91 protein-coding genes and 1 pseudogene (2 of these 92 only partly in view) are annotated in these 115,343 nt (G+C 44.9%); 36 read left to right on the top strand and 56 right to left on the bottom strand.

The window, feature by feature from the left end; translation table 11 throughout:
• On the top strand, window positions 1–1,143 hold the 3' portion of the coding sequence (manA, locus tag AB8613_RS17925; protein ID WP_372385793.1) for a mannose-6-phosphate isomerase, class I. 63 nt of this gene lie to the left of the window's left edge; 1,143 of the gene's 1,206 nt are visible here — the last part of the coding sequence; the start codon falls outside the window, past its left edge; its stop codon occupies window positions 1,141–1,143.
• Window positions 1,144–1,258: 115 nt separating this feature from the next.
• On the opposite strand, the gene AB8613_RS17920 is transcribed toward manA, so the two are convergent.
• From AB8613_RS17920 to AB8613_RS17910, 3 genes are all read right to left on the bottom strand, one after another.
• Window positions 1,259–3,940, bottom strand: a complete 2,682-nt coding sequence (locus AB8613_RS17920; RefSeq protein ID WP_372385447.1) for a hypothetical protein — start codon at window positions 3,938–3,940, stop codon at window positions 1,259–1,261.
• Between the two features lie 247 nt (window positions 3,941–4,187).
• Entirely contained in the window at window positions 4,188–4,667 is a 480-nt protein-coding gene (locus AB8613_RS17915; RefSeq protein ID WP_372385446.1) for a GNAT family N-acetyltransferase, read from the bottom strand.
• A gap of 150 nt (window positions 4,668–4,817) precedes the next feature.
• Window positions 4,818–5,990 carry a DUF5666 domain-containing protein gene (locus AB8613_RS17910; RefSeq protein ID WP_327784579.1) on the bottom strand — a complete coding sequence of 391 codons (1,173 nt, stop codon included), beginning with the start codon at window positions 5,988–5,990 and terminating at the stop codon, window positions 4,818–4,820.
• A gap of 84 nt (window positions 5,991–6,074) precedes the next feature.
• Between AB8613_RS17910 and AB8613_RS17905 the strand changes: the two genes are divergently transcribed.
• Complete coding sequence (locus AB8613_RS17905) at window positions 6,075–6,743, top strand: response regulator transcription factor (RefSeq protein WP_146492564.1); 669 nt, start codon at window positions 6,075–6,077, stop codon at window positions 6,741–6,743.
• A complete protein-coding gene (locus tag AB8613_RS17900) occupies window positions 6,715–7,977 on the top strand; it encodes a sensor histidine kinase (RefSeq protein ID WP_372385444.1) in 1,263 nt (420 codons plus the stop codon). The genes AB8613_RS17905 and AB8613_RS17900 overlap by 29 nt, the downstream gene beginning before the upstream one ends.
• 90 nt (window positions 7,978–8,067) lie before the next feature.
• On the opposite strand, the gene AB8613_RS17895 is transcribed toward AB8613_RS17900, so the two are convergent.
• The 3 genes from AB8613_RS17895 to AB8613_RS17885 form a co-directional block, all read right to left on the bottom strand.
• Window positions 8,068–8,325 carry a YdcH family protein gene (locus AB8613_RS17895; protein ID WP_009846137.1) on the bottom strand — a complete coding sequence of 86 codons (258 nt, stop codon included), beginning with the start codon at window positions 8,323–8,325 and terminating at the stop codon, window positions 8,068–8,070.
• 156 nt (window positions 8,326–8,481) lie between these two features.
• Window positions 8,482–9,471, bottom strand: a complete 990-nt coding sequence (locus AB8613_RS17890; protein WP_146492562.1) for a rhodanese-related sulfurtransferase — start codon at window positions 9,469–9,471, stop codon at window positions 8,482–8,484.
• 301 nt (window positions 9,472–9,772) lie between these two features.
• On the bottom strand, window positions 9,773–10,921 hold the full coding sequence (locus AB8613_RS17885; RefSeq protein WP_372385441.1) for a PLP-dependent aminotransferase family protein: 1,149 nt from the start codon (window positions 10,919–10,921) through the stop codon (window positions 9,773–9,775).
• Between the two features lie 115 nt (window positions 10,922–11,036).
• Between AB8613_RS17885 and AB8613_RS17880 the strand changes: the two genes are divergently transcribed.
• Together AB8613_RS17880 and AB8613_RS17875 are read left to right on the top strand one after the other, a co-directional pair.
• Complete coding sequence (locus AB8613_RS17880; protein ID WP_017085035.1) at window positions 11,037–11,906, top strand: GyrI-like domain-containing protein; 870 nt, start codon at window positions 11,037–11,039, stop codon at window positions 11,904–11,906.
• A gap of 24 nt (window positions 11,907–11,930) precedes the next feature.
• The gene (locus AB8613_RS17875) at window positions 11,931–12,173 is read left to right on the top strand and encodes a hypothetical protein (protein WP_372385439.1); all 243 of its coding nucleotides are present in this window, start codon (window positions 11,931–11,933) and stop codon (window positions 12,171–12,173) included.
• Window positions 12,174–12,294: 121 nt separating this feature from the next.
• Here the strand turns inward: AB8613_RS17875 and AB8613_RS17870 are convergent, their stop codons facing one another.
• The 3 genes from AB8613_RS17870 to AB8613_RS17860 form a co-directional block, all read right to left on the bottom strand.
• Window positions 12,295–15,150, bottom strand: a complete 2,856-nt coding sequence (locus AB8613_RS17870; protein ID WP_372385438.1) for an FAD-binding and (Fe-S)-binding domain-containing protein — start codon at window positions 15,148–15,150, stop codon at window positions 12,295–12,297.
• A 429-nt stretch (window positions 15,151–15,579) separates the two neighbouring features.
• The gene (gene lldD, locus AB8613_RS17865; RefSeq protein ID WP_372385436.1) at window positions 15,580–16,719 is read right to left on the bottom strand and encodes an FMN-dependent L-lactate dehydrogenase LldD; all 1,140 of its coding nucleotides are present in this window, start codon (window positions 16,717–16,719) and stop codon (window positions 15,580–15,582) included.
• Window positions 16,720–17,001: 282 nt separating this feature from the next.
• Entirely contained in the window at window positions 17,002–18,708 is a 1,707-nt protein-coding gene (locus tag AB8613_RS17860) for an L-lactate permease (protein WP_372385435.1), read from the bottom strand.
• A gap of 235 nt (window positions 18,709–18,943) precedes the next feature.
• On the opposite strand from AB8613_RS17860, the gene AB8613_RS17855 reads away from it, so the two are divergent.
• The 10 genes and pseudogenes from AB8613_RS17855 (at window position 18,944) to AB8613_RS17810 (ending at window position 31,576) form a co-directional block, all read left to right on the top strand.
• Window positions 18,944–19,861: a LysR family transcriptional regulator gene (locus AB8613_RS17855; protein WP_009846145.1), complete on the top strand. Its 918-nt coding sequence runs from the start codon at window positions 18,944–18,946 to the stop codon at window positions 19,859–19,861.
• Window positions 19,862–19,923: 62 nt separating this feature from the next.
• Window positions 19,924–20,136: pseudogene (locus AB8613_RS17850) on the top strand (prolyl oligopeptidase family serine peptidase); the annotation flags it as partial.
• A 373-nt stretch (window positions 20,137–20,509) separates the two neighbouring features.
• Complete coding sequence (locus tag AB8613_RS17845) at window positions 20,510–21,793, top strand: carbohydrate porin (protein ID WP_146492554.1); 1,284 nt, start codon at window positions 20,510–20,512, stop codon at window positions 21,791–21,793.
• 579 nt (window positions 21,794–22,372) lie between these two features.
• Window positions 22,373–23,380, top strand: a complete 1,008-nt coding sequence (locus AB8613_RS17840) for a LacI family DNA-binding transcriptional regulator (protein ID WP_372385433.1) — start codon at window positions 22,373–22,375, stop codon at window positions 23,378–23,380.
• Window positions 23,381–23,398: 18 nt separating this feature from the next.
• Complete coding sequence (locus tag AB8613_RS17835) at window positions 23,399–24,646, top strand: ABC transporter substrate-binding protein (protein ID WP_060980939.1); 1,248 nt, start codon at window positions 23,399–23,401, stop codon at window positions 24,644–24,646.
• Between the two features lie 67 nt (window positions 24,647–24,713).
• Window positions 24,714–25,700: a carbohydrate ABC transporter permease gene (locus tag AB8613_RS17830; protein WP_017631101.1), complete on the top strand. Its 987-nt coding sequence runs from the start codon at window positions 24,714–24,716 to the stop codon at window positions 25,698–25,700.
• A gap of 46 nt (window positions 25,701–25,746) precedes the next feature.
• On the top strand, window positions 25,747–26,595 hold the full coding sequence (locus AB8613_RS17825) for a carbohydrate ABC transporter permease (RefSeq protein ID WP_017061568.1): 849 nt from the start codon (window positions 25,747–25,749) through the stop codon (window positions 26,593–26,595).
• A gap of 17 nt (window positions 26,596–26,612) precedes the next feature.
• On the top strand, window positions 26,613–27,962 hold the full coding sequence (locus AB8613_RS17820) for a GH1 family beta-glucosidase (RefSeq protein WP_327784576.1): 1,350 nt from the start codon (window positions 26,613–26,615) through the stop codon (window positions 27,960–27,962).
• Window positions 27,962–29,053 carry an ABC transporter ATP-binding protein gene (locus AB8613_RS17815; protein WP_285954812.1) on the top strand — a complete coding sequence of 364 codons (1,092 nt, stop codon included), beginning with the start codon at window positions 27,962–27,964 and terminating at the stop codon, window positions 29,051–29,053. Before AB8613_RS17820 ends, AB8613_RS17815 begins: the two co-directional genes overlap by 1 nt.
• 108 nt (window positions 29,054–29,161) lie before the next feature.
• Window positions 29,162–31,576, top strand: coding sequence for a GH36-type glycosyl hydrolase domain-containing protein (locus AB8613_RS17810; protein ID WP_372385430.1), 2,415 nt, complete (start codon window positions 29,162–29,164; stop codon window positions 31,574–31,576).
• Window positions 31,577–31,683: 107 nt separating this feature from the next.
• On the opposite strand, the gene AB8613_RS17805 is transcribed toward AB8613_RS17810, so the two are convergent.
• Window positions 31,684–32,631: an aldose 1-epimerase gene (locus AB8613_RS17805; protein ID WP_285954810.1), complete on the bottom strand. Its 948-nt coding sequence runs from the start codon at window positions 32,629–32,631 to the stop codon at window positions 31,684–31,686.
• Window positions 32,632–32,694: 63 nt separating this feature from the next.
• On the opposite strand from AB8613_RS17805, the gene AB8613_RS17800 reads away from it, so the two are divergent.
• Window positions 32,695–35,766 carry a GH116 family glycosyl hydrolase gene (locus AB8613_RS17800; protein WP_372385428.1) on the top strand — a complete coding sequence of 1,024 codons (3,072 nt, stop codon included), beginning with the start codon at window positions 32,695–32,697 and terminating at the stop codon, window positions 35,764–35,766.
• A gap of 94 nt (window positions 35,767–35,860) precedes the next feature.
• Window positions 35,861–36,874, top strand: a complete 1,014-nt coding sequence (locus tag AB8613_RS17795) for a LacI family DNA-binding transcriptional regulator (RefSeq protein ID WP_050643642.1) — start codon at window positions 35,861–35,863, stop codon at window positions 36,872–36,874.
• A gap of 200 nt (window positions 36,875–37,074) precedes the next feature.
• Here the strand turns inward: AB8613_RS17795 and AB8613_RS17790 are convergent, their stop codons facing one another.
• The gene (locus AB8613_RS17790; RefSeq protein WP_372385424.1) at window positions 37,075–38,703 is read right to left on the bottom strand and encodes an ABC transporter ATP-binding protein; all 1,629 of its coding nucleotides are present in this window, start codon (window positions 38,701–38,703) and stop codon (window positions 37,075–37,077) included.
• 12 nt (window positions 38,704–38,715) lie between these two features.
• Complete coding sequence (locus AB8613_RS17785) at window positions 38,716–39,210, bottom strand: hypothetical protein (RefSeq protein ID WP_146490225.1); 495 nt, start codon at window positions 39,208–39,210, stop codon at window positions 38,716–38,718.
• 240 nt (window positions 39,211–39,450) lie between these two features.
• On the opposite strand from AB8613_RS17785, the gene AB8613_RS17780 reads away from it, so the two are divergent.
• A complete protein-coding gene (locus AB8613_RS17780; RefSeq protein WP_285954807.1) occupies window positions 39,451–41,811 on the top strand; it encodes a Lon protease family protein in 2,361 nt (786 codons plus the stop codon).
• A gap of 103 nt (window positions 41,812–41,914) precedes the next feature.
• Here AB8613_RS17780 and AB8613_RS17775 read toward each other — a convergent pair whose 3' ends face one another.
• The 3 genes from AB8613_RS17775 to AB8613_RS17765 all read right to left on the bottom strand — a co-directional run bounded on the left by AB8613_RS17775 (window position 41,915) and on the right by AB8613_RS17765 (window position 44,161).
• Window positions 41,915–42,757, bottom strand: coding sequence for an IS3 family transposase (locus tag AB8613_RS17775; RefSeq protein WP_372385791.1), 843 nt, complete (start codon window positions 42,755–42,757; stop codon window positions 41,915–41,917).
• Window positions 42,754–43,263, bottom strand: a complete 510-nt coding sequence (locus AB8613_RS17770) for a helix-turn-helix domain-containing protein (protein ID WP_372384646.1) — start codon at window positions 43,261–43,263, stop codon at window positions 42,754–42,756. The genes AB8613_RS17775 and AB8613_RS17770 overlap by 4 nt, the downstream gene beginning before the upstream one ends.
• A gap of 151 nt (window positions 43,264–43,414) precedes the next feature.
• Entirely contained in the window at window positions 43,415–44,161 is a 747-nt protein-coding gene (locus AB8613_RS17765) for a flagellar brake protein (protein ID WP_372385421.1), read from the bottom strand.
• A 273-nt stretch (window positions 44,162–44,434) separates the two neighbouring features.
• Here AB8613_RS17765 and AB8613_RS17760 point away from each other — a divergent pair, with 273 nt between their 5' ends.
• Together AB8613_RS17760 and AB8613_RS17755 are read left to right on the top strand one after the other, a co-directional pair.
• The gene (locus AB8613_RS17760) at window positions 44,435–44,719 is read left to right on the top strand and encodes a GNAT family N-acetyltransferase (protein ID WP_146490228.1); all 285 of its coding nucleotides are present in this window, start codon (window positions 44,435–44,437) and stop codon (window positions 44,717–44,719) included.
• An 11-nt stretch (window positions 44,720–44,730) separates the two neighbouring features.
• Window positions 44,731–45,876 carry a phosphotransferase gene (locus AB8613_RS17755; RefSeq protein ID WP_372385420.1) on the top strand — a complete coding sequence of 382 codons (1,146 nt, stop codon included), beginning with the start codon at window positions 44,731–44,733 and terminating at the stop codon, window positions 45,874–45,876.
• Window positions 45,877–45,958: 82 nt separating this feature from the next.
• Here the strand turns inward: AB8613_RS17755 and dsbD are convergent, their stop codons facing one another.
• The 18 genes from dsbD to AB8613_RS17665 form a co-directional block, all read right to left on the bottom strand.
• Window positions 45,959–47,755 carry a protein-disulfide reductase DsbD gene (gene dsbD, locus AB8613_RS17750; RefSeq protein ID WP_372385419.1) on the bottom strand — a complete coding sequence of 599 codons (1,797 nt, stop codon included), beginning with the start codon at window positions 47,753–47,755 and terminating at the stop codon, window positions 45,959–45,961.
• Window positions 47,752–48,711: an FAD:protein FMN transferase gene (locus AB8613_RS17745; protein ID WP_372385418.1), complete on the bottom strand. Its 960-nt coding sequence runs from the start codon at window positions 48,709–48,711 to the stop codon at window positions 47,752–47,754. The genes dsbD and AB8613_RS17745 overlap by 4 nt, the downstream gene beginning before the upstream one ends.
• The gene (locus AB8613_RS17740; RefSeq protein ID WP_004732807.1) at window positions 48,701–49,927 is read right to left on the bottom strand and encodes a DUF3570 domain-containing protein; all 1,227 of its coding nucleotides are present in this window, start codon (window positions 49,925–49,927) and stop codon (window positions 48,701–48,703) included. Before AB8613_RS17740 ends, AB8613_RS17745 begins: the two co-directional genes overlap by 11 nt.
• A 49-nt stretch (window positions 49,928–49,976) precedes the next feature.
• Window positions 49,977–50,468 (bottom strand): DUF4266 domain-containing protein, encoded by a 492-nt coding sequence (locus AB8613_RS17735; protein ID WP_229648677.1) that lies wholly within the window; start codon window positions 50,466–50,468, stop codon window positions 49,977–49,979.
• Entirely contained in the window at window positions 50,468–50,932 is a 465-nt protein-coding gene (locus AB8613_RS17730; RefSeq protein WP_004732809.1) for a TlpA disulfide reductase family protein, read from the bottom strand. Before AB8613_RS17730 ends, AB8613_RS17735 begins: the two co-directional genes overlap by 1 nt.
• 84 nt (window positions 50,933–51,016) lie before the next feature.
• Window positions 51,017–52,231: a VWA domain-containing protein gene (locus AB8613_RS17725; RefSeq protein WP_372385417.1), complete on the bottom strand. Its 1,215-nt coding sequence runs from the start codon at window positions 52,229–52,231 to the stop codon at window positions 51,017–51,019.
• A complete protein-coding gene (gene tadF, locus AB8613_RS17720) occupies window positions 52,224–52,784 on the bottom strand; it encodes a tight adherence pilus pseudopilin TadF (protein WP_285954799.1) in 561 nt (186 codons plus the stop codon). Before tadF ends, AB8613_RS17725 begins: the two co-directional genes overlap by 8 nt.
• Window positions 52,771–53,220: a TadE/TadG family type IV pilus assembly protein gene (locus tag AB8613_RS17715; RefSeq protein ID WP_004732812.1), complete on the bottom strand. Its 450-nt coding sequence runs from the start codon at window positions 53,218–53,220 to the stop codon at window positions 52,771–52,773. Before AB8613_RS17715 ends, tadF begins: the two co-directional genes overlap by 14 nt.
• Window positions 53,220–53,960 (bottom strand): tetratricopeptide repeat protein, encoded by a 741-nt coding sequence (locus tag AB8613_RS17710; protein WP_372385416.1) that lies wholly within the window; start codon window positions 53,958–53,960, stop codon window positions 53,220–53,222. Before AB8613_RS17710 ends, AB8613_RS17715 begins: the two co-directional genes overlap by 1 nt.
• Window positions 53,957–54,808 (bottom strand): type II secretion system F family protein, encoded by an 852-nt coding sequence (locus tag AB8613_RS17705; RefSeq protein ID WP_372385415.1) that lies wholly within the window; start codon window positions 54,806–54,808, stop codon window positions 53,957–53,959. The genes AB8613_RS17710 and AB8613_RS17705 overlap by 4 nt, the downstream gene beginning before the upstream one ends.
• Complete coding sequence (locus AB8613_RS17700) at window positions 54,805–55,719, bottom strand: type II secretion system F family protein (protein WP_372385413.1); 915 nt, start codon at window positions 55,717–55,719, stop codon at window positions 54,805–54,807. Before AB8613_RS17700 ends, AB8613_RS17705 begins: the two co-directional genes overlap by 4 nt.
• A complete protein-coding gene (locus tag AB8613_RS17695; RefSeq protein WP_372385411.1) occupies window positions 55,719–57,062 on the bottom strand; it encodes a CpaF family protein in 1,344 nt (447 codons plus the stop codon). Before AB8613_RS17695 ends, AB8613_RS17700 begins: the two co-directional genes overlap by 1 nt.
• The gene (locus AB8613_RS17690) at window positions 57,062–58,222 is read right to left on the bottom strand and encodes an AAA family ATPase (RefSeq protein WP_081304131.1); all 1,161 of its coding nucleotides are present in this window, start codon (window positions 58,220–58,222) and stop codon (window positions 57,062–57,064) included. Before AB8613_RS17690 ends, AB8613_RS17695 begins: the two co-directional genes overlap by 1 nt.
• A complete protein-coding gene (locus AB8613_RS17685; protein WP_372385410.1) occupies window positions 58,219–58,842 on the bottom strand; it encodes a CpaD family pilus assembly lipoprotein in 624 nt (207 codons plus the stop codon). Before AB8613_RS17685 ends, AB8613_RS17690 begins: the two co-directional genes overlap by 4 nt.
• Before the next feature lie 7 nt (window positions 58,843–58,849).
• Complete coding sequence (locus AB8613_RS17680; protein ID WP_372385409.1) at window positions 58,850–60,247, bottom strand: type II and III secretion system protein family protein; 1,398 nt, start codon at window positions 60,245–60,247, stop codon at window positions 58,850–58,852.
• Window positions 60,240–61,121 (bottom strand): Flp pilus assembly protein CpaB, encoded by an 882-nt coding sequence (gene cpaB, locus AB8613_RS17675; protein WP_372385407.1) that lies wholly within the window; start codon window positions 61,119–61,121, stop codon window positions 60,240–60,242. Before cpaB ends, AB8613_RS17680 begins: the two co-directional genes overlap by 8 nt.
• A 30-nt stretch (window positions 61,122–61,151) precedes the next feature.
• Entirely contained in the window at window positions 61,152–61,334 is a 183-nt protein-coding gene (locus tag AB8613_RS17670; RefSeq protein WP_102560008.1) for a Flp family type IVb pilin, read from the bottom strand.
• A 71-nt stretch (window positions 61,335–61,405) separates the two neighbouring features.
• Window positions 61,406–66,265, bottom strand: a complete 4,860-nt coding sequence (locus AB8613_RS17665; protein WP_372385405.1) for a DUF1566 domain-containing protein — start codon at window positions 66,263–66,265, stop codon at window positions 61,406–61,408.
• A 242-nt stretch (window positions 66,266–66,507) separates the two neighbouring features.
• Here AB8613_RS17665 and AB8613_RS17660 point away from each other — a divergent pair, with 242 nt between their 5' ends.
• Both AB8613_RS17660 and AB8613_RS17655 read left to right on the top strand, forming a co-directional pair.
• Entirely contained in the window at window positions 66,508–68,514 is a 2,007-nt protein-coding gene (locus tag AB8613_RS17660) for a hypothetical protein (protein ID WP_372385789.1), read from the top strand.
• Window positions 68,515–68,731: 217 nt separating this feature from the next.
• Complete coding sequence (locus AB8613_RS17655; protein ID WP_372385404.1) at window positions 68,732–69,913, top strand: MFS transporter; 1,182 nt, start codon at window positions 68,732–68,734, stop codon at window positions 69,911–69,913.
• 109 nt (window positions 69,914–70,022) lie between these two features.
• On the opposite strand, the gene AB8613_RS17650 is transcribed toward AB8613_RS17655, so the two are convergent.
• The 3 genes from AB8613_RS17650 to AB8613_RS17640 form a co-directional block, all read right to left on the bottom strand.
• Entirely contained in the window at window positions 70,023–71,369 is a 1,347-nt protein-coding gene (locus AB8613_RS17650; protein ID WP_372385402.1) for an MATE family efflux transporter, read from the bottom strand.
• 86 nt (window positions 71,370–71,455) lie between these two features.
• The gene (locus AB8613_RS17645) at window positions 71,456–72,298 is read right to left on the bottom strand and encodes a helix-turn-helix domain-containing protein (RefSeq protein ID WP_372385401.1); all 843 of its coding nucleotides are present in this window, start codon (window positions 72,296–72,298) and stop codon (window positions 71,456–71,458) included.
• Between the two features lie 251 nt (window positions 72,299–72,549).
• Window positions 72,550–73,467: a DMT family transporter gene (locus AB8613_RS17640; RefSeq protein WP_372385400.1), complete on the bottom strand. Its 918-nt coding sequence runs from the start codon at window positions 73,465–73,467 to the stop codon at window positions 72,550–72,552.
• 414 nt (window positions 73,468–73,881) lie between these two features.
• On the opposite strand from AB8613_RS17640, the gene AB8613_RS17635 reads away from it, so the two are divergent.
• Window positions 73,882–74,790, top strand: coding sequence for a LysR substrate-binding domain-containing protein (locus tag AB8613_RS17635; protein ID WP_372385399.1), 909 nt, complete (start codon window positions 73,882–73,884; stop codon window positions 74,788–74,790).
• Window positions 74,791–74,865: 75 nt separating this feature from the next.
• On the opposite strand, the gene AB8613_RS17630 is transcribed toward AB8613_RS17635, so the two are convergent.
• The 5 genes from AB8613_RS17630 to AB8613_RS17610 all read right to left on the bottom strand — a co-directional run bounded on the left by AB8613_RS17630 (window position 74,866) and on the right by AB8613_RS17610 (window position 80,774).
• The gene (locus tag AB8613_RS17630; protein WP_372385398.1) at window positions 74,866–76,386 is read right to left on the bottom strand and encodes a DUF1254 domain-containing protein; all 1,521 of its coding nucleotides are present in this window, start codon (window positions 76,384–76,386) and stop codon (window positions 74,866–74,868) included.
• Window positions 76,387–76,594: 208 nt separating this feature from the next.
• The gene (locus AB8613_RS17625; RefSeq protein WP_372385397.1) at window positions 76,595–77,248 is read right to left on the bottom strand and encodes a hypothetical protein; all 654 of its coding nucleotides are present in this window, start codon (window positions 77,246–77,248) and stop codon (window positions 76,595–76,597) included.
• A gap of 73 nt (window positions 77,249–77,321) precedes the next feature.
• On the bottom strand, window positions 77,322–78,635 hold the full coding sequence (locus AB8613_RS17620) for a hypothetical protein (protein WP_372385396.1): 1,314 nt from the start codon (window positions 78,633–78,635) through the stop codon (window positions 77,322–77,324).
• Between the two features lie 173 nt (window positions 78,636–78,808).
• Window positions 78,809–79,729, bottom strand: a complete 921-nt coding sequence (locus AB8613_RS17615; protein WP_372385395.1) for a LysR family transcriptional regulator — start codon at window positions 79,727–79,729, stop codon at window positions 78,809–78,811.
• A gap of 151 nt (window positions 79,730–79,880) precedes the next feature.
• The gene (locus AB8613_RS17610) at window positions 79,881–80,774 is read right to left on the bottom strand and encodes a DMT family transporter (RefSeq protein ID WP_146490251.1); all 894 of its coding nucleotides are present in this window, start codon (window positions 80,772–80,774) and stop codon (window positions 79,881–79,883) included.
• Window positions 80,775–80,897: 123 nt separating this feature from the next.
• On the opposite strand from AB8613_RS17610, the gene AB8613_RS17605 reads away from it, so the two are divergent.
• Window positions 80,898–81,380 (top strand): MarR family winged helix-turn-helix transcriptional regulator, encoded by a 483-nt coding sequence (locus tag AB8613_RS17605; RefSeq protein WP_146490252.1) that lies wholly within the window; start codon window positions 80,898–80,900, stop codon window positions 81,378–81,380.
• Between the two features lie 98 nt (window positions 81,381–81,478).
• Here AB8613_RS17605 and AB8613_RS17600 read toward each other — a convergent pair whose 3' ends face one another.
• The gene (locus tag AB8613_RS17600) at window positions 81,479–81,919 is read right to left on the bottom strand and encodes a heme-binding protein (protein WP_008220964.1); all 441 of its coding nucleotides are present in this window, start codon (window positions 81,917–81,919) and stop codon (window positions 81,479–81,481) included.
• A 103-nt stretch (window positions 81,920–82,022) separates the two neighbouring features.
• Window positions 82,023–83,648, bottom strand: a complete 1,626-nt coding sequence (aceB, locus tag AB8613_RS17595) for a malate synthase A (RefSeq protein WP_372385394.1) — start codon at window positions 83,646–83,648, stop codon at window positions 82,023–82,025.
• A 313-nt stretch (window positions 83,649–83,961) separates the two neighbouring features.
• Here aceB and gcl point away from each other — a divergent pair, with 313 nt between their 5' ends.
• The 6 genes from gcl (at window position 83,962) to AB8613_RS17565 (ending at window position 91,022) form a co-directional block, all read left to right on the top strand.
• Window positions 83,962–85,734 carry a glyoxylate carboligase gene (gene gcl / locus AB8613_RS17590; protein WP_372385392.1) on the top strand — a complete coding sequence of 591 codons (1,773 nt, stop codon included), beginning with the start codon at window positions 83,962–83,964 and terminating at the stop codon, window positions 85,732–85,734.
• 171 nt (window positions 85,735–85,905) lie between these two features.
• Entirely contained in the window at window positions 85,906–86,682 is a 777-nt protein-coding gene (gene hyi, locus AB8613_RS17585; protein WP_372385390.1) for a hydroxypyruvate isomerase, read from the top strand.
• A 37-nt stretch (window positions 86,683–86,719) separates the two neighbouring features.
• The gene (locus tag AB8613_RS17580; protein WP_372385388.1) at window positions 86,720–87,616 is read left to right on the top strand and encodes a 2-hydroxy-3-oxopropionate reductase; all 897 of its coding nucleotides are present in this window, start codon (window positions 86,720–86,722) and stop codon (window positions 87,614–87,616) included.
• Between the two features lie 340 nt (window positions 87,617–87,956).
• Entirely contained in the window at window positions 87,957–89,267 is a 1,311-nt protein-coding gene (locus AB8613_RS17575) for a glycerate kinase (RefSeq protein WP_372385387.1), read from the top strand.
• 192 nt (window positions 89,268–89,459) lie between these two features.
• On the top strand, window positions 89,460–90,074 hold the full coding sequence (locus AB8613_RS17570; RefSeq protein WP_146490258.1) for a TetR/AcrR family transcriptional regulator: 615 nt from the start codon (window positions 89,460–89,462) through the stop codon (window positions 90,072–90,074).
• A gap of 144 nt (window positions 90,075–90,218) precedes the next feature.
• Window positions 90,219–91,022, top strand: coding sequence for a type II secretion system protein (locus AB8613_RS17565; RefSeq protein WP_372385386.1), 804 nt, complete (start codon window positions 90,219–90,221; stop codon window positions 91,020–91,022).
• Window positions 91,023–91,101: 79 nt separating this feature from the next.
• Here AB8613_RS17565 and AB8613_RS17560 read toward each other — a convergent pair whose 3' ends face one another.
• Entirely contained in the window at window positions 91,102–92,352 is a 1,251-nt protein-coding gene (locus AB8613_RS17560) for a sensor histidine kinase (protein ID WP_372385787.1), read from the bottom strand.
• 50 nt (window positions 92,353–92,402) lie between these two features.
• The gene (locus AB8613_RS17555; RefSeq protein ID WP_372385385.1) at window positions 92,403–93,107 is read right to left on the bottom strand and encodes a response regulator transcription factor; all 705 of its coding nucleotides are present in this window, start codon (window positions 93,105–93,107) and stop codon (window positions 92,403–92,405) included.
• Window positions 93,108–93,303: 196 nt separating this feature from the next.
• Here AB8613_RS17555 and AB8613_RS17550 point away from each other — a divergent pair, with 196 nt between their 5' ends.
• Both AB8613_RS17550 and AB8613_RS17545 read left to right on the top strand, forming a co-directional pair.
• Window positions 93,304–94,137, top strand: a complete 834-nt coding sequence (locus tag AB8613_RS17550; RefSeq protein WP_372385383.1) for an efflux RND transporter periplasmic adaptor subunit — start codon at window positions 93,304–93,306, stop codon at window positions 94,135–94,137.
• 2 nt (window positions 94,138–94,139) lie between these two features.
• On the top strand, window positions 94,140–97,157 hold the full coding sequence (locus AB8613_RS17545; RefSeq protein WP_372385381.1) for an efflux RND transporter permease subunit: 3,018 nt from the start codon (window positions 94,140–94,142) through the stop codon (window positions 97,155–97,157).
• 113 nt (window positions 97,158–97,270) lie between these two features.
• On the opposite strand, the gene AB8613_RS17540 is transcribed toward AB8613_RS17545, so the two are convergent.
• Complete coding sequence (locus AB8613_RS17540; protein ID WP_372385379.1) at window positions 97,271–98,290, bottom strand: zinc-binding alcohol dehydrogenase family protein; 1,020 nt, start codon at window positions 98,288–98,290, stop codon at window positions 97,271–97,273.
• A gap of 138 nt (window positions 98,291–98,428) precedes the next feature.
• Here AB8613_RS17540 and AB8613_RS17535 point away from each other — a divergent pair, with 138 nt between their 5' ends.
• Window positions 98,429–99,337, top strand: coding sequence for an FCD domain-containing protein (locus tag AB8613_RS17535; RefSeq protein WP_372385378.1), 909 nt, complete (start codon window positions 98,429–98,431; stop codon window positions 99,335–99,337).
• A 32-nt stretch (window positions 99,338–99,369) separates the two neighbouring features.
• Here AB8613_RS17535 and AB8613_RS17530 read toward each other — a convergent pair whose 3' ends face one another.
• From AB8613_RS17530 to AB8613_RS17505, 6 genes are read right to left on the bottom strand one after another with little or no spacing between them, the layout of a single operon-like run.
• Window positions 99,370–99,999: a bifunctional 4-hydroxy-2-oxoglutarate aldolase/2-dehydro-3-deoxy-phosphogluconate aldolase gene (locus tag AB8613_RS17530; RefSeq protein ID WP_372385376.1), complete on the bottom strand. Its 630-nt coding sequence runs from the start codon at window positions 99,997–99,999 to the stop codon at window positions 99,370–99,372.
• Window positions 99,996–100,955 (bottom strand): sugar kinase, encoded by a 960-nt coding sequence (locus AB8613_RS17525; RefSeq protein WP_372385374.1) that lies wholly within the window; start codon window positions 100,953–100,955, stop codon window positions 99,996–99,998. Before AB8613_RS17525 ends, AB8613_RS17530 begins: the two co-directional genes overlap by 4 nt.
• 10 nt (window positions 100,956–100,965) lie before the next feature.
• Window positions 100,966–102,252 carry a TRAP transporter large permease gene (locus AB8613_RS17520; protein WP_060980987.1) on the bottom strand — a complete coding sequence of 429 codons (1,287 nt, stop codon included), beginning with the start codon at window positions 102,250–102,252 and terminating at the stop codon, window positions 100,966–100,968.
• Between the two features lie 2 nt (window positions 102,253–102,254).
• A complete protein-coding gene (locus AB8613_RS17515; RefSeq protein WP_372385372.1) occupies window positions 102,255–102,785 on the bottom strand; it encodes a TRAP transporter small permease in 531 nt (176 codons plus the stop codon).
• A gap of 52 nt (window positions 102,786–102,837) precedes the next feature.
• A complete protein-coding gene (locus AB8613_RS17510; RefSeq protein WP_060980989.1) occupies window positions 102,838–103,830 on the bottom strand; it encodes a C4-dicarboxylate TRAP transporter substrate-binding protein in 993 nt (330 codons plus the stop codon).
• 44 nt (window positions 103,831–103,874) lie between these two features.
• Complete coding sequence (locus tag AB8613_RS17505) at window positions 103,875–105,308, bottom strand: tagaturonate reductase (protein WP_372385370.1); 1,434 nt, start codon at window positions 105,306–105,308, stop codon at window positions 103,875–103,877.
• Window positions 105,309–105,619: 311 nt separating this feature from the next.
• On the opposite strand from AB8613_RS17505, the gene AB8613_RS17500 reads away from it, so the two are divergent.
• Both AB8613_RS17500 and AB8613_RS17495 read left to right on the top strand, forming a co-directional pair.
• Window positions 105,620–107,110, top strand: coding sequence for a UxaA family hydrolase (locus tag AB8613_RS17500; protein WP_372385368.1), 1,491 nt, complete (start codon window positions 105,620–105,622; stop codon window positions 107,108–107,110).
• A gap of 309 nt (window positions 107,111–107,419) precedes the next feature.
• The gene (locus AB8613_RS17495) at window positions 107,420–108,856 is read left to right on the top strand and encodes an amidohydrolase (protein WP_372385367.1); all 1,437 of its coding nucleotides are present in this window, start codon (window positions 107,420–107,422) and stop codon (window positions 108,854–108,856) included.
• 92 nt (window positions 108,857–108,948) lie between these two features.
• Here the strand turns inward: AB8613_RS17495 and AB8613_RS17490 are convergent, their stop codons facing one another.
• The 4 genes from AB8613_RS17490 to uraH form a co-directional block, all read right to left on the bottom strand.
• Window positions 108,949–110,310 carry an 8-oxoguanine deaminase gene (locus AB8613_RS17490; protein ID WP_372385366.1) on the bottom strand — a complete coding sequence of 454 codons (1,362 nt, stop codon included), beginning with the start codon at window positions 110,308–110,310 and terminating at the stop codon, window positions 108,949–108,951.
• A 210-nt stretch (window positions 110,311–110,520) separates the two neighbouring features.
• Window positions 110,521–111,972, bottom strand: a complete 1,452-nt coding sequence (locus AB8613_RS17485) for a solute carrier family 23 protein (protein WP_372385364.1) — start codon at window positions 111,970–111,972, stop codon at window positions 110,521–110,523.
• Between the two features lie 222 nt (window positions 111,973–112,194).
• Window positions 112,195–113,538, bottom strand: coding sequence for an NCS2 family permease (locus tag AB8613_RS17480; RefSeq protein ID WP_332409439.1), 1,344 nt, complete (start codon window positions 113,536–113,538; stop codon window positions 112,195–112,197).
• A 259-nt stretch (window positions 113,539–113,797) separates the two neighbouring features.
• On the bottom strand, window positions 113,798–114,151 hold the full coding sequence (uraH, locus tag AB8613_RS17475; RefSeq protein ID WP_055319165.1) for a hydroxyisourate hydrolase: 354 nt from the start codon (window positions 114,149–114,151) through the stop codon (window positions 113,798–113,800).
• Window positions 114,152–114,562: 411 nt separating this feature from the next.
• Here uraH and puuE point away from each other — a divergent pair, with 411 nt between their 5' ends.
• A protein-coding gene (gene puuE, locus AB8613_RS17470; RefSeq protein WP_108082567.1) for an allantoinase PuuE crosses the window boundary here: on the top strand, window positions 114,563–115,343 show its 5' portion. Its footprint extends 140 nt past the window's final position; only the first 781 of its 921 coding nucleotides appear in the window; its start codon is at window positions 114,563–114,565; the stop codon falls past the right edge of the window.

The following is a 115,343-nucleotide window of genomic DNA, read 5'->3' as shown; positions in this document are numbered from 1 at the left end:
GCATGGGGGAGTATTTCTTCGATACGTGAGCTGTTTGGCTTTAAGAATGAGTCACAAGAGCCGCAAGCGGAAGTTTGGATGGGAGCGCATCCGAAGGGCTGCTCAATGGTTAAGCTTGACCAACATTTGGTACCTCTATCTGAGCTGATTAACAAGAATAAACCCGCTTATCTATCTACTGATATTGCGCAGGAGTTCGGTGAGCTACCGTTCTTGTTTAAGATCTTGGCAGCAGAAAAAGCGCTGTCTGTTCAGGTTCACCCAAACAAGCGCCAAGCTGAAATTGGCTTTGCGAGAGAAGAGCAAGCAAGAATTCCCCTAAACGCAGGGCATCGCAATTACAAAGACTCGAACCACAAACCTGAATTGGTTTACGCGATCACTGAATATCAAGCGATGAATGGCTTTCGAGAATTCGATGAAATATTAGGTCTGTTCAGAAAATTGGATTCGAGCGAGTTGGCTGGCTTGGTTGAAGAGTTTGGTAACAATATTGATTCTCTTGGCTTAGAAGTGTTTTTCCGTGATCTGCTAACTCTAGATGACCAACGTAAACACCGAGCATTAGAGCAACTTCTGACTTACGCAGAGTCTCATCAAGACCAAGCTGAGTTTGCTTTGGTTACTGAGCTTAGCCATCAGTACCCGAACGATATTGGTTTGTTTTGTGTTCTGCTTCTTAACTTGATCACACTAAACCCGGGTGAAGCGATGTATTTGAATGCGAACACTCCGCATGCTTACATTAAGGGAACTGGGCTCGAGATTATGGCAAATTCAGACAACGTGTTGCGAGCAGGTTTAACGCCAAAACACATTGATGTGGCTGAGTTAGTTGCGTGTACAGAGTTTACGCCAATCCCGTTCGAACGCTTGTTGTTAGCGCCCTCAAAACTGGGTCAATGTGATAGTTATGATATTCCTGTCAGTGATTTTGATTTCAATATCTTTCATCGCCCTCAGCAAGAAGAAGTGATCACAAGCGGTGCTGAAATTTTAATGGCAATCGATGATGATCTAACGCTAGTGAGTCAGAAAGGCGAGCATTTAAGCCTTACTAAAGGGCAATCGGTATTTATCCCGGCTTATATTGGTCATTACGAATTGAGCAGTAATGGCCGTGTTGCCAGAGCGTTTAATTAAGGGAGTGCTCAGCTGGAATTGCTATCAAGTTTTGTGAATGAAGATGTTGGCTTAAAGGGCTAATGGAAGAATGAACAAGCCAAATTCATATTGGCTTGTTCATGTTGCCTATCGATTACTTAATAGTCGGCAAGCTTGTTGCTTCCATATTAATCGACATACTCCAAGATTGTTCCTCTCGAATGGACTTAATAGATCCTCGGTTTGCAAGCCAAGCAGTTTGAGTGTCACGAGGTCCGTCATTTTCGAATTGTGTCTCACTTGTTACTTTACATGCAGCAAAGGTACCCGCAGGCACAGTAACTTCTTCTTTACCTAGGTAGGTTTCTTGGTAGTTGAAAGTGGGCAGAAAGTAAGGTCGTCCGTTGATAATTTCATCTAATGACGTTTCTACAGATACAGTCCTTAATCCAGGAGACTCAATACCAATGAATTCACCACTGACTTCGTCATACTCATAGTCATATTGTGATGTTAGCGGTGCATTGGTTGATGTACCGAAATCTACCACTTGATTGATAATCTTTTGATTATCAGCAATTGCCAGTGGCAACACAGCCTTAGCCGAACCCCAGCCTAGTGAGTCATCAGAGTTAAAGCCCTCTTGACCTAGATAGTGATCTTCAGAGCTATATGAATACTCATACCCCATTAAAACACCTTGCGAATCTTTTATATCGACACGCGTCTTTTCTAGGCTACCTGCTAAGTCAGAAATCCAACTTGGAAGTCCGGTGACTAACGTAACATCATTCAGCCAAGAGAAAGTGTCACCCAAGTAGGTAAACTCATAAGTTAGGTTCTGTGTTACTGCTTCCGGCTCCCACATAGGTGTGCGTTGCACATCGTAAACCGTGACGTCATTAGCTGTAGCGATGAACTGAGCATCCGGCAGTGAGTCGAGACAAGCTTGTAGGTTCAGAGGGTGCAGAGGCTGTGGCGTTAATGCGTTATCCAAAATGAACTGTTTAGTTGCTTCGTCAAAGATATAAGCCTCACTACTAGCTTCTTCGATCTCTTTGAAGGTAATACGTACAAAGCCTTCGACTACAGACAAATAAGCGGAGTTATCTTCTTTTTGGTAGTTAGACCAAGTAGCTTGTGAGTGGATAGATTCAGGAATCGTCACTTGACGTAATAGCTCGTCATTTATAGACACATCTTTCCATGATCCGAGTTCTGAAAGTTTGGAGAAAGGAGCTTCCCAATCCCATGCTCTCATGTAGTAAATCACGGTACCGTTAGGCAATAGTTGAGCGAATATATCGCCATTTTCCGTGCCTGCCATCGGAATTAAATCAGCATGATTATTAGACGCTGTGTCATGACGATCTGATTCATCTTCTGCGATAGTCGATGCCAAGGTAGCAAGCCATGTATCGCTGCCATTCTTAAAGGCGCTAATGCCATTACACATGTTATTGAGTGCGGCATATCGTTCTGGATCGTACTCTGCACACCAATCACCTTTGTAAAAGGTATAAATGTCGTCGTGGATATCTTCCACAGACAATTTGTATGCGGTTGTGTTGTCAGGGAACTTTAGACCTGCTGGTATAATGTTAGACCATACATTCTCATCGTCCGTTTGATCCATGATGGAGCGTACATTGAGGCCACTTATATCTAACTGCTTCGCACTAGCGACTTCGTTAAAAATAGAGGTTTTGGATTCTAGGGTTAAGCTTCCATCTTTATTGGGTTTGATACTGGTTAAGGTATCATCGCTCGCTTCCCAACCGTTTTGACTTAATACCATGTTATTTGTGTCAGGGGTATATTCAAACTCAACAAATTGCTCGGCAAAGTAATCATAAATATAACTGGTTTCGGTCACTGAGTTATCTGAATCAGACTTCAATGTTCCATAGGCAACCACTAAATCTTTGCCAGTGTCATTATCGCCGCCAAACCAATTGATACCGTCTGTTTTGATAAGCTTCGCGAGGTCGGCTTGCTTAGAGCCTTTATTTGCCTCATTTTCTTTAATTTTATCTTCGAGATTAGAGTCATCAATGGCGATGTGATCGCGATTAATGCTGCCAGCAATGTCGCTTGGGTTGAAGTTATCTCCAGCTGCTTCAATATTTTTTACGACTTCCTCGAGGACTCGAGTGACTTCTTCATTAATTAATGCGGTGAGTGCTTCGACAGAAATACCGGCGCCCGCTGCTGTTTCTGATAACGCATCCGTGTTCTCTGCCATGACTGAAGCGGTAACTTGAGCAACGCGGTGTAGGTTTTCAAAAGCCGCTTTTTGTGCATCGGCTAAGTCGTTATTGTTTTTGGCTTCGATATAATCTTGCGTTAAATCGAGAGTTGTCCCCAACTTCTCTTGAATAGCTGTTTTAGCTTCTTCTAACGAAGAACCACTCTCTATTTCATTTTGAATCAGAGTCGTTAATGGGCTAATAAATGCGGATTTTGGTGGCGCAGTTAAGCGATAGCTCTTGCTTAGAACGACACCTGGGTTATCGGTATCGATGGTTTGTCCGGCAACCACTTCGATCAACAGAGTACCTTGTTCAAGTTGTTCTTGAGTTAGATTATCAATTGTAAACGAACCATCGTCACCCGTTACGGCACTTGGCTCATCCTTATCACAAACTTTATTACTGTTTAGATCCAAACACGCATTGGCTCCTACCAAATAGCCATCAGCGGCCTTTGCTGTTAAAGACGCTGAAGTTGCTGTTGAACCGCCAGTATCAGTTGTGGAGCTATTTGAACTGTCGCTACCACATCCTGCTATCCCTAGGGCTATTGCCACTGCTAACAGTGAACGTTGACCATTCATGTTAGTTCTCCTATTAAGTTATTGATAAAAATTTACTACTCTGGAATCAATTGGCAGAATGTCATTGATAAATATGACTATTTATAAATTGAATGCCATTGATGAGAAATGTATCAAAGCGGAATGTGGTGGAAATAGCCGGAGTATTTATTCTAGAGACATATCTAACTAGTGGAGTTATATATGCGAGTGATATCTATTGTGAATGTTTGGTGCTTGTAATTTACATACTTATCAATTGTAATTATTATATATCTAGTTGTATTTTATAAACTTTTGCAGCTAAGGTGATAAAGTGAGCATCACTGTCATCAACAATTTGATAGCCAAGTGCCTGATAAAAACTGATGGCGCTGGTGTTACTTCTAAAGCTCGACAGAGTGACTTGGTTTCGTTGTTCTTGATGGGCTTTGTTGTGGATGAGTAACATGGCTTTTTTACCAAGAGACTGACCTTGGTATTGAGGGGAAATGATCAGCAGATGAATATGGTATGTGTTTCCATAAGGCTTAAAGCAGACGAGTCCGACTCTTTCGTTTTTATGGTATATCCAATGAAACCAAGAGGGATGGTAATCGTTTAAAAGTCGCTTACGTTGGAAGTCGTCCTCCCAGCCGAAAACGTTATCTACGTGTATGAAAAGCCCCTGCTTAACAAACGCAAACAGTTCTTCGAATTCGGAACTTGGAACGAGTCGGAGTTGTATATTCTCTTCTTTTATTACCACTCTGCTTGCTTCCTTATCAAACGCCTTTTAATAAGCAAACAGTAACATAATTAAAAAGGTAGTTTTCATCTGTCGTTTGGAATATTTTGATGCAAAAAAGCCATGCGTAGAGCATGGCTTCTGAATTCAATAACAAGGATGTTCTATGCGTTAGTCGTTGTCTTCTGCTTCGATTTCGCTTGCTATGTACTGGTTATTAACCTTGTAAGCTTCTGCCTCAATACGTTGACCATGTAACGTATCGAAACTTAGACCATCTTCATAGCGAGTATTTTGGTTAACGTAGATAGTTTGATTGCCAGAGAACGTTTGAATAACAAAGCTCAATGCTTCGTCATTGGTGCTCTGAACTTCACCTTCAAAATCAACGTCATTATCATTCCAATCTTGTGAATCATCGTTGTGTTCAAATTCTATTTCGGTAGCAACATTTTCGCCGTTAGCTTGTTCCGTTGTTACTTCGACTTCTGTACCTACGGTCAAGTTTGATTGGTTACCATCTTCGTAACGAGTATTGTCATTGATAAAAAAGCGACCTTTGTAGCTTAAATCAAATGATGATTTGTCGTTAGCTACCCAAGTAATAATACCTTCAATTTCTGTATCATTATCGATCTCATCAAAATCTTCGACTTCCACTTCATCTGCTTTCAATAGAGAGCCAGCCATTGAGCCAGTGACTTCAACCCAAAGGCCGTTAGATAATCCATTGCTGCTGTCATCGTTGTCGATGTGGGCAATTGAATAATCAACACTTAGATTAGCACCAAGTTTGAAAGTCGATTCATTTAAATCGCTTATTAGCCCTTCAACTTCAACGGATTCTGTCAAGTTAGAGTGCTCAAACTTAACAACAGAAAGTACTTTGTAACCTGCATTCGCTGTTGGTAAAGAAGAGACCATAACCCAATCGCCATTTTCAATTTCACGTGACAGATCTGTAAAGGTCAATGCGATGCCATTGACTTTAAATGTGCCATTATTGTGGTTGGTGTCTGAAATAAGACCAACGATGGTCGGTTCAAGACCAACTTGAGCCCCGCCAGTGTGAGCTGAAGCGCTACGAGCATTAGATGAAATAGAGACCATCATGTTCTTTTCTAAGTCTGCAATAGCCACGTCCTCACCCGCGTAAGTGGCGCTGTCTACTTGATAGCTATAGCCATTCACAACAATGGTGTTGCCAGAAACAGAGTCAATGGTACCTTGAATTGCTGATGGAGCTTGCGTGTTGTTATCGTTGCTTCCATTGCTATTGCTGTCACTACCGCCACAGCCAGTTAGAATTAAACCGACAACCGAAATCAGCGCTAACTTTTTCATCTATATACTCTTTATTTAGTTTATTGAGGGTGTATCTTATAAACTCAAACGTGAAGCACTCGTGAAGAAAGGTGAAATAAATCGATGAAAGTTTTGATCGTTGATGACAGCCATAATGTTGCAGAAACCATTGCCGATTACCTAGAGTTAGAAGGGATGGTGATCGATTGTGCTTATCATGGTGAAGCGGCGTTGAAGTTAGCGTCTGAGAATCATTATGACGTGATTATTATGGACATCATGATGCCTAAATTGGACGGTATTTCTGCTGTCAAAAAGTTACGAGAAGAGGTGCAGTGCCCTACGCCAATTCTATTTTTAACCGCTAAAGATAGGTTGGACGACAAAATCGCTGCCTTTCAAGCGGGCGGAGATGATTACTTGGTGAAGCCTTTCGCAATGCAAGAGCTCAGTTTAAGGCTCAACGCATTGGCAAGCCGAGGACCACGGCAAGATATTGGAAAGCAGAGTTTTGCCGATATATCTCTCAACTCGCAGACCGACGAGGTATACCGAGAAGGTAGGCTTATTAAGTTGAGTCGTATTCAGCTTAAGATACTAAAAGTCCTTATGCGTCATGCACCAGCGATTGTTTCAAGAACTGAAGTGATTGATTCTGTTTGGGGTGATGAATCGCCAAGCAGTGATGCACTGCGAAGTCATATTTATGGCCTGCGTAACGCGCTCGATAAAGGGTTTGAACATTCACGATTAGAGACTATTCATGGACAAGGTTACCGACTCAAAGCATAACGGCTCAAGCCACGGCGATTACCCGAGCATCTACCGAAAAATTCGCCGCAGCTTTGGTTTGATGACCTTGGTCATGTTCGGGCTTTTCTGGACAGTTATTTATATCGCTGAAAACCAGATGGAAGTGATCAGCCTCCATCACTGGCTAGACACTGAAGCTAACCGTTATACGTCTGAATATCAGTTGCTTGGCGAAGATGCGTTGTTGCCGAATAAAAATGAGTTTTCAACCTATTGGAGTGAAAGAGAACTGCCCAATTGGTTAGCTCGATACAAAGAGCCCGGTTTCTATGAACATCTGTTAGGTACAGAAGATAAACATTTTTACGTATTCGAACACCCGTCAGGCAAAGGGCTGATGTATATCTTGTTTCAAGATGACGCCGACGACTACCTCGACGAGTATGAATGGAGCCTCCACAACTACACCCTCATACTAGGTGGCTTAACCTCCATCTTCATGGTTCTGTATGGGATCTATGTTGTACGCTCGCTGTCGAGGCCACTTAATCAGATAGAAAAGAAAATCGGGCAAATGCACCCTGAGCAGCCAAGTTTTGAAGTTGAGACATCTTACGCTGAAACACGACATATTGAGCAAACGCTTTTAGATTCAAAGAATCACATTTCAGGATTTTTTCAGCGGGAAGAGGAGTTCAATCGATTTGCCTCTCATGAACTTAGAACCCCGATTATGGTGATAAAAGGGTCGGCTGATCTGCTAACTAAAGTACCCAATCAACCTCCTGTTGCGTTAAAAGCGATTAATCGCTTGCAAGAAGCGAGTGAACAGATGCGAGTGCTGACTGAGATGTTTTTGCTGCTTGGTAAAGAGAGTATCGATGAGCATTATTTCGGTCACTATGACTTGGCAGTCGAAGTTCAGAATCAGTTGCTTGAAATGGCGCCTTTGTTTGCCAAGCAGGATGCGAGTTATGATCTGGACGTCAAAGAGACTGTCACTGTGTATGCGCCAGAGAGCTTTATTACTATTGTATTGAATAACTTAATTAAAAATGCGTTTAGCTACAGTATTGGCGATGTTGGAATTGTGGTGACAGGTTCTCAATTAGTGATCACTAACCGTCATGATGGCAACGAGACTTACAATGCTGGCTATGGTTGTGGCCTAGTGATTGTGCAACGAATTTGTGAGCGAATGGGTTGGAGTTTTGAAACTCAAGATGATGGGCTTCAATTCAGTACTTACTTAGATTTCTCAGTGGATAATTAGGTTGGGTAGCAGGTAGTTTCGATTACAAAAAATTAACCCATTGAGAAGGAGAGTAGTGTGGCTAAGTTAGCCACACTAGCATATGAGTTGTTATACGATCTTAAGTGCGTGATGGCGTGTGAGCTGTTTGTGTAGCGAGTCTTTTAGCTCCATGCGTTCTACTTTGAGGTTGTGCATGCTGTCGTCATCGATAGGGCTGCCAGAGATTTCTAGCTGACGGATGTCGTAGTCGAGTTGGTGGTATTTCTGCATGTCTGCTTTGAATTTTTCGTCGTCGTGGTTGAGCTGAACAATGTCTAATTTAAGATCTGGGAAATCTAAGATAAAGGCATGGTTTTCATTGAGCATTGGCACTTCCTCACTTGTCTAATTAACTTCAGTATAGAGCCTATTTTTGAAGATAAATGTGTTCCTAAACACAAAGCGAGAGCAGGATCAAAAAAGGGCATTAGCGTTCCATTGTGGATGCGCTAATACCCTTCGTTATTTTAGTAGGAGCAAATACTACTTCGCTTTCTTGCTAGAGCGTTGTTGCTCTTTGTGTGCAAGCTTCTCTTTTTTGCGTTGCTCGATAAGATGAGCAGCTTCGCCACCTACGTGGGTTTCACCACGCGCATTTGATAGCTGAACTTGCTTTTCACGTTCACGGAAACGCGCTTTTTGCTCGTCGCTGTGCTTATCAACACATTTAGGGCAGCTTACGCCTTTCTCGAAGTGCTCAGAGGCTTTGTCTTCGTCAGTGATTGGCAGACGACAAGCGTTACACACATCGTAGCCGCTCTTTTCTAGCTGGTGGTTTACCGCAACACGACCGTCAAATACGTAGCAATCGCCTTCCCACATGCTCTCTTCTTCAGGTACTTCTTCTAGATACTTAAGAATGCCGCCTTCAAGGTGGTAAACCTCATCAAAACCTTGTTCTTTCATGTAGGCTGTTGATTTTTCGCAACGAATACCACCAGTACAGAACATTGCAACTTTCTTGTGCTTCTTAGGATCAAGATTGTCTTCAACGTATTGAGGGAATTCACGGAAGGTTTCTGTGTTTGGGTTTACAGCATTTTTGAATGTGCCGATGTCCACTTCGTAGTCGTTACGAGTATCAACCAGAATCACATCTGGATCAGAAATCAGCGCATTCCATTCGTTTGGTTTCACGTAAGTGCCGACAACGTGGCGTGGGTCGATGCCCTCAACGCCCATGGTTACGATCTCTTTCTTAAGCTTAACCTTGGTACGGTTGAATGGTTGTTCTTCGTTGAACGACTCTTTGTAAACCACATCAGCCAAACGAGAATCTTGTTTGAACCATTTAAGAAGAGCGTCGATAGATTCGCGCTTACCTGCAACGGTGCCGTTGATACCTTCACTCGCAAGTAACAAAGTACCGCGGATTTGGTTGGCTTCTAAAACATCAGTGAGTGGCTGGCGAATTTCTTGGTAATCATCAAGTGCTACGAATTTATACAGAGCACATACAACATATTGAGACATGGTTTCTCCTTTCTGCGAGCTGGAACGTAAATCCAGAGCGGTTGCCTGTTTTGATCAAAACTTAGTATTTCAACTTAGTTCAGTCTGTTGGCTTATTAAAATCAGCCGCAGTATAACTAAGGCGGTACGGGACAAAAACCAACCAAAGGTAGGGCTATTTATCAACAAATGTTATGTGGATTTACTATTTAAGAAACCGAGTTATTTCACCATCTTTCTTGGAGGCGACATTACACAAAAAAGCCCTGCTGTAATAATACAGCAGGGCTTTGGTATCTAGTATGTGTTACTTAAGCAGCGATTACGCTTGGTTAAGTACTTCCGCTAAGCGTTTCACCGCTTCCATCAACTCTTCCGGGTTGGCATTAGTGAAGTTTAGGCGCAGTGCGGCTTTTGCTTCATCGGCCTGTGGATAGAATACTGGGCTTGGTACTACCGCGACGCCATTCGATAGCAAAGTCTTAGCTAATTCGAAGGTATCGCACTCTGGGATTTCAACCCAAATGAACATCCCGCCATCTACGGCTTTTAACACGCAATCTGTAGGCAGTTGTTTTTCTAGCTCTGAAAACAACACTTCATAACGAGACTTATACAGTGTGCGAATGTTTTCCATATGCACGTTGAAGTCTTCATGCTTTAGAAGACCAACAAGCAGCGCTTGCATGGGTACACTTGAGTGCAAGTCAGCGCCTTGCTTCACTTTGATCAGTGGCTCAAGGTAGCTGCGTTTGCCTGTTACCGCACCAATACGTAGACCTGGCGATGCAATCTTAGAGAATGAACGAAGAACGATAGAGTTATCAGGGCAGAACGAAGAAACCAACGGCAGTTCCGTACCAGTGAAACGTAGCTCACGGTATGGTGCATCTTCAATGAAGGCTACGTTGTATTTGATACACAGCTCAGCCACTTTTTGACGAGTTTCTGTTGCCCAGCACACGCCGGTTGGGTTGTGGAAATCTGGTACGGCATAGAACATTTTCGGCGCTTGCTGTGCAAAGCACGTTTCCAGCTCATCCAGGTTCGGGCCAAATTCTGTTTGAGACACAGTCGCAATGTTTGCTTGAACTAAGCCAAAAACCTGCATCGCACCTAGGTAACTTGGCGCTTCCATCACAACCACATCACCCGGATCAACATAAGCACGTGCAATCAAATCCAAACCTTGCTGAGAACCTGTACAGATCATTGCCGTGTGAGATTCTGGCAATTGGTAGCTTTGTGTTAGGTGATCAAGCAACGGGCCATAACCGGCGGTCGAACCGTATTGGAAAACTTCAGGCATGTTCGCTAGGTTTTCTAGCGTAGGCTTCATTAAATCGATAGGGAATGTTTTCGCATCGGGTAAACCACCGGCCAACGAAATAACATTTGGATCGCTTGCGGCTGCGAGGATCTCTCGAATGTATGAAGATTGAATCTGTTGTAATGACTGTGCGATTTCCATGTGTTGTGTCTCGTCGTTTATCGTTTTTATTCTATCGCTTGATATTACACGGCAATTGTAAAAACTGGCGTGTCCGTTTATGCTCTTAAACATGTCCATTTATGCTATTTGAACGATGTCACGACAACATATATCCCGAATCAATGATGTTTTGTTCCATATTCACCAAGACATCAGTCAGCCTTTGTCTGCAAAAGCGCTCTCTGAGATTGCTGCGTATTCAGAGCAACACTTTCATCGCACGTTCAAAAGTGTGGTTGGGGAGTCGCTACATCAGTACATTCGACGCACTCGAATGGAGTATGCGGCCAATCAATTAATGTTCGATACCAGCTCGTCTGTGGTTGAGATCGCCCATAAATGCGGCTTTAGCTCTGTGTCTTCGTTTAGCCGAGCATTTAAAGCGACTTTTAATATGTCGCCCGGAGAATGGCGGAAGCATGATTTACAGATTGCAGAAAAACCTTACCTGAAAGATCCCGAAGTGGCGGCGGGTTATTTGAATGTGTCGCAGCGGGAGTTGCCGGAACCTAAAATTGTTGAAGTATCAGACCGAATGGCAGCTTATGTTCGACATACTGGTTATAACCGCTCTATTCGCAACGCATGGCTGATATTGAAAGCGTGGGCGAACTCGGAACAGCGTGACTTTTCGAGCCAATTTGGTTTGCATCACTCTAACCCTGCTTGGGTTGAAATGGATCAGTGTCGCTATGTAGCGTGTATCGCGATTGATGAGCCGATTAAGTATCGCAGTGTGGTGAACCAAATGGTGATTCCAGGCGGTTTGCATGCGGTGTTTCGACTTAATGGTCGTTATGGTGAGCTGCTACCACAGATCAGTATGGTATTGGAAAAATGGTTACCGGCTTCTGGTTTCAAACAGCGTTCGACTCCTGCGTATGTGCATTATCATCGGAACCATTTTCTTAATAGTGATGAAGTGTTTGAGCTTGATTTCTACCTCCCTGTGAGTTTTTATTAGTAACCCCGTTTTTGAGGAATAATTATGTATCTTGTTTTGTATTGCCACAATATTGGTATGACCGATTTTTCCTTCTTTGAAACGGAAGATTTTGACAAAGAAGATGGCTATATCGTGCGAGGTAAATGGCCGAACGAGAAAGCGTTTCGTGACTACTTAACTAAAGAGTTTGGTGACATGAGCGAATTTAAAGTGATCGACTTAATCGCCAAAGGTGCAGAAGCAGAACACTACTCACCAGAAGAGTTAATGCGCTTATCTCTCTAGCTGTCAGCTTCGTAACAACTAGCTAAATAACGTTTTATCAAACGAACAAAGAAATGGCAGCCTGATTGGGCTGCCATTTTTCGTTTTAAGCTAGAGCACGTCGCTCGCAGTATGAATGGGGCTACTGCGCCACTTCGTCTACCAAGTACAAGATTGATTGATACGGAATGCCACTGTGGTGCGATAAACCGATTTCACAGGTTCGGCTGTTGCTGAATCCGCGAGTACAGTTGCTCGGCACTTGTTCTTTGAGTGGGTGTACCGCAGCCTCATTCAGCTCTGGCGTAGTAAAGCCTTTATCACCCGCCCAACCACAACATTGAATATGCTCAGGGACGATAACCTCTTCGGTACAGGCTTTAGCAAGGCTCAACATCGCGCCTTCTAAGCCCATTCGACGAGAACTACAAGTTACATGCAGCATCACGGTTTCTTGCAGTGGCTCAAGTGTCAGGTGTTCAAGCAAGTACTGGTTCACAAACCCTGTAGGCTCTAGCACCTCTAATGGCTTGGTGAATTGCTCAATACTGCGTTTGGCACACGGGCTGGTGTCCATCAAAACTGGGTATTCACCCTGACGACTGGCTTGCCATAGCACTTCTTCCAACTGCTGAGCCTTCGATTGAGCTAAGTCGGTCATGCCTTTACTGTCGTAAGGCATACCACAACATTGGTCATCTAGCTTCTTCGGAAGAATAACCTCAAATCCAGCCTTGTTGAGTAAAGACATGGTCACTTCAGTCAGAGGACGCTGATCGCCCGCATCGCTTTGCTGTCCCATGGTTCGACTTGCACATGAAGGCAGGTAAACCACCTTCTTATGATTGCTTGAGTTTTCTGCCGTCATAGATGAAGAGGTCAGTGTATGACTGTTGGACTGTGGCATTTCTGGCATCCAAACGGGTGTCGCGCCTTTGGTCATCGAGCGCAAGCCATTGGTGAGCTTGCCGACCGTGTTAGCGCCTAGTACTTTGCTCGCCACTTGGTTGGTTTTGAGGCCAGCCTTGGTCAGCTTAGTGGTGGTCGAGAAATGATCCGCTGTCCACTTTGCGATTGGCGTAAATTTCTCGTACTTGGCAATACGAAGCTTCTTGATCAAGTCGCCGGTGTTGATTCCCACAGGGCAACGCTCGGCACACAGGCCAGTTGCAGCGCAGGTATCGATGCCTTGGTATTCGAAGGTTTTCTCTAGTTCGCTTGCTTCTATTTCTTCACCTGCAGCGCGGCGGCGTTGCAGTTCTCGGTAGAGAACAATGCGTTGGCGTGGTGATAGAGTCAGCGTACGAGACGGACAAACAGGCTCACAAAATCCACACTCAATGCAGCGGTCGACAAGCTCATCGGCAGCAGGCATTGGCTTCAGATTTGTTATGTGTGAATTCGGATTGTCGTTAATAATAACGCCGGGGTTGAGCAGTCTTTCTGGATCAAACAGCGCTTTGATCTGTTGCATCAAGGCGTAGCCATCTTTGCCCCATTCCAACTCCACATAAGGCGCCATGTTACGACCTGTACCATGTTCCGCTTTCAATGAACCTTGGTATTTCACTGCAACCAATTCGGCAACGTCATCCATGAAACCGCCGTAGCGATCGATTTCTGTTTGGCTGTCGAAGCCTTGAGTAAATACAAAGTGCAGATTGCCTTCGAGGGCGTGACCAAAAATGATCGCTTCGCTGTAGTCGTACTTATCGAACAACTCTTGCAGCTCTCGAATACCATTAGCAAGGTTTTCGACAGGGAACGCCACGTCTTCAATAATAACGGTCGTACCGACTTCACGTACGGCGCCAACGGCAGGGAACATGCCTTTTCGAATGCCCCATAGGGTTGCGACTGTCTTTGGATCGGAAGTGAAAGGCACCGATTCAACAATCGTATACTCAGTTAATGCGTCCAAAATTGATTTACATTGTAAATCTAAGTCCTGGTGGGAGCTGGCGTGTGATTCAACCAAAATAGCCGCGGCTTCCAAGTCCAAGCTTGGCATAAATGCAGGCATACCCGGTTTATCAGCCACTGAACGTAGTGCTCTGCCATCCATCAATTCAACCGCAGCAACCGGTGTTTTGGATAGCGTGGTAACGGCTTTGCTTGCTTGTTCGATGTCGGAAAACACCAACAGAGCCGAAGCTTTGTTTGGGTGTTCGATAACCGTGTTGTAGGTAATCTCTGCGATGAAGCCTAGCGTGCCTTCTGAGCCAATCATCAGGTGTTTGATGATTTCAATTGGGTCGTGGTAATCGACCAATGCATTAAGCGCGTAGCCAGTGGTATTTTTGAGGCGGTACTTATGGCGGATTCTGTCTGCGAGTTCTTGATTCGAGCTAGTCTGTCTGTGTAAATCAACAATGCCTTCAAACAGCGCTTTGTGTGATTGCTTGAATGCCTCAACGCTGGCGTTATCCGCTGTATCAAGTAGGGAACCATCACTCAATACGATTTTCATGCTCTCGACGGTGCGATAAGAGTTTTGCGCAGTACCACAACACATGCCACTAGCGTTATTCGCCGCTATACCACCGATTTTACAAGTATTGATTGAAGCTGGATCTGGGCCGATTTTACGTTGGAAAGGGGCAAGGTATTTGTTGGCATCGGCACCAATCACACCGGGTTGCAGGATGATCTGATTACCGTTGTCTACGATTTCGTGGCCGCGCCAGTCGTCTGTCAGTGTGATGAGTACCGAGTCTGAAACGGCTTGGCCAGAAAGGCTAGTGCCCGCAGCGCGAAAGGTAAAATGAATACCGAGTTCACGACAGCTTTGAATGGTGAATATGACTTCGTCTAAGTTCTTGAGCCTTAGAACCATTTTCGGCACCAAGCGATAAAAACTCGCATCGGTGCCGTAAGCCAAGCGCTTTGCCTCTTGCGTGACAATGCGTTCCGTTTCTATTTTTTGAGCCAGTATCGCTTCAAGCTGCTGATAAGCTTGTGCGTCTATTACTCGCTCATGGGATGTGTTTGTCTCCATCTTTGCTTCCTTGTGCTTCTTATTTGGCACTGATCAGGGCGTGTTGACCTTTCGTGGTTAAATTTTGTTTAAGATAAAAGCGTTTTAATCGCGGCGAGGGGGAAGTAGCCTAGTCACTCTAAGCAAATCCCCCTCAACAAAGAGTAAAACGCTTTTAGCTGAACCCTTCGGGCAGCGTTTGCTGGCCATTTCTACTATGTTATCGGCTTCTCATGTAGGCTAGCTACACATCGACGCCTCTGCCTTGTATAAATACCCAGCAACTCGCTGCAAAAATCAGCTCGAAAGATCAACACACCCTAGCTTTTTATTTTATTTTCCAGTGCTTAAACGGTGTCACAACGGCAGTAGAATTGCTGTGACACCGATTGAACTTCAGTCTAAGTAGACCAAAGCATTAGTCCGAACCTGAGCCTGAGTCGTGGTCGATTAATCTAGCCCTACCAGAGATTCACGGGTTAAGTCTTTGATTGTCTTAGCGCCAGTTAGAGTCATCGCAACGCGCATCTCTTTGTCATACAGGTCGAGTAGATTCTCAACGCCTGCTTGTCCTTGTGCTGCTAACGCGTAGACGAAAGAGCGGCCAAGCAAGGTGCAGTCTGCGCCCATTGCCATCATGCGTACTACATCTAAGCCAGTACGAATACCAGAGTCGACCAGAATCTTAGTGTCGCCTTTTACTGCATCTGCAATTGCAGGCAGTGCTTTAGCACTTGATAGAACACCATCAAGCTGACGACCACCGTGGTTTGAAACTACGATACCGTCTGCGCCAAATCTCACGGCGTCTTTTGCATCTTCTTCATCAAGAATGCCTTTGATGACCATTGGGCCATCCCAGAAATCACGGATCCACTCTAGGTCTTTCCATGAAATCGACGGGTCGAAGTTGTCACCCAACCAACCGATGTAGTCTTCCAGTTTGGTTGGAGAACCGCGGTAAGTAGAGATATTGCCAAGGTCGTGCGGTTTACCAAGTAGGCCAACATCAACTGCCCAGCTAGGATGACGCATAGATTGGAATACACGACGTATTGCTGCATTTGGACCACTCATTCCTGAGTGCATGTCACGGTAGCGAGCGCCAGGTACAGGCATATCAACCGTGAAGACCAGTGTTGTTACGCCTGCCGCTTTGGCACGTTCCAATACGTTCTTCATGAAGCCACGATCTTTTAGCACGTAAAGTTGGAACCACATTGGGCGCTCAATCTTAGGTGCGACTTCTTCGATCGGGCATACCGATACGGTCGACATCGTAAAAGGGATGCCCTTGTTGTCAGCCGCTTTAGCCGCTTGTACTTCGCCACGTCGTGCGTACATGCCGGTTAAGCCAACCGGAGCTAAGGCAATCGGCATCGCCAGTTTTTCGCTAAACAATTCGGTTTCCAAATTTAGGTCCGACATGTCATTAAGTACACGCTGCTTGAGTGCGATCTCTGCAAGATCGGCCGTGTTGCGGCGTAGGGTATGTTCTCCGTAAGAACCGCCGTCAATGTAGTGAAAAAGAAACGGTGGCAATTTTGCTTTTGCTGCGGCGCGGTAATCAGTCGATGCGGATATGATCATAATTTCAGTCCTAAATTCTTGGGATGTTGCCCTTCTATGAGAGCTTGGCTTGGGCTGCTTTAATTCTTGAAAAAGTAAGCGTTTGTTCTTTCTTAAACGGTGAAGCAACTAATCTATGAAGCAAATAAACAATGAAACAGAGAAGCAATAAAATGGCGTTAATACCCGAGGGTGTTGATGTGTTTTAGTATCCATTCCGAAACTCATCAACTGTCTTATTAGACGGTGTTGCAGTCGGGGAATTGAGTATTAACGCCAAGTGCTTTTGTAACGACTTATGGTTTACATAAGTGCGTCTGTCATTTTGAAGCCGTAGATAACCACTAGGCCGATGATTCCGGTCATCACCAAATAGTAGAACGTTGGGATGATTGTCTTACGTAGTGTTGCGCCTTCGCGTCCTAACAAGCCTACGGTCGCCGATGCGGCTACCACGTTGTGAATCGCAATCATGTTACCTGCTGCAGCACCAACGGCTTGCAGAGCAACAACCACAGCACTAGAGATAGACAGAGTTTGTGCTACTTCGAATTGGAATTGGCTGAACATCATGTTTGAAACGGTGTTTGAACCTGCAATGAAGGCACCTAACGCACCAACCGTGGCACTTAACGCTGGGAATGCGCTGCCGACTAGGTCAGCTGCAAAGTTTGCAGTGGTTACTGGCATACTTGCTAAATCAGCGCCGTTCACGCCAGAGTTAATGAAGATACGAACCATAGGGATGGTGAACACCAACACAAAGCCTGCGCCAATCAGAGTCTTGCTTGACTCACCAAAAGCTTTAGCCAGTGGCGTTGCGCTGCGAGATTGCATGAGAACCGCAACCAGCGCGACGAAGACTAAGATGCCGCCCGGCAGGTACAAAGGTTGAATTGCAGTGCTTACGCCTGTCTCACCAAGGATGTTGCTGAACGATAAGCTAACGCTCTTAAGCAGGCCTTTGAACTCAGGGCTCACGCGGCTAGCAACTAGAGTGACAGCTAACAGCACGTAAGGTGCCCATGCCATCGCCATGCTCATTTTCTTATGGTTTTGCTTACTGTTTGAATTGTTGTCGTCTAGATCGATCTTTAGCGAACCTAACCACTCTGCTGGCCACTTGTCTTCGCTTTCAAAATCCCATTTTGATTTAGGAACTAGGAAGCCACGTTTTGCTGCAGTCACCACAATCGCTAGGCCAACTAAACCACCAATCAATGATGGGAATTCTGCGCCTAAGAAGACGCCAGTCAGTGCGTAAGGAATAGTGAAAGCAGCACCTGCGAATAGCGCGAACGGTAAGATATCTAAACCTTCAGTCCAGCTTTTGTTTTTGCCAAAGAAGCGAGTCAGCATCATTGCCATTAGAACTGGCATCATCACACCAACAGAAGCATGAATCAGTGCAACGCTTGAAGTGATCTGTTGTAGGTAAGCATCCCAAGTAGAACCATGAGCAATCAGGCTTTCACCGATGTTGTGCGTGTCCAAGCCTTTGTTCACACCAACAATGATTGGTGTACCAACCGCGCCGAATGATACTGGCGTAGATTGGATCATCATGCCCATAAGTACCGCAGCAAGCGCTGGGAAGCCGATAGCAACCAGTAGCGGAGCGGCAATTGCAGCAGGTGTACCGAAGCCAGATGCGCCTTCGATGAATGAACCAAAACACCAAGCGATGATGATCGCTTGCACACGACGGTCTGCTGATATGTCAGTAAAGCCGTTACGGATAGTGGTGATAGCTCCGGTGTGTTTCAAAGTGTTTAATAAGAAGATGGCGCCAAACACAATCCAGAGAACCGACACGGTAATGCCGAAGCCTTGGAATACAGAAGCCAGCACGCGAGTGCCAGACATATCCCAAGCAAATAGGGCAATAGCAACGGTTAGTGCAAATGCCACTGGCATCGCTTTTTTCGCTGGCCAGTTCAGGCCAACCAGTAGAATCGCTGCAACAACTATTGGTGAAAAGGCCAATAGAGCTAGTAGAGTTTCACTCATGGGTACTTCCTCGTACTGATTTCAAACGTTCATGTTTGAAGTAAATAACACGTTATGGGTTGTCATCATTCGAATCGCTATTGGCCTCTTAAGCGGGAACCATTTAGGTGCGAATCTTGTAATTGGAATGACTCTTTTGTAATTGTTTTGTTAATTTGGCGTGAATTTACCCCTTTATTTTTTATTGATATAGGGAAATAATGAAAATAATTAATTCCAAAATTGGCATAATCAGATGCGGGCAGATGATTTGATCCTGTTTTCACAGGTAGTAGAGCTGGGTAGTTTTAGTAAGGTGGCAGAGCAAAATAACCTTACAAATTCGGTAGTTAGTAAGAGGATTGCGCGTTTGGAAGAAGAGATTGGCGTGCAATTATTATATCGAACTACGCGTAAATTGACGCTGACCGAAGCAGGCAAGGCAATGTTACACGGAGCCAAAAATGTGAAGCAGGCAGCTCAAGAGGCTATGGACGCAGTTTCAGGCTTTGGTGAAAATGTGAGTGGTCATATCAAAATGTCAGTGCCTACTATCTCCGGAGATTTGATACTCGCAGACGCTGTTGCCGAGTTTTGTAACATGCACCCAGGTTTAACGGTCGATATGTCTCTAAACAATCGCTTTGTCGATCTGGTTGAGGATGGTCTCGACTTGGTGATTAGAACCGGATACCTAGAAGACTCCAGCTTGATTGCGCGACACATATTGGATTCTCAATGGGTGGTGTGTGCCTCGCCCTCGTATATCGCCAAGAATGGCAAACCAATGCAGCCCAAAGACTTAGTTGAGCATAATTGTTTGCAATATGCGTATCAAACAACGGGTGCTAGCGAATGGCAGTTCCTGCACAGTAAAGATGGTTGTACCGACAACGATAAGTACATTGTGCGTGTCTCGGGCTCTTTCTCGACTGACAACGCGACGGCATTAAGAAAAGCAGCGCTGGGTGGACATGGCGTTGCGTACGTGCCGCGCTGTCTGGTTTATCACGATATTCGCAATGGTCAGCTGGTGGATATCTTCCCTGACTTGGTGGGCAAGAAGTTGGGTATTTATGCGGTGTACCCCTTTACGCGCCAGCCTCCCAATAAGATTAAGTTATTGATTGAACACATCAGAACTCGTTATCTGACGATTTCACACTATTTTTAATGTTATGAGTTTTCGCCATGTTTTGATGAGTAGAGTCATAGCGTTATAGCATATAAAAGAAGGAGCATGACAACTGCGTGGTATCTGTACACTCTTATAAGTTCATCGCTGAGCTGCAAGACAAGCATGAAGGTGGCGCACCTGTGATGATTCGTATTGATGTTAATGCGGGTCACGGTGCTGGAATGCCATTGAGTAAAGCTATCGATCTTACTGCAGATATCTATGCATTTACTCTGTTCAACATGGGTGTTGAGCCTCTTGATATGCCGTAGGGGTATCTTGAATCATTTAAAATAGATATTTCACGATAACTAGAAAGCCTCAAAATTGATGATAGATTTTGAGGCTTTTCATATATATGAAAACCAGTCAAAACTGCACCATATTTCCCTCATTTTCACACACTGCTTTCCGTGATAGACCCCGCCATTATTGATGAAATGAAAGCGATTTCAAGCTGATATTTCACGCACTTTATGTTCTAAGTTTCTGATATTAAATTAATAGTTTTGGGTATGATTTTTCTAAAAGTTTCATGGCTCTCGACCTAATTTATCAGTGTGAACAGCGACCAACTTTTCAACGCTTTCATTGCTTAATATTTCCCTGTTCGATGAAAACTCAAAAAAATAATAGGGAATTACAATGCAAAAATTTAAGCTTTTGCCAATAACGGTCGCAGTGGCGGCTTCGCTTGCTTCAATCTCTTCTTTTGCTGCAGAAACGGATCTTGCCGCTCTGGAACAGCGAATCCAAGAGCTGGAATCTCAAGTTGGTGATATCAAGTATGTTGATGATCAACAACAAGCGGTTCTGACTGCAGAAACCAATGTACCAGACGGTATCGTCTTCTCTGGTTATGCTCGTTACGGCGCTCACTACAAAAGTGGTGATGAGCGTTACGTAGACATAGGTACAACAGGTCGTTCTGTTGGTCGTTTAGGTAACGAAGCTAACGGTGGTGAAGTTCAGTTAGCTAAGCTTTTCCAAGCAGATAACGGCGCTATCTGGGACATCGTATTCATGGCTGACCACTGGGAAGCTGACGCATGGGCTGATGACGGTGGCCTAAGCATGAAAAAAATGTACGCTGGTGTAACCAATGTCTTTGAAAGTCAGCCTGAGCTTTACATGTGGGCTGGTCGTGACTTCCATCAACGTCCGCAACAAGGTTTGAACGATTACTTCTGGATGACACACGATGGTCAAGGTGCTGGTTTTAACAACTTCGACTTCGGTGGTGCTAAGTTAGACATGGGCTTTGTTGGCCAAGTTAAAGGTGGTTTGGTTAACGACAACGGTCGATACGCTGTGACCGCAAAACTGCACAGCATCAACGCTGGTATCGGTAACCTAGATCTGTATGCGAACTACGGCTTTGCTTCAGATGAAGCTGATGTAGCAGGTGAGCCAAAAGTTAGTGATGAAACGGCATACCTATTGGGTGCGACCTTAGGCTTGGGTGAGTCTAACAAGTTGGTTGTTAAGTATGGTGACGGTGCTGATTCGTCAGTATATGACCTGAAAGGTGACTACCAGACTTTGTATGCAAGCGTTGAAGGTAGCTATGCAGCGACAGACAACTTCATCATCGATTACTTAGTGTCGTACAAAGACAACTCTGGTTCTGATCTAGACCGCGAGAATACGGAATACGCTGGTATCGTTCGTCCACAATACCAATGGGATGATGTTCACTCTACATGGCTAGAAGCGGGCTACGGCATGGTTGATTACGATGACGACGGTGAAGAGAACGCGTGGAAAGTAACCCTATCTCAAAACGTTTCTCTAGGTGGTTTACCTTGGAGCCGTCCAATGCTTCGCTTCTACACAACCGTGGGTGATGTAGAAACGAAAGGCAACACAGTGAAGACAACTAATGTTGATACATTGTCGTTCGGCGCAATGTTTGAAGCTTGGTGGTAATCACCGATATAGAAAGCGCAGCTCTTTGAATTCGGCATATTTTCAAAGAGCCATGCTTTCGAATATCCATGCGTTTCAATAGTACGTAAATACTGTCCATTTTAGCCCTAAAGGCAGATTGATTAGGGCACGTTATATAACTCCATTCTTGGGCACATTCTTTGTGCCCTTTTTTCGTCTTGAATATCTGTTCTATCATTTGGGATTGCCTCTCCCTCTACCCTCCATGACATCTTCAATACCTCGTTTCATATTATTTTAATTTATCTCGCCGTGGCCCCTGCATATCAATAGCCTCGATAATGGGAAATACTAGATATCAATCGTATTTGATACGCCAATAGATGTGTTGAAATCCCTTTATTGAACTAAGGCTTTTAACAAAATTGACTAAATGTGGATTCATGAATCCATGAAACAGTTTCATGGCGTGAAGGTGATCTGTAAGCGCTTTCATGATTTCCATAACTGGCCTTTTTAGCTCGAGGTTTAGTGTGATGTCACTCACTTCTACTTAGACTTAATTCTTTAATAATCGTTTTGTAAGCGGTTACAAGCTAATGAAGTATCGAGGTTCGAGTGGCGACAATTAAACACGTATCAGAACATGCAGGTGTGTCTCAGGCGACAGTGTCTAGGGTCATTAATGGCACTAGTAGAGTGAGTCATGACAAGAAGTTAAAGGTTGAAAAAGCGATCAAGGAGTTGGGTTATCGCCCGAACTCTATCGCACAAGCTTTGGCGTCAAGTCGTACCGGTAGTGTTGGCGTTGTTGTTCCAGAGCTGGGCGGTTCTTTCTATTCGGGCATTTTGCACAGTATAGAAGAAAACCTACGCCGCTTTGGTTACCACGCTGTTGTTGCGGCGGGCTCGAACACCGAACAAGGGCAGCGCGAGTCGGTGGAGTTTTTGTTGGGGCGTCGTGTTGATGCTTTGATTCTTCACACTCAACTGCTCAGTGATGATTATTTAATTGAATTGGAAGAACAGGGGACCCCTGTGGTTTTAATTAACCGCTTCATCCCAGAAATGGCGATGAGTTGTATTGATATTGATAACGAAGTCGGGGGGCTGATCGCTACTCAATATCTTTTGCAAAAGGGACATACAGATATCGCGTGTATTACCGGGCCTTTAGATAAAGCAGACGCTAGGGGGCGTTTGCAGGGGTATCGAAAGGCCTTGGAAGAAGCGGGTGTGCCTTACGATGAAGCTTTAGTCTTGGAAGCGGGCTTTACTGAAGAGACTGGTATCAGTGCTATGAAGAAGCTGATTAATCGTAAGTGTCATTTCACAGCAGTATTTGCTTCGAATGATCACATGGCATTCGGTGCCTTTGAGGTGCTGCATCAAGAGGGGCTGTCTGTTCCAAAAGATGTATCACTGGTGGGCTTCGATAACACCATCTTCGCGCGCTATCTGACCCCTAGTTTGACCACCATTAATTTCCCTATTGAAGAGATGAGCGTTGAAGCCGTACAGCTCACTCTACAGAAGCTTAAAAAAATCAAACATGACGTGAACTTTAAATTGCTGCCGACGTTGGTCACAAGAAACTCGGTATCGGATTTACTCGTTACCCTATAAAAACATTAAGGATAGAACATGAAATTTAAGACCTTAGCGCTCTCGTGCGCGGTTGCTTTAGGATTAGGTACAACGGCTGTTAATGCGGCTGACAAAGAGATTCGTTTCGACGGCTTCCCTGATTTCGATAGCAGCCTGAAGGTGTTACTGCCTGATTTCGAAAAGGAAACAGGGATTAAAGTTGATTACCTTATGAACAATCACGGTGACCACCACACCAAGCTAACCACCAACTTGGCTACTGGCTCGGGTGCTGGTGATGTGATTGTTGTCGACGTTGAGAAAATCGGTCCATTCGTTGGCTCTGGTGGTCTAGTAAACTTATCTGAAAACTACGGTGCGGATAAATACGAAGAGCGATTCGCACCTTACGCATGGGCGCAAGGTAAAGGCGCTGACGGCGACATGTACGGCATTCCTGTCGATCTTGGTCCAGGTGTTATGTATTACCGTACCGACGTATTCGAAAAAGCGGGCATTGATGTAGAAGAAGCTATCAAAGATTGGGATTCATACATCGCTGCCGGTGAAAAACTGAAAGAGCAAAACGTACAACTTATTGCTTCAGCGGCAGACGTTGCACAGGCAATTATCTTCACAACGGTTCCTGAAGGTGAAGGTCTTTACTTCGATAAAGATGGCAACCCAGTTGTGACATCAGAGCGTTTTGTTCACGCTTTTGAAGTAGCAAAAGAGATCCGTGACAAAGGTTTAGATGGTCGCATCCTGGCTTGGTCTAACGAATGGTACGAAGGCTTCCGCAATGGCACATTTGCAACTCAACTTTCTGGCGCTTGGTTACTTGGTCACCTAAATAACTGGATTGCTCCTGAAACCAAAGGTAAATGGGCAGTAGAAAACCTACCTGATGGCATCTACGGCAGCTGGGGCGGTTCATTCCTTTCAATTCCAACTCAATCAGATAACCCAGATGAAGCTTGGGCTCTTATTGAATACATGACGACTGACCGTGAAGTTCAACTTAAGCACTTCGAAACGATTGCTGCTTTCCCTGCGAACGTAACTACGTATGACGATGAGTTGTTCCAAGAAGAGATGGAATTCCTAGGTGGTCAGAAAGCGCGTCTTCTATTTGCTGAAGTGGCGCAGAACATCAAACCAGTATCTCCAGCTCAAGGCGACCATGTAGCACGTTCTATAATTTTAGAGAACGCATTGATGGAAGTGCTTGATGAAGGTAAGGACATCGAGACTGCATTGAAAGAGGCAGAGCGTCTAATCAAGCGTCGTACGCGTAATCTTTAATTTGTTTTTATTTTGAGTAAGTGAGGAAGCGTGGGTAACGCGCTTCCTTTTTTAAGAGGTCGTTACTATGAATCATACAGCGAGCACAACGATAGAACCTGCGGACAAAAGTCTTTTTTCTCGTCTGAATTTGAAAGCGCTTACACCGTATGGATTCCTTCTGCCGTTTCTGATCATTTTTTCTGTATTTGGGATCTTCCCGCTGTTGTTCTCTGTTTACCTGTCGTTCCACGAATGGAACCCAGTACAGGGCATGGACGCAATGCAGTTTGTTGGTTTTGAGAACTATCACATTGCATTGACTGACCCGTGGCTATGGCGTTCGTTAAAGAACACATTGTGGCTAGCAATCACTTCGGGTGTGGCTCAGCACTTAGTCGCTATTCCAGTGGCTTACATGTTGGTTTCAATGGGTGACCGTATGCGTCACTGGCTAACATCGGCGTACTTTCTACCGTTCATCACATCAACGGTCGCAGCGTCACTGATTTTCTTCAACATGTACTCTCCTAACTCAGGAATTATTAACCAAACGCTAATGGCTCTGGCCGATAGCACGCTGTTTGGTTGGGCATTTGCTTGGGTTAACGATTTTCAACCAATCCGTTGGTTAGACGATGCGACTATGGTGAAGCCGTCTATCGCGATCATGGTTTTCTGGAAATACACCGGTTTTAACATCGTCCTTTACACCACAGGTTTAATGACGATTCCTAAAGATATTTTAGAAGCTGCTCGTATGGATGGTGCCAACGCCTTCCGCCGCTTCTGGAACATTTCACTACCAATGATTCGTCCATTCATCTTCTTTGCTATCACCATGACCATCATCGGTAACCTGCAAATGTTTGAAGAACCGTTCGTTCTAACGCGTGGTACAGGTGGTACAGGTCAATCTGGTTTAACTATCTCTATGTACCTCTACAAAGTGGGTTGGGAATGGTTAGAAATGGGCACAGCGTCAGCAATTTCATGGCTTCTGTTTGCACTGATCGCGTCTTGTACTTTGGTTCAATTTTTATTCTTCGGTAAGAAAGGCTTAGGGGAACATTAAGATGTCGACATCAATTAAGACAAATACCTCACCACTAAGTGGCCTAATGCCAAGCGAACGCACCATGTACATCATGACTAAGATCTTGATGGTCATGCTCGGCATATTACTGATTGTTTCCGCAATCATTACGGTGTTCCCGTTTGTGTGGTCAGCACTGCTTTCAACACGTGACCGCTCGGAGATCTTCGGCTCGGGCATCAGCTTTGCGATTGGCGATAGCCTAATGGTGAACTACGCAAAACTGCTGGAAATCATGCCGTTTTGGAAAGCGATGTTTAACTCGATTTACGTGGCTTTCTTAGGCACCACTATCTCGCTGCTGTTTTGTAGCATGGGTGGTTACGCGTTTGCTGTGTTTAAGTTCCGCGGTAAGAACGTGTTGTTCGGCATGCTGGTTGGCTCAATGGCGATTCCGCCAGTGCTTAGCTTGATCCCTTACTTCATGATCGTGAAATTCTTAGGCTTGTTGGATAACCACATGGCGGTATGGCTACCGTTTACCACCACACCATTTGGTATCTTCTTGATGCGTCAGCACGTGATTGCATCGATTCCTAAAGAGCTATTAGAAGCAGCGAAACTGGATGGCGCAGGTGAGTTCAGAACGTACTGGAGTGTGGTACTGCCACTGATGAAACCAGCACTAGCAACACTCGCTATCGTGCAGTTCGTCTTCTTCTGGAACATGTTTATGCAGCCTCTTGTGGTGCTGAACAACCCTGACAACTACGTCATCACACAAGCACTACGAAGTGTTCAAGGTATTCCGAATACGCCATGGGGCGCGGTAATGCTAGGTACCACAATTTCTATTTTACCACTCGTTATTACTTACCTGTTTGCATCGAAGCAGATGATCAGTGGTTTAACGTCCGGCGCAGTTAAAGGTTAGGTTTAAGGGTTATAACAATGAATAAATTTCAACTTCCAAGTGATTCAAAGTTACGCAGTAAGGAATTTGTATTCGGTGTCGCGACATCTTCATACCAAATTGAAGGCGGCGTTGAAGAGGGCGGTCGTACACCGTCTATCTGGGACACGTTTTGTAAGACGCCAGGTAAGGTAGATAACGGCGACAGTGGTGATGTGGCGTGCGACCACTACCACTTGTGGAAGCAAGACATCGAGATGATTCAAGGTTTAGGCGTTGATGCTTACCGTCTCTCAATTGCATGGCCACGCATCCTGCCGCAAGACGGCATGGTGAATCAGCAAGGATTAGAATTTTACGAGCAGATCATCGATGAATGCCATGCTCGTGGCATGAAGGTGTATGTAACGCTCTACCATTGGGATCTACCGCAATACCTTGAAGATAAAGGCGGCTGGCTAAACCGTGAAACGTCTTACAAGTTTGCAGAATATGCAGAAGTGGTGAGTAACTACTTTGGCGACAAGATTGATGTTTACACCACTCTGAATGAACCGTTTGTTTCTGCATTCCTTGGCTACCGCTGGGGCGAACACGCGCCTGGCATCAAGGGTGAAAAAGAGGGCTACTTAGCCTCTCACCACCTAATGCTGGCACACGGTTTGGCTATGCCGATTCTTCGCAAGAATGCGCCTCATGCTAAGCATGGAGTGGTATTTAACGCGACGCCGGCTTACCCGATAACGCCAAAAGATCAAGGCGCCGCAGACTACTGTGAAGCAGAGAACTACCACTGGTTTATCGACCCAGTATTGAAAGGTGAATACCCACAGCTAGTGGTAGAACGCCAAGCGATGAACATGCCGATGATCCTTGAAGGTGATTTAGACATCATCAGCGCACCGGTCGATTACATCGGTATTAACTACTACACACGTAATGTCGCTCGCTTCAACGAGAATGGCGACATTGAATCAGTGAAACAGGCTGACGCTGAACACACTTACATTGGCTGGGAAATTAACCCACAAGGCTTAACCGATTTATTGGTAAGACTGGATGCTCGCTACGAAAACATACCTCCAATTTACATTACTGAGAATGGTGCAGCAGGTAACGACGAGCGTGTAAATGGGCAAGTGATGGACGAGCAACGCGTTCGTTATTTCCAAGGTCATATCGAAGCGGTTCACAACGCAGTTGAAGCCGGTGTAAAAGTCGATGGCTACTTCGCTTGGAGCCTGATGGATAACTTTGAGTGGGCATTCGGTTACTGCCAGCGTTTTGGCATTGTCCATGTTGATTACACCACCCAAGAAAGAACACTGAAACAGAGCGCAATTGCGTACCGAAATATGCTGCTAGAGCGCGCTGAGGAGAACAGATAATGGCTAAAGTAGAATTTAAGAACATCAAAAAATCATTCGGTGATGTTGAAGTCGTCAAAGAGTTTGATTTTACGGTTGAAGACGGTGAGTTTGTGGTTTTCCTTGGTCCATCTGGCTGTGGTAAATCGACAACGCTACGTATGCTTGCTGGCCTTGAAAGCATCAGCTCTGGTGACATCGTGGTTGGTGGCAAAGTGATGAACAAAGTCGATGCTAAAGACCGTGATTTGGCGATGGTATTCCAAAGCTACGCTCTTTACCCACATATGACGGTTTACGAGAACATCGCCTTCGCACTAAAACTGAAAGGCATGCCGAAAGCGGAAATCGACGTAGAGGTACTAAAAGCCGCCAAAATGTTAGAGCTTGACCCGCTACTGAATCGTAAGCCTAAAGAGCTTTCTGGTGGTCAACGTCAGCGTGTGGCAATGGGCCGTGCGATGGTTCGTACTCCGAAAGTGTTCTTGTTTGATGAGCCGCTATCTAACCTAGATGCAAAACTTCGTGGCGTGATGCGTGAAGAGATCAAACACCTACACCGCGAGCTGAAAACCACCACGATCTACGTTACACACGACCAGATTGAAGCGATGACGCTAGCAGACCGCATCGTGATTCTGAAAGATGGTTATGTTGCTCAAGTGGGTACACCAACTGAGGTGTTCCAACGTCCAGCTAACAAGTTTGTTGCGCAATTCATTGGTAACCCGTCAATGAACATGTTGGAAGCTAAGTTGATTGAAAAAGAAGGCGAATACTTCGTTGAACTTGGCGATGTTCATATCCCACTGCCAGAGCGCTTTAAGTCTCTGGCATCTAAAAACCTAGCGCTTCACTTTGGTGTTCGTCCAACAGACATCCACCTACGTGCTGAGCAAGTCGACCATGACCGCGTGCTGCCATTCCCTGTGAAGATCAACGACAAGGAATTACTGGGCGCAAGCATTCTTCTGAAAACAGAAATTGGTGGTCAACCGCTGATGGTTGAAACCCAAGCCGCTGAAGTGGACGTGAAAGAGCTGACACTTTACTTGGATTTGGACGCTTTCCATTTGTTCGATGCACTGAGTGAGAACTCGCTAGCGAGCTAGTCAATTACGAGCTAGCCAGTCAACTTAAGTCAGCCAACGAGCTGATACCAACCTACTTACGACAAATTGTTTTGGCTCCTCCTGATTTGGGAGGGGCTAGGGATAGTGATGATGAAATTCGGATATTTTGACGATAAAAACAAAGAATACGTAGCAACCACGCCGTGCACACCGATCAAATGGTGTAACTACGTGGGCACATTAGATTTCGGTGGCATTGTCGATAGCAACGGCGGCGTGTTGTTGTGCAAAGGTGACCCGGCACTGAACCGTATTACCAAGTACATTGCACAACTGCCAAACTCAGATTTCAAAGGTTCGACCATGTACCTAAAAGTACGTGATGAAGCGGGCAACGTAGAAATTTTCTCGCCTTTCTACACTCCAACTCTGAAGCCGCTTGATAAGTTTGAAAACCACACTGGTTTGTCTTACACCACCATCATTGCAGAAGCATTTGGTGTGCGTTGTGAAGCGACGTTCTTCGTGCCTAAAGCCGACCAAGTATTGTTGCAAGACATCAAAGTCACCAACATTTCAGACAAAGCGCTGCACGTTGATGTGGTTCCTGTGTATGAGTTCACACACTTTGATGCACTTAAGCAGTTATTGAATGCCGATTGGGTTCCACAAACAATGACATTGAAAGCGCACCAACAAGAATCGGGTCACACCGTGCTTGAGCAGTATGCCTTCATGAAGCGCGATTACGCGGTGAACCTGATGACAGCGGATCGCCCTGCGACGTCTTTTGATGGTGACCGCCAATCGTTCCTAGGTAATTTGGGCTACGGAACATGGGCAGCGCCGCAAGCGCTAGAAAACGACGAGCTTGGTAATACTGAGTGTTTGCGTGGTGACAACATTGGTGCTCTAAATCTGCGTTTAGGATGGTTATCTCCAGAGCAGACGGAACGTACGGTTGTGCAGATCGCGCAAGAACAGAGCTTAGAAGCAGCGCAGCCTTTGCTGTCTAAATACCGTGATCTTCAAGTGGTTGATTCGGCATTCGCTGAATTGGCTGAGCACTGGGATTCTTACCTACAAGCGGTTCAGGTTGAAACGCCAGACCCTGCTATGAACTCAATGCTTAACGTACACAACCCACGTCAATGCCACACCACTAAAAACTGGTCTCGTTACCTGTCTTTGTATCAACTTGGTTATGGTGCACGTGGTATCGGTTTCCGTGACTCTTCGCAAGATACGTTGGGCGTGATTACTCATATGCCAGAAGAGGCTCGTGAGTTCATTGAGCGTCTGTTATCTGTGCAAAACACCAACGGTTCTGCGATGCACCAGTTCTTCCCATCGACCATGGAAGCGAACGCGGGTGACTCACGTGAAGAAGAAGATCGCCCGGATTACTACGGTGACGATCATCTGTGGATCATCTACGCAGTCACTCAATATGTGAAAGAGACAGGCAATGCAGACTTCTTGAACAAAGCGATCCCGTTCTACCAAAAAGACAAAGCGGGTAACCCTGTGGAAACAGGAACGGTGTGGGATCACTTGTGTCGCGCGATCGAATTTACCTACACCAATACGGGTGAGCACGGCCTACCGTTATTAGGTTTTGCAGACTGGAATGACACGGTGAACCTGCCAACAGGTGCTGAGTCGATGATGGTAGCTAACATGTACGGCAAAGCCCTGCTCGATATGTTGGATTTGTGTGAGCTGCGTGGCGAAGCACAACTGACGGCTAAGTTTAAAGATCAGTACCAACAGATGCAGAGCACAGTGAATGAGTGCGGTTGGGATGGCGAATGGTTTGTGCGTTACTTTGATGAGCAAGGCCTGCCGATTGGTTCTCACAAGAACGAGCAAGGGCAGATCTACACTAATGGTCAAAGCTGGCCTGTGATTTCTGGTTTCGCGACTCAAGAACGTGCGACGCAAGCGCTAGATTCGGTTTACAACAAGCTGAACACAACCAATGGCATCAAGCTTTCAACACCGGGTTACAACGGCTTTGATCCGCAACTAGGTGGCGTTTCGACATATCCACCGGGTGCGAAAGAGAATGGCGGTATTTTCCTGCATTCAAACCCGTGGGTGATGATCGCAGAAGCGAAAATGGGCAATGGCGAGCGTGCTTATGAGTACTACCGTCAAATTAACCCGGCTTCTAAGAACGACGACATTGATACCTTTGAGTCAGAACCCTACTGCTACCCACAAAACATCTTGGGTGACGAACATAAGCAGTTCGGCTTAGGCCGTAATGCATGGTTGTCTGGTACCTCATCTTGGACATACGTTGCGGGTACGCAGTGGATTCTGGGTGTTCGACCTGAAGTAGATGGCTTGCTGGTGGACCCTTGTATTCCGGCTGAATGGCCTGAGTTTAAAGTCCGTCGTCAGTTCCGCGGTGCAACATACAACATTCATGTCACGAACCCGAATAACGTGTGTAAGGGCGTGGTTGAGATGAAGGTCAATGGTGATCTGATTTCAGGCAACAAAGCACCGGTGTTTACCTCTGGCGAGCACACGGTAGAAGTGGTTTTAGGTTAACAAAGAGAAGGGCGCTTTATGCGCCCTTTATTGCTCTTTCGTTTCGTTAGCAATGCGTTCTCTGGGGGGCTGATTTCGCATTCAGCAGTTGCTCTAGTTTAGCTCGATTATTTTGGTTGATAGGCAGCTTGGCATTGCCAAGTGAAGGTTTGAGACTGGTTCGGGCTAAGCGTCAATAAGCCAATCTGGTTATTGAAAGCATCGGCAGGGCAAGTCATTGGTTCTATTGCAATACTTTGCTCACTCGTTGGGGTGTACAGCTGAACAAATGGGTAGCTCGCATCTTGTTGATAGTGAATCTCGGCAGATGAATCTGAGCGTTTGAAAGTCAGTTGGTTAGTTGTCTTTGAATCAAATTCAAAGCAGTGGTTTAGGCTTTGATTCGTTAGGGAATCAGCCAAAGACAAACGGTCAAAAGCCTGTTTTTCACCATTAGGTAGGTCGTTCTCGTGTATGACCTCAGCACAAGATGACATGGTAAGCCCACACTGTTTCAAGTCAGTGCCAAGCGAGAAATAAGGGTGCCAAGCATCACCGAATGGGAAGGCGAAATCACCACAATTAGAGACAGTTGTCGAGCAAGATAGCTTGCCTGTGATGTCGATAGTGAAGGTGACTTCAAGGTTAAAAGCGAACGGGAAAGCAGGGTGCAAAGATGACGTCTGATATTGCAGCGTCACACTGGCTGACTCTTCATTGGCTACGCTGTTTTTGATTGAAAAAGGTTGGTTGTAGAGCAGGCCATGTACGGCGTGATTTGACCAAGGAAAGTTAGCTGGGAGTTGATGGTTTTGGTTTTCGAAACTGTAACGACCTAAGTTTAAACGGTTTGGAAAAGGGAATAATTTAGCACTGCGGGAAAAGAACGGATGTTGGTTGATCAGTTCATCATAATTCTGATAACCACAAATAAAAGAGAATGGACTGTTATTTACAATGTATTTATTTATAACAGCACCAAACCCATTGATTATTTGAAGTTCTATACCATGCTGGTGGTTTATTAATGTGACAGAGTCAATATTTCCAAATTTTTCATTTATAATTTTAAACATGTTGATGTCTCCATTTTTTAAAGATATTAACAAGAAGAAAAAATATTCAATGGCGGTTTTAAAATGAATAATAAAATTCCATATACAAGCTATTCAGGAAATTCAAAACACCTGTGTAAAAAAGGTGATGCAGTTGAATTTATTCAACCTTGGTACACGCCAATTTCTACGACACCAGAAAATACCGGCATGGCAATCGGTGGTATCGGTAATACATTTACACTGACGCCAAATGGCAACACGCCAAACTTCAGTTTCATTCCAGGGATATTTGTCGACTGCTCACAACAAGCTATTAATTTTAATGATTTTTATGCGTCAGTGATGGATGTGCCGACCACTGAAAAGCTCCAAGTTCTTAACGAGCAAGAGCTTAGTGTGCACCTGAATTTTTACCCAGCGCTATTCGATGGAAAGAAGATAGATAAAGAAAATATTTCGAATGCAATTAACCTTATTCGTGCCGCATTAGAAAATGGTAATTTCTATAAAGAAAATAAAGATAACTTTATAAACTGGAATGTCGAGTTTTCTAATAAGACTACATTATTAATTGAATCCGATTCATCATCGATTGATTGTCAATTATATGTAGCCTTAGATTTCTTTAATGGTTTATTAATAAATGGTACAGCGAGACAGTTATCACTAACTGCGGGAAATAATAGTGATATAGAAAGTGTTAATGGTAGCGATATAGAATATAAGGCTTTATATCCATTAGCTGAATATCAATATAATAGTTTTGATGGTATTAATATAAAGCGAAAGGTAGTCTCGCCGATCGTTAAGGAGGATAAACGCCTCTGTTCTTTGCCGATGCACTGGAACCACTTCCAACTTACTAACCAATCACAGCAAACACGCGTGATTACTCTTGCTCAACCTCTACAAAACTTGATCGGTTCAACCTACCGGAAAGGTCGTGATGGGATTCAAGATTCGGCGTGTACCTTGTCTCAAAACCCGATTGATCAGCAGCATCAAGCGGTGAAGCTTAATGGTGAAAGCTACGGTTTTACTGGTGTTCAGCTCACAAGTCAGTCCCCTTATCAAAGTGACATTGAGGGTGAGGTGGTGTTTGGTGTTCAAGCCGAAAACCGTTTGATGGAGTCGGGCAAGGTATCGGTGTCTGTTAAGCCAACGCTTTATACTTCGAAAGTGACCCAGCAAACCGAGTTCGCATTGAAAACCGGCCGCACTAACGCTGAATTCCAAACTGGCATTTATACAGGGCGCGAAGCATTGAGCGCACTTGTTGTGGTACAGGTTGAATTGGAGCCGGGTGAGTCTGTAGACCTGCGTTTTGCACAAGTGATGGCACATAGCAAAGTGATGCTTAATGGCTGGAACTCGGAGAAGGCTTATACGCAATTCTACCCTCAAGCTAAACCTGCCTTACCTATGTTAGAAGATGTCTTGCCAAAGCTTGAGGTGATTGAGCAGAAGCTCGTTGAGCAGCAGACTGCTTTCCTAGAGCAAGCTCAGAGTAAGATATCACAGCCTGAATCAGCACTGCGCTATGCGACGATGGCGATGAACTCACTATCATTCCTTGCTGAATCAACAGTATGGGATAAAGAAGATAAGTTCCTAGTGAAAGAGTGTGTTGATTACCCATTCTTTAACTCTTTGGATGTGTATTTCTACGGATCATTTTCATTGCTCTATTTGCTACCTGAACTTGATGGCTGCGTGATGAAAGAGTTCTCAAAAGCCATTTTGGCCGAAGACTTTACTCAGCGCCGCTACTGGGAATATGAAGCGACACCGAATGCTGAATTGATTGATGAAAAGTACCAAGGTGTGCGTGCGATTCGAGGTGCAGTAATCCACGATTTGGGTAGCCCGTTCGACATTCAGCCTGACGCATATAGCTGGCATAATGTTAAGGAATGGAAGGACTTAGCACCGAAATACATTCTGATGGTGTACCGTCATTACCAAAACACACAAGATATGTCAGTGGTTAAAGAGTGCTGGCAAGCCGTTACAGAGAGCATCGATTTCTTATCGAACTTGATTGCTGAGGGCGATGATTTACCACTCACTCGAGGTACTGACGATACCTTCGATAACCTCGCTTCACATGGTATCTCTATTTACTGTGCGAGCCTCTGGGTTGCTGGCCTTCAAGCCGCGAGTGAACTTGCACAATTAATGGGTGAAGACGATCTGGGTTCGGACTACCTAACACGTTCTAAAAAGGCATTAGCCACGGTTGAGCAGAGCTTGTGGGATGAGAAAGAGGGTTATTACCACTTCTTCGTGACGCCTGTCCAAGCCAAGCATCTCACCGGTGAAGGCTACCAAGCTTTGGAAACTCTGGGGTTGGTTTTAACGGGTGATGCGATTGCTGATAAGAATATGCTTAACGACTATCTACAAACCGATACTTCGATAAACATCGGTAAGGTAGCTCAACGTGTCTCCAAGAAACGTTTGTTGAGTGAAACGGCACCTCAAGCTTTCACGCAAGAATATCTAGACTTGGTACCCGATTCAGACAATAGCTTTGGTGATGCGCTGCTTGCCGATAGTTATCTCAAACTGATTGGCCTAGAGGGTATTTTCCCGCAACAGCGCATTCAGCGTGCATTGGACTATGTTTATAAACATAACTTCGAGATTAACAGCCCTAAACTTGGGGTGGCGAATATGACGCTCGCGGATGGTTCTCCACATGAGGCTTTTCAGGCGCAAGACGTGTGGATTGGCGTGCAATTTAGTGTCGCGACAGCGTTGAGTTTAGCGGGCAAATCGCAGCAAGCAGAAACATTAATGGATACCGTGTATACCGCGCTGTATGACTATTCAAAAATTCCATTTGCCGCACCAGAAGGGTTCAACTGTTCAGTCTCATTTGATGAGAAAGATCTTTCAGAGTCTTTTAAATTGTCACAAAGTGATGCGAAAAAGTGGATTAATGCACTTAAATTGCAAAATTGTGTGCTGTCTGACGGTCGGGTTAATCCTAGTTTGACGAAAGACAATGATAAATTTGTTAATATGGTACAAGGTGAAATTTCAGCGGATCAAGCTACGGTTCTTCACAAGTGGCTTCTGAGCACAGGTTTGAAATATACCGCGGGTCGCTACTTCCGACCGGGGATGATTTTCGCCTACTTATATTAATTAAATAGTATGAGTTTCACCTTGAGCAATGTTGAGTTGAAACTGATGGGGAGCTTTAGGGCTCCCCTTAATGCCATTGGGTTAGGGTATTGAGATGCGCACTAAAACTAAAAAAACCACCGTATACGATGTAGCGAGGCTAGCTGGCGTTTCTCCAAGCACGGTTTCTCGTTTTCTTAATCGAACAACCTATGTGTCGGATGATAAAAGCCAGAATATCGAGCAGGCAATCAAAGACACCGGCTACAAGCCGAATTTTCAAATGCAGGAAAACATTAATCGCCGTTCATTAACGATTGGTGTATTGGTGCAGCATCCTGATAGCCCTTATACCAGTCGTATTCTTAACGACATGGAGAAAACCCTGATAGCTCAAGGCTATTCGTTAGTGATAGCTACCGGGCATTGGCAAAAAAAGCTCGAAATACATGCCTTGGAGTATTTAGCTAAGAGTAATGTCGATGGCATGATCATCGTGACAGGCAGCATCACCAAAGAGGACATCGCTAAGTATGCGCAAGACATTCCGGTTGTTGCAGTGGGCTATGACATGGTTGCAGATAATGTTCGCTCAATTAACATTGATAATGTGTTGGGTGGTTACATGGCAACCCTCCACTTGCTCCAACAGGGGCACGTGAATATTGCTCATATCAAAGGGCTTTCTAGCCAGCCAGACGCAGGTAATCGCTTTGAAGGCTATAAGAAAGCGCTTCAAGAAGCGGGCATTAAGGTGATGCCAAAGCTCGTCAAGCAAGGGGATTTCAGTAGTGAAACTGGCTATGAGAAAACCGTGGAATTAATAGAATCTAAGATTCACTTCTCTGCTCTGTTTGCCGCCAATGACCAAACGGCTTATGGGGCGATTAAGGCGCTCCATGATCACGGCTACAAAGTGCCAGAAGATGTGTCAGTAATAGGGTTTGATGACTTACCAACGTCGAAGTATTTCACGCCAGCATTGACGACTTTGAGGCAGCCGATTGAAGAGATTGGCGAGGTGTGTGCTCAGTCGATCTTGAACTTGTTATCTGGCGAGCGACATGAAGCTCGTTTACCACCGATTGATTTAATCGTCAGAGAGTCGACTAAGTCTTTGTATCGATAGTGTGTAATGAAGTGATTTGATGAGAGGGAATGACATTTCAAGATGAATTATTTCCCTTCAGAAACGAAAAATGTCGCATCCATGCGACATTTCTCTTTTGGCGGCCAAACCAGTTTTGCTATATCCATTCTAGAATGAAACTTATTAGGAATTTACTCAGAATGTATCTATAAGACGCTGTTAATCTTGATTAGTTCCCTTTAAGCTGCATTTTTTTCCGAATTATTTTCTAAATCGAATGACGCAGCGATGAGTTTCTTGGTGTAGTCGTTTTTCGGCGCATTAAAAATCTCTTCAGCAGAGCCTTCTTCCATCACTTCACCCTTCTGCATCACCAATACACGATCTGAAAGTGCTTTCACTACTGAGAGGTCATGACTAATGAACAGGAAGCCAATATTGTGCTTCGCTTGAATATCTTTCAGTAGGTCAATCACGGTCAGTTGTACTGAGCGATCGAGTGCTGAAGTCGGCTCATCCAACAAAATGAAAGATGGCTCAAGAATCAACGCGCGAGCAATCGCAATACGTTGTCTTTGTCCGCCAGAGAATTCATGCGGGTAGCGGTTGATTGAATTTGGCTCCAGACGAACCTCAATCAGTGCTTTACGAGCTCTTTCTAAACGTTCTTGTTTTGACAAGTGAGGTTGATGCACCGTTAAGCCTTCCGTGATGATCTCCCCAACCGTCATACGTGGTGATAAAGAACCATAAGGGTCTTGGAACACCATCTGCACATCTTTCTTAAGCTTGTGACGTTCTTTATCGGTTAATAAACTCACGTCTTGGCCCTTGTAAACAATACGTCCGCTGCTTGGCAGCAAGCCGATTAATGCACGTCCAAGGGTTGATTTTCCCGAACCTGACTCACCAACAATGCCCAAGGTTTCGCCTTGTTTAAGGTTCAACGAAATACCTTTTACTGCTTCGAAGTACTGGTTCTTACTTTGGATAAAGTGAGATTTGATCAAGAACTTCACGCGAATATCGTCTGCACAAAGCAGTTCAGGTGCGGATGCCTCAACAGGAACTTTCGCGCCTTTCGGAATGGAGTTAATCAGCATGCGTGTGTAGTCGTGTCTTGGGTTTTCGAATAAGGTTTGAGTCTGCTCTTCTTCGACTAATTCCCCTTTACACATTACCAGTACACGGTCGGCAAAGTGCTTCACTACACCGAGATCATGGGTGATGAACAAAATAGCCATCCCCATCTTGCCTTGTATCTCTTTGATAAGAGAAAGCACTTCTGCTTGAACCGTTACATCGAGTGCTGTGGTGGGTTCATCGGCAATCAGAATATCCGGTTCATTGATCAGTGCCATTGCGATCATGATGCGCTGTAACTGACCACCTGAAAATTCATGGGGGTACTTGGTGTAAGCCTGATCTGGCATAGGTAAATGCACAAGGTTGAACAGCTCTAACACACGCTGTTTTGCTTTTGATTTCGATACCTTACGGTGACACATAATGGCCTCCGCCACTTGAGTACCGACACGCAGGTATGGATTCAAAGAGGTCATTGGTTCCTGAAAGATCATGCCGATTCTATCGCCACGAATTGACTGCATTTCTCGCTCAGTCTTTCCTAGAATCGATTGTCCCTCAAACTCGATTTCTGATTGTTGATCGATAATCGCGTTATCAGGAAGCAAACGCATAAGCGCGTTGGAAGAGACTGATTTACCTGAACCTGATTCACCAACAATGGCCAAGGTTTCGCTTGAGTTAAGGGTAAAGTTAACCTTTTTGACCGCATCAATGATTCCATCATTGGTGGTGAAGCTAACGGAGAGGTTATTGACTTTAAGTATGGCCCGGTCCGACATGATATATCCTTATCAATTTAAGACATTAGGTGAAGATTGAACTTCTGACGTTGTTTTAAGTTGCCCAAAATGGTGATGAGCACGTTGTATTTGTTCTAATTCGAGCATCCAGTGCGAACTGCGCTGAGCGCTGCAAAAAGCGATCAGGTGATTGAGTAAATCTTCGCTCTGCTTTTCCAGTAACCCAAAGGTACGTTGAATCAGATCAGTGTTCTCAAGAGAGATAAATTGCATCAGCGCGTAAGATTGATTCAAGGTATCGAAGGCTTGTTGATGCTGACCTAAGCGGTTGAGTATCTCGGATTGAGCGACACTGGCGTCTCTCAACCCGGCAAGCAGGCATGCAAATTGGCAGGGTTTGATATCGCTTTGGTATGCGGCATCTTGGATGTGATGAGGAAGAGAGGTTAGAACATCACCATAGAGGCGCTGTGCTTCGGGCCAGTGACCTTGTTCCATTAACTGTTCAGCTTTTAGGTAGTGCATCCAACATCGTTCAATTTCCATATCCACATCCTCAATTTATAATATCTTAAAATGTTAATGATATTTATTATCAATTGCAAATTAAAATCATTCACATGTTAAGTTGGTGAATTAAATGACGGGCTATTCCTAAATATGGCTTAAATTGTGTGTTATTTGTTCGGTTGAACAGCTGTGTAGCGTAAGTCACTAAATTTGTAGGAAATTACATCTACACTGATTTTATCTACACCCAAGTAATGAAGGACTAAGGAGGCGGCGATGGCGATGCAAAGGCTCAATACAGAACAACTGTATCAGGTAGCGGAATTAGACAAGCTACCATGTAAGTCGACCAAAGAACTGGCTCCAATTGACGAAATCGTCGGACAGGAACGGGCACAAAAAGCCGTTGAGTTCGCGATGTCAATTAAGGAAAAGGGTTATAACATTTATGCGATAGGGCGAAATGGTCTGGGTAAACGCACCATGATCTTGCGCTATCTAAACCGTCACCCTCAAGAAGTGCAGGAGCTTTTTGATTGGTGTTATATCGCGAACTTCGAAGATATTCGTACACCTAAGGTACTGAAATTGCCTCGTGGCGTAGGCAGCAGCTTAAAGCAAGATATTGAAAAATTGATGCGTAAGTTGCTAAAAGGTATGCCTCTAGCGTTTGATAACGAGATGTACTTTAGCCGTGCTGACAGGCTTAAAAACCAATTAGCAGCTAAGCAACAAGCCGCGTTAGAAAGCATTAGCCAAGAAGCGAAAGATAAAGGTATCAACCTGACGATCACCACTCAGGGTGATTACCAGTTCGTGGCAATGAATGGTGATGAGCTCCATACCGAAGAGAGCTTCGATCTACTTTCGCCGGAAGAGCAAGATCAATTTGATAAAACCATTGATGGATTGGAAGTCGGACTGCGAACCATTTCTCGTGAATTGACTGAGCTTGAAGAGACGTACACAGAGAAAATTCAAAAGCTAAATGATGATACGGCGCGAGATGTGATTACTCACTTTATCAAGCAGTTGAAGCAGGATTACAGTCAATATCCAGAGATCAAGAAGTATCTCACGGCATTACGTAAGGATATTGTTGATAACGCCGATATTTTTCTAGAAGAGAGCACAGAGCAAGCCGAAGTTGCAACGGCCTCTTTGGATAAGAAAATGCCGCGTCGCTACAAGGTCAATGTGATTGTGAGCCAGAAAGAGGAAGCGATGCCGATCGTGGTAGAGGAGAATCCGAATTACCACTCTCTGTTTGGCCATGTGGAAACCGCGACCTTTAAAGGCACCGTATTTACTGACTTTTCATTGATTCGCGCAGGTAGCTTGCACAGAGCAAACGGCGGCGTACTGTTGATGGATGCGGTCAAGGTACTTGAGCAGCCGTACGTTTGGGAAGGCTTGAAGCGAGCGCTGCGTTCACGTCAATTGAGTTTCACTTCACTAGAGAAAGAGGTGACCTTAACGGGGGCGGTATCGCTTGATCCTGAGCCTATTCCATTGGACGTTAAGATCATTCTGTTTGGTGATTACCGAACTTACCAGCTTCTGCAACACTACGATGCGGAGTTTGGTGAACTGTTCCGTGTGACAGCCGATTTTGAAGATGAGATGAAGCGTACTCCCGACTCTGAAATGCATTACGCGCGTTTCATTTCGAGCATCGTGCATGACAACAATATGCTGCATTGTGACCGTAAAGCGATTGCTCGCATCATTGAGCACAGCTCTCGTCAGGCGGGTGACCAAGGCAAGCTTTCCCTGCACTCAGCACACATTGCTAACCTGCTTCGTGAGTCAAACTACGTGGCTAGAGGATCAAAATCGAACCTGATTCGTGCAACACACGTCGACCAAGCGCTATCGAACCAACAGATGCGTGTCGGACGACTGCAAGACAGCGTGATGGAAACCTTCACTAATGGTACAACGCTAATCCATGTGGATGGTGAAGCGGTTGGACAGGTCAATGCTCTGTCTGTGTTAAGTACAACTGACCATATGTTTGGCGCGCCGAACCGAATCACGGCTACCACGGCTTACGGTGACGGCGAAGTAATTGATATCGAAAGAAACGTCGACCTAGGTGGCAGTATTCACTCGAAAGGTGTGATGATCTTGTCGGCTTATCTTTCTTCTGTGTTTGGTAAGACAGCGAAAGTACCGCTTACCACTAACATCACCTTCGAGCAATCGTATGGTGGCGTCGATGGTGACAGTGCGAGTATGGCCGAGTTCTGTGCGGTGGTGTCGGCGTTTTCTAAGCAGCCAAACCGTCAAGATATCGCAATTACTGGCTCGATGAACCAGTTTGGTGAGTCTCAACCAATTGGTGGTGTGAACGAGAAGATCGAAGGCTTCTTTGATGTGTGTGAAATTAAAGGTCGTTCAAGTGAGCAAGGTGTGATCATCCCGCGTTCGAATGTTCATAACCTGATGCTGCGCAGCGACATCGTCAAAGCGGTTGAAAAGGGAGAGTTCAACATCTGGGCCATCGACCATGTAACAGAAGCGATTGAACTGTTCACAGGTAAAGCTGCCGGTGAGGCTAGTGATGAGGGGAGCTACCCAATCGATACTATCTTTGGTATCGCGCAAGCTAAACTGAACGCACTGCGTAAATAACCGTATAGCTAATTAGTTTAATGCTTGGATAAACAGTTAAACAAATAGCTAAAACACAAAAGCCATCGATTTTGAAGTGACCCCGTAAAGTTGGACATTTCTGTTAAGCGGCTTTCAAGGCCTGAGTTCGATATTCTATCGGAGTCAGGCCTTTTAGTTTCACTTTTATACGTTTGGTATTGTAGTACTCGATGTATTCTTTAATTTGCTCTATCAGAGCATCTGCATCTTCAAAGCTTTGGTTGTGATACATCTCTGTTTTGAGTAAAGCAAAAAAGTTTTCAGCAACCGCATTATCCAAGCAGTTACCTTTTCTCGACATGCTTTGTGTTAACCCACTCTCCGCTACCTTTTTTTGATACTGTCGATGGCGATATTGCCAACCTTGATCGCTATGTATAATTGGCTTTGAGTTGGGTTTAAGCTTTGATATGGCTTCCGTCAGCATATCCGTGACTAGCGGCAAGCAGGCACTTTTGGCCACTCTATAAGCAACCACTTCCTGAGTAAACAAGTCGACAACGGGAGACAAGTATACTTTCTGCTCTTTGACTTTGAACTCTGTGACATCAGTTACCCACTTTTCGTCGGGTTGAGTCGCACTAAAATCTCTTTCAAGCACGTTGGGAGCAGCTGTTCCAGACTCTCCTCGGTATGAACGATACTTTTTAATCCTGACCGTCGATTTAAGGTTGAGCTGAACCATAAGCTTTTGAACCGTTTTGTGGTTAAGCACGAACCCCTGATTTTTTAATTCCAAGTGAATACGGCGGTAGCCGTATCGGCCCTTATGCTCATGATAAATTGACTTTATCAACCGCAGCTCACGTTCGTAGCTATTTGGGCGCTTGCTCGTTTGAGCCTGATAATAAAAGACACTTTTTGCCAGCTGTAGAGTGTGCAGTAGGTGCTTCAACGGGTACTTGCCTTTAAGAGTTAGAGCTATGACCGCTTTTTCTTTGTTCGACGGTTTTTTTCCTGCTCCAACTCTTCCAACTTTTTTAGAACGGCATTCTCGGTTCGTAAGTAAACCAACTCCTCTTTTAGCTCCTCAAGCGTCATTTCATTATCAGGCTTAGTGGTACGTTGAGGTTGCTGTTTCATTGAGGGTCTTCCTTTCTGGCGCATTTTGAGCCCTTTGATACCGAGCTCATTAAATCGTTTGAGCCAGACTGAGAGTATCCCAGGGGATGAGAGGTTTAATACTGCGCTAGTGTGCGTGAGAGACCATTCATTCGTCCACATTAAATTCAATGCTTTTCGTTTTGTCCGAGCAGTAGCCGCATGGTTAGTTGGTAAAAATGAATCAGTACCATGGATGGCAAAGACTTGAGCCCAATACCGTATCTGTCTTGAAGAAATTGAATATTGTTTTGCTAAGTAGAGAGATGACGTGCCATCTAAGTATTGCTTAGCAATGATACATTTTAGCTCTCGGCTATATTTGGACATAAAAAGACCCCCAATAATTGGTGTCCAACTATTGGGGGTCAGTTCATTTTATCGTCGATGGCTTTTTTATTTGGTTGCGATTTGGTTTGTTAGTGAGCTATGTATTTTTGGCCTGCTTACCGTATTCGTGAACGTCGCATGTTAAATGGTGTTACCCGTTTCGTAAGCAGAGCTTGGTTCCATCGAACTTCAATTTTGCTAATAAGTGTTTAGCGTTAGCTCGGCCAATATCATCAAATTCCACACCGTATCGAGCGTAATGTGTCGATTTTTGTAGGTTACAGACGATGCCTCGCAATGGCGGAATCAGCGGACCGTTGTAGTTCTCAGGAGTTATCTCAATAGACACTCGATCGGCAATCTGAATCGCACGAGAGGTCGGTGAGGTCACAAAGCGACAGCCACTTTTTGATAAGTCTCTTATCTCGCAGTTTGCTCGTTGGTCGTTGAAGATGATTCTTGAAGCTAAATTCACTTCATAGCGTGTCTCTTTACGCAGCTGAGTCACTTGCATCGTGCTTGGTGTAGACAGCACAAGAATAGGGAAGGGTTCACCAATCTTGTGGTGAATTTGGCTTCTAAAGTGGATAAGCGCACCTTCACCTCGTAGAGAATAAGCCCGAGCGGTCATCCAAAAACCTTCTTGAAAGAAAAAGTTCAGATCTTCATTGGATACATCAGGAACCTCAACCACAATACAATTATCACTGTGCGTACCGATAAATTTGGTGGTGGCGAGAAACTTAGTGCCAACGGGAGTTGAGACATTTAATGTCAGTTCACTGCCGTGCTCAATCATCGCTAGCGCATCAGTGCTATTGATGGTGGAAACGGTGCGATTACGAGGGTCTTGAAGTGCCTGATTATGCTCCAAAGGCTTCTTCAGGGGTGCGTTCATTATAGGTTCTCCATGCGCCAACATGCGTCTGTTAGTTATATTGGTAGCTTGCTAACAAGGGGTTATTACGTGCTAGATTTAGTGGACGTACTCACATAGATTTATAGAGTGCCTTTATCATTGCTGATTTTATATTAAGCCGATTGCACTAAATTATTTACTGTGTTTGTAAGTACTTAGTTTTATTTATATGCACTTGCGTTAGTCTATTACAAGGAACTCATACTTCAAACTTTTATTGTTTGTCGTATCAATTATTTGCAGGAGTTGAGAATGCAGGCAGTAAAATGGGATCAAGAAGTGAACCAGATCACGGTTGAGCTAGAACCCGACCAGTTCGCAGTCGTTAAGTATAAAAAGGACGGAGATGTACTACATATCACCTCGACACGCATTCCTGATGAGCTGCAAGGCAAGGGCTTTGGTAAGGTGATGATGGAGTCGGTTTTGCCCGAAATTGAACAAGCGGGCTTCAAAATTGTGCCGGTTTGTAGCTATGTTGTTCACTATATGAATAGGCAGCCACAGTGGTCACATCTTCTATCCGACAAAGCATAACAACGAGTAATATGTCTCAATCAATATCTTCGAATAATCGAGCTCAACCTGAAGCGAGTTCAAGTCAAAATCAGCCAGAGCTTTATCAACAAGAGCTTTATCAAAAAATAGCGACCTCGTTGGGTTGTCACCAAGGGCTTGATGTCCAAGTGATTCAAAGCCTGTGGGGCGGGTATGGCGAGTTAGTTCGCTTGGTCTTTTCTCAAGAAAACAGTGCTGAACTCAAGAGTGTGATTGTTAAACATGTCGCATTGCCAGATAAAGCCGAACACCCAAAGGGTTGGAACACCAAACTCTCTCACCAACGCAAGGTGCACTCTTATCAAGTTGAGACGGAATGGTATCAATCGTTCACTCAAGAATGGGATGAGCGTTGCCCCGTACCTGTTGGGCTGCAATGTGAGTTGCAAGAGAACGAATGGCTGATTGTGATGCAAGACTTAGCGGATATCGGTTTTCCGTTAACCTCTCAATTTGATGTGCTTGCTGTGTCTGACGATCTGGCAACCAAAGATACTCAGTCTGAACTGGCGTCTGCTTACACTCTAGAAGAGCAGAAACAACGCGATGCTTGCCTTAAATGGCTCGCTAACTTTCACGCAAAGCACATCAATGTAGATCAAGAACAATCAGCCTCATTGTGGCAAGTCGGTACATACTGGCATTTAGACACACGCCCTGATGAGCTGAACGCATTGTCCGATTTACAATTAAAGCACCAAGCACAGCACATCGACCGCATACTCCGAGAGTGTCCATATCCAACCTTAGTGCATGGTGATGCCAAGCTCGCCAACTTCTGCTTTGATCCTGAGAGTGAAAAAGTCGCTGCAGTCGATTTCCAATATGTGGGTCACGGCTGTGCGATGAAAGACGTGGCTCTGCTTATGAGCAGTGCTGTCAGGCCGCAAGATTGCGCTGAACTTGAGTCACATATGTTAGAGACATACTTCCGATACTTGGAAGAGGCATTGACGTACTATCAGCCACAGCTTTCGTTTGATGAAGTCGAAGCCGCTTGGCGACCAATGTTCTATTTGGCGTGGGCTGATTTTCAACGTTTTGTCAAAGGTTGGAGTCCAGAACACTGGAAGATCAATCCGTATACTGAGCAATTGACTCAAACGGTGATTGATCAGCTAGAAAGCCCAGAATAAATTGCCTTATATCTGTAAACCACAAAAGAAAAAATCGCCCAATTTATGATTGGGCGATTTTGATTTTATCTAGCGTGTATTTTTAATTCGTTAGGCTATCAGCTTCTGTCGTTCGTGTGTAAGCGAGCTTATTGGCAAGTTTGAGTTTGTTATTGAACCCCTCTTTATCAATATCCCCCATTACTCGCGCAGGCTCTATTTCACCGCTGGCGGGTGAGTAAAAGAAAATCGCTGGAGGGCCAAATACATTCTTATCATTGAGCCACGCCATTTGCTCTGGAGAGCTTTCTGTCACATCAAGTTTTATTGTCTTCCACTCTTTAAGTTTTTGGCTCACTTGTTGGTCGTTGAACACGTTGGTTTCAATCACTTTACAAGACACACACCAATCTGCGTAAAGGTCGACTAGCACCTTTTGGTCGCTGCTCGCTGCGGTTTGCAACTGTTGTTCTAGCTGAACAATAGAGTCTGTTTTTTCAAAGGGAGTGACGGCAATAGATTGGACTGAGTCCCTGTTTTCAAGTGGGTTCAGAGGGTCTGTATTACCTAAGAAAAATCCGAAAAACAAAATTAAACCATAGCTCAATGGTAGCAAAGCAGAGAACTTACGAGTACGCGCCCAACCCGGTTGTGCGGCTTCTAAAGCACCGAAATGTACACCAGAACCGATGGCGAGCAGCGCCCATAAGATCATAATGACCGATGGAGCGATAAAGCGGCTTAATAGCACGATAGCAACAGCCAATAGCAGCACGCCAAACACTTGTTTAACTGAAACCATCCAAGCGCCACTTCTTAATAACAGACGCCCGCCACTTGCGCCGATCGCGATAAGCGGTATGCCCATACCAAGCGCCATAACGAACAGAGTCGCTCCGCCAAACACCCAGTCTTGAGTTGTTGAGACGTACAGCAACGCACCAGCCAATGGAGCACTGACACAAGGTGACACAACCAAGGCTGATATTGCGCCCATGGCAAAGACACTGGCGATCTTACCGCCTCCAAGCTTGTCTGAGCCGCTGTTGAGCTTTTGCTGCAGGGCGGCAGGCAGTTGGAGTTCATAGAATCCGAACATTGCTAATGCGAGCAGAACAAAAACCGCTGCAAAGCTACTTAACAACCAAGGTTGTTGCATCGCGGCTTGCAGGTTGACCCCTTTTGCCAAGGTGGTGACTAAGATTCCCGTCATCGCATAGCTGGTCGCCATACCCAGAACATAGGAACTGGAGAGTGCCGCACCTTTTTTACCTGTCATCGCTTTTTCGCCACCGATGATACTGGCTAAGATTGGAATCATAGGCAGTACACATGGGGTCAGTGATAAACCTAATCCAAGTAGGAAGAATACTAGGAGTGCTTGTAACTTGCCCGCTTGGGATAGGAACGAAGATAAGCTATTGGTATCTTCACTGATCTCACCTAGGGTTTGATATAGAGAGTTTGATGTCTCCTCAACTTGGGCTTCAGCTACGGTTTCGAGCATCGGTAAATCGAGCACTAACTTTTGCGGCAGGTAGCAAAGTCCTTTGTCTGCGCAGCCTTGATAACGCACGGTGAGTTTCCCACTCCCTGAGTAAGGAACAGTAACGGTAACGGGCTCGTGAAATACGATGACGTTACCAAAGTTAGGATCCTCTTTCTCTTCACCTGGCAGCGAATAACTCGGTTCTAACGTAGATAATGACGACTCACCTTTGAACGAAAATCGAGATTGATACAGGTAGTAACCCTTGTGGGTATCAAAGCTGATTACCGCGCCTTGGTCTGTGGCTTCCCATGTGACGGGGAAGGCCTCTTCAACGGGAAGAAACTCGTTTTCTTGAGCATGTAACAATCCGCTAAACAATAGAATTAACGTAAGTAGGTAGCACTTCATGGATGAAGGAACTCCGTGTTTTGGTGAATGTGTAATTGATCGTCGATGTAGATAACAGCGCTATCTTCAGGTACTGATATGTTGGGATTCAATGTCAGTGAAGTACTGAGCACGCCGGCTTCCAATGTGGACGACGAGATAGCGGTAACAGAAAGGATCTTCTTCTCGACATCTTGCTTTGACAGAATATGAGAGGTGGTCTTGTCACCAAATTGCACTTGGCGTTCACTGTGAGCTGAGGTCGTGAGCGCTGCGTTCGTTAACGGAACGGCGAAAAATGGGGTCTTGTTGTCTCTTGGATCTAATACAGCAATGTTAAATGCCGAGCCATCCGGTTTGGTGCCTAACGCATAGATGTCACCGCCAAAATTCACTAACATCGACGTCGCGCCGAGTTGTTTTCCGATCGCTACGGCTTGGTCGACGGCGTACTCTTTAATGACGCCGCCGAAATCGAAACGAGTGCGTGAGTCAGGGACGTGTAGCCTTGTCCTTTGTAGATCGAGGGTCCCTTGTAGATCTACGGCCCCTTTTTGATCCATTGCTCCTTTCAGCTCCCACGCTTGCTTACCCAAAGCAGAAGACAGGGCTTGGAAGGCGTGGCTGTGCAACATCTTCGGCTTTTGTTTTAAAAGATGTTTGATGCTGCCAACCGTAGTATCAAAGGTATCGAAGGTCAGTTGACTTAATCGGTCGAGATGTTGAAAAACCTCGGCAGATTCGGAATCGAGTTCGACATCACATGATGCTCGCTGATTAATGCATTGTGTTAGCCATGATTCGTCGCAGTAGAAGTTATATTTGTCTTCCAATCGGCGTGTGTTTTGCTCTATCTCAGTCGCTATTTCTGTTGCGCTTGCCTCTGGAAAGTTAGCCAAATTCATCGACAAAATTTGCACTTCACACGGTACGGTCATGGCATGAAAGCGATGTACAAAGGGCAGGTTAGAACTCATAGGTTGCTCCAACAGCCCACCACTGCGCTTCAAAACCGTTGCTCTGTTCGTAATACGCAGCAAGCGCATTTAAGCGTAATTTCTTATGTACCTTGATACTCGCACCCAGTTCATAAGCATTGGCTGTGAAGTTGCCTAAGCGAAGGTCTGAAGTCGCGTAACCTGACGAGGCAAAAGAAGGATCGGCACTACTTGGATCGCGATAGAAATCGGCTGCATCTTGCGTGTACCAAAAATAGCCCGGTGCCAAGGTTAACCATTCACTCACTCGCCAAGATAATTTGCCGCCTAACTGGTGAGACATTACGCCCCAATCATCCATAAACCATTTGTATCTTGGTCGGATTTTTAGACTGTCGGACAATGAGTAAAAAGCTTGGATATTAATACCGCCAGAGAGTCGCGTATCCGGTCGAGAATCTTGTCCCAAGAACACTTCATCATCATCGATCTTTCCGTCGTCGTTGATATCGACTTCACGCAGAACCGTTAAATAGTGATTGCTCAAATAGCCACTGCGGTAACCCGTGTAAGCAGTAAAAATGCTGTATAGATTCGGCGTGAAGGTTTGTGATAATCCGGCTTCTAAACTGCCCGTGAAAATGTCTTCCCAGCTCTGGCTGTTTGATGAAGCCAACGAGTATTTGCCGAACGCTTGAGTCTGATCGAAAAGGGCAGAGCCACCTAGACTGTAAGAGCGGTTTTTAGTGCTATCGGCATAGACCAAACCTTTGGCATTGATACCAAGGCTTTCGTAATCTTCTTCTTGAGAGGCGTTACCACCGAGAGTCCATTCATTACGTAAGGTATCGCGATAGGTCGCGCTTAAGCTGATGGATTTTCTAGTGTCTTCAAGGCCTACTTTTTGGATTTCATAGCCACTGCGGTGAGGATCATAGCCTGCACGAATAACCTCGTCGGTTTTATTTTGTGCTTGTTGAGTTTTCAGGGCGCGGTTTACCTGATCGGCATTGGAAGCAGGAGGTGTTGTAGGCCCCCATGCTGGAGAGGCGCCTGAAACACTGTCGTAGCTTATCTCTGCGTTGAGTGTCCAATCTAAGCCGATACTTTTCTCAATCGAAACCATGGTGTCATTGGCTGATACTCTGTCATCGTATTCCTCATAGCTCAGGTAGTGAACAGAGATATGATCTTCAGCTAATGCCACGTTAGCCACTGCCGCTGCACTCAGCAGCGTAATTGGTAATTTTTTCATTTTGTTCTTATTTTGTTTTGAAGTACTGATTTATTCGTTGAAGGAGCGGTTAGTTACAACCACAACCTCCGCCACCAACGCCACTGCCGCCGACGGAACCTTGTTTGTAAGCGAAGACCTTTTCAGAAAAGACGTCGAACTCAGGCACTGTGCCGCCGGGTTTCATCTCTTTTTGAGCCAATGTGCCTTTTTCCCAAGGCTTTACAGGTTCAATACCAAGAAACTCATCAACGAAAGCCAAAGCAGAAGGTTTGTTACTCTCTTCTGGTGCTTTCTGTTCGATAACCAGTTGCTTTGCCTTGGGTTTCACCATTTCAATGTTTCGTCTGGTTGCACGTTTTGCTTCTTGGTTTGAATAATCACCGCCACTTGAATAAACGGTGCTGGAGATGATCTCTTCTTCAACGATAGGACCTTCGTTTTTGTCAGTGGCTTGTTGCTCAACGGGCTTTTTGCCCAGACCACTGAGGTCGAGTTCTAGCGTGGCATTAGCCGTCATTGGAATAGCGAGTAGCCCAACGAGGGTGACTTTGATTAACATTACAGTTGCACTCCCATCTTGGTGAGGTCATCAGTAATCACATCACTAATGTGGTTAATGGCACCAAAACGAATCTTGATAACCTTGCCTTGGTAGATGTAGTAAAGCGCAGGCATGCCGATAGGTTTAAACTCTGCGATCAACGCTTGTTCAGGGTCGTTAACAACAGGGAACTCCAGTCCGAGTTGTTTTTGAAACTCCAAGCCAACCTCAACATCTTCATCCACATCAACGCCTTTAAACGTGACGCCTGTGCCTTTGAGTTCGGTGTAGAGTTGATTGACTTCTGGTAGCTCTTCACGGCAAGACACGCACCACTCTGCAAAGAAGTCGACAATGGTCAGTTCATCCTTGTTGAGTTGAAGTTTTTCTATGACGTCTGGCGACAACGAATCCCCTTCTTGATAAGCCAATGCAGGTAAAGAAAGGCACAGCGCCAATAGTGCTAGGGCTCGTGTAAACATGTTTTTCTCCATATTGTTTTTAACTTGTTTGTTTTTAATTCAATGCTTAAATTCAGGTGTTTCCAATCAAACGCTTTGTTTGGATTAGCGAGTGAGTTTGATGGTTGCCGAGTATTCAACGGCTAAAATATCGGAAAAGTACTCGTTGAGCTGAGCCGTGCTGGTGGCACTAAACACGCGTTGTGGATCCCCGGCACAGTTCTCGAATTGAGCGATTCGAGAAGGGCTGACGCCATAGCCGATGAAGTTCATTTCGATGCCATATTGATTGATTGCGGTAGTACAGAACCCGGCGTTAACCAGTTGGATAAACGCGTCTCCACTGTCATCACCGTCGGTAAAAAGCACCAATTTTCTTCTGGTTTCGGGTACTGTGCTGGCGTTCAATCCCCATGCTTGTTGCCAGCGTGGGATAAGCTGTCTCACTCCCCATACCAAACCGTGATAAGAGCGAGTACCGCCATTTGCTGTTAGGCTGTTTATCGAGTTTTGGACGCGGGAAAATACGTTGGTCAATGGCAGCATTGGTGAATTTTGATTACAGTCGCTTAACCATTGACTTGGCGGTGTAAATTTCACCGGTCGCTCTGAGTGAAGCGTCGCTAGGTTATCGACGGTCAGTGCCGCAGAGAAATTGCCACTACGATAGCTAAGCCCATCGATACAGTAGATTCCGGCTGCTTCTTTGGATAACCAAGGTGGGCGCTGCGCTGCAACGCCAGAGTCGAAAGGAACGATTGAAATTCTTACTGAATCTAAATCGTTAACGTTCTTGCTCTGAGATTGAATCGTATTCAAAGCATTGGATAAAATGGATTTCAATGACTGGATGTTTGAACCCATCGATCCAGACACATCAAGTACTAAAACCAGCTCCGTTGGAATCGAGGATTGCTTGCTTTCAACCACACCTTTATAACCTCCACCCGTTGCCGTTACCTTGTTTGCATAGCTCTCATATTTAAAGTTGGGCAGTATCGGTGACAATGAATAACCTAGGCTAATACGGCAGCTTGAGCCTGGGTTTTCTGGTTGTAAGCCACTCACCCCGTTTAGGGTTGGCTTATAGTAATCTTGGTAAGCCAACATCATTGGGTGTGTGGCTGTATCAGCAAAGGCACAAGCTAATGCGGCCGAATCGGCGGCTTGCGCAGCTCGGTTTGAAACCATCACTTGTGCCGTGATCATCAGAGTGCCAACGGCGATGAAAAGCGCGGGAAACAGTAACGCCAACAATGAAATGGTCATGGAGCCTTGCTGTTTTTTAAGCGCAATGCTGCCGAATATTGGTTTAACCATAATGCTTTCCTATCACGGCTGATGAACTTGAGAGTGTTTTAGGAGGATCGAGTCGCTTGTAATCAAACGGTGTATTCACACATAAAGTGAGTTGAACCAAGGTGGATGGTCTTCCATCTAACGCAGGGTCGCCGCTACCTTCTACGACAAGTGCCGTTAGTTGTTCGATAGGTGTGTCGCTTTGACAGGTGATCCCGGCATGGATGTGCTTGTATTCCCAGTTCGAAGCGGCTGTATCAAATACACGGCTCTCAAGTAACAACCCAATATCGTTACGTTCAATGTCTTGCGGAAGATAACGCTCGGCGAGAGCGAGAAGCTGATTCTTTAACGTATTAGGTAATCCGTTTGGGCCTTGCTCTGGTTTTAGTTGCGTCAGGGAGACAGCATTCACTAGGTTATATGTCACGTTGTCGAGTTGAGTCTGCAGGCTGAATAAGCGATAGACGGCAACAAGCCCCCACAAAATGATCATGAGTGCGAGCACAACAAAGGGGAACTCAATCGCTGCTGAACCCGCTTGTTTTTTTCGAGGTGTTTTATTTGTTGTCATAACTAACCAGTACCTTTCTTTTCAAGGTTGTCATGTTGCCGATAGACTCAGAAAACTGAGTTGATAGATTAGGTAATAAGGCAAATGAAAATGAGTAAGACACCTTGTACTCGCCTAACACTGCTCTGCTTTTGGATACTGGTTTCTCATTAACTAAATCTGAGAAGTTTTCGGCGTATAGCGGCGATGGATCCAAGACGAGCTTGCTCTTATCTATCAGTGGGAACTTTGCGATGGTCTCGGCAAAAGCTTGGTCTGAAATAGGACTAATCGGCCGTGTCTTGGCCTCACGAACCCCCGCATTAACGGCTACATCAAGGATGATGTTGACCAACAGCAGGCGGCAGATCTCAAAGAAACCGATGATGAGTATCAGGAACGGTACCACCAACATTGCAAACTCGACGGTCTGCGCCCCTTTTTGACGAGAGAGCATCACAGTTCTCCTTGCTCAGTTTTAGCAGCAAGCTCTTGGTAATACAGACTATTGTTGGCGAACTCAGGTTGAGATAGATGTGCACGAGCGATACTTTTCGCTGAATCACTGTCTCCAGAAAGCGCATAAGCCAGTGCTAGATTGAGTTGCAGTTTTACGCTCGCTTCACCTCGGACAAAGATCGGGTGCAGAATTCGGATCCCTTGCTCTGGTTTGCCATCGAGTATCCAAGCCATGGCTAAGTTGTTGCGATACTCATTACTGGATGGCATCAAACTAAGGGCATGAGAGTAAGATTCACGCGCTTTTGAATACTGCTTATTGAGCGAGTAACTTACGCCTAGACTGTTGTGGGCGACATCATCAGTTGTAACTAATCTGACAGATTCTTCGAGTGCTGATGTGGCTTGTTCAAGCTCACCAAGCGCCAACCACGCGCGGCCAAGTTCTCTGTAAATCGCGCTCGATTGATTAAGTTCGATACCACGCTTTAGGTAATGAAGCGCCTCATCATAACGACTCGCTTGATTCGCAGCGGACCCCATTAGCAATAGTAACTGTGGGTCATCAGGCTTCGATATCAGCATCTTTCGGTAAAGAACCATGGCACTTTCTGGTTTGCCATTCATCAGTGCAACCTCGGCGACTTTCATGTCTTCAGAAGTCTCTTTTTCAATGCTATTTGTTGATTGACAGCCGACTAAAATTAGCGCTAACCCCAAGATAACGATCTTGTTCATAAGCCCCCCAGAGTTTGTTTAAGGGATAACATGATTGGCACGACAATAATGCCCACGACAGGTAGCATGATGAAGACCACTAAAGGGAATGACATCTTGGCTGGTATTTTTCCTACCCATTCTTCAAGCTCTAAGAAGTGATATTGGCGGCTATCAGAGGCAATCAGCTTTAACGCTTCAGCGAGAGGCGTGCCGTATTGAAGTGCTTGATTCATGGTGGTCACAATATTGTTGATGTCAGGAAGCTGCACTCGTTTGTCTAGGTTTGAAAGTGCCGTTTGTGGTGAATCAAGAACCGATATTTCAGTCGCAGTGAGTAGCCATTCGCGTGATAACGCTGGAGAGATAGCACGCATTTCTTCACCGACACAGCGAAATACCGCTTCGAGTGTTAGACCTGATGCGACACATACCACCATCAGATCGACAGCATCAGGAATAACGCGGCTAATTTGCATTCGGACTTGGTTCACGCGCCAATCTAGAATGCGGTCGAACAGGATGCCGACCACAATGGCGATTGCAATACATTCGGCCACAGAGTTCATGCTAAGCACTTGGATTCGAGTGACATACCAAGCAATAGAGCCCGTCACCATCGTCAGTAGTCTTAAGCCAAGAAAGTAGATCTCTGCATTAGGACTCAACCAGCCAATGAGGGTTAACTTCTGGCGTCGTGGTTTTGCACCTTGGAAGCGCCAGTTGCTAGAAGCGGTGGTGTACTTAGAGGAGTAGCTCGATACGCGAGTCAGTCGTTCAGCGACAACATCTCGTTTGAAAGAAGACAAGTGTGCGACAACTGTCAGTAGTAATGCACATCCCAACAGAAGCAAGGCAACATACATCATGATGAGAACCTTTTGTTACGAGTCAGAGCGTTCAAAATGAGTGTGCCTGAGCTGATACTGATGACGGCGTAGGTCAGTACACGCTGTCCCGATTCTGTGTTGAACAATTGGACTATCATGGTGGGTTCCATTAAATAGATACCACCCAATAACCCCAAGGGTAAGATTGAGAGAAAGAAGGCTGTCATACGAGGCTCCGAGGTTAAGCTCTTGACCTTTTTTCTCATGGCTCGGTTGTCATGCATGGTTCTGCTCAAACTTTGAAGAATGTCGCGCAGTTGGCCACCATTCGATTGATTCAGGATTAACGCGACCGAGAAGTAGCGGAAACTGCTGTAAGGAAGGCGAACGCATGCATCATCGAGGCTTTGTCGAAGGCTTAAACCGAGCGTTAAGTTATCGCGAATATAGGAGAACTCACGTCCTAACAACCCTGGTTGGGTTTCTGACACTTGTTCAATCGCTTGTGGGACTGAGAGCCCCGCAGCCACAGCTCTAGAAATTAAGCCAAGTACATTGATGATGCCTTGTTCGAACTCTTCTACCTGCATTTTTCGGCGGTACATCACCAAGGCACATGTGCATACAAACCAAAGTCCAACAGCGGCGAAAAGTTGATGATGTATTGCCAGTTGGGGAAATAACATGTGGCCTGATGCTGGGAAACCGATAGCTGATAAAGCAATGAAGTACTTATCCCAAACTGGCAGCAATGCATTCATTCGTAAAAAGAAAGCATGCAGTTTGTTGCTGCGCTGGTGGTTGGTTTTTTTGATTGAAACGTCAGCTGTAAGCGAGCGTTGACTGCCGCTTACCAATAACAGCCGTTTATTGACGATGGCTTGCTTTGAGCTCAACCTGATTAACCCGATCGCGATAAATAAAACGAAAACAGTGAGAACTAAGATCATTAGGCTTCAAGCTCCATCGCTACTCTTAGTTGAACATCGAGTTGGTGGTATTTGGCTTTTTCATTGAAGCTTGGTACGCACTTAGCACTCTTGTATTCGCCAATCAGGTTGCTTTGTTGATCCTCCGATAAAGGTTTGAATTTGAACAAGTCTTGAGTGATGTATTGTTCTCCTTCTAACCCTTGCACCTCGGTGATCGAAACAATGCGTCTTTTGCCATCACGCATTCTTTCGACTTGTATAACCACATCGATGGTGTCTGCGATTTGGCGACGTAATGAGAATAGAGGGAGAGTCGCTTGGCTCATCATCAACATGTTTTCCATGCGAACCAGCGCGTCAGTTGCCGAGTTTGCGTGCAATGTACACAGTGAACCATCATGGCCGGTGTTCATTGCCTGCATCATCTCAAAGGCTTCATCACCACGAACTTCGCCTAAAATGATGCGATCTGGTCGCATACGTAGAGCATTTCGCACCAACTCTCGCTGGGTAATTGGCGTTAAGCCTTCGGCATTGGCTGGGCGAGTTTCAGCGCGCACAACATGAGGCTGTTGTAGACGCAGTTCTGCGGTGTCTTCAATGGTAATGATGCGTTCTTGAGGTGAAATGCTAAAAGACATCGCGTTGAGCAGTGTGGTTTTACCTGCACCAGTGCCTCCCGCAACAAGCACATTAAGGCGTGAGCGAACAATAATATCGATAAGCTTAACCATCGATTTCGACATTGCGCCAAACTGAGCCAATTGGCTGAGTGTTAGCTTATTCTCATTGAATTTTCGGATGGAAATGTAGGTTCCATCAAGCGCTAGCGGTGGGATCATCACATTGACACGGCTACCATCATCCAATCGAGCATCGACTAATGGATTCGATTCATCGATTCTTCGCCCGACCTTGCTGACGATGCGTCGCGCTAGGTTGAGTAGTTGTTCTTCATTACGAAATTGAACGGCCGTTTTTTGCAATTTTCCTGAGCGTTCTACGTAGACTTCACGGTACCCATTGACCATGATGTCGGTAATGCCTTGGTCTTCAATTAAGGGCTGCAGTGGGCCTAATCCTAGAAACTCATTGAGCAGTTGTTCCACCGAATGAGCGACATCTTTGTGACCAAGCGGTAACTGCTTAGAGATCACGATATCAGCTACCATTTCGGCAATTCTAGCTTCAAGATCGGAAGCACTTAAGCTCACAACAACCGAAGGGTCGATCGCCTTGATGACCTCTTCATGGATCACATGATAATGCTCACGAACTGAAGGTGTTGATGTTAGGGCTTCATGCGATCGAACTCTATTCGCTTCAATTGGATCAATGACTTGTGTGTTCTGACCAAACATTATGCGCCTCGCTTCCAAAAACGGCGGCTGCCTTGTTGCGGCTCACCAGTGACTAGTTCAAGTAGAGAGTTAAACGCGAGCTTCACTTTCCTATTGCCTTTATGGGCAGGCTGACCAAGCGATGACTTGCTCAAGAAATGGTTAGGCAAAAACGGAATCACGACGTCTACGGATGTTCCGAGTGATTTCTTCACATCATTGACCGAAATAAGGGATGCGGAATCGGACTTACAATGGTTCAACACCACAATAGTTTGTGAAGCGGCTTGGTTTTGAAGTCGTTTGATTATCTGACCGGCATTGCGAATGGAGCTGAGTGTAGGTTCAACCACAATGATTCGAATATCGGCACTTTTAAGCGCTTCAAAGCCAACCTGGTCACGCAATGAATAGGTCGGAATGTCGATCAATAAGTAGTCTGAGCTTTGCAGGCAGAACTTTGTAAACTGATCGAATGCACTCTTTTGTGGCCAAAATGGTGTGGTGTCTAAAGGTAGATAACCGGTAAAGAGTGTGTGTTCGGGTGACACACTGATCCCGCTGCGCTCAAACACGAGAGGTTCTAATCTTTCTGGGTATTGTAAAAGCTCGACCAACGCCGTGTTGCCTTCGACATTGAGTAGCAAATCTAAATCACCCATCGAAAAATCGAGGTCCATACAAGTTACTCGTTTATCGAGTTCGGCAAGCTGCTGCGATAAAGTCGCGATAATGGTGCTGCTTCCTGAGCCGCCTTTTGCACTGACAATGGAAACGATTTTTTCATTTCGTTTTTCGTTGTTGAGTTGCAAAGCAGCAAAGGAGACGTGTTCAAGATCTTGTGGTGTCACAGGGTTGACTAAATAGTCACTGGCACCGGATGCGAGCATTCCACGGTAAGCAAAAATTTCGGTTGAATGACCAATCGCGATAACTTGGCACCCAGTACGTTGTATTAAACGTTGCACAACCTGTTTCGACTCTGGCAATTCGCTATTCAATACATCGAGGAAGATGGTTTTAACGTCATTCTTAAGTACCTCTCTCACCACGTCATCTTCTTGATTCGAAGAGGTTGTGATGTTGTTGATACCGAAATCATTCAGTGTGTATGTGAGCGCTAATGTATCGAGTTGCTCCGATGCCGCGATCAGTACCGTTAAGTTGTGTACTTGATTCATTGCGAACCTCCTAGCGTTGTATTCGAAGAGCCAGAGTTTGTCTGTTGGTTTTGTGCTGGTGGCGCAAAGTAGTTATCGATGCTAGACACCGCTTTTTGTCCTTGTGCACTGTCGATGGGCTGACCAACTATCAGGTCTTTTGGATTTGCGACCATTTGCGCCAGTGCATTGGCATTCGCACAGCCAAAATTGCGCTGAGTACGATAAGCGTTGAGTGTGGTTCTTGGTGTTTTACCCGCGTCACATACCGTTACTTTGGCACGATAAGATTCAACAAAAATCGTGATGTCGCCTTTACCTTGCGCCGCAGTGTCTGACACTGAAATTTGCGAAGGGTAGAGGCCTGACTCGATCAGATGAAGCCTAACTTTTTCGCTTTGGCTTTCTCCTTTCTGAGTCGTATTTTCAATCTTGACCATTAAGTTGGATAGCGTGCCTCGGCGAGCAATAAAGTCAGAGATATCAGCTTTCTCTTGAGCCGATAACGTTTTACCCGACAGTGTTAAAGTCAGCTTGTTTGTCACGGACACCACATCCACAGAAGGTTGTTGGGTTGTAGGCGTTGGCGCGCAACCCGCAAGCGCAAAGAGAGCGGGCAGTAATAAGGATAATTTGTTCATGATGTCCTCAGTAGTAGAACCCGTTGTCACCCAGTAAGCGAGGCTTCTGGTTGTCGGTATAAGTCGCTTTATTATTTGATGTTTTTTGTTGCTCTCTTGGCCATGCCAGTAAACGTTCAACATCGCTCAATGGGATTAAGCCATCGGTTGGTAGTGGCATTGAGTCCGAACGAGTCGGTTGAACTAGGTAAGCCGTTACAATGATGATCAGTTCTGTTTCTCTACGAGTGAATTCAGTCGAGCGGAACAGGCTACCGAGTACTGGTATCTCACCGATGAGCGGTACTTTTTGTAGTTGTTCGATGTCTTCCGATTTCAATAGCCCACCTAAAGCAAAGCTCTGCCCACTTGCCAATTCAATGGTGGTGGCGGCGCTACGAGTGGTAAAAGAAGGGAAGTTAGTTCCGTTTATCACTTGTTGGCTCTCGATTGAGATGTTACTGACCTCGGGATTTACTTTTAAGCTGATACGGTTTTGACTGAGCACGGTTGGGGTGAAGTTCAGTTTTACACCGAAATCTTTGTATTCGATTTGAGTGGTGTCAGCCGTGATCAGTGGTAGCGGTACTTGCCCACCAACCAAAAACTCCGCATCTTCGCCTGACATCGCGGTCAAGTTAGGTTCAGCAAGCACAGACATCATGCCGTTGGTTGCTAGCGCATCAATCAGAGCAGTAATGCTCGGCTTGCCCCAACTACTGACATTAGGCAGCTTTGAAAACGAAAATTGCCCCACACCGCCAGCGATTGAACCCCATTTGATGCCCAACTTATTGGATACATTTCTTGAGACTTCAGCGATTTTTACACGAATGTTGACCTGATTTGGCATGGTGACAACCAATTGATTGATCAGCTCATCATCATTGGGTTGAGTCTGCTGATTTTGATTGGTTGAACTACTGCTGTTGCTATTGTTTCCTTCCGAACTTGAGCTTTCTGGTTGTCCGGTAGAATCGACAACCGGGGATAGGTAGCCTTTTGCTAGCGACACGATATTGTGTGCCATCATCGGAGAAGGAACGCGTCCTTTAAGCCATAATTTTCCGCCCAGAGATTCCGCGTTGACTGACGCTTCAGGGAATTTGTTTTTAACCAGTTCATTAAACTCGCGGCTGTTGTGCGTGACGCGAATTTTATTGGTATAAATCACGCGCTCTTGCTCATTCAAAACGGTGATCGTAGCGCTGCCAGCTCGCTTACCGAATATCATCACTTTGGTATTGGTTAAGGTTTGGTAATTAGCGATATGGGTGCTAGAGATGAAAATAGATTTCGCTTTTTCTGGTAAGCGAATCATTCTTGCCTCATTGATCGTGACATCAAATGTTGATGCTGCAGATGCAAAAGAGACACATAGGCTTGATAGCAGGAGAACACCCCACCAACGACAGATGTTAGCCATTGTTATCAGCTCCAGTTTTATTATTGACGGTTTTATTTTCGGCTCTAAATTCCACCAAACCCACGTCAGGTAATACCTGAGTTGTGTCTGGAGAAATGACTTTCAGCGTCACGGCATTTGCGTGTTGAGGTTGATCTTGAGCCTCGTTTTGCCCGCGTAATACAAGCGTTAACTTTCCTAGTTGTTTTGCAAGTACCACTTGGTTTGCTTGCTCGGGTGTCACTTCTAAAGAGACACTGCTGTCGTCAGGGATACCATTTTCGAAACCATTCGATTCCCGAGCCTTTTGATAAGATTCTGCCGTTTGCTTGTTATTAAATGCCAAGACTCTTGCATCATACACTATCGTTGTAACGTACAATCCTTGAGATGAATTGCCATAACGAAGTAGCTCACCATCTTGTGAACCGAGTAGGAGAATATCTACTCGGTCGCCCGGTTCAATGAAGCCTGAATTAGATGTGACTTGATCGACAGGGACTGAAATCGCGCGATAGCCTGGTTGCAACTTCAATGAGAGCGAGTAGCCACCTTCGGGCTCGGTAATGTCCGCTTTCGACAATATTGAGTCTTTGACGAGTTTGGTGCGTGCAAGCCCTGACATCGTATGAGCGGCAGAAATATCTTCTGGTGTCACGTGGTCGATGTAGTTCTCTAACTCTTGCTGTGGAACTTCTTTCCATCGAAACGAGTTTGGTGTGTAGGCTTGACCTATCTCTATCGTGCGAGTCGGAACCAGCACTTTGACCGTTTGCTTAACGGCTTGTTTAGAAGAGGTGGTCGCAGACTCGCTATTGGTTTGGCTCAACAGTAAAACGGATATTCCGAGCACCGAGCAAAATAACGACAGCAACATGAGTCGCTTGGCAGTCATAACTATTCCTTTAATTTGCAATAAACGGGCTTACTCTGAGGCTTGTTGTGCGTCTTTTAGTTTTTCGACTACAGTACCGTAGGCGTCACTGATAGCTGTTGTTAGCTCACCGTTCTCACCGCCAACAAAACTGAGTAAAACCACTGACATTGCTGCTGCGAGGATTGCGTATTCGATAGCGGCCGCGCCGCGCTGCTTTTTCTTGTTCAACATGTTGTTATTTCCTAGATAAAAGCAGCCTCAGCTGAGGCTGCTGTGGTCATTAATAAAGGTGTTTTGAGTGCCTATTTGGCAACGAGTCGGTATAGGTAGCGGCCGTCGTAACTTTGAGTACCTACGTCACTTTCATCCATGGTTGTCATATTCAACCCGAGGACTCGACCATAATTGGCGGGATCGCTGGTGATATAGAAACCATGGTTTGAGTAGCCTCCACCCGTCACGTCATTAAATTTAAAGACATCCGCATTGATCGGTAGCAACCCGTATAGTTCTGCTTTTGATGGGTAGCGCCAGTTTGCTTTGCCACACACCTTTTGTGTATTTCGTGTTGAAATTAAAGGTGTTACCTCTACGTACTTCTTGAAACGACTGCTGTCTCCGTTGGTAAACAGTTGCCAAACGAGGGTGCTGTCAGTGTCTTGTGCGCAAATAGCATTTTGGCGATCGGCTACCACGCTCCCTTGCATATCTAGGTACTGGTATGTAGTCGCTTTTTCTCTAACCAGACGCCCTAAGATGACAACATCTTCAGTACCGCCGACTTCTGAAAGATATACATCTTGGTAGCTGCGTTCGGCGCTGTAGTTTGTGATGTATTGCTCAGTGCCCATCGTTTGATTTGACCAGTAGTAAAAGGTCACACCACCGTAAGAGCTATATTTGTCATACTCCGGATCCAGCCCCCGGTGATGAGGGAATGCATCGGTATCGATTGTTATGGTCGAGTTTGAGCTAGAGATTGCTTTAGTTTGCAATGAAAGTAGCTGAGACAGCGCTGGTACTTTCCAATCGTTGAAGCCACACAAGTCCGCATCATTAGTGCTTTCTAATAGGCCGTTACTGCCTAAGACACTTGCTACACCAGAGGCTGAAGCGTCATAAGCAAGATCGTCAGCACCTTTTGGGCGGCCGTCTTTGAGCAGTGTCCAAACTCGGCGTTTGCCTACGATGTTAGTGTCTTCAACACAACGCCAGCCTTGTTGGTAGGTAGTGCTTTTTGGTAGGTAGTTGCCTAACTCGTCCAATTTAGCGAAGCGGCTGCTTACCATTGCGTCAGCTTGAGAAACGCTAAAGCCATTGTCTTTCGCCAGTTTCAGTCCATCTTTTGCTAGCACTTTTGATTGTACTAGGTTGTGGATTTTGGCCGTCGTGTTCATCTCACTGATAAACTTCTGGAACAATGTAGTTAGGGTGGCAAACTCCGAGCTCAGCGATTGTGTTGATGTATTCAGCTCACTTGCGAACGAATTAACCATGCCATATTGATACTCTAGGTCTGAGATAGCCTTGTACAGGTCTAAACTTGCCTGGTGAATGTCCTTAGCCAATGACGCTGAGCTTAGTGCGTTGGTCGAGCTGGATAGACTTACGGACTTTTGCTGCATGAACGCTAATTTTTGAGCAAACTCAGAACCAGAGACTAGTGCGCTTAGTACAACGGTGTTTTGCTCTAATTTAGCGACTTGCTCCTTATACGCTTTTACCTTGTTAATGAATTCAAGGCTCTCAGCATCAGTTCGGCTTTGAGCAACAGAGGCCTGAAACTCAAGAGCTTTTAGCTTTAGCTTTGTGTTCTTAAGATCATCTGCCCATGGTTGGGTCAAAGCCTTCAGTTCTACTACTTTAGCTTGAGCTTCCGCTTCTAACGCAGCATAACCTTTGCTCTTAGATTGATTGGCGGTTAGCCAGGTTTCTAAATAAAGCTCCGTAGCGTTAATTTTTGTATCTTGTGTACTCAAAAATGCGGTTATTTCAGTCGTCGCGCTGTCTACACCAGTGAGTAACTCTGCACCCGATGGTAATTGCCATTTAGCGTATGCGTATTTTGAATAATATTGCTCAACAGATTCCTGGCCTTTGTTGATAGTGACAGCGACGCCATTTTTATCCGCTAATATATTCATTGACTGATTCGATACCAAGTAACCACCACTTCTTAGATTTGATGGCAGTGTTGCAGGATCTCGTTGCGATAGCGTAATCACTTCATTGGTGTCTGGAAGCGTCCAACCAGTGATATCACAATCATCCAGTTGTGCGACTTTATCGAAGACGGTATCGGTTTCTGAAGAGAATCGCTTCGTCCAAAACTTCGGCTCCCCTTTTCCTTTATCATCGTATTCAGCAATACAATTGAGCGAGTACGTATTCCATGATCCGTTGTAACTAAAATTAGCGGCTTGCGAACGGGTTTTCATCGGTACGAATTTTAATGCCGTGAAGCGACTACTCGCCGCTGTAGCCCAAAGGGTGTCACTGATTGAGTTTGATACACCTTGTTTCGCATTCTCTTTTAGTCGAACACCGACATTGGCTTTGTCGTACGCTTCTGGGCCAATAAATTGAGGAATCGAAACAACAGGTCGCCAGGTCAGGCCTTTGTCGTTGGTGAACTCATAGTATTCGGCGTCATCAAAGCGAACAGATTGGCCATCAACGTTAGCCGTTAAGTAGTCCCATTCAAAACCATTGGTCTTGATTGGGTTTGAGCCAGTGAAGGTGTTGGTAATCTCAGGCGAGGTTGGTGCTGGAATCTCAAACACTTTGGTGAAGGCTTGTGTGGTTAATGCTGCTACGCCATGAGGCATGCCATTCGTCGGATTTTGAGCGACGCGTAATTGAACCTCACCGATATTCTTGTCGATGTTACCGATCACAACCGGTTTGGCAGTGACTTTAGTCCAAGTCGAGCCTGAGTCGATCGTGACTTCGAAATGCTCTAGTTGTGTGAATTCGCCAAAGTATGTCCAATCTAGTGTGTTGTCCGTATCGTTCACCACTAGGCCTGTTGGAGCATTGGGTGCAGAGGGACGAACGGTAAACGCAGTATCATTTGTCAGCTCTGATCCACTCGGGCGACCGGTAATTGGATCTCGTTTAACTCGCACTTGAATTGAGTCAATAGCGTAAGCTTGATCGTTTAACTGATAAGGTTTCTGAGTAACCGTTGCCCAACCTGTGTTGAGTACATTGATCTCGTAATTCGCAGCTTCTGAGAAGCCTGTTACGAATGTCCAATCAAATGTGTCTAGCCCATCGTGAGTGATTGGAGATGTTGGTGCCGGTGGCTTATCAGGTGTCATCGAGTATGGCTTATCTGAGCACAGCGTTTCACCAGGATCATGTTGAGGATCTGTTCCTGCTTTCACTCTCACACAGACTTGTCCCTTAGCAAACGTCTCATCTGGGACTGCTTGTGGATTGCTAGTTACAGGGCTAAATGTAAGACCTCTGTCTAGTGAGTATTCGTAGAAGTCACTGCCAGCAAACTCTGTAACTTCTGTCCACGCAAACGTGTTTTCAGCATCATCAATAATCGGCAGGGTTGGCGCAACAGGCTGGTTTTCTGAGCGAGTGAAAGCCGTACTGATCACTAGTGGAATGCCTGCGGGGCGAGCATCTTGCACATTGGATTTTACACGGATAGAGATGCTGTTAGTCGGAAGTGAAACGTTGCCAACCACATATGGAAGTTCAGTGACAGTATTCCAACCGTTACCTAGATTAATCTCGTAGAAAGATGGCGCATCATATCCAGAGACCCAAAGCCAGTTGATCTGATTGGTGCTGTCGTTTGCAAAGTCCAGCACAGGTTTTACTGGTTGCGCTGGGGTTACTGTCATCGGTTTGTCTGAAATAGCACTTAAGCCGGTCGGGTGACCTATGGAGTCATCCTTCGCGACACGTACTTTTAGATGCCCAACTGGAATGTCTAAGTCTTGAATGCGTTGAGGTTTTTCAGTTGCTTTTACCCAGTTAGCACCGTTATCTAAAGAGTACTCGTAAAGAGATAATTCATTAAAAGAATCGACCAGCGCCCAATCAAATTCATTGCTCGCGTTGTCCACGGTGACCCAAGCGGGTGCTGCTGGAACTGTCGTTAGTGTAAATGCTTTGTGTGAAAGAAGCGGTTTACCTGCTGGAGTATTACGTGCACTAGAGGCTGCGACTCGAACCTGAATAGCGCCTTTATCGAATGCCAGTTTCCCTACCACAATCGGTTTGCGAATGACAGTCGACCAGGTGCTACCGGCATCTAGCGAATATTCGTAATCTGTGTTGTGGTTGAAGCCACGTACAAACTGCCAGTCGAAGGTGTCTGAGGCATCATTGACCTGACCATGTTTAGGAGCCGGCGGTCTAGTGATGATTTCATTGCCATCGATGTCTTCTTGGGAAACTTTGAGTTGATCTCGGTACTCCTTACCAAGTTGCTTCAATGCGCTATCGGTTCCTGATGCGCCATGAGACAGCAAATCGGTCTTGGCTTTAAATTCTGCCAAATCAAGTTCGGCCAATTTGTACATAGAGCCTTTTCGAGCATTCACTTGGTCGACACCTGCATCAACAGAGGCCATTTGTGCTTCTTGAAGTACGCGAGTAACACCGCGTGCAAACATGTGTACTTCACGGCTTATCGCTGAGTTTGATGCGGAATAATCACCAACAGCCAGTTGTTTATCGATGCCTAAGTCGCTGGCCACAAGCTGAGTTGCTTCATCAAAACTGATGCCACTGGTTTTCGCTACACTCGCAATAAGAGATGTCATGGGGCTGATCACGTTCGAAGTGTTACTCGGTACTTCTAACGTAAATCCGGATTCAATAGGCTGATTCGGTGAATCCATATCGATGGTTATACCGGCAACCGCTTCAACCAATATTGGGTATTGGGCGACATCATTGTCGACGTCTAACTGAAATCGTCCTTCGGCGTCCGTAGTGGCAATTTCTCCATCAGCAGAGTCGCACATAGCATTGCTGTTTCTGTCTAAACAAACCTTCGCGTTGCGTAAATAACCATCTAAAGCAATGCCCGAAATATTCTGAGAACTTGGCTTAGTTTGTGACTGTTCGAGCTTCGGATCTGACTCTGCTCCGCCACAAGCAATCAGCATTGTGGAAACGAGTGAAACACTCATTAATTTGTATGGATTCCTTACCACCTGAACTCCAAATAATTTATAAATTACCCATGGGAAAGGCGGAGGATATTAATTTAAATGATAGTAATTATCAATATCATTTGATCTTTTATTTCGTTAAGTGATTTAATAGCAAAATAAAATACTATCAATCAAATCATAAACTAGGTGAATCGGTCGAAAAAATGCACAATAAATTCTTAATATGCAAATTGTCACTAGCAATCTCTAGTGTCTTAATGGTCTCTGGATGTGGAGGTAGTTCTGATAGCGAAAACCCAGTTGGGTCTACGGCTTCAGGCTATGCGTTTCTAGATTCATTAGTATGCGCTGATGCAGATCTGAATGGCGTATGCAGTGATCAAGAGAAACAGATTGCTGATGTTTCTGGGTACGCACAGCAAAGGCAATATGATGGTGCAATTTTGACTGCTTCTCCTGGTATGAAAGTGGTGACGCCTTTCACTACTTTGATTCATAGCGAGATGATGTTTAACCCAACGGTAAGTAACGATGTAGAGCAAGCAAAAGCATCGCTTCAAAGTAAGTTAGGCGATCATGTTGGCATCAATTTTAGTGTGCTGGATTCAACTCATGGGTCTAAAGATCTATCAAATCTGTTGTTAAAATCACTGAAAAAGGCACAAAGTGACGGTAAGCAGTCTTCTTATACCAATATTGCGCATGCTCTTGATTTGATGATAGAGCATAAAACTTTAGACTTATCTAATATTGACGTTGCTGGTACGGTTTCTCGGCATCTACAAATTGAAGACTCTTTGGTTGTTCGCGGTTCACAATCGGTACCGCAATTGTCTGGTGCGAAGTCGATAGCTCTGAATCCAGCGAGCAGTCAGATTGTGTTTTTAACGGCTAATGATGTGGTTATGCAAATTGATAGCTCTTCACGCAATAAGCCGGTGACAATCAATGGTGACCCTGCATCTCAAGCGGTTTCTGGTCTGGTTAGTATCCGTTCACACGACGACGACGATGACGATCACGACGACCATGATGACGATGATGATGACCACGATGGCGATCACGGAGGTGGTACTGGAGGCGGAGAAATACCGGTCGACTCGAGTGAAATCATTCAGTTAGTTCCTGCGTTAAATGGTGTTCAGGCCTATAAGGTTTACAAACCGACCGCTTACGTCTCACCCACATCGAGTGATATTTGTAATAGCCAAGGCGCTAATGGTGTTTTCCTTACAAGCCTCAATGGTTCGAATAACAACAATGTTGGCGTGAAGGCTTTTGCGATTGATACATACAGCAGTCGCAGTGGAGGTACGCTTCCACCCATTCCAAAACCTAATCCAGCCGTGCCGCCTAAATCGAGTGAGTCGTGCATCAATGATAACTTCGCAGCAGTGGTTCCTCTGTTACAAAGTGGCTCGTTACTGGCGATTAAAAATACCGGAAGCTCGATATACTCACAGCAAGAACTCAAATTGCTAAGTGCTAATAAGCTTGATATGAAAAACTGGAGTCACGCATTGAAAGCTTCCTCACCGCAAGTCATATCATCTTACGACGAAAGTGAAGCATTAATTGTTTATAAGAATTACTTTTCAAACAGTAATTTAGCGGCAGAAGTTATCGACACCTCTAACCTATCCACTAAAATGACGATTGATAAGTTAAACCTTAAAACAGCCAATATTGTCGTGAATCAGCAGATATTGTTGGGGTTGGATAGCAATAAGGTTGAGTGGGTGTCTAACTCGATACAACAAACTGTACTTGGGGAGCTGACCGTTGATTCTGCTATTAGCAAGATCGCGACATCGCGAGACGGAAAAACCAGTGCGATTACCACAGCAAGTTCTCTTTATATCGTTGATAACATGACGAGAACCTTACTTGTAACAGAGTCTCTGAGTAACAATGCTATCAAGTCTTTGTATGTGTTAGAAGATAAGGTGATTGTGTTAACTTCTTCGGGTGCGGACTATTATCAGTTCCGAAATATCAGCGGCCCGGCTCTCAAGGTTGGCAGCCAGTTGGTGACCAAAGAACTCCTCAAAAAGTGGGAAGACAGCGGTAATTCAAATTGGAATTCAACCAACTTGGGTTACATTCTTTCTCAAACGGGTACAGCAAGTGAAATCTCCGATAAATTCAAAAACGTAAACCTCTCGTTTTCTCCGACCAATGCGACAACTTCAAGTGGCATCTCTGGGGTACATGTAAGCGGCTTAGAACGTGGTGAATGGCTAACTTTCTATAAAGGTCTTTAACGGTTTTTTGCGCTAAAGAAGGGAGGCTTGCTCCCTTCTTATTCTTCTTTTCTTATTTCACCCCTCTCTTTTTTACAACGACCTATTTCTCTTATTTATCTCTTTTTGAAGTATGTATTTATGCTCCGTATGAACACTAGAAAACAAAAGTTAATCGTTTGTTAATTGCCATAAAACCGGAGTATGATACTGGATTACTATTTAGGATTTGGCTGTCATGAGTGCATCAACAGCGAGCTGGAAAACGCCGCAAAACTTCTTATTACTGATTTCGATTGTTGTCCCTATCGCGTTTTCGAGCTGGATGGCTCTGTTGAATAACTTCGTGATTGAGAAAGCGAACTTTGATGGTGCCGATATTGGCTTGTTGCAAAGTGTTCGTGAGATCCCAGGCTTCTTAGCGTTTACCGTGGTGTTTGTGTTGGCCTTCATTCGAGAGCAACGCTTTATGTTGATATCGCTGGCGATGTTAACCGTGGGCACGGCGATAACCGGTTTATTTCCTACACTCACAGGCTTGTTGCTGACTACGATTTTGATGTCGACGGGCTTTCACTATTTTGAAACGCTGAAGCAGTCTTTGTCACTGCAATGGCTGAGTAAAGAAGAAGCGCCAGAGATGTTGGGTAAAATGATCTCGGTTGGCGCGTTGGCCTCGTTAATCACTTATGGCTCTATTTGGGTGATGCTAGAGCAACTTAAACTCGATTTTGCTTGGGTGTATGGCATCACTGGGGGCATCGGTTTCGTTTTAGTATTGGTGATGACCTTTGGTTTTCCTGAATTTCAAACTAAGACTCAACAAAATAAGAAATTGGTGCTAAGAAAGCGCTACTGGCTTTACTACGCACTGACGTTCATGAGCGGAGCAAGAAGACAAATCTTCACGGTGTTCGCAGGCTTCTTGATGGTAGAGAAGTTCGGTTACTCAGCCGCTGACATAACGTTACTGTTCTTAATCAACTATCTGTTTAACTTCTTGTTCGCCAAACGCATTGGTAAGTTTATTGGTGTGGTGGGTGAGCGGAAGGCGCTGATTTTTGAGTATGTCGGTTTGATAGGAGTGTTCGTTGGGTATGCTTTAGTACAAACGGCGGAGTGGGCAGCCGCGCTGTATGTTGTCGATCATCTGTTCTTTGCGTTGGCATTGGCGATCAAAACCTACTTCCAGAAAATTGCAGATCCTGCTGACATGGCCTCAACCGCCGGTGTCTCTTTCACCATCAACCATATTGCCGCGGTTGTTATTCCAGTCGCGTTTGGTGTGATTTGGTTATCGTCTCCCGCAACGGTTTTCTACATTGGTGCAGTGATGGCGGTGGTTTCTTTGGCGCTGTCTTTAAACATCCCCAAGAAGCCTGAAGAGGGCAACGAAGTTCGAATGTTTAGCTGGCGTTAAGTTGGTTTCAATCTGATGAGATAAACAAAAAGCTCCAATAGCGATATTGGAGCTTTTTTGTATGTGCTATTTGGTAGTCAAAGGCGTGGCGTTCTAAACGGATTGCTTCCTATGCCGCCTGTTTTTCTAATGAGCCAGAAAAGCGCTTCTTGTAGCTGCGCAGCATACTCAGGCTGAATATGGCTGTTACGGTTTCCGCGAACAGAATACTTGCCCAAATACCTTGTTCTGGGAATAGCTTAGGTAAAATGACGATACCCAATGCGACGAAGACGAAGCCACGTCCAAGAGATATCAGTGTTGCTTGTTTGGGTTTTGCCGTTGCCTGAAACAGGTTGGCGATCACCAAGTTGACTCCCATCAGTGGTACAGCAAAGAAGAAGAACGTCAATGCAGTGGCTGAAAGTTCAATCAAGTCACTTGAAGCACCTAGATAAATGGCTGCTATTTGAGGAGCAAACAGGTACACAATAACCATAAACACCAAACCACTACCAATTGCACTTTTTAAACCTAAGCGAAAAATCGCTTCGATGCGGTTTGGTTGGTTGGCTCCATGATTAAAGCTGATGATTGGCTGGCAGGCTTGAGCGATTCCGACCATTACAAACAGGGCGAATACCCCAACGTTTGCCGTTAAGCCATAGGCGATAATATGATTCTCACCAAACTGATGTAGCAACACGTAGTTGAACAATAAGATCGTCATCGCTGCGGTTACTTCAATGAAGAATGTCGGTGTACCTATTTTTAGGATGCTTGGCAGTTTGCTCAAACCAATCCCTTTTAAGCTCATTTCCAAGGTGCCTTGTCTACGTACAAAGTGGCTTAATAGAATACAAGCGATAACACCTTGAGCAATTGCTGTGCCGTAGGCCGCGCCTTTCATGCCCCAGCCAAATTCTAAAACGAAGAAGTAGTCTAAAACTAGGTTAACCACAGCACCTATCGACATCGCGTAAGTCGCCAGTTTTGGGTTGGTATCGTTACGAACAAAGCATGACATGACCCAAGCTAACGAGTACAACACAAAGAATGGCAGCATCACAGACAGGTAATCGTGAGTCAGTTCAGCCATGTAACCAGAAGCGCCCATTAACGCAATCATGTCGTCTAGAAAATACAGGGCAATGCTGACTGAAATGGTGCTAAGCACAGCGGTACTGAGCATGGATTGGCTAAACAGGGTTTGACCTGACGTCGTGTTCCCTTTACCGACTTCGATAGACATAAGAGCTGCGCCGCCAATACCCACCATCATGGCAATGGCGGTGAATATTGAAAAAGCAGGGATGGTCAAAGCGATAGCACCAAGCCCATCAGGGCCAACACCGCGTCCGACAAACCAAGCATCTCCCATGATAAAAAGAGACTTGATCACCATGCCCGTTAGTGCGGGCCAAAGGTATTGATAAAAGGATTTTGAGATAGGATCGGTTTTGAGATTAATGCTCATTCCAGAAAGCTCCCAGCAAATTGGATGAAATAAAGAGGGAGCATTATCGGAACTTAATTGGATTCTAAAAAGGGATTATCTGCGCATTATGTTGCACGATCTGCACATCGAGCTCGAAACTCTGCAGGAGACTCTTTCATCTGCCCACGATAAAAACGACTGAAATAGGCAGGGTCTTCGAAGCCAAGTTCAAAGGCGATGGTTTTAATTGTCTTGGTCGAAAAGATCAGTTCTCGGTTCGCTTCTAAGATGGTTCGATCATGGATTAACTGAGTGACCGTTTTACCTCGTTCCGCTTTGACTATTTCGTTGATGCGCTTGTTAGTTATCGACAGTGCTTGCGCATAAAACTCGCAATGTTTGTGTGTTGTGTAATGTTGTTCAATCAAATCAACAACCTTGTTTACTCGACTGTCGCGCACTTCGCCTTTCAATGAGGACTGGGTTGCGAAGCGTAGTATGTAGCGTAAAAAACTATTAACGAGCGACTCTACTAGGTCCCAGTCGCTCTCTTCTCGTGCACATTCTTCTTTCAGCATGTCGAAAATAGGCAACAGGTAGCGGTTGCCTTCTTCACTGCAATCCAAATAGGGAGGGCGGCTTTGGTGCATGGCAAAAACAGTATCGACCAGCTGAGTGTTGCGGTGATTGGTTTTAACAAAGCCAGGGGTAAATACCAGTAAACGAGCACTTTCTCCCACCAGTTCTGAGCGATGTACTTGACCAGGAGCAATGGTAAAAATACGCCCGACTTTGTTGTCGTAATCGACGAAATCAATACTCTGACTACCGAGATCATCCACACACCACACCAACTCCCAATACTCATGTCTGTGCGGTTCTAAGAACGCATCGTCGCTGTTAGTCAGTTCCTCAACCCTACAAGGTTGACCTTTAATCAGACGCATGTGTTTGATGAGAGTTCTCATGACATTCCTTGGTTGGAGAAGGGCGCTGAAGGCTATGACCAAAGCCGACAATGATTGGTGTTTCTAATGTAGTCGATTACGACTTTTAAGTCATTTGCTTGCCATTATCAATGAGTGATGGGCAGAGAAAGAATGGACGCGGTGAAACAGATAGGAGTGTATGCAAAGAGGAGTGTGGTAGAAGCTTCGATACGAGTAGCTAAATAGAACCCTAGAAGCACATTACGAGCTTCTAGGGTGATTCATAGAGCTTAGTTGCTGCTCGCTGTTTTTAACGAAGAACGCAGCTTAAAGATCCCTTTTGGTGCCTTGGTCAGTAAGATGCCACAAAGCAGAGGAATCATCATAAGCAATGACTGTTCAGAAAGCACTTCACCATTGATATAGCAAGAGATCAGTAGTGCTACTACAGGGAAAATTAGGAAGCAGATAGACGCTTGGAAAGGTGTCGAAACCTGTCCTAATTTGAAGTAAGCCACAATACCGCCAACACTCGCCACAAAGCCTAGGTAAACCACGGCTGAGATTGAATCCCAAGTGAAGGATTCAACATTAACGCTTTCACCCATCGCTGAAACTGCGAACAAGAATAGGGAAGCAATTAAGCTCGGTACAGCGTTGTAAGTCAGTACTTCGATTCCTTTGCAGTGCTTTTGAACCAGCACATACATCACTGCATGAATGGCAACAGCAAGGCCTAAACAAATCGTGCCGATAAGGTAGTCATCGCCACCCATTTGCATTTCGGTGCCAAGGATTAAACATAGGCTGACAACTGCGGTGATCAAGCCGAAGATTTGATGCTTCGCCAAGCGCAGGCCTAGGAATAAGCCAGACATCAGCATGACAGCAACCGGCATGTTCGCGAAAATGATCGATGCTAAACCAGAAGAGATGTATTGCTCACCGTAGATCATTAAAGTGAACGGAATAGCGAAGTACATCAGCGCGACAATGAGCAGCCATTGACGCTTACCCTTTGGAAATAGCAAAGGTTGTTTAAAGACTTTCGCTAATACCGCAAGCAGAGGTGCTGCGAGTAGAAAGCGTAATGCAGTGGCAAAAATAGGTGGGATAGAATGCAATGCCACTTCCATAGCGAACCAAGTAGTTCCCCAAATTAAGCAAACAGAGACAAAAAGCAAGATAGTTAGCGACTTCGAATTCATGGTGACTACTCATTAATAATTATTTTAAATTACAGGCTTGTAGCGCCTTAATGACGTGGCACAGTATAAGTAGGTAGTCGGAGAAAAAATTTGTCTTTTTGTCTCTAATTGAAATGATTTGTAGAAATTAAATCTATAATATAACCCTGTGGTATAAATATTTTCTATAGAAATGGATTTACTTAAAGCCATTATTCTTTGTGAGGTCTAATTTTTGTGTGTAGGTGTTGGATTCAGCGAAGTAAGATAAGGTTCCTTTTCATTCGGCATTGAGCCCTTCCTGCAATCGTATTTAGAAAGTTTTCATGAAAAACGCTACTGGCAGCAAAGTTATCGCATTGAGTGTTGAAGGTTTATTTTGTTCGCGTTCATACTGAACAAAGAACGACATAGCATGGAAATGAGGTAGGGCATTTGAAAAACACAATCGACCTAAATCTGTATCGATTTTTAGATTTGCTGCATGAGCAACAGTCTCAGGCGAAGGTGTGCCATATCTTGGATATTAGTCGAGCGACGTTTAATCGCCATTTGGCGGAAGGTCGAGACTTGTTTGCGAATGAATTATTCATCGCGACTAAAGGTATTTATGCACCGACCTTGTTCACTACTCAATTGATGCTGGTGGTGAAAGAACCGCTAGAAAAGTTAGAGCAAGCTCAGCAAATATCGCAGTCGTTTATTGGTACCGATTCGAATATTGAATATGTTTTTCATGCAGCTAACCCTTTGAGCACACTGTTTACGGTTCCCTTGTTGCAAGGGCTAACCAACGAGGAGTCTAAGCCCAAAATATCGATGATGGACTGGTCTCTAGATGGAGTCGAGTTTCCGAAGGCTGGTACTTTAGCGATTGGTGTTTCGGGTTATCCTAATGAACTTAATGATCGCATTGTGGAGCGTAAAGTCGGTTCGCTAGACTTGTTCGCTTATGTGGCAGATGCACATCCTTTAGCCAAAAATGAAACCATCGACCTCACACAACTAGAAACCTTTGATACGGTTCGTGTGTCTATGGGGTCATTGGACGGCAACTCATATTACGAGCGTTTGAAAAAACGCACAGGATTGGTGTTGCAGCAAAAGCTGACCGTTGCATCGGTCTTCTCTGCGTTGGAGTGTGTTCAGGTGAGCCAGTATGTGTTTGTTGGCTTTGATATGGATTCGGCCTCCATACCAAGCGGGCTCAGTAAACGGCCAGTGCTGTTCAATGGAAAAACGGTTACTTTCGATGTTGGTATTCAGTATCACCGTGCTTGTTATCAGCACCCAATAGTGAAGCGCATAGCGCAGATCTTAAGTGACAGTTTGAAAAACAGTTAACAATGAAAAAAACGCGCCAATTTAGACGCGTTTTTGTTTAAGATTTACAGCTCGATTAACGATGTAGGCTTCGTGTTAAAGCTTTACCTCTTCAATGTCGCTTGGTTTCCATGTCTTGTCATACCATGCTTCTTGTGGGCCATAGAGTCTTAGCACGGTAAACCAACCTTTGCCTGGAACGGTTTCTATCCAGTTCGCTTCTTTTCCTTTTGGAGCGGTAGGGCCAAAGTACAAATCCACTGAGCCATCTTCATTTTCAATAAAATCATCACGCTGGTTATTCTTACTTGGCAGCGGTTGACTGGTTTGCAGCTCTGAGCGTGTTTGCGTGTCGTAAGCCACAACTGACCAGAAGTTTTTTGCTGGTACATTCGCTGGAATATTCAACTTATAGTGCTTACCACCATCGAAGTATTCACCGCCTTTCTCTTGGTCGATCAGTGCATATTGAGAGCCTTTTTCGATAAGCTTGAGGGCCATTGCTGGCGTATTCACCGTTGCAACATAGAAGAAATAAGAGCGTGCATCTAGGTTGCGTCCGCCTTCACCTTTATCCACTAGCCATTGGTAATCTTTACCGATAAACGCTGTCTTCCATAGGCGATCTTCATAAATGTAAGCCTTCTTGTCTCTTGGCTGGAAGTACAGTGATCTTGCTGTTGCGTTACCGATTGCGACACCATCTTTCATTAGCTTTTGCATGCGTTCATCTGGAGCAAAAGGTTTGTTTTTTTGAATACCAATACTCGACATTAATCCGCGAAGTTCTGGGTCGATAAACGAGATTGGCTCTTTATCCAATACGGTTTTGATCTCTTTGTAGAAATGCTCGTCGTTCGCATGAATGGTATTGAATGGTTTGCCACTACCGGAGATGAACTCCATTTTCGGCTGATCATCTTTCTTCGCTAGTGGGTAGATCTTAAGCTTCTCTTTATATGCTTTCACTGCAGCATCGGTTTTACCATCTTTCAGGAATCCGCGAGCGATGAACCAGTTGGTGTAGCTGGTGGATTGCGAAACGAAGTAGCCTTCTGGTACTTCACCTTTATAGCCTGGAGGTAGAATCAGGTAGTTACCCCCTTTACCTTTGTCAGGTCCGACAATGCCTAAGTCGGTTACAAAGCGAAAGAATGCATCATTGACAGTTGTCGGCCCCATACCTTCAGGCACTTCAATGACGGTTGGGCCATCTTTCTCAAGGTCTAGGAAAACCGAAGCATAAACGGTATCGGTGTTGCCCGTTAAAAACAGAGGATTTGAATCCATCAGGTTATCGAAAACCACCACTTGGTTTGATGATGTTGAACCAATCTCAGTATGTCCAATACGAAGTGCTTCAATTGAAGCCATTGGAATTGCATTGAGGAAAACTTCTGTTGAACGAAGCGTGTCTAGGTTGTCATAGAGCTTTTGGGCGGTTTCAGGAGTTGGTGCACCATCTTTAAAGTTCAATTCACCGATGCTCGTTTGCACCGTATCTGGAGTCATGATGCTTAGTGGAATATCGGTATTGTAGTTTTCAGTCGCCAGTACTTGGTGTGAGATAAATATACTGCTCGCTAACGCTATTGCTTTCAGCTTCGACTTAATCATGATGTCACCTTTCAGTTTTGTTTCGATGCGCTTACTTTATGTTAGTCGAAAAAACATATCTGATACGCGGCAGGCTCAAAAATGAGAGTGTGTAATTATTTATTGTGAAACCGTGGAGAGGAAAATCGATGGATGGTTATCTGTAGCAAAAAGCCCCTTTACTCAAACAGATCGTAAAGGGGAGAGAGCTACCACACGAAACGGTAAACTAAAAACGAAGGTTGAAGCCTAGCTCGACGCTGCCATCAGAACGAAATACGTCTCCTGGACTCACACGTTTCTGGCCGAAAGTATATTTCACATAAGGTTCCACCCATTTGGGTTTCAGGGTAAACGTGACGTCTTGGCTGTTGTAATAACCTTTTGAACCCGTTAATTGGCGATCATGGCTGAATGAATAGGAAAAGTTCATAAACTCTGTGGGAGAGTAACTTGTCCCGATAGTGTTTTTCCATTCTCTATCTGTCATATCTATGAGGGATAAAGAAACATCGCGCCATTCATGCGAAGTGTTGGCAAAAACCATAATATTGTTGGTGATGGCAGTGCCCCCAAATAAGCCGATGTCGTAGATATCGATAAGGTCAGCTCGGCCATAACTCACGAAAGCTTCAGTGTAAAAGTTACCTAGCATCAAGCCGTAACCAGTCCCTAGTTCTAGGTAACCTTCCGAGTCAATTTCTGCACTGATGTTGATCTCTTCAGTTGCTTGAATTACTCCGGATACTGTCCCTATCCAATTATCACCAGCCTTCGCGGTTTGAAAGCTCAAGCTTGGTTCATGATAATTCAAAGTTTGTAATTGATGGTCATTTGCATATGCCGCAAGGGGCATCAATAAAGGGATTAATAATCGTTTCATCGTGTTCTCAACTCTCAAATAAAAAGGAGCCGCTAATAAGCGGCTCCCTTGCTTTTGCATTTATTATTTTTTATTAGCTGCGGCTAGCGCGGTCTTTGACAGCTTGCTTAATTTGCTGACGTTGTTCTTGAGATAGAGATTGGATCTTCGATTTTAGTTCAGCTTTCTGTACTGCATTCGAGCTATCTAATTCAGGTAGGTTAGCGTCTGGTGCAGGGACAAATGTCCATGAACCGTCGCCACGAAAAACTTCAAGCTTGTTGCCGTTCTCGCCGGTGATTGTCACCATACGATCTTCTGGGTTAACAGCTGGGCTCAATTCAATCTTAACAACACCATAAGCTTCCGTAGATAGGTGTATCTTATTGACTTGGTCATTTCGGTTTCGCTCAACGTGACCTAGCGCATTTCCGTCACTATCAACAATGTTGTCGTTGCCATTAATGAAGGCAACTGGTTCACCATTCACCATTAATACCTCATCAACAATTACAATATCTTTTGCCACAGGGTTACCGTTACCATCGTGAATTGGATTGGATGGAGTTCCTGCTGGAATAAAAGTCCACGTTCCATCACCACGGAAGATTTCAAGTTTGTTTCCGTTTTCACCCGTAATGGTTACCATACGATCTTCCGGGTTGACTGCTGGGTTAAGCTCAATTTTGACAAAACCGTAGATGTTAGTAGAGATATGTAGAGTGTTTATTTGGCCATTTTTATTGCGCTCGACGTGACCAATCCCATTGCCATTTGCGTCAACAATTCGGTCATCTGCATTGATGCCTGCAATAGCTACACCATCAACAATCAGTTCACCATCGATCACAGCAATATCTTTACCAATTGGGTTTTCTACGTCATCGTAGATTGGTAAATCAGGTGTACCTGAAGGAATAAAAGTCCACGAACCATCCCCACGGAAGATTTCAAGCTTATTACCGTTTTCACCAGTTACCGTAACCATACGGTCTTGTGGGTTTACAGCAGGATTCAGTTCAATTTTTACTGAGCCATATGTATTTGTGCTTACATAGACTTCGTTAACTTGACCATTTTTATTACGTTCAACGTGTCCAATGGCATGACCATCTGCGTTGACGAGTCTATCGTTTCCATCAACATACGCTACGACTTCGCCATTGACTTTTAGCTCTTCATCTACCACTACAATATCTTTTGCTACTGGAACACTTGGTTCTACAAACTCCGGGTTGTCAGGGTGTTCTGGAGAGACTTCGATAGGGTTGCTTGGACTCATTTCGATTGGGTTGCTTGGCGTCACCTCTATAGGATTCATTGGTGTCGCACCACCACTTGAACCAGAAGAAGAGCAACCAGCTAGGAATGAGGCTGCGATAAGTGTGCTTAGTAATTTTAGTTTCATGGTTTACTCTCAAATATTGTATAGGAACGAAGGTTGCTTCTTGCAGTGTTATGTGGCGTTCCTAGCCGATGAGAGAAGTATATGGATTGTGTAAAAAAGCCTCTAATCCCTTAAAAGAATAGAGGCCTTAACGATGAGTTATTAATGAAAGAGGGGAAAGGTGGTGATAACCGCTAGTTATCATTGAGCAATAGCTCGAGTTTTTTCTTGAGCCATAATGTGACTGGGCTGTTTCGGTTTTTATGGTGGTAATACGCACAAACGGTTGGCTGAACGTCTGCACTGTCAAATAACAACTTAATCGCTCTGAGCGAGGTCTTTTGTTCGATCTCCAAAAACTTTGACGCCGGAAAAATCATATCTGAGTTTCTAACTACATCAATGACGGCTGATGGTAGCTCGGAGCGAAAGCCTATATTGGCAGTATGGCCTTTTAGCTTCAAAATCTTTTCCGCAAGTGATTGGTGTGAATTCCAATCAACAGCAATGACAGAGGCTAACTCGAAATTGACGCCATCTTTGACTTCTAAATAATCATTTTCGTAGGGGTGATCTTCTCGTACATACCCCTTAAATGTGTCTTTCGCAATTGGCTGTTGAAGCAGCTCTTTTGGCGCGTGATTGATTTCATAATTTAAGCCGATATGTACTTCATCATTGATGATGTCGGTCATAGTAGTACCAGACCAGTTCAACAGCTGAACCTGTACCAAGGGAGCTTCTGCTCTTATTGCTTTAAAAAGTTTACTGGAAAGGGACGAAAGCAAATAAGGAGAGAGAGCGACTTTAATCACACCTTGCAGCTCTTCAGGGTTGAACTCATTACTACTGTTTAATGCAGAAGAAAGCTCATCGAGTATCGGAGAAATACTCTCAGCCAACATATTCGCGTGTTCAGTTGCTCGTAAGCCGTGATGCGTTTTGACAAATAGTTCATCGTCGAAATGATCGCGCAATCGTTGTAGAGCTTTACTTATCGCAGGCTGAGATACGAATAGGCGCTCGGAGGCTTTACGCATGTTTCTTTCTTGATGAAGAATGATAAAAGTGCGAAGTAAATTTAAATCTAAGTTCGAGAATAGATCTTTTGCCATAAGGAGCACCGAATGATTATGAGTTCTTTAATCATAAGTTGGTAACCGATTGAGAACAAATAGAAAACGTATATAGATGTGATGCTAATAAAAAAAACCGCACTTGGCGGGTTTGTTGGGCTCTGGAATAGATACTTTCTATATGCGCTTGCTATTGAGTAACAGGTTTAATTTGCTTGGACTGTCTAATTGCCAAAATAAGTTGTGGGAGCAGCGACATCACGATCATGCCAGTCATTAACGAGTATTGGACTGCAGTGAATGATTCACCCATCAAAACCATACCAGTTACGATGCCAGCTACTGGGTTTGCAATACCACCGAAGGTGAAATCAACCACTGACATACGTTGCAGTAACCACACATACATGCCGTATCCCAGCGCTGTGTTTAGGCCAATCACCCACACTAGCCCCATAGCATTACGAGTATCGAAATGAGTCACTGCGTTAACATAAGGCTGCGGGTCGATGAATGCATGAACGCCAGAAGCTACGGATAAAATCGTACCGCCCAAAATCAGTTGCCACGTTAATACCTTCCACCAGTGCATGCGATTACCCAATGATTTGGTAATGCTGCTACCGATAACGATACACATGATAGCGGCGAACATTGCTCCCAAACCGATGGGGTTTAACGCGATTTGACTTGGGTTAAACAGGATCCACGCCAATGTGATCAAACCAATACCAGACAAAGCTTGAATCAAATGCGGGCGTTGCTTTTTCACTACCCAGTGAAAGATCATCGCAAATACAGGCACGGAGATCATGCCTACACCAGAGATGGCCGAAGGCAGCGTTAACGCCATTACGAAGATCAAGCCAAAGAAGGTCGCAATATTGATAAGGCCCAATGTGAAAATGATTTGCCACTCGCCTTTTTTAGGCAGTGTAGGTTTTACTGCTAGCAATAACAAACCAGCAGGTAACGCACGCAAAGCACCCAATAATAATGGTGGCCACTCCTGTAGCGTAAATTGCGTCACTGCATAGGTTGTTCCCCAGAAGAACGCGGGGATCATTGCTAATAATATGTTCATATAAAATATCTTTACGTTAAGGTAACTGTTGTGTGAACTGTATACTGAGAACTAGTGGTTGTAAAGTATCTTTATGTTAAACTAGTTTAAAGTAATCAGACTAACAACGGAGTGAGATTGCAAATGGATGCTATCGACCGCGTAGTAGAGCAATGGGCAAAGGAAAAGCCTGAGCTAGAAACTGAGCCTATGGCAATGATGGGCCGGATTATGCGAATTGCCAAGTATATGGAGACGCAAGTTGCCGAGCTTCATAAAAAATACGACATGAAGCTGGGTGAGTTTGATGTGCTAGCCACCTTGCGACGTTCTGGAAAGCCTTACAGACTGACTCCGTCAGAACTGATCGGGTCGATGATGCTGACATCTGGCGCGATGACCAATCGCCTTGATAAGCTAGAAGCTAAAGGGTTGATCAGCCGTGAGCACAGCAAAGAAGACCGACGTAGTGTGAGTGTCCAGCTAACCAAAGATGGTCTCATTCTGATTGACCAAATGATGACTGAGCATGTCGAAATGCAGAAAAAACTGGTTAAATCCATGTCTGCGAGTCAGAAGAAGAACACTAACCAACTCCTGAAAACGTGGCTGAGTGCTTACGAATAGTTTTGCTGATCTTTCTTTAGATTCATTAAAAAACCGAAGCTTAATCGCTTCGGTTTTTTGTTCCTTTCTAAGAGTTTCAAGTACAAAGAATTGGTGAATTAAGCTTGCAGCATTTCATCACTGAACAGTTCCGCGCACCCAATACCATTGATGGCGCAGCTTTCGTCTATATCTGAAATGTCACCGCTTACCCCAATAGCACCGAGTACCGTTTTATCCTTGTCTCGAATTAGTAAGCCCCCTGGTACTGGCACCATATTACCGTGTGCGAGTACGTTTACGGCGGAGATAAATGCAGGCCTGTTGTCAGCATCTTGGGCGAGTTTTCTAGAGGAACAACCCAGTGCGAGTGCTCCCCATGCTTTAGCGATAGCGATGTCTGGTCGCATCATGCTAGAGCCGTCTTGACGTTGCAAAGAAATCAACTTGCCACCACTGTCTAAGACGGCGACCGTCAAAGGCTCGGTGTGGATCTTGTTTCCTGCTTTTAAGGTTCCATCTATGATGGTTAACGCTTGTTGTAGAGTCAAACTTCCCATGTTATCTCCTAGTTTTTCAAGGGGCATATGTACCAAGCTCAGTCAGCCAATTGCTACTCATGTTCGTGAATGCCATTGACAGATTCAACTTGGTACAAGAGTCCTAACTGGACTTTTGTAGTAGCCCATAGCTGGGTAAAGTTAGGAAGGCAGCGAACTCATCGGCTGTAGAAAGTTGATAGAAAAGATCGGCTGTCTCTTCAAATCGACCAGCTGCATAACGCGAGTCTCCGACTTCATGTTTTATCGTGTCTAGCTCTTGGTAAAGCCAAGAGTGGAACAGTTGTTTGGTAAAAGTTTGGCCGTCATCAAGTGTGACGCCGTGGTGGATCCATTGCCAGATGTTGGCTCTTGAGATCTCAGCGGTTGCGGCATCTTCCATCAAACCGTAAATAGGCACACAACCGTAGCCTTGGATCCAAGCCTCAATGTAATAAAGCGCGATGCGTATGTTTTTACGTACGCCCGCTTCGTCGCGGCTTCCTTCACAAGATTTCAATAGCGTGTCTGCGTTGATCACATGCTCAGGGCTTTGGAAATCCATTTGGTTTACTTTGCCATCAAGGTGTTTATCAAAGATCGACATTGCTAAATCAACCAATGCTGGATGCGCTACCCACGTGCCATCGTGACCATTTTGAGATTCTCTTTGTTTATCTTCGATAACCTTGGCGGTTACACGCGCCATTTCTTGCGGATCTTTTGCTGGAATAAAGGCAGACATACCACCCATTGCCAGTGCACCGCGAGCATGACAAGTGCGCACCAACAGTTGGCTGTAGGCGTTAAGGAATTCTTGATCCATGCCGATTCCATGACGATCTGGCAGGATGCGGTCTTTATGGTTCTTCAGCGTTTTGATATAGCTGAAGATGTAATCCCAACGGCCACAGTTCATCGCAACGATGTGATCACGCATGGCGTACAAGATCTCTTCCATTTGGAATACGGCTGGTAGCGTTTCGATCAATACTGTCGCGCGAATGGTGCCTTTTGGTACATGGAAATAGTTTTCGGTGAAGCTGAAAATATCGTCCCACCACTGTGCTTCTTCCATGCTTTCTAGCTTTGGAATGTAGTAGTAAACGCCTAAACCTTGTTGTGCACGTGATTGATAGTTGTGGAAAAAGTACAAGGCGAAGTCCATCAAGCAACCTCCGATAGGCTGATTGTTGAATTGGATGGATTGCTCAGGAAGGTGGATCCCTCGTGGGCGTGCGATCAGCAGTGCAGGATCGTCGTTTAATTGGTAACGCTTCTGCTTCTTCTCATCGAAATAACTAATGGTGCCAAGGTTGGCATCTCTTAGGTTGATTTGCCCTTCGACCATATTGGCCCAAGTTGGGGAAGACGCATCCTCAAAGCAACACATGAAGACCTTCGCGCCTGAGTTTAATGCGTTGATCACCATCTTTCTTTCGATTGGGCCGGTGATCTCTACGCGGCGATCCAGTAGCTCCGGTGGTGGTGGTGCTACTTTCCATTCTTTGTTTTGGCGAATGGAGATAGTGTCTTTTCTGAAATTGGGTAACTCACCCTCGTCGTATTGAGCCTGTTTTGTGTCGCGGTCACTTAGCAGGGCATGACGGCGATCTCCAAACTTATTCACAAGAGCTTCTAAGAATTTTAATGCATCTTTAGACAAGATCTCTTTGTACTCGGAGTTGTCCATATTCCCGAGTACCTGCATACACTGTACTTCTTCTCTCTCTTTTACGTCATTCATCATTGTTGTCTCCTTTAAACAATACGATGCCATTTTGTATACAAAACGCTCTTTTTAAGGATATTTATATTGCATAAATTGTAAACAAGCAAAGGGTATTTAACATTTATTTATCATTTGGTCTTTTTGTAATTTATTTTTACGTAAAGATATTTTATGTAAAGTAATGAATTGTAAGCTTTTCAGGCTTGTTTGCTGTTCAAGAGGATAGGTTGATGTAACAAAAATGTTTCAATCTAGGGTTGATAAATGCTGAGGATGATTCATAGTGTACAAAAGTTAGTTTAATTGTATACAATCTGAACTGGAGGTTCGAATGGCAATTATGAAAGCGATTGAAGCAGCGGTAGAAGTGCTTAAACGTGAAGGCGTAGACATCGCATTTGGTGTTCCCGGCGCAGCAATAAACCCTATGTATGCGGCTATGAAAAAGCTCGGAGGAATCGAACACGTCTTAGCTCGTCACGTAGAGGGTGCATCCCATATGGCTGAAGGGTACACGCGTACCAATCAAGGTAATATTGGTGTGTGTATTGGCACCTCTGGTCCTGCGGGCACGGATATGATCACGGGTCTGTATTCTGCATCTGCAGATTCGATTCCAATTCTATGTATCACAGGCCAAGCGCCACGTGCTCGTCTTCATAAAGAAGATTTTCAAGCGGTCGACATTGAATCTATCGCTAAGCCAGTAACAAAGTGGGCAACCACGGTGCTGGAACCTGCACAAGTGCCACGCGCATTCCAAAAAGCGTTTCATTTAATGCGTTCGGGTCGTCCAGGCCCAATCCTGATTGACCTGCCTATCGATGTTCAGCTGGCTGAAATTGAGTTTGATATCGATACCTATGAACCGCTAGAACCATATAAGCCACAAGCAACACGTGCGCAGGTTGAGAAAGCACTAACCATGATGTCTCAATCTGAGAAACCACTGATTGTATCTGGTGGTGGCGTAATTAACGCTGGCGCATCTGAGTTGCTGCAGCAGTTTGCAGAAATCACGGGTGTACCGGTTATCCCAACCTTGATGGGCTGGGGTTCTATCCCAGATGATCACGACTTAATGGCCGGCATGGTGGGGCTACAAACTTCCCACCGTTACGGTAACGAAACCATGCTCAACTCTGATTTTGTATTTGGTGTAGGTAACCGCTGGGCAAACCGTCATACCGGCTCTGTCGATGTTTACACCGAAGGGCGCAAGTTTGTGCACGTTGATATTGAACCGACCCAAATCGGTCGAGTGTTCTGTCCCGACTTAGGTATTGTTTCTGATGCGAAAGCAGCACTTGAGCTAATGGTTGAAGTTGCTCAAGAGTGGCGTGATGCAGGCAAGCTGCCAAACCGAAATGCTTGGGCAAGTGAGTGTCAGGAACGCAAGTCGACCATGCTGCGTAAAACCAATTTCGATGAAGCACCAATGAAACCAATGCGTGTTTATGAAGAGATGAACAAGGCATTTGGTCGTGACACTTGCTATGTGAGCACCATTGGTTTGTCGCAAATTGCTGCTGCTCAATTCCTGCATGTTTATAAGCCGCGTAACTGGATTAACTGTGGTCAAGCTGGCCCATTGGGTTGGACAACCCCTGCGGCATTAGGCGTACGAGCGGCCGATCCAAATCGCGATATCGTTGCTATCTCTGGTGATTACGATTTCCAATTTATGATCGAAGAACTGGCGGTAGGTGCTCAATTCAACTTGCCATACATTCATGTGTTGGTGAACAACTCATACCTAGGTTTGATTCGCCAAGCACAGCGCCAATTTGATATCGATTATTGTGTACAACTGGCGTTCGATAACCAGAATGCGCCAGAGCTTGAAGGTTACGGTGTTGACCATGTTGCGGTTGTTGAAGGTTTAGGCTGTAAGGCGATTCGAGTTCGTGAACCAGAGCAAATTGCCGCTGCGTTTGAACAAGCCAAAGAGCTGATGAATAAGCATAAAGTCCCGGTTGTTGTTGAGCTAATTCTTGAGCGAGTAACCAACATAGCAATGGGTGTCGAGATCAATGCCATCAATGAATTCGAACCGCTTGCCGAAAGCCGCGGCGATGCCCCGACAGCGCTTGCATACAAGTAGCTTTGTTGTACGTGTACCCGTTGAGCCAAAGCTTGGCTCAACGGAGAAGCTCAAAGAGATCGGAGCTTCATTAAGCAACTGTAGCTTCACTAAGCAGTCATAGTTTCAATAAATAACGGTTTCTTTACCTAATAACCAGAGCTTCACCAAATAAAGAGTAAGGACAGAGTCATGGCAAAATTTGCAGCAAACTTGTCAATGTTATTCACGGAAGTTGATTTTATGGATCGCTTTGAAGCCGCAGCAGAAGCGGGCTTTCAGGGCGTGGAGTACCTTTTCCCGTATGCCTTTGATGCGGACGAAATTAAAGAAAAGCTTGTCGCGAATAATTTAGAACAAGTGCTATTTAACCTACCTGCAGGGGATTGGGACGCCGGTGACCGTGGTATCGCGGTCGACCCAGCTCGAGTCGAAGAGTTTCAAGCGGGTGTAACTAAGGCGATTGCTTACGCTAAAGCGCTCGGTTGTACCCAAGTGAATTGTTTGGCAGGGATTGTTCCGCAAGGTGTGACCCAACAAGATGCGCAATCGGCGTTTGTGATTAACCTGCATTACGCGGCGAACGCGCTAGCAGCAGAAGGGATTAGCCTAGTGATTGAAGCGATCAACACGCGTGATATTCCGGGCTTCTTCTTAAATACCACTGAGCAAGCTAAAGCGATCATTAAAGAGGTAGGGAGCGATAACCTTTCTATCCAATACGATATTTATCACATGCAAATTATGGAAGGCGATTTAACGCCGACTATGCAACAAAACATTGGCCAAATCGCGCACGTTCAACTGGCTGACAATCCAGGTCGACACGAACCGGGGACGGGAGAAATCAATTACCCATTCGTGCTCAATTATCTTGATGAGCTTGGCTATCAAGGCTGGGTGGGCTGCGAGTACAAGCCCAAAACAACGACTAAAGAAGGCCTTGGTTGGCTACACCAGTACCGTTAATTCCGTCTGGTAACCCTCAAACGTTAAGGAGAACAACATGTCTAAAATTGCATTTATCGGTACTGGCATCATGGGTAAACCTATGGCGAGCAACCTACAAAAAGCGGGCCACGATATCTTTTTATCAGACCACTTCAATGAAGCTCCTGCTGATCTGGTCGCAGCGGGCGCAACAGTCTGTCACTCACCCGCGGAAGCGGCAGAGGCGGCGGATGTCATTATCCTAATGGTGCCAAACACACCTCAAGTTGAAGAGGTACTGTTTGGTAACAACGGAGTAGAGCAAGGCCTAGCTGCCGGCGGTGCGACTGGAAAACTGGTTATCGATATGAGTTCAATCTCGCCTATCGCGACCAAAGCAATAGCAGCTCGCATCAATGAAGGTGGTGCTTCTTACCTAGATGCTCCGGTATCGGGTGGTGAAGTAGGTGCTATCAATGCCGCACTGACCATTATGGTTGGTGGCGAGCAAGACGCCTTTGACAAAGCCCGTCCGCTATTCGAAATCATGGGTAAGAACATCACGCTGGTGGGTGATAACGGTGCTGGCCAAACGTGTAAGGTTGCTAACCAGATCATCGTTGCACTGAATATTGAAGCGGTATCCGAAGCCTTGGTATTTGCCTCAAAAGCCGGTGCTGATCCAGCGCGAGTTCGTCAGGCACTACTAGGTGGTTTTGCTAACTCTAAGATCCTGGAAGTTCATGGCGAGCGTATGGTTGAAGGCACATTTGACCCAGGTTTTAGAATCTCGCTTCACCAGAAAGACCTGAACCTTGCGCTAACGGGCGCACAAGAGTTAGGTGTCGCACTACCGAATACGGCGAACGCTCAAGAGTTGTTTGGCGAGTGTGCCGAAATGGGCGGTGAAGGCTGGGACCACTCTGCGCTTATCCAAGCGATAGAGAAGCGTTCTGACCACTCTATTCGCTAATATCCGTAACGATTAATCCGTCTCAATTCATTGGCTTTTGTCGCTGTAGTGGCTTTGTTGTAAAGCTTTGTCGCTTCAGTAGGGCTAAGGCTAATGAATCTGGGCTGCCATTACATGTAATGTCGAATTGTGAATCTACTTTGCGCCTCGACAGAGCTGCGATGTGCGAGCCCACCAGTTTCAAACAGTTTGTTTATAAATCGCGTAGTTTCGTCTCCTTTTATACGCGTTCCTGATACGAGGCAGAGGTTGAAGTTGTTCCTTTCCAACTTAATCTTAGCAGGCACCCTTTCGCCTTGTATCGGGGTTCTTTTTTTCTCCGTCAACTAAGGAGTGGCTGATGGACATTGATGCTAAGCAGTTTCTGCAAACCCTTTTCTCAAGTGCTGTAAATGAGGCACTACCAAAAAATCACATCGAACCTTTTCTACCTCAAGACATTTTTTATCGCTCTGCTAATCAAGCTGGGCGCACTGTCGTGATCGGAGCGGGAAAAGCTGCAGCGTCAATGGCGGCGGAGCTTGAAGCCGTATGGCAAACAAAGAAGCAACAAGATCTTGCACTGCGTGACCTTGAAGGTTTGGTCGTGACTCGCTATGAGCACACGGCTCCTTGCGAACACATTGAGGTGATTGAAGCGGCGCACCCAGTTCCAGACGCGATGGGTTTAGAAGTGAGTCAACGTATGTTGCAACTCGTTAATGATCTTAGTGCTGATGATACTGTGATCTGCTTGTTGTCGGGTGGAGGCTCTGCGTTATTGAGTTTACCGGGTGGTGATATCAGTTTGGCAGAGAAGCAACAAATCAATAAAGCGCTGCTTAAGTCGGGTGCAGCCATTGATGAGATGAATTGCGTTCGTAAGCATTTATCTTCAATCAAAGGTGGTCGACTTGCCAAAGCGGCATACCCAGCAAGAGTTGTGTCTTTGGCAATATCTGATGTGCCGGGAGACGATATTAGTGTGATTGCCTCTGGCCCAACCGTACCTGATACCACCACTCGCTTTGATGCAATGGCAATCTTAGAACGCTACCAAATTGAAACACCACGCTCGGCATTTGAATGGCTCAATAACCCTGAGTCAGAAACCGTTAAGCCGGATGATGTGTGTTGGAAGAATGCAGAGCATCATATTATCGCAACTCCAATGTCAGCATTAGAATCTGCCGCTGCAGAAGCTGAAGGTTTGGGGATCCCCGCTTACGTGTTGAGTGACTGTATTGAAGGGGAAGCGCGAGAAGTAGCGAAGGTTCATGCTGCCCTGGCTAAGCAAATTGCTGACAATAAGCACCCATTTGAGACGCCTTGCGTGATACTTTCTGGTGGTGAGACCACGGTGACCGTTAAAGGGAATGGCCGTGGCGGGCGAAATTGTGAATTCCTTTTAAGTTTGTATAACGAACTTAAAGGCCAAGACAATATATTTGCTCTGGCTGCCGATACTGATGGTATAGATGGTGTAGAAGATAACGCCGGTGCATGGATCACACCTCAAACATGGCAGCAAGGTTTGAACCTGTCGCTTAAAGCGCAAGACTACCTTGACGCGAACAACAGCTACGACTTCTTTAAGCAAGTCGGTGTGTTACTGAGCACGGGGCCGACGCTAACCAACGTGAATGACTTCCGCGCGATATTGATTCTTTAATCTGAACGGTGCGAATAGCCCCCAAAATATTAGCGTTGGAAAGCTAGCAGTATTGAATGGTCGCTCTTCTGCACATAAGAACGACCATTTTATTGCTATCAATGTTGTGACCTCGAGTTCTGAGATTATCTTCTGGACTAATGAAGCACGTTGATTACTATGGCTTAAGTAATGAGTTGTAAAGGATGCAATATGTCTAGGATCAGACAAAAGAATCAAGATTTAATCATCGAAGTCGCGTGTGAACAATTCGCCACTCATGGTTATGCCGCAACAAAAATGGCTGATATCGCAAAAGCGGCCGACATTCCCAAACCTAACGTATTCTATTATTTCAGCTCTAAAGATAAGCTCTACAACGCTGTGCTTGAAACCGTCACTCAGCCCTTGCTAGAAGCATCTCGTCCGATTGAAGAGCTCAGCGATCCTGTTGAAGCTTTGTCTCAATATATTCAAACCAAGCTGATTATTTCTCGCGACCATCCACATGCTTCTAAAGTATTTGCCAATGAAGTGATGTCGGGCGCGAAAGTGCTGCCGAAAGAGATTGGTGATGAGCTGTATAAGCAATCGCAGATGATTCTTGATAAGTTCTCAACGTGGTCAGCACAAGGTTTAATGGATGACGTTCCTGCGCACCACCTGATGTTTACCATCTGGGCGGCTACCCAAACCTACGCCGATTTTGGTTGGCAGATTTGCAGCGTGATGCAGAAAGAGCAGCTCGATGACAAAGATTATGAAGAAGCCGCTGAGTTTATCACCCAGCTAGTTATTAAAGGTTGCGGTGTGAAAGGAAAGTCTTAGTTAACATGGGCTTGGAGTGAATTCCTCATTCATACTTTGTTACATATGATGTTCCATTAAAGTTATAAGTACGCTGTACCACAAGTTTGTTTTTATAGTATCTTGTTCCTTATTATCTGTTTTAATAGTTTCTAAGTAGGCAAGATGAAAAGCTCTAAGGGTTTTACACTGATCGAACTGGTGTCTGTGATTGTTCTTTTAGGTGTACTCGCCGTAACCGCTGCCCCTCGTTTTCTTAATTTTTCTAGTGATGCAAAAGACTCAGTCTTGTTTGGTTTAAAAGGAACGCTGCTTTCTGGTCTAGATATCGTTTACTCAGAACATAAAGTGGCGGGAGAACCGAACGAACTTGAGGTAAACGGTGAGATGTTGAGTTTTTGGGATGAAGAGACTCAACAGAGATCAGAATACCCTTTAGCGTCGTCAGCATTAGAGTGTGAATCGATTTGGAATGTAATAACGACAGGCATTCGAGCAAGCGTTGATAGTATAGATTCAGATTCGTTGGTTGCTGTGTTTGATGCGCAAAATGCTGCGTGCCAGTACTATTATTACAACGCCCCAGTTCTGTCTTCTGCAAGCGCGATGGCAGGAGCTTCAAATCAAAGTTTTAGCTCTCATGGTTTCTTAACTTACGTCGTTGGCACTAGAGGTGTTGAAATCGGTGATGGTGGTGGCTCGATGCCTGTAGACCCTGTAGACCCTGTAGACCCTGTAGACCCTGTAGACCCTGTAGACCCGGATCCCGAACCAGACCCAGACCCAGATCCTAAGCCACCTTGGGAAAGGCCGTGCTGGGATGACGATAGCGTTGAAGCCAATGATCGTGAACCGTGTGAAGATGATGATCCGGAAGACCCAGAGGACCCTTGCGACAGGTGGGACCGAAGAGATAACGAAACCTCTCCATTCGATCGAGACTGGGAGCCTTGTGAGGACGACGATTAAATAGCAAAAGGACATCATTCGATGTCCTTTTTTGTATACGCAGTTTCTTGTAAGAGTCGCTTTTGAATAGATGCAGCTTTTATACATCGTTTCGAGCAAAAGTCGCAGTGCAGCCCGCGGGATGTAGGCTCGTGTCCGACTGGACGTTATCTATCAGTGTGGATGTCCAGCCGTAACTGTCTCCGATGCGTTTTACGATGATTAGGCCAAGGCCGTGTTCCATTTTAGTATCATCATTAAGCCCCGAGCCAGTATCTGAAACCGAAATCGTGTTGGAGTTGATGGTCACTACAATCTTACCTTGTGTGGTAAATCGAATCGCATTTTCAATGTAGTTCTTAAGCACCATATTGACGATTGTCAAAGGCATGTTAAGCGTAGTATTTGGCTCAATGTTTAACTGTAGCTCAGCATCTGGAGCCAACATCGTGTGGTACTTCGATAAATCGATAGCGGCTTCATCGATAGCCGTTAGTGTATTTTCGGCGGAAGAGTTCTCTTGCTTAACAATGTTCAGTAGCACTTTAACAGTAGTACTCATGCCATTGGCGGCTCCAAGAATACGTTGTCGTTGCTTAGCTTGAAATACAGGATCATCGGGCTTCATGGCTTGTAATTCTGCTGCGCCAATAACAATTGAGATCGGTGTTTTCAATTCATGGCTAGCGTATTTCGCAAACATCATCTCTTGCTTGGCAAGCCTGTCTTTCATTGTCGAGTAACTGTTGAGGTGCGAGGTGAGCATCTGCAGCTCATCAACCGTGTGGTCGGGTACTTTGAAGTTGTCAGATTCAAGTTTAGTGAGTTGAGTACTGAGCTCCGAAATGGGCGCCATTAGTTGGTCGAATACTCGCTTAAGTGTAATCCGCAATACTATGATCAGCCCGATCATCAACAGAGTCGAAATCGCCATCAATACGCCCCAACTGTCATCCCATAGGTCCATATCAAAAGAGCTGATGGTGATGTAAGTCGGAATGGTTTTCCCCTGGTCTTCAAAAGAAAAGTGGTAGACGATAACCCCGGGAATAATAATATCTTCTTCGGAAAGCCTGATCTCAAAACGCTGTCGATCGACCGTTTCTAGTGCCATTGGCGGAAGCTTTTTCAGTTGGTCGGTAAAATCGGTTTCACCATAGTAGGCCGTTACGTTTTCTGACAGCTTGAGGCTGCCTTTTGGAGAAAGAAGGCGGTAAAACTGCTGTGCTACCCCTTTATATGATTTTAAGTGATTCTCGATTTGAGCTTCTTCTTGCCACACCAAGCGTAGCGAGAAAACGAAAAAGACAATGCATGAAGAGACAAGTGCGATGACCGAAAACGTTCGCATAGTGCGGATTCTGACATCCTCAATTGAGTTGCCTAGCTTTGTGCGAATTTTCATGCGGATTGAGGCTCATTGTTAGACACGATTAATTGAAAACCGTGTTTAGGAATGGTCTTGAGCATAGGAAAATCGAAGGGTTTATCGAGCACGTTTCGTAATAGGTAGATATGGCTGCGGAGTACGTCTTTGTCTGGAATGTCATCGCCCCAAAGCATGTAGATGAGGCTTTCACGAGACACGACGCCACCTTGAGCTTTGACTAACTCTCTCAAAATTTGAAACATGATAGGGGTTAGGTTGAGTGATTGACCACTTCTTGATGCGGTATGTGTTTTTTCATCGATGATCACTTCACCAAAGCTCAACGACTTTTTGGCGACTAAGCCTTTATTGCGTTTTATCAGTGCTGACAGGCGAGCTTCTAATTCAGGAAACTTGAACGGTTTGGTTACGAAGTCGTCGGCACCTGAATCAAAGCTACTTAATAGATCTTCTTGGCCATTCAATGCTGTTAGCATCAATATTGGAGTGGTTACACCATTTTGACGTAACTTAGACGCCACTTGCATTCCGTCAAGTTTGGGCAGCATTACATCAAGAACGATAGCGTCGAAGTCGTTGTCCATTGCAAGTTTGAAGCCTTGCTCGCCATCAGAAGCGAAGTCTGCAACGGCCTCTTTCACTTCTAAGAAGTCGGCAATTATGCCTTGTAGTTCGATATTGTCTTCAACAACCAAAATACGACTGCGTTCAAGCATCGCTCTGCTCCCACCCAAAATATACGGTCAGTAAAAATGTAGCCTATCTAAAATTATGTCGAATTTATGTCTAATTGATAGTGTTGCGCACAAAATACAACGCCATCAGATTATTTTTCATTGTCGAACCGACTTCGACTTTAATTCGACAAAGCGAATTCAACAATAGTTCACATCAATAGGTGAGGGTTGAATTATGAACACTAAAATTATCGCGCTTGCAGTTCTTCTGGGAGTCTCCACAACTCAAATATCAATAACTCAAGCAACGGAGTTAATCGGACATGTTCAAGGTTTAAATAAACACAGTGTCGTGGCAGAGGTGCCCGGTGTGGTTGAGATGAATAACCTTGAAGTGGGTGATGCCGTAAACCAGCAGCAGGTACTGGCTCAGATCAAAGCCGATGATTTTAAGTTTAGCGTGAACAAGGCGAAAGCGAATCTTGCTTTGGCAGAGGCGGACCTTGCATTGCGTAAAGCAACCTACAACCGCTATCAAGCGCTCATCAAAAAGAACAGCCTTTCATTAGGAGAGTTAGACACCGCGCGTGCAGAGTTTCTTAGCGCCAAAGCCGCCGTTTCCGTAGCGAAAATTGAATATCAACAATCGCAAGTGGATCTCGAAAACACTCAGATTGAATCCCTAATCTCGGGTTACATCTCCAATAAACCGGCGCAATCAGGCGCTTGGGTGAGCGAGGGAGATTTGCTTTATGAAGTAGTTAATATCGACAAGGTGACGCTGTCGTTTATGGCAAGTGAATATGACTTAAAACATTTCACCGTTGGTCAGGAAGTGGTGGTGTGGTCTGAGACTAATCCAGAATTCAAGATGGAAGCCAACGTACAGCGCATTGGTGTTGAGATGCAAAACTCAACCTACCCGGTGCTCGTCGAAATTACCAACCAAGGCCATCAGTTTAAGCCGGGGATGTCGGTTTATGCCTCGACGGATCTTTCTCTGCAAAGCATGACAACCGCTCAAATAAAATCGAATCAAACTGCATCAAATGAAGGTAAAGGGCTGTAACAATGAACTTTCTAGCATACTTCGCCAATCGTCAGTTCTTGGCTCGTATTATCACGGTAATGGTGCTGCTAACCGGTGCTATGTCGTTAATGCAGCTCAATTTGCAAGAGTACCCAGATGTTGCGATGGACACCGCGGAAATCGAAACTATCTATCCAGGTGCAACGGCTCAAGACATTGAGTTGAACATTACTAATCCAATCGAGAAAGAGCTTCGTTCAGTGGATGGTATTGCGTACTTTTCGTCTGAATCTTCGGAGGGACGTTCTTTCATCGAGGTGGAATACCTACCCGGTGACGATGCCGCCGTGATCTTGCGAGACATCCAACAAGCGGTTGATCGAGTCGGTAATCTGCCGAAAGATATTGATTCGCCACCGGTAGTGACTCAACAGAAAACCTCTTCTTTGGATGTGTACCATTTTGGCGTCAGCCTAGCGGGTAACAATACAGATTCGGCGTCTTTGCAGCACTACGCCTATCAGTTAGAAAAGAAAATCAACAACCTTGGCGGTGTTGGTTCTATCAATATGTCTGGCTTTAATGAGCGAGAGTTCTGGGTTGAGGTCGATCCTGAAAAAGCGCGTCGCTACCAAGTGGCTTTTAACGATATCAGCACCGCAATAGAGCAGCACAATTTGTCGCAATCAGGCGGCTTTGTTGAGTCGTGGAGTCGAGAACAGAAGATCGTCACCATGACCAAAGTAGAGTCGACGGATGATGTGTCTAACATCGTGATTAAGGCGTTGGATTCAGGTCAGGTTGTGAGAGTTTCTGATGTGGCGACAGTTATCGATACCTTTGCTCGGGCAACGCAAGCTCCAGTCATGAGCGGCAAGCCTGCAGTCATTTTCTCAATCACCAATAGCGGCAGTGCCGATGTGATCGCAACTATCGATAGCATCAAGGCATTGTTGGACAAAGAGAGCGAGCGCATTGGTGGCCAATTCATTTTCCAGACAAGCCTAGATCTTGGTAAAGACATGGGCGAGAAGTTCTCTATCGTGGCAACCAACGGGGCGATAGGTTTAGTGCTGGTTCTACTGATCTTGAGCATGATCTTGCAGCGTCGCGTGGCTTTCTGGGTATCGGTCTCTATTCCATTTTGTGTGTTTGGCGTGATGATGGTTCTGCCAATCATGGGGCTGAATTTAGATAGCATCACATTGGCTGCGTTGTTGTTGGTGATCGGTATTATCGTCGACGACTCAGTGATCATTGCTGAGAGTATTTTCCAAGAGAAGGAAGCGGGTAAAACAGGCGTCGATGCTGCGGTGTCAGGTACTTTAAAAGTGATTAAGCCATTGATGGCGAGCCTAGTGACAACTGCTTTGGTGTTTATTCCAATGATGTTCATTCCGGGCACCATGGGTAAAGCCGTCGCAGTGATTCCAATTACTGTTATTGCAGCATTAGTGTTCTCATTTATCGAATGTACGTTAACGCTACCTGCTCACTTATCTTCTGCGAAAGAGAACAGCAAAAAAGTCGAAGAAAAAGATCGTTTTGAATGGGTTTCTAACCAATATCGTTCATTGCTGAATGTGGTACTGAACTACAAAAAATCGGTTATCGCATTGGCCATCGTTGGTTTCGTCGCTTCAGGTTATTTAGTGTCTTCGTTGAAAGTGGATATCTTCCCGACAGAAGCGGGCAAATACATTGATGTGTATACCGAGGTAAAGGCTGGAACTCCGTTATCCCAAGTGCGAGAGGCTCATCAAGCTATTGAACAAGCGATTGAATCTCTACCTGAAACCGAGCTAGTCAGCTATGAACTGATTTACTCGTCGCCAGTCTCACAAGGCATCATCAATTTAACGAACTTTGACCAACGTAGCCGTTCTGCTGAACAGATTATTACTGCACTGAATGAAGAGTTGGCGTCGTTGTCTGATGAGATGTTTATTAAGTTCTCAATTGATGCTGGTGGCCCGCCTCCGGGTGACCCGGTTGAAGTCCGAGTGCTTGGCGGAACGGAGAGTGAACGCAACCAAACGGTTGATTTGGTGATGGCTTGGTTAGAAGACTACCAAGGGGTAACCAGCATTAATCACAGTGAAGCGCTGAAAGATCCCCAGCTTAATATTGTTCCTCAGTATCACTGGTTGGCGAAATACAACCTAACGGTGACTGATCTATCGAACGCGCTGCGTGTCGGGTTTGATGGTAACAGCGTGACATCCACTTGGCTTGGTGACCAAGAGGTCGATATACGAGTGGTATTGGACGAGCAGTTCCGCGATATAGAGAAACTGAAAACCACAAAGATTTACACGGCAGACGGACAACAAGTACCACTGAGCCGCTTGGCCATGGTTGAGCAGATAGAAATCCCGCGTCTTATCAAGCACTACAATGGTGAGCGTGAGGTGACGGTTTCTGCGGGTTTGTCTGACGAGAGTATCAGCTCTGTCGCGCTAGCCGATGAGTTAGTGACTGAGCTTGCAGGCCAATACCCGGCAAGTGTGACAATTAATGTTGGCGGCGAGGCGGAAAGCACTAATGAAACCATGAGTGGTTTTATGGTGGTGTTCCCTGCGGCGATGGTGGCGATCTACTTTGTATTGGCAGTGATGTTCAACTCACTACTGCAACCACTGCTTATTATGGCGGTTATCCCGTTTGCGATCATGGCTTCACTGATGGCGTTAGTCGTACACATGCAGCCGATGTCTCTGTTTGGACTGATTGGCGTACTTGGAATGACTGGAGTTGTGGTCAATAACTCTTTGGTTCTGATTAACAGGATCAACGAGCTAAGAATCGAAGGATTGAACGTGATAGATGCCGTGACGCAAGCTGCAGTCAGCCGTCTTCGTCCGATTGTTATGACCTCTCTGACCACAGTTGCTGGCTTGCTACCGCTCGCTTATGGGCTAGGTGGAACGGATGTGTTTATGGGGCCAATGTCGCTCACACTAGGCTATGGTTTGTTGTTCTCGTTGCCTGTCGTACTTTTGGTGATTCCTGCTATGTATGCGTTGTTCTTTGCTAGAAAACTAAGTATCTCATCATAGATGCGGGTGAGTTGTTCATATAATTTATAGTGAAAGGTTGTATAGAGTATTAACAATAATAAGGCACCGATAGGTGCCTTATTTAATCATAAAGCCGAACCATAAAGCTGGTTTTAGGCGAAGTTAATCACACCCTTTAATAGCTCTTTGTTGTTAACCACTTGCTCTTCGTAAATCGTACCAATTGTCTCAAATTCAAATGAGTGGGTAAGCATCATGTTGGCAGTTAGTAGGCCTTTGGTCATCAGTTGCTGTACCTTACTGAAATCTTCTTGGGTGGCATTTCGACTTCCCATTAGAGTTGTCTCTTTTTTATGGAAGTCTGGGTCACTGATTTCTAGGTTTCCTTTAAATAAACCAACGAATACAATTTTCCCGCCATGACGAATATGATTTACAGCGTTATTCATCGCATGGGGATTACCTGTAGCATCAATAACGGTTTGAGCTAGAGTGCCTCCAAACAAAGCTTGTAGCTGTACGTGAAAGTCCTCATCCATAGGGTTCAGTGTAGGAAGTTGTAATTCACTAGTTACATGGTCTCGACGTTCTTTTTGTGTATCGGCAACTACAACATTGGCGCCATCTGCTGCGGCAATAGCTGCAGCACCTAACCCGATTGGTCCAGCACCAACAACAAGCACAGCTTCCCTAGGTTTGATATCTGCCCGGCGAATCGAGTGTGCACTAATCGCAAAAGGTTCTATAAGTGCTGCTGTAGCATTGTCGACACCATTTACTTTCAATACATTCGTTTGAGGTACTGTAATATATTCACAAAAACCACCGTCTTGATGGACACCAATAACAGAAATATTTTCACAGCAATTTGTTTTCCCACTTTTGCACGATGGGCATTCATAGCAAGCTACGTAAGGGATTAGAGCAACTTTATCTCCTATTACAAATGTTTCATCTACTTGTGCACCAGTTTCACAAACAGTACCGCACAATTCGTGTCCCAATACTCGCGGATAGCTAAAGAAAGGCTGTTTTCCTGTATATGCGTGAATATCTGTTCCACAAATACCAACTGAAGCCACTTTCACAAGTAACTCGTGAGGTTGTACTTTTGGCATGTCTTGTTCAATGTAATTTAGCTGGTATGGCTTTTCGCAAATCAATGACTTCATATGTGAATCTCTTGGTTATTTGAACTTGAAATCAGTGTATTTGACCTGTTTTTTATAGCGAGAAATTCTCATAAATACGTGCTTGCTATCAATGTTGATTGTTTTTTAATGGTATTTTATCTTTTGGGAGGAGATAGAATGGCAAGAAATAAAAACTTAAGAGAAACCACTACTAATCAATTACTCGATGCTGTAAGGCTTGGTCATATTGAGTCCCCTTTACCGTCTCAATCCGCTCTTGCTGATTTATTTAGTGTAAGCCGAACAACGATTAGGCATGTTTTGTCTGATTTACTAGATAAAGGCGTATTAGAGCTTGAGGGGGAAGTGTGGTTGATTGGACGAGAGCCTGAAGAAGAAGACGGCTATACGACCGCTATGTCAGAGAATGACATCCAAAGCGCGGAGTTTGAAACCTTCTTCAATGAAGCTATAAAAAACAAGCAGATTATGCCAGGGCAAGAGTTCACAGAGCTTGAGCTTTCAAAGCAAGCGAAGTGTTCAACCACTGTTGTTAGAGAGCACCTTATTCGTTTTTCTCGTTTTCATTTAATTGAAAATATTAACCGCGGTCGTTGGCGCATGGTACGTTTTGAACAAAATTATGCTTCTAGCTTGTTTGAGTTTCGTGAAATGCTTGAGTGTCATGCTTTGAGTCGATTTATGAACCTGCCTAAAAATGATGATCGGTGGCAACAAGCACAATATCTATTACATGAGCATAGGCAGCTTCGTGAAGCAATGGTAAGTGAATACCAAGCTTTTTCTGAACTGGATCAAAAATTTCATTCTCTATTATTATCGGCGACCAACAATCCATTTATGGATCAATTTTACGATATCATTTCAGTGATATTTCATTTCCATTACCAGTGGGATAATAGTGATCTTCGCACTCGAAATATGGTTGCTATTGAAGAGCATATGGCGGTGTTGAGTAAAATTTTAAGTGGTGATGATATTGGAGCTATGGGAGAGTTGAGACATCATCTTCAAACGGCCAAGCGAACCATGGAAAATAGTCTGATAATGGATAAGCCAGCATAAAGGCTGGCTTATCTTTTTTGATTTTACTGAGTTTATTGATTTACGAGTTGGATAGCTTCTCTAGTTAGCTGACCGATTTTATCCCACTCGCCCTGATTGATTAATGTCTTATCGACCATCCACGATCCCCCGCAACATAGCACTCGTGGAATATCGAGGTATTGACTGATGTTGCTGGTATTGATTCCTCCGGTCGGCATCAGCTGAATATCACCGTATGGTGCCAGTAAAGATTTAACCATATTGATGCCACCAGAAGCTTCCGCTGGGAAAAACTTCAACGTGGTAATTCCCATATCTAAAGCCGCTTCTACCGTGCTTGGGCTATTCACCCCGGGGATAATTGGAATATCGAGGTCTTGGCAAGCTTTTACTGTATTCGGGTTAAAGCCAGGGCTGACAATAAATGTTGCGCCAGCTTCTTTGGCCGCGATTACTTGTTCTCGAGTTAGTATGGTGCCCGCCCCAATCAACATATCAGGTTGTGCTTCTCTGAGTAGACGAATCGCTTCTACCGCAGCGTCGGAGCGAAAAGTGATTTCAGCGACAGGTAAACCATTTTCTGCTAGTACTTTGCCTAAAGGAAGAATGTCCTCTGCTTTATCAATTGCGATAACAGGGATGACTTTTAAGTCGGCTAATACAGAGTTTAGAGAGGTCATAATAGTTCCTTGATTGATTCGTAAATAGGCTGAGTGATGTTCTTTGAGACCACAGCCCCTTTATGTTGGATTACATGGCTAGCAAGTAAATTTCCTGCCATACAGCAGCTAGCAAGTGTTTTTCCGTTTGTATAAAGAGCAAGAAAAGCGCCATTGAAAGAGTCACCCGCAGATGTTGTGTCTACGATATGGTTAACAGTGAATGCTTCGATGTGTTCAGGTTCTTCTTGTTGGCTGAACTCTTGACAGAGACAGCCACTTTCACCGAGCTTCACAATCGCTTTTTTTACACCGAGCTTCCTCAATCTAGCTAAAGTGTCTTGTGGTGTTTTATCTGCCCATATCTGCTGCTCATCATCGAACGTCACCAAAGCTATATCGCAAGCGAAAAGCATAGCTTGGTAAGCACTCTGAGCGGCTGCCAAGCTATCCCATAACGCAGGCCGGTAGTTGCTATCAAATGCTATTTCTATGCCGCGGTCTCTATATTCAGCCAGCAGTTGCATTAAAGCATTACGATCTGTTGTAGATAAAATAGCTAAGGAGATACCACTAAGAAAAATGAGGTCGCAGTCTACTAATTGCCTATTTATCGATGAAAACATAGGGTGTTTCAGCAGATATTTAGCAGCTGATTGAGAGCGCCAATATTGAAAGCTGCGCTCACCTTCATTATCAACATGAATCATATATAGACCTGTCGAATGCTTGTTATCAACAGCCACTAAAGAGGTATTAATACCTTCATCTGACCAACAGGCTCTCATCATGCTACTGAGTTTGTCATCGCCTATAGCTGTTACGTAATAGGTATTAACTTGTTCATGGCTCATACGTTTTAAGTAGATCGCAGCGTTTAAAGTATCGCCTCCAAAACTTTGTCTCATTTCGCCAAAAGGAGTACCACTAAGCTCAATCATACACTCGCCGATAATAGCTATATTCTTTGCTTGCATTACTTACTCCTTACCCAAAGACTAAATTAGGAAGGCCAATAGAAATTACTGGAATATAGGTGATCATAATCAGTGCGATAACTAACAACGTCCAAAAAGGCATCACTTCTTTGACGAAATCTTCAATAGGTACCTTTGTTATCGAACAGGTAGTAAACATCACTGTTCCTAAAGGCGGTGTAATGGTACCGATCGCACTATTGAAAATAAAAATGATACCAAAATGTACAGGGTCAATACCGTATGATTGAGCAACGGGGGCGAGTAGCGGAGCTAAGACAATCATGACGGCGTTCCCTTCTAGGAACATCCCAATGATGAGCAAGAAGATATTGACCAATAATAAGAAGGCTAGTGGGCTTTCTACTGCACCAGTTAACCAGGTTGCTAGATCTTGGGGGACACGCTCCCACGTTAGGAACTTCGAGAAACCAACGGCTACACAAATAATTAAGAGCACGTTAGCCGATGCGAGAACAGACTCTTTTGTTGCATCCCACAACAACTTACTATTCATTTGTTTATAGACAAACATTCCTAAAACTAATGCGTAGATTACAGCTGCTGCACCAGCTTCTGTTGGCGTGAATACTCCAAAGCGAATTCCACCAATAATGATGACAGGCAACAGTAGGGCTAAAAAAGCATCTTTGGCTGACAATACTATCTCTTTTGTAGACGCTCGTTTTTCTCTAAGAGGGGCATAATTCCGTTTTTTAGCAATAAAGGCGACTAACGTCATCATCATTACACACAGCATGATTCCGGGAACAACGCCTGCAAGAAAGAGCTTTCCTATGGATACATTATTTACGTAACCATAAATAATAAGTGCGATACCTGGTGGAATAATCGGCGTAATAAGCGAAGAAGCGGCCGTTACTGCTGAAGAAAAAGAAGCGCTGTAGCCACGAGCAACCATCTGCGGGACGAGGAGCTTTGAGCTCATAGCGGCGTCTGCAATGTTGGAACCAGATAAACCTCCCATTAAAGTACTGAGAACAACATTAACCTGTGCTAGTCCTCCGTTCATGTGTCCAGTTAGAACTTCAGAAAATTTTAGAAGTCGTTGACTTATGCCTGAGTGGTTCATGAAAACACCAGCCATAACAAAAAACGGAATCGCAAGTAAGGTTACTGACTCTAAGCCTCCGGCTAGACGCTGAACTAACATCATCATGGGTAAATGATCATTAATCAAAAAGTAAGCTAGCGTGGCTATAAAAATGCAGAATGCGACTGGGATTCCAAGTGTAAATAAAAATAACAATGCGGATATCGGCAAAATGACGGACATGATTAGTCTTCCTTGTTGCGAGAAGCAAAGAATGAATATAGGTGCTTAAATTGGTGATAAAGCATAAACGTGCCACTCACAGGTACCGCTGCGTAGATATAGATATAAGGAATTTTAAGTGCAGGGGTAAATCGGACTTGAGAAAAAGGCAATAACTTCCAACCCCAATAAACCATAAATCCTAATGCAAATATGACGAGTAAAGGGCGGATCAAGTTGTCAAGAATATTAGCTGCAGTCGCTGGGATTTTTCGGACAAGGAAGTCGATACGTACAACTTCATCTGTTCTCATCAGGGCACTTGCACCCATAAATGTCATCCAAACAAATAGTGCTAAACATACTTCCTCTACCCAAGAGCTGGGTGAATTTAAGACATAACGAGTAACGACACCATAGCTCATCAATAAAACAATTATGGACAAAAAGCTGGCAGCGATGATCGTATCAAGCTGACTGACCCTATCCAAAACCATCATCAACTTATTTTTTTCAGGTGTATTGTGCTGATTCAACGAAACTTGAGTTTCCATTATGTACTCCAGAAACTATAAAAAATGGGCTCCCGACAGAGCCCTAAGAAACTTATAGCTGCGCTAGCTTATCTTGAACGTTTTTGTATAAATTTGGGGACCACTCAGGGAATTCAGCCTGAACCACTTTTCGTGCAGATTCTTCGAACGCTTGAATATCTACTTCATTTACCGCAACACCTTCAGATTTTAGTTGGTCAATGGCTTCCTGTTCGCTTTCAGCAATAAGAGTAGCGCCATAGCTCACCATGTCACGACTGGTTTCCAAAATGATTTTTTGTTCTTTTTCAGATAGTTGGTTCCAGAACATACTGCCCGCGACAAAAGGAGACATATGTTTGGTGTGAGCCGTTAAATTTAGGTTTTTAACGACTTCGTAGAACTTACCGCCCTGCAGTACTACCGCAGGGTTTTCTACGCCTTCAATTACGCCTTGTGATAAACCTGGGTAAACATCAGCTAGTGACATCGGAGTTGGTACGCCCCCCATTGCTTTTACTGTTGCAACGAACAAACGTGAGTGTTGAACACGAACTTTCACGCCTTTGAGGTCATCTGGTGATGTTACTGACCCTTTAGAAAGTAAGTGGCGAGTACCGTAGACTACGTCGGGTACAACAATTTTTAAGCCTTTATCAGATAGTTCGTTATTTAAGCCTTGGAACCACTCTGTATGAAGTAGCTTTGATTTTTTCTCAAACGACTGAGATAAATACGGGGCGTTTATAATACCCAGATCAGGAACGGTATCCATTAAGTAGCCATAAGAGCTAATCGTAATAATGTTTGCTCCAAACTTGGCTTGCTCCATAACTTCAGTTTCACTTCCTAATTGGCTAGAAGGGAATAGACGGAACTGAATTTCACCATTAGATTTTTCATTTACTTGCTCTGCCCAGTATTGCATCGCTTTGTCGATAGGTTCACCTGGCTGGTTACCGTAGGCAATCATTACTTCTGTTGCTGCGCTAGCACCGAAGCTAACAGCTAAAGTTAAACTAACAGCTGCAGTTATGTTTTTAAGTTGAGTTTGTAGGGTGTTCATAAGTAAGTCGTCCTTTATATTTATAATTAATATTGCTCAGAGGTTTACAGCTGCTTCATTGCGCCTTTTAAACCTAGGTTTCGGATCTGTTCGACGTAAGTTACAACTAAGTATTCAAGATTAGGTAACTGAGTCAGATCGCAATCCCAGTGATGCTCCATCGCTAAAAACTGCTTTACGTTATGTGCGTGGCCGCTTTTGGTATCGCGCCATGCCACGAAAGGTTCAAGTAGGTGTCGGTCATCACTTAATGGAATATCTTCATCGCCTCGCTTTCCTAAATAAAAACAATACAAGGCAGCAAGGCTAAAGCTTAGGTATTTTGGAGCTGTGCCCGTTGATTTTGTATATGTGATAAGTTGTGGAAGTAGGCGAGTTTTGAATTTAGTCATTGAATTCAACGAAATAGAAATAAGATAGTGCTTTATATAGGGATTTCTAAATCGGTCGAGAACGCTATCTTTAAATGACATTAAATCTTGTTCGCTCATGTCTAACGATGGGATAATTTCATGGTCCAGTAAGCAATCGAGATAGTTTAAGATATCTTGATCTTCCATTGCCTCACTCACGGTATTTAAGCCACTTAGGTAAGCCGCGGGAACCATCGCTGTGTGAGCCCCATTTAGTATTCCAACTTTGCGTTCTTTGTAGGGTTTGATGTCGTCAACGATTTTAATATTAAGCCCGCATTCGCTCAGTCTTAGTTTTTCTTGAAGCCAGCTAGGGCCTTGAATTACGAATAAGTAGTAATATTCAGCGGCAACAATAAAGTTATCTTTGTAACCCAATTCAGATTCAATCGTTTCAATTTCTTCTTTTGGGTTGCCGGTGACAATTCTATCAACTAGGGTTGAGCAAAATGTGTTTGAAGTCGAAATCCACTTAGAAAACTCAGGTTCGAGATCCCAAATGTTTGCATATTTGAGGACGATCTCTTTTAGTTTATCTCCATTCGCATCTATCAATTCACAAGGTAGATGAATAAGGCCTTTGTTGTTACACCCATTAAAGTGTTGGTAACGGTGATAAAGAAACTGGGTTAGCTTTGCAGGAAAGCTAGCAGGAGGGAAGGCATCAAGAGTATCCTGCGCGTTATAGACAATACCTGCCTCTGTAGTGTTGGATACAACCCATTCGAGTTCTGGGTTTTCAGCTACACGTAATACTTCTTCATACTCACCATAGGCTAGTAGTTCACGGTTGACAGAGCTAATAACTCTTGGTTGAGAAACATTTTCTCCTTGCTCATTAATTCCTCGGATAAGTGCCGTATATAACCCATGCTGGGTATCAAGTTTCGGGTGACTCGCATCAATAGGCCTAACAATGGTTATGCCAGAATTGAAATCAGTATGCTCATTGAGCAAGTCGAATTGCCAATCAATGAAAGCGCGTAGAAAGTTACCTTCTCCGAACTGAATGATTTTTTCAGGGTAGGAAGGCGTAGCGAAAACATCTCTATTAAGTTGTGTCATTTTATATCCCTAATCGATAGGTAGTTCTGTGTGTCGGACAGGTGTTATCGAAGTTGGAATTGAGTTTATGGGAAGGTATCGTTCAAACAGTTAAAAATATTCTCAAACGTGTAAGTGATCATTTTTATCTGTTTTTTATCTGTTTTTTATTTCTGAAAAAATCAGTATTAAAAGAAAAATAGCGTAATTACTCTCGAAATAGTCAGTGGATATATGTTGTAGATAGAATTTGACTGTTTTTAATTTGATTAAAATACAACTTCATGTGTAAACTAAATGAGTCGGACGGGAATCACTTAACTGGGATACCCATGAAAAAAATCATCAAAATCAATTCAAAAGACAATATTGTAGTTTGTTTGCAACCTCTTCAGTCTGGTGACAAGTTTAATATTGACGGCCAAGAGCTCATCGTAATTCAAGATGTTGACCGTGGTAGCAAGTTGGCATTAAGACCTATTGGCACTGGTGAAGATATCATTAAATATGGGAGCTCTATAGGAGTTGCCTCGACTGATATTGATGTTGGTGAGTGGATTCACACTCATAATATGACGACCAAATTATCAGATACAGACACCTATATTTATACGCCGAGTTTTCCTCACTTGTTAGCGTCGTCAATTGAAGAACGATTCTTTCAAGGTTATGAGCGAGATAATGGCGATGTAGCAATACGTAATGAAATTTGGGTTATACCTACAGTTGGTTGTGTTAATGGTATAGCCAAACAAGCTATTGAACGCTTTCGTCGAAATCATCCAGAATTACGTTGTGATGGAGTCCATTTATTTCCTCATAATTACGGGTGCTCTCAATTGGGCGACGACCATGAAAATACTCGTCAAATACTGGCCAACATGGTTCAACATCCAAATGCAGGTGGAGTGCTAGTTATTGGCTTAGGTTGTGAGAATAACCAAGTCGGTCCTTTTAAAGAGCTTGTAGGTGACATTGATGAAAGTCGTGTTCAGTATATGATTGCTCAAAATGAACAGGACGAAATCGAAGTAGCAGTTAACCATTTGGAATCTATTTATCAAAGCGTTCAACTGGATACTCGTACACCTATTAGCTTTGGTCGGTTGAAGGTGGGCTTAGAGTGTGGAGGCTCAGATGGACTTTCTGGTATAACGGCTAACCCCATGCTAGGACGTTTTTCTGACTACCTTATCGGGTTAGGAGGCACTTCAGTACTGACTGAGGTGCCTGAAATGTTTGGAGCTGAACACTTGCTGTTTGAGCGCTGCATTGATAGAAAAACCTTTGATAAAGCAGTTGGTATGATAAATGGCTTCAAACAGTATTTTATAGACCATAACCAACCGATTTATGAGAACCCATCACCAGGCAATAAAAAAGGTGGTATCTCGACGTTGGAAGACAAATCTATGGGCTGTACTCAAAAAGCGGGTAGTAGCCCTGTAGTCGATGTTTTGAATTATGCGGATACACTATCTATACCAGGGCTAAATCTTCTGAGTGCTCCGGGAAATGATGCTGTAGCCACTTCAGCTCTTGCTGCGAGTGGTTGCCATTTGGTTCTTTTTACTACGGGACGAGGAACACCTTATGGAGGCTTTGTTCCAACAGTGAAAGTATCAACAAACTCTGAACTAGCACTTAAAAAACCGCATTGGATTGATTTCAATGCTGGCGCACTAGTAGAAAACACATCGATGAATATCCTTCTAGAGCAATTCATTGACTGTGTCGAAGCAATTGCTAGTGGTGGCAAGACAAATAATGAACGAAATGAAATCAGAGAGTTAGCTATTTTTAAGTCTGGAGTGACTTTGTAATCGGTCGCTTTTTCATAAATCTAGCATCGACAAATTAATGGCATCGAGAGATGCCTTTTTTATGCGTGTTTACAGTAAAAGGTTCATGGGAATTAGGCTCATAGGTTTATGGCGAACAGGCATTTCTGTGACCTGTTGTGCAATTACCTATTTATCTTGAATCTGGCTCGATTAGGTATGCCATTTCATTTAAAGATAAGGGTATAGTGTCGCGAAAATTTGCGGCACTGTTGTTCTCAAGAAGGAATAGCTAAGAGCAACAAAGTGAAGCTCCTAACAATATTACACGCACAACATATAGGTTTAGCAATGACGCTTAAAAGCTTGGCATGCACCATTAGCGCAGTTTTACTGGCTGGCTGTGGTTCGACAGTGGCAACTCAAACATACAACGCCGATCTGATTATCACTAATGGACAAGTCCTGACTATCAACTCTGAAATGGATGTGATTGAAGATGGTGTTGTTGTCGTGAAAAACGACCAGATCATCGCGGTGGGTAATGAGAACTTGATTACTCAATATCGCGCTGAAAAGGTGATTGATGCTCAAGACGGTATTGTTATGCCAGGTATGGTCAATGCTCACAACCACCTTCCTATGATTGCGTTTCGCGGTTTAGGCGAAGAGGGTATTTCCAACCGATTGTTCGCTTACTTTTTCCCGCTTGAAGCCAAAAAGCTAAGCCGTGAACTGATTTATAACGCGACCAAGCTAGGCAGTATCGAGTTGGCACAAAGTGGTGTCACGACTTATGCCGACATGTATTACCACATGGATGAAATGGCAAAAGCGACCAAAGAAGTTGGCCTGCGTGCGGTGCTCGGCGAGACCGTGATTAAGTTCCCTGTGGTAGACGCTAAAGAACCTTATGGCGGTATCGATTATGCCAAAGGCTTCATTGAGCAGTACCAAAACGACGAGCTGATTACACCTGCTTACGCACCACACGCGGTGTACACAGTGAGCAAAGACAAGCTTCAAGAAATCAACAAACTGTCTGCTCAATATGATGTGCCGGTGTTAATTCACGTTGCTGAATTCCCAAATGAAGAGAAGCGCATCAAAGATGAAACTAAGGCCACGTCGCCAGTCGAATACATGAATGAAATTGGTGTGCTGGACGAGCGTGTAGTCATTGCTCACGGTATCCACCTTTCAGAGAACGATCAAAAGCTTCTAAAGCAAGCTGATGCAGGGATCTCATACAACCCAATGGCGAACGCTAAAGGTGCAACCGGCATCGCACCAGCATGGGATATGTACCGTGCCGACATGCGAGTAGGTTTGGGAACAGATGGCCCAATGAGTTCAAACCAAGTCGATATCATGCGCACCCTAAGCTATGCAGCGAACATGCAACGCTTGAAGCACTCAGATCGCACCATCATGATTCCTGAACAGGTTATTGAGATGGCAACCTTAGGTGGCGCTAAAGCCTTACACATGGAAGACCAAATTGGTTCTCTGGAAGTCGGTAAAAAAGCAGACATCGTGATTGTCGAAACACAATCAGCGAACATGATGCCAAGCTACGACCCATACGCAACCTTGGTTTATCAAGCGAACCCGAGCAACATCGACACGACGATTGTTAACGGCCAAATCGTAATGGAAAACCGCGTGATGCAGACGGTTCAGCTGGATGACATCCGCCAAAGCGTTGATCAGTTTGAAGCCGACATTACTGAGTTCGCGAAAGAACTGTCTAAGAAAGCGATTAAGTCGAAGAGCTTGATGGATTAGGACTTAAACCTGACTTTAGTAATCGAACAGAATGAATAAGGCCGACAATATGTCGGCCTTTCTTGTTTAGATAAGCTCAAAATACACGAACTTTAATTATTCATCGCCAGCTTACCTAACTTCATGGCTGCCGCATGGTGGCGGTGCATCAGTTGCTCCATGTCTACGCCAATCACAGCGCCATCGTTGACGCGCCACTTACCTGCAACCATCACTTTATCTGCTTGTTGAGCACCACAAAGCAATAGTGCGGCGAGTGGGTCGTGGCTGCCAGAGAAGCGAATGTCATCAAGCTTGAACATCGCGATGTCGGCTTGTTTGCCAACTTCGAGCGTACCAATATCAGTTCGTCCCATAGCGGCAGCAGAGCCTGAAGTTGCCCAGCGTAATGCATCAAAGTGTGAAACATTGGCGGAACCATATTGCAGGCGTTGTAGATACATCGCCATGCGTACTTCGGCAATCATATTGGAGCCATCGTTTGAGGCGGAACCGTCCACACCAAGCCCCACTTTTACGCCAGCGGCTTCAAGGTCGTTGTTCTTACAAATACCGGAAGCCAACATCATATTGGAGGTAGGGCAGTGGCTAATACCGATTCCCGCTTTACCTAAACGTTTGATCTCTTCTGGATTGAAGTGAATGCCATGAGCAAGCCAAGTGCGTTCGTTTAACCAACCCACATCCTCTAGGTAATCCACAGGGCGCAGGCCAAACTTCTCAATACAGAAGTCTTCTTCATCAAGTGTTTCACATAAGTGCGTGTGCATCATTACGTTCTCACGCTCACTTATCTTAGCGGTTTCCTTCATCAGATCTGTGGTGACAGAGAACGGCGAACAAGGCGCGAGTGCGATTTGAATCATCGCCCCTTCATCACGCTGGTGGTAATCACGAATCAAGCGTTGGCTGTCATCAATGATGGTTTGTTCGGTTTGAATGGTGTGTCGTGGAGGTAGTCCACCTTCATCTTCCCCTAGGCTCATAGAACCGCGAGTGAAAATTGCCCTTACACCCAGCTTCTCGGCAGCTTCAATTTGTAAGTCGATGGCGTGCTCAAGCCCGTTTGGTAATAAGTAATGGTGATCGGAAGCTGTAGTACAACCCGACATCATTAATTCCACCAGAGCCAGTTCTGTGGCTAGGCTCATCATTTCAGAATCGAGGTTTGCCCACACAGGATAGAGGCTTTGCAGCCAATGGAAGAGTTCCTTATTGAGTGCGCCGGGGTAGGCACGCGTTAGAGTTTGATAGAAGTGGTGGTGCGCATTGATAAGCCCAGGAGTCACAACATGACGAGAGGCGTCTACGCTGTAATCTACGGGTAAGGTTGGTTCTTTGTGTTTACCAACCAGTTCAATGACTTTATTACCTTTTATGACAATGCCGCCTTCTGCATCGGCATTTGAGCCCGTGTAGATTGCGAGAGGATTCTTAATCCAGATGGTTTCCATTCATAGTAGTCCTTAGCCATCTCAGCCTTTTCAGGGAAGAGGGTCTTTATTGGTATTTATAGTTGCAAGATAAATTCGAATCAGGGGCGTTAAAACTTTCAATGTTCTAATTCGACCCTGATTCTGTGGAAATCGGTTTACGTTAGTCAGTGAATTAGTTAGCTCGAGACTTAGCTAGTTCCAGACTTAATTAGTTCGAGACTTAGCTAGTTAGTTCGCTTTGGGCTCAGGATTTTCTGATGCTGCTTGAACATTGGCTTCTGTACTTGCCTGTTGAGTCTCTAATTGCTCGTCTGACGCCATTGCTTCTTCAGCTTGCTCTTTCATTTCTAGCTCAACTTGTGCTTGGCTTTCGGCTAGTGCTTCTTGCTCTTCTGCTCGTGAAGATTTTGGTAACACAAGGTTTAGCAGCACGGTCATGATAGTACCGGTCGTGATGCCAGAGTGAAGAAAGTTCGCTAGGTCATGAGGTAAATGTTGAAGCAATCTCGGTTCGAAGGTAACAGCTAAACCAGACGCCAAACCAACACAGATTACCAAAGCGTTACGTTTGGTGTCTGCGGCTTTGATCAACATGCGGATACCCGCGTAGGCGATCATACCGAACATCACGAAACCCACACCACCCAAAACAGGTTTAGGAATGGTGACGGCAATAGCAGCTAATTTCGGGAATAAACCGCCTAAAATTAGCAAACCACCTGTTGCTGCTACGACATAGCGACTTGCAACACCTGTGATACCGACAATACCAACGTTTTGGCTGAATGATGCCAATGGCATCGCCGTTAGAATTGAAGAGAGCGTACTACCAAGGCCATCACCTAGTAATCCACGTTTTAGATCTTTACCACTAACTTTGGTTTGGCAGTTGTTGCCCAGTGCCATGAAGTCGCCCGTTGCTTCAGCGATAACCACTATGTATACCAAGCTCATGCTGATGATGGCACTTGCAGAAAAGGTAAAGCCATATTTGAAAGGTTCAGGGCCACCAACCCAAGCGGCAGAGCTGATCTGCTCAAGGTCTACCATGCCGAGCGATAGCGCCACAATGTAACCTCCCGCTAAACCAATCACGATAGCAGAGGCAGCAACCGCGCCTTTACAGTAAACCGATACACCAACCACAATACCCAGTGAGACAAGGGCTAGGAACAGTTTAGGTAGCGTGGCGAATTGTTCCGTATTGGCTGGGGAGTCTCCGACCCAATTCATGGCAACCGGTAAAATGGTTAAGCCGATTAGGGTAACCACAACACCACTTACCACGGTTGGGAACAGCTTCCGAACCTTGTCCATATAGAAGCTGGCACCAATTACGACAAACGAGCCGATAAGCGCCGAGCCCATGATAGCGGCGACGCCACCTTCGTTACCGATTGAGATAGCGACACCTAAAAAGGCGAAGCTCGAACCCATAACCACGGGCAGTCGAATGCCGACAGGGCCAAAGCCAAGACACTGAGCAACGGTCACAATACCGGATGCCAATAGAGCTGCATTGATCAGTGAGACGATCTCTGTGTTGGGTAGGCCAATGGAAGCGCCGACAATAAGGGGAACAGCGACAATGCCACCAATCGAGGCGAGCATGTGCTGCAATGCGAGTAGGAAGGTTAAGCCGTGAGGCGGTCTTTCATTTAGGGTGTACAGAAGTTTCATTTGATATTCCTCTGCCTGCGTTTCCGTTTACAGGCGATTGGCGGTCAAATAATGACTTCTACAAACTGCGTAGGGTCATAAAAAAGGTGCATTAAAGGGACGGAATGCATCTGCGTTCCGCGTATTAATACAATTAGCTTTCTTAGCAATTTTGTCGGTAGATTGTGTGTCAGTAGCTTGGCTCATGAATGAGCCAAGCAATAAATCATGTTGCTGTGTTGATTATCCGATGAATACCAGCTTGGCAACGAAGATAGCCGCTAGGAAGTACATCGAAATTGATACGTCTTTTGTTTTACCTGTCGCCAGCTTAAGTACTGTGTAGGTAATGAAACCCAGTGCGATACCATTCGCGATAGAGAACGTCAGTGGCATCATCAAAGCGGTAATCGCTGCGGGTGCACCGTTGGTGAAATCTTTCCAATCAACGTGCTGCATGCTGCTCATCATCACAAACGCTACGTAAATCAACGCGCCGGAGGTGGCGTAAGCTGGGATCATACCTGCAAGAGGTGATAGGAAAATCGCCGCTAAGAACAAAGCGCCAACTACAATCGCAGATAGGCCTGTTCGAGCACCGGCTGCAACACCTGCAGCACTTTCTACGTAACTGGTGACAGGTGGACAACCCACACATGCACCTGCAACACTTGAGATACTATCGGCTTTCAGTGCTTTGCTCAGACCTTCGATCTTACCCGTTTCAGGGTTAGTTAGGTTTGCACGCTCAGCCACGCCCATCAAAGTACCCGCGGTATCGAACATGTTTACAAAAAGGAAAGCCAAGATAACGCTGATCATCGAAACATCAAGCGCACCCATAATATCCATCTTTAGGAACGTAGGCGCTAAACTTGGTGGGGCTGCGAAGAAACCGTTGTAGTGAACGAGGCCAAGCATCATGCCGACCAGAGTTACACTCAAAATACCGATTAACACTGCACCAAATACCTTGCGTTCACTCAGAACTGCGATGATAAGGAATGCGATAGCTGCAAGTAGAGCTTCAGGTTTGGTGAAGTCACCTAATGAAACCAAAGTTGCTGGGTTTTCGACGACAATACCTGCTGTTTTCAGACCAATCAGGCCCAGGAATAAACCAACACCCGCTGTCATGGAATAACGCAGACTCACTGGGATACTTTCAATTATCCATTGGCGGACTTTGTAGAAGCTCATTCCGACGAACAAGATACCAGAGATAAACACGGCACCCAGTGCCACTTCCCAGCTGTAGCCCATTTCGCTTACTACAGTGAACGAGAAGAAGGCGTTCAAGCCCATGCCCGGCGCAAGGCCGACAGGCCAGTTCGCAAATAACCCCATTAGCAAGCAACCGATCGCAGCACCAATACAGGTTGCGACGAATACCGCACCTGAATCCATGCCTGAAGCGGCCATTATTTGTGGGTTAACGAAGATGATGTAAGCCATGGTTGCGAAAGTGGTGACACCACCGATTAACTCATTTTTTACACTACTGCCGTGTGCCTTAATTTTAAAAAACTTCTCTAAAATTCCGTTGTTCGCATCTTGGTTGAGTATTTCTGTTTTACTCTCACTCATGTCAGCAAGTCCTTTTCTGTTGTGATCCATTTATTGAATACAGCGAGATTTCAATATTAAGTTTTAAGGTTTTTCCTAGCCGCTATTTCTTTAGTTATCAGTTTCTAACCATCTGTTTTCTAGCTATTAATCTCTAACTATTAACGTTGTTAGTATTTTTATATGAGCGTGTTTAATGAGCGCGCATCATTTTGGATGCACGCACTAATCTGTTTAATATTTGTCGGTTGAGCCTAGTTCGAAGTTCTAGGTCACAGGACTAACTGCCCCGATAGGTTGAGAAACTGTAAGGCGAGACGAGAAGAGGGACATGATAATGCGCTTCTGGGTCATCTAAGCCAAAACGAATCACCACATCATCTAAGAAGGGCACACCATCCAATTCTACACCTTTGCTTTTGTAGTAATCCGCAACGTAGAACACCAATTGATATTTCCCCGGTCGGAAATCATTCCCTGCCAGAATCGGCGCATCGGTTCGGCCATCGGAGTTGGTGAGTACCGTCGCCAGCTTTTCTGTTGAGTCTTCATTGACCTTATAAAGCTCTACCTTGATCTCTGCACCTGGTAAGCCGTGAGTAGTGTCTAATACGTGTGTTGTTAGTCTTCCCATAGTCCCTTAATAGCGCTTTTAGCGCTCCTCTGTTCCGTGGTTTATCTGTCTGTTTCGACCTTGCAAAGAATGCAACTGGTCACTTTGTTATCACTAACTATGTACGAACTGTACACAATTAGTAAAGCTAATTGTTGGAAAAATGTTAACCTCCGTGTCGTTTTTTCTGACTTTATAGATCTTTATTATCGTTTTTTAGTGAATTTATATTTTCTTAAGCTTTTGTTTTTAAATGATTAGATCGCCTAAATTTAACTTGAATAACAAAATCTTTACATTGAGATAAATAATTGTATACAATAAATGTACAGGGGTAAGGTTGCTCTGTTTATCGAGAATCCATTTGATTGAATCATTTGGTGACTCACTTAAAGAGCGGCTAAGCCAACCACTTATGTTAGGAGTACTTGGATGAATAAGGATTATTCAAGAAATTTGATCGGTTACGGAGCTAACCCTCCAAACCCTCAATGGCCAGGTAATGCGCGCGTCGCGGTTTCTTTTGTATTGAACTATGAAGAGGGCGGTGAGCGTTGTTTGTTACATGGAGACGACGAGTCTGAAGCCTTTCTTTCAGAGATCCCGTCAGCACAACCGATCAAAGGCGAACGTCACATCAGCATGGAATCGATCTATGAATATGGTAGCCGTGTGGGTGTATGGCGTGTTCTTCGCTTGTTCGATGAATATGAAATCCCACTGACTGTATTTGCGGTCGCTATGGCCATTGAACGTCACCCGGACGTTGCCAAAGCCATGGTCGAAGCGGGGCATGAAATCTGTAGCCACGGTTACCGCTGGATAGACTATCAATACATTGATGAGTCTGAAGAGCGTGATCACATGACCAAAGCGATTGAGATCATCCAGCAAGTGACTGGGCAACGCCCACAAGGCTGGTACACAGGCCGAACGGGCCCAAATACTCGTCGTTTGGTTGCAGAAGAAGGCGGCTTTCTTTATGACTCAGATGCCTACGATGATGACCTGCCTTATTGGCATACCGAAACGGGTCACCCTCAATTGGTGATCCCTTACACACTCGATGTGAACGACATGCGTTTTTCTACCGCGCAAGGTTTCAACTCAGGTGAACAGTTCTTCCAGTATCTAAAAGACACTTTTGACACCCTTTATATGGAAGGCGAAACAGCACCGAAAATGATGTCGGTTGGGTTGCACTGTCGGCTGA

The sequence above is a fragment of the Vibrio sp. BS-M-Sm-2 genome (assembly GCF_041504345.1).
Lineage (GTDB): Bacteria > Pseudomonadota > Gammaproteobacteria > Enterobacterales > Vibrionaceae > Vibrio > Vibrio satsumensis.
Note: the sequence above shows the minus strand (reverse complement) of the source record. Positions and strands in the feature narration are given on the sequence as shown.

Bases quoted from the DNA above. Each gene is read 5' to 3' on its own strand.
- AB8613_RS17920 (WP_372385447.1), bottom strand. From the start codon at position 3,940: ATGAATGGTCAACGTTCACTGTTAGCAGTGGCAATAGCCCTAGGGATA.
- AB8613_RS17910 (WP_327784579.1), bottom strand. From the start codon at position 5,990: ATGAAAAAGTTAGCGCTGATTTCGGTTGTCGGTTTAATTCTAACTGGC.
- AB8613_RS17905 (WP_146492564.1), top strand. From the start codon at position 6,075: ATGAAAGTTTTGATCGTTGATGACAGCCATAATGTTGCAGAAACCATT.
- AB8613_RS17900 (WP_372385444.1), top strand. From the start codon at position 6,715: ATGGACAAGGTTACCGACTCAAAGCATAACGGCTCAAGCCACGGCGAT.
- AB8613_RS17895 (WP_009846137.1), bottom strand. From the start codon at position 8,325: ATGCTCAATGAAAACCATGCCTTTATCTTAGATTTCCCAGATCTTAAA.
- AB8613_RS17890 (WP_146492562.1), bottom strand. From the start codon at position 9,471: ATGTCTCAATATGTTGTATGTGCTCTGTATAAATTCGTAGCACTTGAT.
- AB8613_RS17885 (WP_372385441.1), bottom strand. From the start codon at position 10,921: ATGGAAATCGCACAGTCATTACAACAGATTCAATCTTCATACATTCGA.
- AB8613_RS17880 (WP_017085035.1), top strand. From the start codon at position 11,037: ATGTCACGACAACATATATCCCGAATCAATGATGTTTTGTTCCATATT.
- AB8613_RS17875 (WP_372385439.1), top strand. From the start codon at position 11,931: ATGTATCTTGTTTTGTATTGCCACAATATTGGTATGACCGATTTTTCC.
- AB8613_RS17870 (WP_372385438.1), bottom strand. From the start codon at position 15,150: ATGGAGACAAACACATCCCATGAGCGAGTAATAGACGCACAAGCTTAT.
- lldD (WP_372385436.1), bottom strand. From the start codon at position 16,719: ATGATCATATCCGCATCGACTGATTACCGCGCCGCAGCAAAAGCAAAA.
- AB8613_RS17860 (WP_372385435.1), bottom strand. From the start codon at position 18,708: ATGAGTGAAACTCTACTAGCTCTATTGGCCTTTTCACCAATAGTTGTT.
- AB8613_RS17855 (WP_009846145.1), top strand. From the start codon at position 18,944: ATGCGGGCAGATGATTTGATCCTGTTTTCACAGGTAGTAGAGCTGGGT.
- AB8613_RS17845 (WP_146492554.1), top strand. From the start codon at position 20,510: ATGCAAAAATTTAAGCTTTTGCCAATAACGGTCGCAGTGGCGGCTTCG.
- AB8613_RS17835 (WP_060980939.1), top strand. From the start codon at position 23,399: ATGAAATTTAAGACCTTAGCGCTCTCGTGCGCGGTTGCTTTAGGATTA.
- AB8613_RS17830 (WP_017631101.1), top strand. From the start codon at position 24,714: ATGAATCATACAGCGAGCACAACGATAGAACCTGCGGACAAAAGTCTT.
- AB8613_RS17825 (WP_017061568.1), top strand. From the start codon at position 25,747: ATGCCAAGCGAACGCACCATGTACATCATGACTAAGATCTTGATGGTC.
- AB8613_RS17820 (WP_327784576.1), top strand. From the start codon at position 26,613: ATGAATAAATTTCAACTTCCAAGTGATTCAAAGTTACGCAGTAAGGAA.
- AB8613_RS17815 (WP_285954812.1), top strand. From the start codon at position 27,962: ATGGCTAAAGTAGAATTTAAGAACATCAAAAAATCATTCGGTGATGTT.
- AB8613_RS17810 (WP_372385430.1), top strand. From the start codon at position 29,162: ATGATGAAATTCGGATATTTTGACGATAAAAACAAAGAATACGTAGCA.
- AB8613_RS17805 (WP_285954810.1), bottom strand. From the start codon at position 32,631: ATGTTTAAAATTATAAATGAAAAATTTGGAAATATTGACTCTGTCACA.
- AB8613_RS17800 (WP_372385428.1), top strand. From the start codon at position 32,695: ATGAATAATAAAATTCCATATACAAGCTATTCAGGAAATTCAAAACAC.
- AB8613_RS17795 (WP_050643642.1), top strand. From the start codon at position 35,861: ATGCGCACTAAAACTAAAAAAACCACCGTATACGATGTAGCGAGGCTA.
- AB8613_RS17790 (WP_372385424.1), bottom strand. From the start codon at position 38,703: ATGTCGGACCGGGCCATACTTAAAGTCAATAACCTCTCCGTTAGCTTC.
- AB8613_RS17785 (WP_146490225.1), bottom strand. From the start codon at position 39,210: ATGGAAATTGAACGATGTTGGATGCACTACCTAAAAGCTGAACAGTTA.
- AB8613_RS17780 (WP_285954807.1), top strand. From the start codon at position 39,451: ATGGCGATGCAAAGGCTCAATACAGAACAACTGTATCAGGTAGCGGAA.
- AB8613_RS17770 (WP_372384646.1), bottom strand. From the start codon at position 43,263: ATGTCCAAATATAGCCGAGAGCTAAAATGTATCATTGCTAAGCAATAC.
- AB8613_RS17765 (WP_372385421.1), bottom strand. From the start codon at position 44,161: ATGAACGCACCCCTGAAGAAGCCTTTGGAGCATAATCAGGCACTTCAA.
- AB8613_RS17760 (WP_146490228.1), top strand. From the start codon at position 44,435: ATGCAGGCAGTAAAATGGGATCAAGAAGTGAACCAGATCACGGTTGAG.
- AB8613_RS17755 (WP_372385420.1), top strand. From the start codon at position 44,731: ATGTCTCAATCAATATCTTCGAATAATCGAGCTCAACCTGAAGCGAGT.
- dsbD (WP_372385419.1), bottom strand. From the start codon at position 47,755: ATGAAGTGCTACCTACTTACGTTAATTCTATTGTTTAGCGGATTGTTA.
- AB8613_RS17745 (WP_372385418.1), bottom strand. From the start codon at position 48,711: ATGAGTTCTAACCTGCCCTTTGTACATCGCTTTCATGCCATGACCGTA.
- AB8613_RS17740 (WP_004732807.1), bottom strand. From the start codon at position 49,927: ATGAAAAAATTACCAATTACGCTGCTGAGTGCAGCGGCAGTGGCTAAC.
- AB8613_RS17735 (WP_229648677.1), bottom strand. From the start codon at position 50,468: ATGTTAATCAAAGTCACCCTCGTTGGGCTACTCGCTATTCCAATGACG.
- AB8613_RS17730 (WP_004732809.1), bottom strand. From the start codon at position 50,932: ATGTTTACACGAGCCCTAGCACTATTGGCGCTGTGCCTTTCTTTACCT.
- AB8613_RS17725 (WP_372385417.1), bottom strand. From the start codon at position 52,231: ATGGTTAAACCAATATTCGGCAGCATTGCGCTTAAAAAACAGCAAGGC.
- tadF (WP_285954799.1), bottom strand. From the start codon at position 52,784: ATGACAACAAATAAAACACCTCGAAAAAAACAAGCGGGTTCAGCAGCG.
- AB8613_RS17715 (WP_004732812.1), bottom strand. From the start codon at position 53,220: ATGCTCTCTCGTCAAAAAGGGGCGCAGACCGTCGAGTTTGCAATGTTG.
- AB8613_RS17710 (WP_372385416.1), bottom strand. From the start codon at position 53,960: ATGAACAAGATCGTTATCTTGGGGTTAGCGCTAATTTTAGTCGGCTGT.
- AB8613_RS17705 (WP_372385415.1), bottom strand. From the start codon at position 54,808: ATGATGTATGTTGCCTTGCTTCTGTTGGGATGTGCATTACTACTGACA.
- AB8613_RS17700 (WP_372385413.1), bottom strand. From the start codon at position 55,719: ATGATCTTAGTTCTCACTGTTTTCGTTTTATTTATCGCGATCGGGTTA.
- AB8613_RS17695 (WP_372385411.1), bottom strand. From the start codon at position 57,062: ATGTTTGGTCAGAACACACAAGTCATTGATCCAATTGAAGCGAATAGA.
- AB8613_RS17690 (WP_081304131.1), bottom strand. From the start codon at position 58,222: ATGAATCAAGTACACAACTTAACGGTACTGATCGCGGCATCGGAGCAA.
- AB8613_RS17685 (WP_372385410.1), bottom strand. From the start codon at position 58,842: ATGAACAAATTATCCTTATTACTGCCCGCTCTCTTTGCGCTTGCGGGT.
- AB8613_RS17680 (WP_372385409.1), bottom strand. From the start codon at position 60,247: ATGGCTAACATCTGTCGTTGGTGGGGTGTTCTCCTGCTATCAAGCCTA.
- cpaB (WP_372385407.1), bottom strand. From the start codon at position 61,121: ATGACTGCCAAGCGACTCATGTTGCTGTCGTTATTTTGCTCGGTGCTC.
- AB8613_RS17670 (WP_102560008.1), bottom strand. From the start codon at position 61,334: ATGTTGAACAAGAAAAAGCAGCGCGGCGCGGCCGCTATCGAATACGCA.
- AB8613_RS17665 (WP_372385405.1), bottom strand. From the start codon at position 66,265: ATGAGTGTTTCACTCGTTTCCACAATGCTGATTGCTTGTGGCGGAGCA.
- AB8613_RS17660 (WP_372385789.1), top strand. From the start codon at position 66,508: ATGGTCTCTGGATGTGGAGGTAGTTCTGATAGCGAAAACCCAGTTGGG.
- AB8613_RS17655 (WP_372385404.1), top strand. From the start codon at position 68,732: ATGAGTGCATCAACAGCGAGCTGGAAAACGCCGCAAAACTTCTTATTA.
- AB8613_RS17650 (WP_372385402.1), bottom strand. From the start codon at position 71,369: ATGAGCATTAATCTCAAAACCGATCCTATCTCAAAATCCTTTTATCAA.
- AB8613_RS17645 (WP_372385401.1), bottom strand. From the start codon at position 72,298: ATGAGAACTCTCATCAAACACATGCGTCTGATTAAAGGTCAACCTTGT.
- AB8613_RS17640 (WP_372385400.1), bottom strand. From the start codon at position 73,467: ATGAATTCGAAGTCGCTAACTATCTTGCTTTTTGTCTCTGTTTGCTTA.
- AB8613_RS17630 (WP_372385398.1), bottom strand. From the start codon at position 76,386: ATGATTAAGTCGAAGCTGAAAGCAATAGCGTTAGCGAGCAGTATATTT.
- AB8613_RS17625 (WP_372385397.1), bottom strand. From the start codon at position 77,248: ATGAAACGATTATTAATCCCTTTATTGATGCCCCTTGCGGCATATGCA.
- AB8613_RS17620 (WP_372385396.1), bottom strand. From the start codon at position 78,635: ATGAAACTAAAATTACTAAGCACACTTATCGCAGCCTCATTCCTAGCT.
- AB8613_RS17615 (WP_372385395.1), bottom strand. From the start codon at position 79,729: ATGGCAAAAGATCTATTCTCGAACTTAGATTTAAATTTACTTCGCACT.
- AB8613_RS17610 (WP_146490251.1), bottom strand. From the start codon at position 80,774: ATGAACATATTATTAGCAATGATCCCCGCGTTCTTCTGGGGAACAACC.
- AB8613_RS17605 (WP_146490252.1), top strand. From the start codon at position 80,898: ATGGATGCTATCGACCGCGTAGTAGAGCAATGGGCAAAGGAAAAGCCT.
- AB8613_RS17600 (WP_008220964.1), bottom strand. From the start codon at position 81,919: ATGGGAAGTTTGACTCTACAACAAGCGTTAACCATCATAGATGGAACC.
- aceB (WP_372385394.1), bottom strand. From the start codon at position 83,648: ATGATGAATGACGTAAAAGAGAGAGAAGAAGTACAGTGTATGCAGGTA.
- gcl (WP_372385392.1), top strand. From the start codon at position 83,962: ATGGCAATTATGAAAGCGATTGAAGCAGCGGTAGAAGTGCTTAAACGT.
- hyi (WP_372385390.1), top strand. From the start codon at position 85,906: ATGGCAAAATTTGCAGCAAACTTGTCAATGTTATTCACGGAAGTTGAT.
- AB8613_RS17580 (WP_372385388.1), top strand. From the start codon at position 86,720: ATGTCTAAAATTGCATTTATCGGTACTGGCATCATGGGTAAACCTATG.
- AB8613_RS17575 (WP_372385387.1), top strand. From the start codon at position 87,957: ATGGACATTGATGCTAAGCAGTTTCTGCAAACCCTTTTCTCAAGTGCT.
- AB8613_RS17570 (WP_146490258.1), top strand. From the start codon at position 89,460: ATGTCTAGGATCAGACAAAAGAATCAAGATTTAATCATCGAAGTCGCG.
- AB8613_RS17565 (WP_372385386.1), top strand. From the start codon at position 90,219: ATGAAAAGCTCTAAGGGTTTTACACTGATCGAACTGGTGTCTGTGATT.
- AB8613_RS17560 (WP_372385787.1), bottom strand. From the start codon at position 92,352: ATGCGAACGTTTTCGGTCATCGCACTTGTCTCTTCATGCATTGTCTTT.
- AB8613_RS17555 (WP_372385385.1), bottom strand. From the start codon at position 93,107: ATGCTTGAACGCAGTCGTATTTTGGTTGTTGAAGACAATATCGAACTA.
- AB8613_RS17550 (WP_372385383.1), top strand. From the start codon at position 93,304: ATGAACACTAAAATTATCGCGCTTGCAGTTCTTCTGGGAGTCTCCACA.
- AB8613_RS17545 (WP_372385381.1), top strand. From the start codon at position 94,140: ATGAACTTTCTAGCATACTTCGCCAATCGTCAGTTCTTGGCTCGTATT.
- AB8613_RS17540 (WP_372385379.1), bottom strand. From the start codon at position 98,290: ATGAAGTCATTGATTTGCGAAAAGCCATACCAGCTAAATTACATTGAA.
- AB8613_RS17535 (WP_372385378.1), top strand. From the start codon at position 98,429: ATGGCAAGAAATAAAAACTTAAGAGAAACCACTACTAATCAATTACTC.
- AB8613_RS17530 (WP_372385376.1), bottom strand. From the start codon at position 99,999: ATGACCTCTCTAAACTCTGTATTAGCCGACTTAAAAGTCATCCCTGTT.
- AB8613_RS17525 (WP_372385374.1), bottom strand. From the start codon at position 100,955: ATGCAAGCAAAGAATATAGCTATTATCGGCGAGTGTATGATTGAGCTT.
- AB8613_RS17520 (WP_060980987.1), bottom strand. From the start codon at position 102,252: ATGTCCGTCATTTTGCCGATATCCGCATTGTTATTTTTATTTACACTT.
- AB8613_RS17515 (WP_372385372.1), bottom strand. From the start codon at position 102,785: ATGGAAACTCAAGTTTCGTTGAATCAGCACAATACACCTGAAAAAAAT.
- AB8613_RS17510 (WP_060980989.1), bottom strand. From the start codon at position 103,830: ATGAACACCCTACAAACTCAACTTAAAAACATAACTGCAGCTGTTAGT.
- AB8613_RS17505 (WP_372385370.1), bottom strand. From the start codon at position 105,308: ATGACACAACTTAATAGAGATGTTTTCGCTACGCCTTCCTACCCTGAA.
- AB8613_RS17500 (WP_372385368.1), top strand. From the start codon at position 105,620: ATGAAAAAAATCATCAAAATCAATTCAAAAGACAATATTGTAGTTTGT.
- AB8613_RS17495 (WP_372385367.1), top strand. From the start codon at position 107,420: ATGACGCTTAAAAGCTTGGCATGCACCATTAGCGCAGTTTTACTGGCT.
- AB8613_RS17490 (WP_372385366.1), bottom strand. From the start codon at position 110,310: ATGGAAACCATCTGGATTAAGAATCCTCTCGCAATCTACACGGGCTCA.
- AB8613_RS17485 (WP_372385364.1), bottom strand. From the start codon at position 111,972: ATGAAACTTCTGTACACCCTAAATGAAAGACCGCCTCACGGCTTAACC.
- AB8613_RS17480 (WP_332409439.1), bottom strand. From the start codon at position 113,538: ATGAGTGAGAGTAAAACAGAAATACTCAACCAAGATGCGAACAACGGA.
- uraH (WP_055319165.1), bottom strand. From the start codon at position 114,151: ATGGGAAGACTAACAACACACGTATTAGACACTACTCACGGCTTACCA.